The sequence below is a fragment of the Paenibacillus sp. FSL P2-0121 genome (genome assembly GCF_037975345.1).
Taxonomy (GTDB): Bacteria; Bacillota; Bacilli; order Paenibacillales; family Paenibacillaceae; genus Paenibacillus_AQ; species Paenibacillus_AQ odorifer.
In genome coordinates, this window is record NZ_CP150245.1 from 6,624,652 (window position 1) to 6,739,994 (window position 115,343).

Annotated in this window: 97 protein-coding genes (2 of these 97 only partly in view); 31 read left to right on the forward strand and 66 right to left on the reverse strand. The window is 45.8% G+C overall.

Annotation, left to right across the window (positions count from 1 at the left end):
• From MKY54_RS29255 to MKY54_RS29280, 6 genes are all read right to left on the reverse strand, one after another.
• On the reverse strand, positions 1-1,784 hold the 5' portion of the coding sequence (locus MKY54_RS29255) for an ABC transporter ATP-binding protein (RefSeq protein WP_076182009.1). 112 nt of this gene lie to the left of the window's left edge; the window shows 1,784 of its 1,896 coding nt (coding positions 1-1,784); its start codon is at positions 1,782-1,784; its stop codon lies beyond the left edge, outside the window.
• Positions 1,781-3,541, reverse strand: coding sequence for an ABC transporter ATP-binding protein (locus MKY54_RS29260; RefSeq protein ID WP_076123992.1), 1,761 nt, complete (start codon positions 3,539-3,541; stop codon positions 1,781-1,783). The genes MKY54_RS29255 and MKY54_RS29260 overlap by 4 nt, the downstream gene beginning before the upstream one ends.
• Complete coding sequence (locus MKY54_RS29265) at positions 3,534-4,055, reverse strand: MarR family transcriptional regulator (protein ID WP_081383179.1); 522 nt, start codon at positions 4,053-4,055, stop codon at positions 3,534-3,536. The genes MKY54_RS29260 and MKY54_RS29265 overlap by 8 nt, the downstream gene beginning before the upstream one ends.
• Before the next feature lie 270 nt (positions 4,056-4,325).
• A complete protein-coding gene (locus tag MKY54_RS29270; RefSeq protein ID WP_076105042.1) occupies positions 4,326-5,723 on the reverse strand; it encodes a DNA-binding protein in 1,398 nt (465 codons plus the stop codon).
• 164 nt (positions 5,724-5,887) lie between these two features.
• Positions 5,888-6,196 carry an aspartyl-phosphate phosphatase Spo0E family protein gene (locus MKY54_RS29275; RefSeq protein ID WP_081382514.1) on the reverse strand — a complete coding sequence of 103 codons (309 nt, stop codon included), beginning with the start codon at positions 6,194-6,196 and terminating at the stop codon, positions 5,888-5,890.
• Positions 6,197-6,271: 75 nt separating this feature from the next.
• Positions 6,272-7,201: a LysR family transcriptional regulator gene (locus tag MKY54_RS29280; RefSeq protein WP_339188817.1), complete on the reverse strand. Its 930-nt coding sequence runs from the start codon at positions 7,199-7,201 to the stop codon at positions 6,272-6,274.
• Between the two features lie 111 nt (positions 7,202-7,312).
• Here MKY54_RS29280 and MKY54_RS29285 point away from each other — a divergent pair, with 111 nt between their 5' ends.
• Positions 7,313-7,687 carry a CidA/LrgA family holin-like protein gene (locus MKY54_RS29285; RefSeq protein ID WP_076123997.1) on the forward strand — a complete coding sequence of 125 codons (375 nt, stop codon included), beginning with the start codon at positions 7,313-7,315 and terminating at the stop codon, positions 7,685-7,687.
• Positions 7,681-8,364 (forward strand): CidB/LrgB family autolysis modulator, encoded by a 684-nt coding sequence (locus MKY54_RS29290; protein WP_076123999.1) that lies wholly within the window; start codon positions 7,681-7,683, stop codon positions 8,362-8,364. The genes MKY54_RS29285 and MKY54_RS29290 overlap by 7 nt, the downstream gene beginning before the upstream one ends.
• Before the next feature lie 76 nt (positions 8,365-8,440).
• Here MKY54_RS29290 and MKY54_RS29295 read toward each other — a convergent pair whose 3' ends face one another.
• Entirely contained in the window at positions 8,441-9,409 is a 969-nt protein-coding gene (locus tag MKY54_RS29295; protein ID WP_076219739.1) for a Gfo/Idh/MocA family oxidoreductase, read from the reverse strand.
• Positions 9,410-9,462: 53 nt separating this feature from the next.
• On the reverse strand, positions 9,463-11,775 hold the full coding sequence (locus MKY54_RS29300; protein WP_076182003.1) for a helicase C-terminal domain-containing protein: 2,313 nt from the start codon (positions 11,773-11,775) through the stop codon (positions 9,463-9,465).
• 282 nt (positions 11,776-12,057) lie between these two features.
• Between MKY54_RS29300 and MKY54_RS29305 the strand changes: the two genes are divergently transcribed.
• Positions 12,058-13,923, forward strand: a complete 1,866-nt coding sequence (locus MKY54_RS29305; RefSeq protein WP_076124004.1) for an LTA synthase family protein — start codon at positions 12,058-12,060, stop codon at positions 13,921-13,923.
• A 112-nt stretch (positions 13,924-14,035) separates the two neighbouring features.
• Here the strand turns inward: MKY54_RS29305 and MKY54_RS29310 are convergent, their stop codons facing one another.
• On the reverse strand, positions 14,036-14,467 hold the full coding sequence (locus MKY54_RS29310; protein WP_081383619.1) for a MarR family transcriptional regulator: 432 nt from the start codon (positions 14,465-14,467) through the stop codon (positions 14,036-14,038).
• Positions 14,468-14,710: 243 nt separating this feature from the next.
• On the opposite strand from MKY54_RS29310, the gene MKY54_RS29315 reads away from it, so the two are divergent.
• Complete coding sequence (locus MKY54_RS29315; RefSeq protein ID WP_076278297.1) at positions 14,711-16,408, forward strand: methyl-accepting chemotaxis protein; 1,698 nt, start codon at positions 14,711-14,713, stop codon at positions 16,406-16,408.
• A 77-nt stretch (positions 16,409-16,485) separates the two neighbouring features.
• Here the strand turns inward: MKY54_RS29315 and MKY54_RS29320 are convergent, their stop codons facing one another.
• The 5 genes from MKY54_RS29320 to MKY54_RS29340 form a co-directional block, all read right to left on the reverse strand.
• On the reverse strand, positions 16,486-18,501 hold the full coding sequence (locus tag MKY54_RS29320) for an EAL domain-containing protein (RefSeq protein WP_038573706.1): 2,016 nt from the start codon (positions 18,499-18,501) through the stop codon (positions 16,486-16,488).
• A gap of 233 nt (positions 18,502-18,734) precedes the next feature.
• Complete coding sequence (locus MKY54_RS29325) at positions 18,735-20,393, reverse strand: hypothetical protein (RefSeq protein ID WP_339188820.1); 1,659 nt, start codon at positions 20,391-20,393, stop codon at positions 18,735-18,737.
• Positions 20,386-21,192 carry an ABC transporter ATP-binding protein gene (locus tag MKY54_RS29330; protein WP_036682032.1) on the reverse strand — a complete coding sequence of 269 codons (807 nt, stop codon included), beginning with the start codon at positions 21,190-21,192 and terminating at the stop codon, positions 20,386-20,388. The genes MKY54_RS29325 and MKY54_RS29330 overlap by 8 nt, the downstream gene beginning before the upstream one ends.
• Positions 21,193-21,884: 692 nt before the next feature.
• Positions 21,885-25,613, reverse strand: coding sequence for an S-layer homology domain-containing protein (locus MKY54_RS29335; RefSeq protein WP_339188822.1), 3,729 nt, complete (start codon positions 25,611-25,613; stop codon positions 21,885-21,887).
• Between the two features lie 73 nt (positions 25,614-25,686).
• The gene (locus tag MKY54_RS29340; protein ID WP_339188824.1) at positions 25,687-26,457 is read right to left on the reverse strand and encodes a hypothetical protein; all 771 of its coding nucleotides are present in this window, start codon (positions 26,455-26,457) and stop codon (positions 25,687-25,689) included.
• Between the two features lie 356 nt (positions 26,458-26,813).
• Here MKY54_RS29340 and MKY54_RS29345 point away from each other — a divergent pair, with 356 nt between their 5' ends.
• Entirely contained in the window at positions 26,814-28,169 is a 1,356-nt protein-coding gene (locus MKY54_RS29345; protein WP_339191307.1) for a dicarboxylate/amino acid:cation symporter, read from the forward strand.
• 88 nt (positions 28,170-28,257) lie between these two features.
• Here the strand turns inward: MKY54_RS29345 and MKY54_RS29350 are convergent, their stop codons facing one another.
• From MKY54_RS29350 to MKY54_RS29365, 4 genes are all read right to left on the reverse strand, one after another.
• Positions 28,258-29,253, reverse strand: a complete 996-nt coding sequence (locus MKY54_RS29350; protein ID WP_076179214.1) for a Gfo/Idh/MocA family oxidoreductase — start codon at positions 29,251-29,253, stop codon at positions 28,258-28,260.
• 162 nt (positions 29,254-29,415) lie between these two features.
• Positions 29,416-30,369 (reverse strand): 1,4-dihydroxy-2-naphthoate polyprenyltransferase, encoded by a 954-nt coding sequence (menA, locus tag MKY54_RS29355; RefSeq protein ID WP_076219134.1) that lies wholly within the window; start codon positions 30,367-30,369, stop codon positions 29,416-29,418.
• Positions 30,370-30,407: 38 nt separating this feature from the next.
• Positions 30,408-31,184: a DUF6081 family protein gene (locus tag MKY54_RS29360; protein WP_339188826.1), complete on the reverse strand. Its 777-nt coding sequence runs from the start codon at positions 31,182-31,184 to the stop codon at positions 30,408-30,410.
• 35 nt (positions 31,185-31,219) lie between these two features.
• Positions 31,220-32,137 (reverse strand): prenyltransferase, encoded by a 918-nt coding sequence (locus MKY54_RS29365; protein ID WP_036682043.1) that lies wholly within the window; start codon positions 32,135-32,137, stop codon positions 31,220-31,222.
• Between the two features lie 335 nt (positions 32,138-32,472).
• On the opposite strand from MKY54_RS29365, the gene MKY54_RS29370 reads away from it, so the two are divergent.
• The 4 genes from MKY54_RS29370 (at position 32,473) to MKY54_RS29385 (ending at position 35,703) form a co-directional block, all read left to right on the forward strand.
• Positions 32,473-33,096 (forward strand): GPR1/FUN34/YaaH family transporter, encoded by a 624-nt coding sequence (locus MKY54_RS29370; RefSeq protein WP_036682044.1) that lies wholly within the window; start codon positions 32,473-32,475, stop codon positions 33,094-33,096.
• Between the two features lie 54 nt (positions 33,097-33,150).
• Positions 33,151-33,468: a hypothetical protein gene (locus tag MKY54_RS29375; RefSeq protein ID WP_076278292.1), complete on the forward strand. Its 318-nt coding sequence runs from the start codon at positions 33,151-33,153 to the stop codon at positions 33,466-33,468.
• Between the two features lie 121 nt (positions 33,469-33,589).
• Complete coding sequence (locus MKY54_RS29380; RefSeq protein ID WP_036682046.1) at positions 33,590-34,066, forward strand: DsrE/DsrF/DrsH-like family protein; 477 nt, start codon at positions 33,590-33,592, stop codon at positions 34,064-34,066.
• Between the two features lie 125 nt (positions 34,067-34,191).
• A complete protein-coding gene (locus MKY54_RS29385; RefSeq protein WP_076278291.1) occupies positions 34,192-35,703 on the forward strand; it encodes an aminotransferase class V-fold PLP-dependent enzyme in 1,512 nt (503 codons plus the stop codon).
• Positions 35,704-35,715: 12 nt separating this feature from the next.
• On the opposite strand, the gene MKY54_RS29390 is transcribed toward MKY54_RS29385, so the two are convergent.
• Positions 35,716-36,627, reverse strand: a complete 912-nt coding sequence (locus MKY54_RS29390; protein ID WP_076179216.1) for an aldo/keto reductase — start codon at positions 36,625-36,627, stop codon at positions 35,716-35,718.
• Between the two features lie 59 nt (positions 36,628-36,686).
• A complete protein-coding gene (locus MKY54_RS29395; protein ID WP_036682051.1) occupies positions 36,687-37,304 on the reverse strand; it encodes a TVP38/TMEM64 family protein in 618 nt (205 codons plus the stop codon).
• Between the two features lie 180 nt (positions 37,305-37,484).
• Here MKY54_RS29395 and MKY54_RS29400 point away from each other — a divergent pair, with 180 nt between their 5' ends.
• On the forward strand, positions 37,485-38,003 hold the full coding sequence (locus MKY54_RS29400) for a GNAT family protein (protein ID WP_076124023.1): 519 nt from the start codon (positions 37,485-37,487) through the stop codon (positions 38,001-38,003).
• Between the two features lie 322 nt (positions 38,004-38,325).
• On the opposite strand, the gene MKY54_RS29405 is transcribed toward MKY54_RS29400, so the two are convergent.
• The 4 genes from MKY54_RS29405 to MKY54_RS29420 are packed head-to-tail and all read right to left on the reverse strand — an operon-like array spanning position 38,326 to position 42,698.
• Positions 38,326-38,577 carry a hypothetical protein gene (locus MKY54_RS29405; protein WP_076124025.1) on the reverse strand — a complete coding sequence of 84 codons (252 nt, stop codon included), beginning with the start codon at positions 38,575-38,577 and terminating at the stop codon, positions 38,326-38,328.
• 4 nt (positions 38,578-38,581) lie between these two features.
• Positions 38,582-39,970, reverse strand: coding sequence for a dihydropyrimidinase (hydA, locus tag MKY54_RS29410; RefSeq protein WP_076124027.1), 1,389 nt, complete (start codon positions 39,968-39,970; stop codon positions 38,582-38,584).
• Positions 39,971-39,972: 2 nt separating this feature from the next.
• Positions 39,973-41,262 carry an NAD-dependent dihydropyrimidine dehydrogenase subunit PreA gene (gene preA, locus MKY54_RS29415; RefSeq protein ID WP_076124028.1) on the reverse strand — a complete coding sequence of 430 codons (1,290 nt, stop codon included), beginning with the start codon at positions 41,260-41,262 and terminating at the stop codon, positions 39,973-39,975.
• A gap of 44 nt (positions 41,263-41,306) precedes the next feature.
• The gene (locus MKY54_RS29420; protein WP_076124030.1) at positions 41,307-42,698 is read right to left on the reverse strand and encodes an NAD(P)-dependent oxidoreductase; all 1,392 of its coding nucleotides are present in this window, start codon (positions 42,696-42,698) and stop codon (positions 41,307-41,309) included.
• A gap of 318 nt (positions 42,699-43,016) precedes the next feature.
• Here MKY54_RS29420 and MKY54_RS29425 point away from each other — a divergent pair, with 318 nt between their 5' ends.
• On the forward strand, positions 43,017-44,705 hold the full coding sequence (locus MKY54_RS29425) for a PucR family transcriptional regulator (protein ID WP_076124031.1): 1,689 nt from the start codon (positions 43,017-43,019) through the stop codon (positions 44,703-44,705).
• Here MKY54_RS29425 and MKY54_RS29430 read toward each other — a convergent pair.
• From MKY54_RS29430 to MKY54_RS29455, 6 genes are all read right to left on the reverse strand, one after another.
• Positions 44,680-46,038: an aspartate aminotransferase family protein gene (locus MKY54_RS29430; RefSeq protein ID WP_339188834.1), complete on the reverse strand. Its 1,359-nt coding sequence runs from the start codon at positions 46,036-46,038 to the stop codon at positions 44,680-44,682. The two genes, MKY54_RS29425 and MKY54_RS29430, sit on opposite strands and share 26 nt — an antisense overlap.
• 31 nt (positions 46,039-46,069) lie before the next feature.
• Positions 46,070-47,533 carry a CoA-acylating methylmalonate-semialdehyde dehydrogenase gene (locus MKY54_RS29435; RefSeq protein WP_339188837.1) on the reverse strand — a complete coding sequence of 488 codons (1,464 nt, stop codon included), beginning with the start codon at positions 47,531-47,533 and terminating at the stop codon, positions 46,070-46,072.
• Positions 47,534-47,637: 104 nt separating this feature from the next.
• Entirely contained in the window at positions 47,638-48,738 is a 1,101-nt protein-coding gene (locus MKY54_RS29440) for an ABC transporter substrate-binding protein (RefSeq protein WP_339188840.1), read from the reverse strand.
• Positions 48,739-48,874: 136 nt separating this feature from the next.
• Positions 48,875-49,792 (reverse strand): ABC transporter permease, encoded by a 918-nt coding sequence (locus MKY54_RS29445; RefSeq protein WP_339188843.1) that lies wholly within the window; start codon positions 49,790-49,792, stop codon positions 48,875-48,877.
• The gene (locus tag MKY54_RS29450) at positions 49,792-50,604 is read right to left on the reverse strand and encodes an ABC transporter permease (RefSeq protein ID WP_339188845.1); all 813 of its coding nucleotides are present in this window, start codon (positions 50,602-50,604) and stop codon (positions 49,792-49,794) included. The genes MKY54_RS29445 and MKY54_RS29450 overlap by 1 nt, the downstream gene beginning before the upstream one ends.
• A 2-nt stretch (positions 50,605-50,606) precedes the next feature.
• Entirely contained in the window at positions 50,607-51,389 is a 783-nt protein-coding gene (locus MKY54_RS29455) for an ABC transporter ATP-binding protein (RefSeq protein ID WP_036682061.1), read from the reverse strand.
• A 280-nt stretch (positions 51,390-51,669) separates the two neighbouring features.
• Here MKY54_RS29455 and MKY54_RS29460 point away from each other — a divergent pair, with 280 nt between their 5' ends.
• Positions 51,670-53,262 (forward strand): histidine kinase N-terminal 7TM domain-containing protein, encoded by a 1,593-nt coding sequence (locus MKY54_RS29460; RefSeq protein WP_339188848.1) that lies wholly within the window; start codon positions 51,670-51,672, stop codon positions 53,260-53,262.
• A gap of 141 nt (positions 53,263-53,403) precedes the next feature.
• Entirely contained in the window at positions 53,404-54,876 is a 1,473-nt protein-coding gene (locus MKY54_RS29465; RefSeq protein ID WP_076282153.1) for an alpha-amylase, read from the forward strand.
• Positions 54,877-54,924: 48 nt separating this feature from the next.
• Here MKY54_RS29465 and mprF read toward each other — a convergent pair whose 3' ends face one another.
• The 8 genes from mprF to MKY54_RS29505 all read right to left on the reverse strand — a co-directional run bounded on the left by mprF (position 54,925) and on the right by MKY54_RS29505 (position 63,430).
• Positions 54,925-57,591 (reverse strand): bifunctional lysylphosphatidylglycerol flippase/synthetase MprF, encoded by a 2,667-nt coding sequence (gene mprF, locus MKY54_RS29470; protein WP_339188851.1) that lies wholly within the window; start codon positions 57,589-57,591, stop codon positions 54,925-54,927.
• 367 nt (positions 57,592-57,958) lie between these two features.
• Positions 57,959-58,309 (reverse strand): FlxA-like family protein, encoded by a 351-nt coding sequence (locus MKY54_RS29475; protein ID WP_076099710.1) that lies wholly within the window; start codon positions 58,307-58,309, stop codon positions 57,959-57,961.
• 115 nt (positions 58,310-58,424) lie between these two features.
• Positions 58,425-59,648: a multidrug effflux MFS transporter gene (locus MKY54_RS29480; protein ID WP_339174636.1), complete on the reverse strand. Its 1,224-nt coding sequence runs from the start codon at positions 59,646-59,648 to the stop codon at positions 58,425-58,427.
• A gap of 164 nt (positions 59,649-59,812) precedes the next feature.
• Positions 59,813-60,433 (reverse strand): alpha/beta hydrolase, encoded by a 621-nt coding sequence (locus tag MKY54_RS29485; protein ID WP_339188853.1) that lies wholly within the window; start codon positions 60,431-60,433, stop codon positions 59,813-59,815.
• The gene (locus tag MKY54_RS29490; RefSeq protein WP_339188855.1) at positions 60,430-61,380 is read right to left on the reverse strand and encodes a ring-cleaving dioxygenase; all 951 of its coding nucleotides are present in this window, start codon (positions 61,378-61,380) and stop codon (positions 60,430-60,432) included. The genes MKY54_RS29485 and MKY54_RS29490 overlap by 4 nt, the downstream gene beginning before the upstream one ends.
• A gap of 17 nt (positions 61,381-61,397) precedes the next feature.
• A complete protein-coding gene (locus MKY54_RS29495; RefSeq protein ID WP_036682076.1) occupies positions 61,398-61,799 on the reverse strand; it encodes a DoxX family protein in 402 nt (133 codons plus the stop codon).
• 115 nt (positions 61,800-61,914) lie between these two features.
• On the reverse strand, positions 61,915-62,763 hold the full coding sequence (locus MKY54_RS29500; protein WP_339188857.1) for a neutral zinc metallopeptidase: 849 nt from the start codon (positions 62,761-62,763) through the stop codon (positions 61,915-61,917).
• 196 nt (positions 62,764-62,959) lie between these two features.
• Positions 62,960-63,430: a MarR family transcriptional regulator gene (locus tag MKY54_RS29505; RefSeq protein WP_076124049.1), complete on the reverse strand. Its 471-nt coding sequence runs from the start codon at positions 63,428-63,430 to the stop codon at positions 62,960-62,962.
• 281 nt (positions 63,431-63,711) lie between these two features.
• Between MKY54_RS29505 and MKY54_RS29510 the strand changes: the two genes are divergently transcribed.
• The 3 genes from MKY54_RS29510 (at position 63,712) to MKY54_RS29520 (ending at position 66,237) form a co-directional block, all read left to right on the forward strand.
• Positions 63,712-64,407 (forward strand): futalosine hydrolase, encoded by a 696-nt coding sequence (locus MKY54_RS29510; protein ID WP_081383981.1) that lies wholly within the window; start codon positions 63,712-63,714, stop codon positions 64,405-64,407.
• Positions 64,407-65,258 carry a 1,4-dihydroxy-6-naphthoate synthase gene (locus MKY54_RS29515; RefSeq protein WP_076297019.1) on the forward strand — a complete coding sequence of 284 codons (852 nt, stop codon included), beginning with the start codon at positions 64,407-64,409 and terminating at the stop codon, positions 65,256-65,258. Before MKY54_RS29510 ends, MKY54_RS29515 begins: the two co-directional genes overlap by 1 nt.
• Positions 65,259-65,415: 157 nt before the next feature.
• Positions 65,416-66,237: a class I SAM-dependent methyltransferase gene (locus tag MKY54_RS29520; protein ID WP_076124053.1), complete on the forward strand. Its 822-nt coding sequence runs from the start codon at positions 65,416-65,418 to the stop codon at positions 66,235-66,237.
• 66 nt (positions 66,238-66,303) lie between these two features.
• Here MKY54_RS29520 and MKY54_RS29525 read toward each other — a convergent pair whose 3' ends face one another.
• The 7 genes from MKY54_RS29525 to MKY54_RS29555 all read right to left on the reverse strand — a co-directional run bounded on the left by MKY54_RS29525 (position 66,304) and on the right by MKY54_RS29555 (position 73,531).
• Positions 66,304-67,284 (reverse strand): alpha/beta hydrolase, encoded by a 981-nt coding sequence (locus MKY54_RS29525; protein WP_076191702.1) that lies wholly within the window; start codon positions 67,282-67,284, stop codon positions 66,304-66,306.
• Positions 67,285-67,509: 225 nt separating this feature from the next.
• Entirely contained in the window at positions 67,510-68,874 is a 1,365-nt protein-coding gene (locus tag MKY54_RS29530) for a HAMP domain-containing sensor histidine kinase (protein ID WP_339188864.1), read from the reverse strand.
• Entirely contained in the window at positions 68,871-69,545 is a 675-nt protein-coding gene (locus MKY54_RS29535) for a response regulator transcription factor (protein ID WP_038573732.1), read from the reverse strand. Before MKY54_RS29535 ends, MKY54_RS29530 begins: the two co-directional genes overlap by 4 nt.
• 181 nt (positions 69,546-69,726) lie before the next feature.
• The gene (locus MKY54_RS29540) at positions 69,727-70,800 is read right to left on the reverse strand and encodes an ABC transporter substrate-binding protein (RefSeq protein ID WP_076181956.1); all 1,074 of its coding nucleotides are present in this window, start codon (positions 70,798-70,800) and stop codon (positions 69,727-69,729) included.
• On the reverse strand, positions 70,797-71,630 hold the full coding sequence (locus tag MKY54_RS29545) for an ABC transporter permease (protein ID WP_076099717.1): 834 nt from the start codon (positions 71,628-71,630) through the stop codon (positions 70,797-70,799). Before MKY54_RS29545 ends, MKY54_RS29540 begins: the two co-directional genes overlap by 4 nt.
• Entirely contained in the window at positions 71,620-72,432 is an 813-nt protein-coding gene (locus MKY54_RS29550; RefSeq protein WP_036682096.1) for an ABC transporter permease, read from the reverse strand. Before MKY54_RS29550 ends, MKY54_RS29545 begins: the two co-directional genes overlap by 11 nt.
• Entirely contained in the window at positions 72,422-73,531 is a 1,110-nt protein-coding gene (locus MKY54_RS29555; protein WP_036682445.1) for an ABC transporter ATP-binding protein, read from the reverse strand. The genes MKY54_RS29550 and MKY54_RS29555 overlap by 11 nt, the downstream gene beginning before the upstream one ends.
• Before the next feature lie 309 nt (positions 73,532-73,840).
• Between MKY54_RS29555 and MKY54_RS29560 the strand changes: the two genes are divergently transcribed.
• A complete protein-coding gene (locus MKY54_RS29560; protein ID WP_339188866.1) occupies positions 73,841-74,941 on the forward strand; it encodes an FUSC family protein in 1,101 nt (366 codons plus the stop codon).
• Between the two features lie 86 nt (positions 74,942-75,027).
• Here the strand turns inward: MKY54_RS29560 and MKY54_RS29565 are convergent, their stop codons facing one another.
• On the reverse strand, positions 75,028-75,918 hold the full coding sequence (locus tag MKY54_RS29565) for a DMT family transporter (RefSeq protein WP_076276263.1): 891 nt from the start codon (positions 75,916-75,918) through the stop codon (positions 75,028-75,030).
• 61 nt (positions 75,919-75,979) lie between these two features.
• On the opposite strand from MKY54_RS29565, the gene MKY54_RS29570 reads away from it, so the two are divergent.
• The 3 genes from MKY54_RS29570 to MKY54_RS29580 are packed head-to-tail and all read left to right on the forward strand — an operon-like array spanning position 75,980 to position 79,332.
• The gene (locus MKY54_RS29570; RefSeq protein ID WP_305953676.1) at positions 75,980-76,888 is read left to right on the forward strand and encodes a LysR family transcriptional regulator; all 909 of its coding nucleotides are present in this window, start codon (positions 75,980-75,982) and stop codon (positions 76,886-76,888) included.
• Between the two features lie 35 nt (positions 76,889-76,923).
• Positions 76,924-77,898, forward strand: coding sequence for an aldo/keto reductase (locus MKY54_RS29575; protein WP_339188869.1), 975 nt, complete (start codon positions 76,924-76,926; stop codon positions 77,896-77,898).
• Between the two features lie 42 nt (positions 77,899-77,940).
• Positions 77,941-79,332, forward strand: coding sequence for an aldehyde dehydrogenase (locus MKY54_RS29580; RefSeq protein WP_339188871.1), 1,392 nt, complete (start codon positions 77,941-77,943; stop codon positions 79,330-79,332).
• Between the two features lie 51 nt (positions 79,333-79,383).
• Here MKY54_RS29580 and pgmB read toward each other — a convergent pair whose 3' ends face one another.
• The 5 genes from pgmB to MKY54_RS29605 form a co-directional block, all read right to left on the reverse strand.
• Positions 79,384-82,389, reverse strand: a complete 3,006-nt coding sequence (gene pgmB, locus MKY54_RS29585; RefSeq protein WP_339188873.1) for a beta-phosphoglucomutase — start codon at positions 82,387-82,389, stop codon at positions 79,384-79,386.
• Positions 82,390-82,435: 46 nt separating this feature from the next.
• Positions 82,436-83,527, reverse strand: coding sequence for a carbohydrate ABC transporter permease (locus MKY54_RS29590; protein WP_076124061.1), 1,092 nt, complete (start codon positions 83,525-83,527; stop codon positions 82,436-82,438).
• On the reverse strand, positions 83,527-84,615 hold the full coding sequence (locus MKY54_RS29595; protein WP_036682450.1) for a sugar ABC transporter permease: 1,089 nt from the start codon (positions 84,613-84,615) through the stop codon (positions 83,527-83,529). Before MKY54_RS29595 ends, MKY54_RS29590 begins: the two co-directional genes overlap by 1 nt.
• 173 nt (positions 84,616-84,788) lie before the next feature.
• Positions 84,789-86,210 carry an ABC transporter substrate-binding protein gene (locus MKY54_RS29600; RefSeq protein WP_036682109.1) on the reverse strand — a complete coding sequence of 474 codons (1,422 nt, stop codon included), beginning with the start codon at positions 86,208-86,210 and terminating at the stop codon, positions 84,789-84,791.
• A gap of 335 nt (positions 86,211-86,545) precedes the next feature.
• Positions 86,546-87,550, reverse strand: coding sequence for a LacI family DNA-binding transcriptional regulator (locus MKY54_RS29605; RefSeq protein ID WP_036682112.1), 1,005 nt, complete (start codon positions 87,548-87,550; stop codon positions 86,546-86,548).
• A gap of 258 nt (positions 87,551-87,808) precedes the next feature.
• On the opposite strand from MKY54_RS29605, the gene MKY54_RS29610 reads away from it, so the two are divergent.
• From MKY54_RS29610 to pepT, 4 genes are all read left to right on the forward strand, one after another.
• Positions 87,809-88,822 (forward strand): LLM class flavin-dependent oxidoreductase, encoded by a 1,014-nt coding sequence (locus tag MKY54_RS29610; protein ID WP_081383185.1) that lies wholly within the window; start codon positions 87,809-87,811, stop codon positions 88,820-88,822.
• Between the two features lie 477 nt (positions 88,823-89,299).
• The gene (locus MKY54_RS29615) at positions 89,300-90,310 is read left to right on the forward strand and encodes a hypothetical protein (protein ID WP_339188875.1); all 1,011 of its coding nucleotides are present in this window, start codon (positions 89,300-89,302) and stop codon (positions 90,308-90,310) included.
• A 36-nt stretch (positions 90,311-90,346) separates the two neighbouring features.
• Positions 90,347-91,000: a sortase gene (locus tag MKY54_RS29620; protein ID WP_339188877.1), complete on the forward strand. Its 654-nt coding sequence runs from the start codon at positions 90,347-90,349 to the stop codon at positions 90,998-91,000.
• 95 nt (positions 91,001-91,095) lie between these two features.
• Complete coding sequence (gene pepT / locus MKY54_RS29625; protein WP_076181937.1) at positions 91,096-92,328, forward strand: peptidase T; 1,233 nt, start codon at positions 91,096-91,098, stop codon at positions 92,326-92,328.
• 95 nt (positions 92,329-92,423) lie between these two features.
• Here pepT and MKY54_RS29630 read toward each other — a convergent pair whose 3' ends face one another.
• The 3 genes from MKY54_RS29630 to hxlA form a co-directional block, all read right to left on the reverse strand.
• Entirely contained in the window at positions 92,424-92,801 is a 378-nt protein-coding gene (locus MKY54_RS29630; protein ID WP_036682121.1) for a helix-turn-helix domain-containing protein, read from the reverse strand.
• Positions 92,802-92,885: 84 nt separating this feature from the next.
• On the reverse strand, positions 92,886-93,443 hold the full coding sequence (gene hxlB, locus MKY54_RS29635) for a 6-phospho-3-hexuloisomerase (RefSeq protein WP_036682124.1): 558 nt from the start codon (positions 93,441-93,443) through the stop codon (positions 92,886-92,888).
• 7 nt (positions 93,444-93,450) lie between these two features.
• Complete coding sequence (hxlA, locus tag MKY54_RS29640; protein ID WP_036682127.1) at positions 93,451-94,083, reverse strand: 3-hexulose-6-phosphate synthase; 633 nt, start codon at positions 94,081-94,083, stop codon at positions 93,451-93,453.
• A gap of 263 nt (positions 94,084-94,346) precedes the next feature.
• On the opposite strand from hxlA, the gene MKY54_RS29645 reads away from it, so the two are divergent.
• The 5 genes from MKY54_RS29645 to MKY54_RS29665 all read left to right on the forward strand — a co-directional run bounded on the left by MKY54_RS29645 (position 94,347) and on the right by MKY54_RS29665 (position 99,448).
• Positions 94,347-95,738 (forward strand): MATE family efflux transporter, encoded by a 1,392-nt coding sequence (locus MKY54_RS29645; RefSeq protein ID WP_076124068.1) that lies wholly within the window; start codon positions 94,347-94,349, stop codon positions 95,736-95,738.
• A gap of 152 nt (positions 95,739-95,890) precedes the next feature.
• Positions 95,891-97,564 (forward strand): GAF domain-containing sensor histidine kinase, encoded by a 1,674-nt coding sequence (locus MKY54_RS29650; protein ID WP_076301485.1) that lies wholly within the window; start codon positions 95,891-95,893, stop codon positions 97,562-97,564.
• Positions 97,565-97,580: 16 nt separating this feature from the next.
• The gene (locus MKY54_RS29655; RefSeq protein WP_076124072.1) at positions 97,581-98,273 is read left to right on the forward strand and encodes a response regulator transcription factor; all 693 of its coding nucleotides are present in this window, start codon (positions 97,581-97,583) and stop codon (positions 98,271-98,273) included.
• A 153-nt stretch (positions 98,274-98,426) separates the two neighbouring features.
• A complete protein-coding gene (locus MKY54_RS29660; protein WP_339188880.1) occupies positions 98,427-98,990 on the forward strand; it encodes an NADPH-dependent FMN reductase in 564 nt (187 codons plus the stop codon).
• Entirely contained in the window at positions 98,987-99,448 is a 462-nt protein-coding gene (locus tag MKY54_RS29665) for a VOC family protein (protein ID WP_036682137.1), read from the forward strand. The genes MKY54_RS29660 and MKY54_RS29665 overlap by 4 nt, the downstream gene beginning before the upstream one ends.
• 69 nt (positions 99,449-99,517) lie before the next feature.
• On the opposite strand, the gene MKY54_RS29670 is transcribed toward MKY54_RS29665, so the two are convergent.
• From MKY54_RS29670 to MKY54_RS29680, 3 genes are all read right to left on the reverse strand, one after another.
• Positions 99,518-99,748 (reverse strand): cold-shock protein, encoded by a 231-nt coding sequence (locus tag MKY54_RS29670; protein ID WP_036682139.1) that lies wholly within the window; start codon positions 99,746-99,748, stop codon positions 99,518-99,520.
• Between the two features lie 118 nt (positions 99,749-99,866).
• On the reverse strand, positions 99,867-100,067 hold the full coding sequence (locus tag MKY54_RS29675; RefSeq protein WP_019914790.1) for a cold-shock protein: 201 nt from the start codon (positions 100,065-100,067) through the stop codon (positions 99,867-99,869).
• Between the two features lie 259 nt (positions 100,068-100,326).
• Positions 100,327-100,605: a hypothetical protein gene (locus MKY54_RS29680; RefSeq protein WP_339188882.1), complete on the reverse strand. Its 279-nt coding sequence runs from the start codon at positions 100,603-100,605 to the stop codon at positions 100,327-100,329.
• Between the two features lie 238 nt (positions 100,606-100,843).
• Between MKY54_RS29680 and gdhA the strand changes: the two genes are divergently transcribed.
• The gene (gdhA, locus tag MKY54_RS29685) at positions 100,844-102,229 is read left to right on the forward strand and encodes an NADP-specific glutamate dehydrogenase (protein WP_036682144.1); all 1,386 of its coding nucleotides are present in this window, start codon (positions 100,844-100,846) and stop codon (positions 102,227-102,229) included.
• Between the two features lie 93 nt (positions 102,230-102,322).
• Here the strand turns inward: gdhA and MKY54_RS29690 are convergent, their stop codons facing one another.
• Together MKY54_RS29690 and MKY54_RS29695 are read right to left on the reverse strand one after the other, a co-directional pair.
• Entirely contained in the window at positions 102,323-103,036 is a 714-nt protein-coding gene (locus MKY54_RS29690) for an HAD family hydrolase (RefSeq protein ID WP_076278268.1), read from the reverse strand.
• A 34-nt stretch (positions 103,037-103,070) separates the two neighbouring features.
• A complete protein-coding gene (locus MKY54_RS29695; RefSeq protein ID WP_339188883.1) occupies positions 103,071-105,644 on the reverse strand; it encodes a DUF2339 domain-containing protein in 2,574 nt (857 codons plus the stop codon).
• A gap of 190 nt (positions 105,645-105,834) precedes the next feature.
• Between MKY54_RS29695 and MKY54_RS29700 the strand changes: the two genes are divergently transcribed.
• Positions 105,835-106,875, forward strand: a complete 1,041-nt coding sequence (locus tag MKY54_RS29700) for a stalk domain-containing protein (protein WP_339188885.1) — start codon at positions 105,835-105,837, stop codon at positions 106,873-106,875.
• Between the two features lie 459 nt (positions 106,876-107,334).
• Here the strand turns inward: MKY54_RS29700 and MKY54_RS29705 are convergent, their stop codons facing one another.
• From MKY54_RS29705 to MKY54_RS29735, 7 genes are all read right to left on the reverse strand, one after another.
• Positions 107,335-110,052 (reverse strand): CHASE3 domain-containing protein, encoded by a 2,718-nt coding sequence (locus MKY54_RS29705; RefSeq protein ID WP_339188886.1) that lies wholly within the window; start codon positions 110,050-110,052, stop codon positions 107,335-107,337.
• A 213-nt stretch (positions 110,053-110,265) separates the two neighbouring features.
• Positions 110,266-110,973 (reverse strand): DNA alkylation repair protein, encoded by a 708-nt coding sequence (locus MKY54_RS29710; RefSeq protein ID WP_076303640.1) that lies wholly within the window; start codon positions 110,971-110,973, stop codon positions 110,266-110,268.
• Positions 110,974-111,006: 33 nt separating this feature from the next.
• Positions 111,007-112,581 (reverse strand): diguanylate cyclase, encoded by a 1,575-nt coding sequence (locus tag MKY54_RS29715; protein WP_339188887.1) that lies wholly within the window; start codon positions 112,579-112,581, stop codon positions 111,007-111,009.
• A gap of 83 nt (positions 112,582-112,664) precedes the next feature.
• Positions 112,665-113,186: a YcxB family protein gene (locus MKY54_RS29720; protein ID WP_339188888.1), complete on the reverse strand. Its 522-nt coding sequence runs from the start codon at positions 113,184-113,186 to the stop codon at positions 112,665-112,667.
• Positions 113,187-113,317: 131 nt separating this feature from the next.
• Complete coding sequence (locus MKY54_RS29725) at positions 113,318-113,566, reverse strand: type B 50S ribosomal protein L31 (RefSeq protein WP_036682161.1); 249 nt, start codon at positions 113,564-113,566, stop codon at positions 113,318-113,320.
• A 223-nt stretch (positions 113,567-113,789) separates the two neighbouring features.
• Positions 113,790-114,578, reverse strand: a complete 789-nt coding sequence (locus tag MKY54_RS29730; RefSeq protein ID WP_339191311.1) for an SDR family oxidoreductase — start codon at positions 114,576-114,578, stop codon at positions 113,790-113,792.
• A 16-nt stretch (positions 114,579-114,594) separates the two neighbouring features.
• Positions 114,595-115,343, reverse strand: the 3' portion of a protein-coding gene (locus MKY54_RS29735; protein WP_076181911.1) for a class III extradiol ring-cleavage dioxygenase. Its footprint extends 22 nt past the window's final position; 749 of the gene's 771 nt are visible here — the last part of the coding sequence; its start codon lies beyond the right edge, outside the window — the gene reads right to left on this strand; its stop codon occupies positions 114,595-114,597.

The window sequence follows — 115,343 nt, forward strand, 5'->3', positions numbered from 1 at the left end:
TTCATGACAAGGATGAGATCCGCATCACGAATCGTCGAGAGACGATGGGCAATAACGAAGCTTGTTCTGTTTTGCATCAGCGCATTCATCGCTTTTTGAATCAGCAATTCAGTCCGTGTATCGACACTGCTCGTTGCTTCATCAAGAATAAGGATCGATGGATCGGCCAGAATAGCGCGAGCAATAGTAATCAACTGCTTCTGTCCTTGTGAAATATTAGAAGCTTCTTCATTTAACACCGTATTGTAGCCAAGCGGAAGTGTGCGGATAAAGTGATCGGCATGCGCAGCTTTGGCAGCCCGCACCACATCAGCTTCAGATGCACCTTCACGACCGTAAGCAATGTTGTCACGAATCGTACCGTTAAAGAGCCAGGTATCCTGAAGCACCATACCAAACTTGCTACGTAGGTCACTCCGTTTCATGTCGGTAATGTTGACGCCATCAATGATAATTTCCCCGTCGTTAAGCTCGTAGAAGCGCATCAGCAGGTTAATCAAAGTGGTTTTACCAGCACCAGTAGGACCGACAATCGCTATAGTCTGACCTGGACTAACCTCAATATTCATGTCCTCAATCAGAATAGCATCCTCTTTATAGCCGAATTTCACATGACGGAACTCAACGGAACCTTCCGGAGCACCTTCATCAAGCTTCACAAGTGTACTATTAACTTCCTTAACTTCCTCTTCTTCATCCAGAAGTTCAAATACACGTTCTGCGGAAGCAATGGTGGATTGAATAATGTTAGCAATATTAGCCGTTTGTGCAATCGGCTGGGTGAACTGACGTGAATATTGAATGAAGGCTTGGATATCCCCGACATCAATCATTTTTTTAGTAACAAAAATACCACCCACAACACAGATAAGCACATAACCCAAGTTACCGATAAACATCATAAGCGGCATAATCATACCTGACATAAATTGAGACCGCCAGCCAGAATCATAAAGCTTATCATTTATTTCATCAAAATCTTTAAGCGACTGCGGTTCGCGGCCGAAAGCTTTAATAATCCGGTGCCCCGTATACATTTCCTCTACATGACCATTCAACTGGCCAAGCGATTTCTGCTGTCTCACAAAATAAGTCTGCGAACGTTTAGAGATCGCCATAATCACAATAAAGCTGAGTGGCAACGTAGTAATCGTGATTAACGTCAGCCATGGGCTGATGGTAAGCATCATCACAATAACACCAATAATAGTGACGATTGAAGTAATTAGCTGCGTTAAACTTTGCTGCAACGTGGTACTGATGTTATCCACGTCATTCGTAGCACGGCTAAGAATTTCCCCGTGTGTACGGGAGTCAAAATATTTTAAAGGTAAACGCTCCAGCTTGCTGTTGATCTGCTCACGCATGTCATAAACTACCTTCTGCGCTACACCAGCCATTACATACTGCTGAATGTAACTAAACAGAGCACTAAGCAGATACAATCCCGCGAGCAGGATCAGAATATCATTAATATATCCAAAATCAATGGAGGCACCCTCTACACCCATCAGTTTGCCGTAAGCACCTTCGAACAGTTTGGTTGTAGCTTTACCCATAACTTTTGGACTGAAGATACTGAACACCGTACTGGCAATCGCCATAATTAGTACAATAATCAATTGAACCATACGTGGGCGCAAGTATTTGATTAGGCGACGAAGTGTACCTTTAAAATCTTTAGCTTTTTCTGCCGGCATCCTCATTCCAGGACCACCCGGTCCACCCGGGCCTTTATGGCCGCGGGGAGCTGCAGGTTTATGTTCTCTGTTTTGTTCACTCATGCTATTTCCTCCTCTGACAGCTGCGAGGATACGATCTCGCGGTACACATCACTGCTCTCGAGCAGTTCACGGTGAGTGCCCATTCCAGCAATTTCACCCTCATCAATTACAATAATCCGGTCCGCATCCATAACGGTGCTAACCCGTTGAGCTACGATCAATACGGTGGATTCCGTAGTTTCAGATTTGAGAGCCGCGCGAAGTTTGGCATCTGTCTTGAAATCAAGAGCTGAGAAGCTATCGTCAAACAGATAAACCTCAGGTTTTCTCACAAGCGCCCGAGCAATGGACAACCGCTGTTTCTGACCACCTGAGACGTTATTCCCGCCCTGAGCAATTTCCGAGTCAAACCCATCCTTCATCGCGGATACGAAATCGTAGGCTTGAGCCACCTTAGATGCATGAATGATTTCTTCATCCGTAGCATCCTCTTTACCGTAGCGGATGTTCTCATTAATCGTACCCGAGAACAATACTGCTTTTTGTGGGATGTAACCGATTTTGCTCCGCAGCTCTTCCTGTGTCATCTCACGTACATCCACTCCGTCTACGCGTACAGCACCTTCATTAACATCATAGAATCTTGGAATCAGGCTAAGCAGTGTAGATTTACCCGATCCGGTACCCCCGATAATTGCGGTAACTTCACCCGGACGAGCACTAAAGCTAATTTTCGAAAGTGCAGGCTGTTCTGCCCCTGGATAGGAAAAAGATACATTCTCAAACTCAACAAAACCACGCAAAGAATCGCGTCCGTCTTTTTTAGTAGCTTGAGCTGTTGTATGCAGTTCACTCTCAGTAGGATCTGTAAATTCAGGCTGCATATCCAGTACCTCATTGATACGCACGGCTGAAGCTGAAGCACGCGGAATTAACACGAACATCATCGATACCATAATCAGAGAGAACATAATTTGCATTGCATATTGGATAAATGCCATCAGGGACCCAACTTGCAAGTCGCCATCACCAATTCGTATTCCACCAAAATAAAGAATAGCAATCATAGAAAAGTTCATTACAATCATCATCAGCGGCATCAGGCCGGCCATAATTTTATTGACCTTGATAGCTGTATCCGTAAGATCACGGTTAGCTTCAGTGAAACGTCTATTCTCATGATCAATCCGGTTAAAAGAACGAATAACACGAATACCTGTCAGATGCTCACGCAGCACCAGGTTTAATTTATCAAGCTTAATCTGAATGGCTTTAAACAGTGGCAGACCCTTCATCCCAATAAAGAAGATCGCCCCTACAAGTACAGGAATAACGACTACAAAAATCAATGATAATTTAGCATCTTCAGATACTGCCATGATGATACCACCAATCATCATCATCGGTGCTCCGATCATCATGCGCAACATCATAGTAAGTACCGTTTGAACTTGTGTAATATCATTTGTTGTACGTGTAATCAAGGAAGCTGTACCCAGCTTATCGAATTCATGCAGCGTAAAATTTTCTACATGGTTAAATACTCGTGCACGGGTGAGTTTACCAAACCCGGCTGCTACTTTTGCCGATAAGTAACTGGCAATTACCGAACATAAAGCACCGCCACCTGCAACCAGGAGCATGAAACTACCTATTTTCCAAATATAAGCGCGATCTCCTTGAACAATCCCTTTGTCGACGATGTCGGACATCAGTGTAGGAAGGTATAAATCGCCCATGGACTGCAAAAATACAAGGATTAATACAGCACCAATAGCTACCCTAAAAGGCTTCAGTTGTTTAAATAATTTAATCAAGCTTCTCATCTCCGTTCATTTGTAGCCTATCCCAATCAGGTGGTGGATTATCCTCAACGTATTCATGTACCTTAAGCAATAGCTCTGTGAGCTGTTTAGTGTCTTTTTCGCCTAAGTGTTGCACAAGCTTATCAAGCATCACATCACGATAATGTTCTGCTTTTCGTGTGAGTTCTTTTCCACTTTCCGTTAATTTCACGCGTACAACTCTTCGATCTGAAGGATCCGCGCGTCTTTCCACCATCTGTTTCGCTTCAAGACTGTTAATCAGCTGCGTGATGGTAGGAGGAGTGAATCCAAGTAGTCGGCTGATTTCAGACACCTTGAGACCCTCTTCATCAGAATGATTCCATTTTTCAATGCATATCATTAAAGTCATCTCACTTGGCTTGTGGCCCTCAACGCCCTTTTGCCATTGAGCTTTGTGCAGGCGTTTCATCGCCGCAAAAAGCCCGTGTGCGACTGAATTTTCAGTATTTTCTGTATTTCCTCCGTTTATCCCAATTTCCTTCACCTCTATTTTAGTTAGGTCAACTAATTATTAAACACTATATTATTTAGGCTACCTAATTATATTTTCGCCAGATTGCTTTGTCAAATTATGAATGCGCTATCAATTATTACGAAAAAGAAAACTCCCCAGCACGAGTGCAAGGGAGTAGTTATGCGTATATGTATCTGTATATAGAATATTGCCAAGGATAACCTTTAGAATCCTGCTCCGTGCTCATAAGTTGTGATTGGTCCGTTACTTCCGGAACCAACTGGGCCGATAATGATGAAGCTAAACAATGCTAAAATGCCTGCCATCATCAATAGTGATTTTTTCATCTTTTCTCACCTCCCTTATCAGCTTTCTGTATTTCTCCTGTTGATTCAGAGTTGCATAGTCCCTATTGGTCTCAAACAAGGTCACGCACTTAATGAAGTCTATCCCATTATTAGTCTTAATAGATAACTCTAAAGACTGTATGATATAGTCTACACCCGTAATATATTGTCCATTGTTTATTAGATACATGGCTATTTGATAGTACAACCGATATAATCGGTCAATATTAATGGGATCTTCAAACTGTTCAAATCGTAACATTTCCCGTGCAAAACGTTTAAGCACATCGTCTACAGAAAATCTGTAATGATTAGCCGATTCCATAATAATAATGAGTCCTGGCAATATTTCTCCGGGGTGCTCAGCCAAAAAAGCTACATAGTCCGGTACAACCTTTACGTTTCCCTCCAACATTTCCAGTGTGAAACTGTTCCCAACTGCAAATAATCGGAATTGTTCTACAGCTTGCTGGCCTACTTCATCCAACATCTCAAACCAGCCTAAGTCTGCATAACCAGCGGTATATTTCTTCGCCGCTTCATATTGACCTTGCTTCGTCAACGAAATTGCTTTAAGCAAATATCCGTGTCCATAATAAACAACGAGCGGACGTTCCGTACAGAGTTCTTCTCTTCGTTTGTCTCCGCTCCTCCGCAGTTCTTGGCGGTAAACTGCATTGGCTAAAGCTCTCAACTCATCAGCATAGATCTCCATTTCTTCCCATCTGCGAAGGGCGAAACATAGCTGTGTCAGCATCAATAAACCATCTAATTGCAAATTTTCCGGAAGGCGCCCCCTAAAAGGACTAAAGCTAATGACTGCGCGTAGCTTCTCCTCCATATCAAGTGTTTGCAAAAATTTAAAATTACGATAATGACTGATCGCGAGACGTTCACTATAACTATCCGACTCGTTCTCTACTACAATCTTGTAAAAAAACATGGATTCCTGAACTTTGCCTTTATTGAATAATTTATCAGCAACAGAATAAATGATATCCAGCGGCTTGGTAGACTCTAATAATCTGCTTATAGTTTCATCAATGCAATTCTGTTTGCCCAATTCAGCACAACGAATCAAAAAAGGCTCCACTCTACGGCGTGAGACCTTCTCATCATTGAAGCATTCATCAACATACAGAGGATATAACCAACCTTCTGGAAAACCAAAGGCTTTTATAATTGCATCTACTTGTCCCAAGGACATAGGCTTCGGCGGATTTCCATGCAGAATTGCACTGAGGCTGCCTCGATTCAGGCCACAAATTTTTGAAAATGAGGCGAGATTATGGCCGGAGCGGGACAAATTTTTCTCAATTTCTGAGCGTATAGTTGTTAACTTTCCCTCCACTCGGCACCCCCAAAGTTTGACTTGAAAAGATTCTATTAATTGACATTATAGGTGAAAGTTATGGATTGTACAACAAATAGATTGTACGACAAATAGAGGAGCCTAATACGCTCCTCTAGATCAGTAACATCTTCATAGTATTATAATTCTATGTTGTTGGTAGTTTAGCTAACAGTGATGGCGGTTTTGGAACTTCTACTATAGGATGTAATGCCGGCTTTCCGGTTGCGCAAATTTTCCATCATCTTATTTTGTGCCAGCAAAATATAGCTGTCTAATCGCTCACTGAGCTCTAGAACAGCACGGTCACTAAGACTGCGTTGCTCTGCAACCTCCAGCAATTCACATCTAAGACTCTCTATAGTTACAAGTAGCTCATCTTCTTTATAATCTTTTCTATGATTATTCTTGGAGGAATTTGGATTTTGTGTCACATCTCTCTCCTTCTCTCTATCAACATCTTCTCCTATCATAAGTCATGATACCAAAAAACATATTTTCAAAAAAAAGAAAAATTGTAGAGCTTCTAACAAAAACGGAATTACTACTTATTCAGAGTCCTCCACAAGTTCGTCAGGGAGCTCATTTGGATACTGTTCTCGCAAAAGTCCCTTTGCAAAAGCAATCCATTCGCGTGCCGCAAAAGATAAATAACGGTCTCTACGCCACGCCATAGCAAGCTGCCACGGAATTACCGGATCCGTCAAAGGCACAACGACCAATCGTGAACGATCCATATCCCGGCAAATGGTTTCTGGCAGCAATGCGATTCCCATTCCGGCAGCCACCATACGGCTAATTAAGTCCCATTGGGAGCTCTCATAGATAACCTTAGGCTGAAATCCCGCCTTCACACATTCCGTAATAATCCGATCATGCAGCGTAAAATCCTCCCGGAACAGCACAAACTCCTCTTCGGCTAGTTCACTTAACGGAACAAGGTCTGCCTCGGCCAATCTATGTCCAACAGGTAAAATAAGATTCAGCTTCTCTTCAACAAAGGTGAAGCAATGAAGTTTGGCTGTATTTACAGGCAGCACAACCATTCCGATATCCAACAAGCCCGTTTCTACATCTTCCTCCACTTTTTTCGCGCCATCCTCATGCAGACGAATAGTAACCTGCGGATAACGTTTATGAAATTGACCAATCACCGAAGGAAAAAAGCTCGCTCCTACCATTGGAGGCAGACCGATGCGGATGTGGCCCTGCTCCAAATTTCGTAAGCTATCCAGCTCAGAAGACAAGCTGGCGAACGACTCCACGATATTTTGCGCTTTGTTGAACAGAATTTCCCCCGCATCTGTAAGCCGGACACTTTTCCCTTCACGGTAAAACAAATCAGCCTCCAGCTCGATCTCCATATTCCGGATCATTTTACTGATCGTAGGTTGTGAAATATATAAGGATTCGGCAGCCCGAGTAAAGCTTTTCATTCGTGCTGCTTGGACGAAATATTCTAATTGTCGGATATCCATTTTCCAACCTCCGATCCATAGACAAAAGGAATGTCATTTATTCAATCTATTCATTTTACCTATGAAAACAATTGATGTAAACTTTCATTATCATGAAAGGAGCGAAGCCTTATGAAAAAGATTGTTATAGGCTTGCTACAGGTAGCGGGACTCACCCTATTCTCATTACTAATCAATGCTGTAACCCCATTTTTGCATATCCCTATTCCCGGAAGCATACTCGGAATGATTATATTGTTTCTTCTGCTTGAGTTTGGTGTCATTCATCTGAATTGGGTTGAAGTTGGTGCTTCTTGGCTACTGGCTGAGCTCTTGCTGTTCTTTATTCCATCTGCTATCGGCGTAATGAAATACGCCAATATTCTGGAAACTGATGGTTTACGAATCCTCGCGGTGGTCATTTTGGGTACGATTGTTGTAATGGCCAGTTCCGGATTACTTACCAGTAGAATTTACAAAGCAAAGGAGCGGAAAGGATCATGTTAAACGCTCTATTATTCTTCGGTCTTACGGTTGCTGTATATCTACTGGCGAAACGCATTTATGCTTCTAGTGGCAAAGTGTACACCTCTCCATTGATCATTACACCCGTGCTTATGATTATCTTCTTACTCATCACAGGCATTACTTATGATTCTTACAATGCGGGAGGCAAATGGCTGACGGATTTGCTGCAACCGGCAACTATGGCCTTTGCAATCCCTTTGCATAAAAACTTCAAGGTGCTCAAAAAGCACGCCGCCGAAATTGCGGCAGGCGTGCTGTCAGGGACGATAACAGCGGTGATCTCTTCCATTCTGCTCGCCAAATGGCTGCATGTCAGCGGCGATCTGGCAGCCAGTCTGGTTCCACGTTCGGTGACTACACCGATCGCTATGAGCATCTCGCAAAGTATCGGCGGTGTACCGAGTATTACTGCAGTCTTCGTCATCATTACCGGGATACTCGGTACAATGATGGGCCCTACAGTACTCCGCATCTTCCGCATTGACAATGAAATCGCGCGTGGTGTATCGCTGGGAACCGCTGCGCATGGTACAGGAACATCCAAGGCCTTCGAGCTTAGTTCACTGACCGGAACCATCTCCAGTATTGCGATGATTCTGTCCGCGCTGTTATCCATAGGTGTGGCGCCAGCTTTACTCGCAATATTCCTCCACTAGGCTAACCCAGCTTGAGCCAAGGACACGTCTCTTTAGCACATCTAAGGCGGCATGTCCTTTTTTTAAGAATCCAAACTTAGAATTTAACCGGAAGTCCACTTTGTGCGGACTCGTAAGCCGCACAAGTTACTTTAAGCGTCTTGAATCCATCCTCATAGTCACTGAGAATACGCGAACGATCTCCTGTCCGTACAGCATACAGAAAAGCTTCACTTTCCACTAAATATGGATTTCCTGTGTTTTCAAATTCGGTGCTATTGCCACTTCGCACTTCCAAGAGACGATCCGGGTTCCAGTCCAGCAATCCCCGATCATTATAGAAACTAAGACCTACACTTCCTACCGGATCAGGCAGCACACATGTATTTGAAATATTAGCTATGATTCCATTCTCAAGCTTCAGAGATACGGTACCTACATCGGCTACACTCACACCTTCATGCTGCTCATGCATAATTCGATTTCCGAACATGCCGTATACTTCTTTTACCTCTCCTGCCAGATAACGCACCAAATCGACGATATGAGTGGTCTGCTCGGTGAACTGTCCTCCGGATTGCTCCTGATCACGCCACCAAGCTACGCCCGGCATGCCGCCCATCCACTGGCCCATGACCATACCGATCTTGTCACCACGTAGTGTTTCCTTGAGCCTATTAACATTCTCTTGATAGCGGAAATGGTAGCCTACCGAGGTCAATAAATTATGTTCTTTAATATCTTGCAGCAAGCTGGCAGGAATTTCAGTAGTCATACTAAGCGGCTTCTCTATAAAAAAAGGAATATCCCTCTTGATTAATGAACGTTCAATCGCACCATGAGATTGTGGAGGCACACAGATATAAACAGCATCAAGCTTCTCCGCATCCAACATCTCTGTAATATCACCATATCCAGCAGCTCCATATGGACGTGCCATATCTTCGCCTTTGGCTTTACTGCTTCCACAGACTGCCTGCAACTGGACATCAGCCATCCCCGCCAGCAAATCAGCATGTACCTTAGAGAACCAACCTGTACCCACAATACCCACTTTTATTGTCATATTATTTCCTCCTGCCGATTGATTATGAATACCCTTTCGTAGATTATAACCTCTTATGAGCGTATAAGATAATCTCTCCATTCTTCGGGAAGCAAATGCATATATGGACTCTGCAAAAAACGGTCATCCGCCAACACGATAATGCCCGTATCCGTCTCGCTGCGAATCAACCTGCCTCCGGCTTGGAGTACCTTACACATTCCCGGATAGACATAGGCATAATCAAAGCCATTTTTTCCTCTGGCATTAAAATATTGACGCAGCAGATTGCGTTCAAGACCAAGCTGTGGCAGGCCAACGCCAACAACCATAACCCCATTGAGGCGATCCCCTGGCAGATCCACACCTTCTGAAAAAATCCCTCCAAGTACAGCAAATCCCAATAACGTCTCGTCATTATCTGGACTAAATGCGGCTAAAAAACTTTCTCTAGCTTGCTCGCTCATGCCAGTATCCTGCATCAATGTCCGGATTTCAGGGTAATACTCCGTAAAGGCCTGATATACGTTTTGCAAATAGAGGTACGAAGGAAAAAACACCAGATAGTTGCCCTTTTTAGAGACCATTTGGCTCAGTGCTTTAGTCAACGGAACTAGGGAGGCTTCCCGGTCATGATAACGTGTGGAGACAGGTAAGACGGTAACTTCCCACTGCTCTTTCTGAAAAGGGGAAGACACGGTTAAACTGTAATCTTCCTCCGCTGCACCAATCATATCCCGGTAGTAAGATAATGGAGAAAGTGTAGCTGAGAACAGGATCTGGCTGCGAAAGCTCTTGGACATCTGCCGTAGCAGATGCGAGGGATCCAAATTGAATAGCTTGAGATAGACATCCCCTCTACGAACCTCCGCATAGGTAATGTAGCGTTCATCATAGGTCTTAAAGGTGCGGAGCATGCCCTGAACTGCAAAATAGGTATCCAAGAGGACATTTTCCCCTTCTCCTTCCCCATTCAGTGAGACAATACTGGAGCTCGGGTGAATAAGCTCCTGTTCCGCCTCCAAAGAAAATATCTCAAGCAAAGCCGGCAGCTCCTCCGGGAACGAGTCCCACTGCCCTTGCCCCTCTTCATTGCAAATTTTGCGAAGGGAGATGAAAAAAGCATTCACCGATTTAGCGGCTGTACTCAAATTCCGGTTCATTTCTTTATATTGGCGCTGGATTTCCAGGAAAGGGGCTTTCAGCAAAGAGGCGGAGAACATCTCCCGTCCCCGGTCTACCAGATTATGTGCTTCATCTACTAGAAGTACCGTTTCTCTCTTTCTTTCCTCTGTTAGCCGTTTCAGACTGATGCGAGGATCATATATATAATTGTAATCGCAGATCACAGCATCACAGGCATAGGCTGCATCCAACGAGAACTCAAATGGGCACACTTTGTGTTTGTGAGCATACAGTGCAAGGGTGTCTCTGCTCATCAGCGTCTCATGCTCTAACAGATCCATTAATGCCTCGTTGATCCGGTCATAATAACCATCCGTATAAGGACAGGAATCCTTACCACATATCCCCTCTTCGCGAAAACAAGCCTTCTCTTTAGCGGTAAGTGTGATGACATGCAGCTGAAGACCCTGCGTTAGCAACAGCGAGATGGCTTCCTGCGCGGCAAAACGGGTAACCGTCTTTGCCGTTAAATAGAACAATCCTTTAGCTTGTCCTTCGCCCATCGCTTTAAGGACAGGGAACAACGTCGACATTGTTTTCCCGATACCTGTGGGGGCTTGAGCGAACAGACTGACCTTTTCCACGACGGACTTGTATACAGCTCCTGCAAAATGACGTTGTCCCTTTCGATAAGAGGAGAACGGAAAGCTCAACTCCCGAAGACTCTGCTCCTTCTTAGCATCATGACGAACCATCATCTCAGCGTATGGAGCATATCTAGCCACTGTGTCATTCACAAATGAAATCAGTTCTTCAAAAGACAACGTTCGGTACAAGCTTTTTTGCTCATCAGTAGCCCGGTGGACATAGGTAAGCTTAACCTGAATAGAAGAAAGCTCTTGCTCCAGAGCCACCATATATGCGTACATCAGCGCCTGTGCCCAATGAACCTCATGTCCTTCATCCAGTAAATCCAGCAGTCCGGAGGTTGATTTGATTTCTTCGACCGTAAAGCTCCCATCCTCCGAGACAAGCAATCCATCACAACGCCCATCTACAACATAAAGCAGGTTTCCATAAGGAATCTCCGTTTTCAAATAAACCTCCTTGCGGTCACCTTCCTTATATTGCTTTTGGATCTTCTGATGAATTCTTGTGCCTTCGACCATAGCGCCCGTTCCATGAAAGCCAGGTTCAATGCTTCCGCTGCGAAAAACATATTCAACGAGAGTTCTAACTGATAAAGCTACTGTAGAGCTCATCCAGCATCACCTCCTTTTATTATCCATATATCCTTTTTGTTCCCAATTGCCATTTTAGTCCTGAATTCGTTGTATAACCCTGCATGAGAGCAGGAGCGTCAGCTTCAACCCTTTGTGTTCAACTTTACGCGCTCCACTAAGCTTATACTTAGGTTCTCGATTTTTGACATTCTATAGCTAGCCCTGCATAATAAATTTTATTACTATGGAATTATTTTGTCTGGGCGCTGTTTCTTCCTAGCCGGGAAATGGCGTTTTATCATGTAGAAAGAAGGCGAAGCTGTGTCATCCTTTAACTTTAAACAGTGGATCGTTAAACCTTTTGTGTTTTTCACAATAATTTTTATTCTAAAAGCTTTCTTGGCATGGGGCGTAATCTTTGACGATATATTGCCCTGGAAATCATTATTAACTGAAATCCCCTTTGCTTGGGCGCTCTTCTGTATCATTGAACGTTTTGGTTCCAAGCGCAAGCTCGGATATTACATGACCGTAAATTTATTAGTGACAGCCATTTTCTTCGCAGCCATTATGTATTTTAAATATTACGGTGTTATTGTGACTTACCATGCAGCGGAGCAGGTGAATCAAGTCACCGCCGTCAGCAACAGCGTATTCTCACTAATGGATCCATACTACCTGCTGATTTTTACAGACATCATTATTCTTGGCGTCTATTTCTTCTTTAATAAAAAAGGCCGGGTCTATAAGAAAGAGAATATCAACCACCGCCGTGGCGGAAAACTTAAGTATAGTGTTCTGTTTGCAGTCTCACTTGCTTTATGTTTGTTCAACATCTTGCCTAATAAGGCCAGTATGAACGAAATTAAGAAAGCTCAAGAAATGGGAATTCTTAATTATGAAGCTTATACGATCTTCGCTAAAGAAGAGCCTGAGCTAGTCGATTCAAGTGACATTACACAGGATGCCATCAACAAATTGAAGGGGATTAATACTGCGGCTAGTTCTCCACTTCAAGGCATCGCTAAAGGCAAGAACCTTATTATTCTTCAAATGGAATCTTTCCAGAATTTCTTGCTGGGACTTAAATTAGACGGTCAAGAAATTACACCGAACCTGAACAAGGTAATGAAGGACAGTCTTTACTTCCCTAATTTCTATCAAATGGTTGGCCAAGGGAATACGTCGGATGCAGAGTTCGTAGTTAACACTTCCTTCTACATCCCTCCACGTGGAGCGGCAACGATGTCTTATGTGGATAAGGTACTTCCAAGTCTGCCACGCGTGCTTAAAGAAAATGGATATCAGACAGCAACCTTCCACACCAATGTCGTAGAATTCTGGAACCGCGGCGAGCTGTATGACTCCCTCGGCTTCGATCATTATTATGACCGCAAATTTTTTGGTGAAGATGATGTCTTCTTCTTTGGAGCTTCTGATGATACGCTCTACAGTAAGACAGCCGATAAACTAAAAGAAATGGACCAACAGGAGCAGCCTTTTTACGCTCAAGTCATTTCAATGTCAGCGCATCACCCTTTTACTATTCCGGAAGAAAAATACCGCATGAAGCTGCCGGAGCGTTATGAAGGTACTTTTGTTGGTGACTATATCCGTTCCCAGAACTATGCGGATGATGCTTTTGGACATTTTGTAGAAGAGCTAAAAGCAAATGGTGTCTGGGACAATAGTGTAATCATGATTTATGGAGATCATATGGGATTGCCGATTTATTCCCTCGATCATGATGATAAAGAATTGATGACTGAAATCTATGGTCATGAATACAGTTATGCGGATATGATGAACATCCCTCTGCTTATTCATGCAGGTGCTGGCGTAGCATCGCAGACCATTGACGAAGTAGGCGGGGAAGTAGATATCATGCCAACCGCAGCCAGTCTGCTTGGGATTTCATTAGAGAATAACGTATATTTTGGTCAAGATCTACTCAGTCAGACTTATAATTTGCTGCCAGAACGATATTATTTACCTTCTGGTTCATTCATTGCCAGCTCAGGATTGCTTATTCCTGGTAACAGCTTTGAAGACAACACTCAGTACTCTATTTATAACAATGGAACAACGCCGAGTGCCACTGAAGACGAATATAACCGTGCCTTGAGGCTTTTACAGCTTTCCCACAGCTATATCACTCAGTTGCCTGACAAACAACCTAAACAATAAATTACAGGGCGTAGGCAGCCAACGAACAAAAACAGCAGAGCAGCGATTCTCCAATAAGGAGAACCGCTGCTCTGCTGTTTTTATAAAGATATCCATTCCGAAGCTTAGCTGACTAACGCTCCTGGTCCTCGATCATACGGTAATACTCTGCAAAGTTGCGTAGTTCTTCGGGCTTTAGTATGGATAAATGCTCCGCCAGCAGTTCTTTGGACCGGAAATGTCCTTCTTCGAGCACCTGCTGACCTTTTTCGGTGATCGTCACTACAACCGCTCTCCGATCCTTCCCATCCGGCTCACGTTTGATATAACCCAGCACCTCCAAACGGTCCAGCATCACCGTCACCGCACTGGATTTGACCTCCATACATTCTGCCAGCTGTACCACCCGCGACTTCTTTTCTTTCGCTATCATATTTAACAGACCCATCTGTGGCACCGTAAGTCCGAGTTCTTTGTGCAAAGACATTTGAGACATAATCTTACGCTGTACTCTCCACATGGATAGTCCTAGACGATCTATTAACGGATCTATTTGATGTGGCATATTTGTTCAACCCCAATCCGTTTTTAATAACTCAAGCGTACCATTAGAACTGGTTATGATTCAATGGTTTTGTCTACTAAACCATTGAAAGCATGATGGAAAGCGCAAACTTCCACCATTCTCCAATTTCCGACACAGAAATACTATATTCCATGTAAGGTTATAAGCATATCAATACGATATAATCGTAGAGGTGAGAGCTATTATCACTGAGAACATAATTTGTCAAGGTTGGTGCGAAGAATGAAATTAGCAACTAAATTAACTTGGATGATGTTCGTCGTCTTACTTCTTGTAGGATCATCCATCGGGTTTTTCGGATACCGTACAGCTTATAAGCAAGTAGACGAAGCCGCAGGTATCGAATTGGTAGGATGCGCTAATATTACAACCGGCCTGATTGACCCAGCAGACATTTCCGCATTGTTGGCAGGCGATCAAAGTAAACTGGAGGCTGTAGAGGATCGAATCGGTTGGATTGTAGCACATAAAGCTATTTTTAAAGAGGCATTCATCTTATCCTTAGACGGAAAAGTACTTGCCGCAGATTCAAGCTTCCAGGCTAGAGGTTATAAAGCAGGCGATACTTTTTATTTCCCAGCTGAAGTTAAGCAACATATCACTGAGTCCAAGCATTCCTCCTACTCCAAGGTTTATACATACGAAGGTACCTCACTTAAGACAGGTTACGGCCCCATCTATCAGGATCATGATCCGTCTAAACCTATAGTTGCGCTGATGGCTATTAATTTCGATGGCTCCATAATTCAAGAACGAACTCAAGATATCATTGTTCAGCCTTTTATTATCGGTGCTTCCATTCTGGTTATAGCTATTGTGGCAGCTTATCTGTTAATCCGCCGAATGATTAGTCCGTTAACGAAGCTGTCCAAAGGGGTCAATCTTGTTGCACAGGGCGACCTTACTCATAATCCTATTTTATTCAACAGCAAGGATGAGATTGGTACATTAGCCCGTGATTTCAATGACATGACCCAAAGCCTGCGCTTACTTATTACCGAGGTCAATGAGACCTCCATGCAGGTAGCCTCCTCTTCCGAAGAGCTCTCCGCCAGTGCGCAGGAAACCAACCGGGCCGGTGAGTATAGCGTCAATGTTACGATTGAGCTTGCCGATAGCGCGAATTCGCAGCTGCAGAATATGGAGGGTGAATATAAGTCTGTACAAGACCTGTCTCATTTCATCACAGAGATTGCAGGCAATGCAGATAACGCAATGAATAATGCGGTCAGCAACGCTAATAAAGCGCGTACAGGCCGTGAGGCAATGGATTCCACCACACAGCAGATGAGAGTCGTAAGTGACAGTATTACCGACCTAGCACTCATTATTGAAACCTTGGGTGGTTATTCCAAAGAAATTGAAAATATCGTGGGTACTATTGCCAGCATCGCAGAAGAAACCAATCTCCTGTCCCTGAATGCAGCGATTGAAGCCGCAAGAGCTGGAGAAGAGGGAAGAGGGTTTGCGGTCGTTGCCCATTCCGTACGTAAGCTTGCTGAGCGCTCAGCCCATTCCGCTGCGCAAATTGGCCAACTGGTCAACATCATCGTAAACCAGATGGATCAGGCAGGAGAAACTATGAAACGCTCTACAGAAGAGATGGAGCACGGCAGAGAAATGATTGCCACGGCAGGCCAGTCCTTCTCGGAGATTGAAATGTCTGTCTCGGGAATGGCCTCACAAAGCCAGCAGATCTCAGGAACGGTTCGCCAGCTTTCGCTGATCTCCGACCGTCTCGTTACAACCCTTCAGAATATCGTAAATGTCGCTAATCAGACGGCCAGCAGTGCAGAGACATTATCCGCTTCCTCAGAAGAACAGCTTGCCGCAATGGAGGAAGTTGAGTCCGCAGCAGCTTTCCTGTCCTCCCTAGCTGAGAAGCTGCAAATTCTGATTGAACGATTTAAGGTTTCTTAATAGCAAAGGGGCTAGCATCCAAGCAGAGATATTCTGCTTAGACGCTAGCCCCTTATTCTATGTATTGAGATCATCTGCTACGATACTGCTGTATTCGCTATAAACCACTGGCCCAGCTCATGCACCGGCATTGGCCGCCCATAATAATAACCCTGCATCACTCTGCAGCCTAAGGATTGCAGCAGCTCAATCTGCTCTGGCGTCTCCACACCTTCCGCCACGACCTCCATATTAAGATTGGTGGCAATCGCAATGATATTACTGATAATGGCTTTCTTGGAATGCATCTTGCTCTTACGAATAAACACTTGATCAATCTTGAGTGTGTTAACTGGAATCTCATCTAAATTACCAAGGGATGAAAAGCCTGTCCCAAAGTCATCCAGTGATACCCTTACCCCAAGTGCCCGAAGTCTGGAGAGCTGCGCAACCGTCTCTTCCATGTTATTCATCGCAATGGACTCTGTAATCTCCAGTTCAAGGAAATGCGGCTCTAGACCTGAACGTGTGAGTGCTTCTTCTACAACATCGTATAAGCCCCCGCCCTCAAACATCCGTGCTGACATATTAATAGAGACTGCGACATTTGCTATCTCTTCCTTATGCCAAAGCATGTTCTGGCTGCATACATCATGCAGCATCCAATAGGTAATCGGGACAATCAGTCCCGTTTCCTCTGCAATGGGAATGAATTCAGCCGGGGAGATTATCCCATGTTCAGGGTGCCGCCAACGCAGCAGTGCTTCAAGACCCACGGTAACGTTCATATACGAATCCCATTTTGGCTGGTACACAACCATAAACTCGGAGCGTGCCAGCGCTTTACGAAGATCCTTCTCCAGCGACATCCGTCGCAGCTGATGGCGGTTCATCTCCTGATCGAACACACTGAATTTATTCTTACCCGAATCCTTAGAGGTATAAAGAGCTGTATCGGCTGCCTTCATTAACGCTGAGCGGTCAGTTCCATGCATAGGGGTCATACTGATCCCCACGCTTGCAGTAACATATAGCTCATTACCTTGAATGCTGTAGTATTTCTTAAGCTCATATAAAATGTGCTCTGCTTCCTCTTGCGCATCCTCCACAGTACAATCTGGAAGAGCGATCAGGAATTCATCTCCGCCCAAACGAAAGACCTTGCCCTTACTTCCTACAGAGCGTCTTAATCTTATAGCGACCTCTCGCAGTAACAAGTCGCCTATATCATGTCCAAGCGTATCATTAATCGACTTAAACCGATCCAGATCCACAAAAAATACGGCGCCAGATCTACTCCCGAAAAATTCATCTTTAAAATAACGTACCAGGCCATGCCTGTTCGGAAGATCAGTTAGTGGATCATAATAAGCCATCCGTTCCAGCACATGCCGGTCCAGAAATACAGCACCACCAGAAATCGCAAGCATAAATAGCGTTACCAAGGACACTCCCATTAAAAGAATAACATCAGTCTCCATAAAAAAAGTTGTATTGCCTAGTAGACCGTTATATTCAAAATGAGTCGCCCTTACACTCGTATAATGCAATCCAGTCACCGAAAATCCGATAAAGAGAGCAGAGTATAACTTCCAGCGGTTAAAACCCACATAGTCTTTAAACTTGTGAAATAGAAATAATCCGATAAAAGACGAGAGCATAACGAGGATTACAGCACATGTCTGAGTCCATATCTCATAATGAATCTCCGCTGCGATCTTCATGGAGGACATTCCGATATAATGCATAGCCGAAATTCCGCTGCCTAGAAGAACACCACTAACTATTAAACAACTTTTTCTTAAACGTGGCACAAACGTAATCCGGAATGCCGAATAGCAGCACAACACACCAACCAATAACGATAATACAGCCCTGCCTGGATAATAATTCACGCTAAAAGGAAAACGGCTCGCCATAATCCCTACATAATGTATCGACCATATGCCACTGCCGAGTACACATGCCCCCGATATTAACCATAAGCGACGAACTTTCCCAAACGAACGAGGGACTTGCGAGATCAGATTCAGCGCGGAATAAGCTGCAGTCGCCGCTAGCGCAAATGATAGTAAAACAATCCAAACGTTATAGTGGATTCCCATTTTATCCATTAGTTAACCTCTTCACCGGTTTTGAATACCGTAATCGCTGCAGCGTATTTCTCAAGTAAAAAATCAGTACACGAATATCAGATAAATGGAAGAGTGCGTAAAGATTATAGGTTATCCCTGAAAAGCAACTTTAGATGTATTCTACCTTGTATTCAGCCGATTGTCTAAGAAAATACTGGAATTTATACCCTTTTTTTATGTCGGCAAAAAATGTCCATATTTGACGCATTCACTCACCCCGAAAAGTTGGATATGTGACCTGTGGTTGATGGGGTTTTGGGGAAGGTCTTTCGCCATAACCATTGATTCAAAACTACCAGAACTAACAGATAGATGTAAATTCCTCCGGTAAATAAAGTGAAGACATAATGAATACCCGCCATCCCCATCAGCAAAAACATAAGCATGAAGGCGACTCCAGTATAATCCTTTTGTTTGGCTGCCTCATAACGCTCTGAAAAAGGTAAGCTCCGGGGATAAACACGAAAGCAGATGACTGAGAAAATCAGCATGGCGAATAATACCACTACTAAATCAGGTACAATGTGCACACCGAACAACAGAATGAACAATACCGCATCTACAGCAAATAAAGGCAAGACTAGCCGTAGCAGTGCCGCCTTAAGCATCCCACGGTAAATAGGCGTGCTATCGGGTAAAGGAATCAGCCTATAAATCCAAGCTCCTTTATAACTTGTAGAGTAGCGTAACATCTGTATTACAGTCTGCATTAACATCGTGCAGAAATAGATTAACAAGTACACTTTTGAACCTTTAAGGGAACCATCATAACTATTCTGCAATATACCAAATATAAAAATAAACGGGAATGCGATAGAAAAGCCAAGTGCAGGATAGACCTTCAGCTTAAAATCGCGCTCATTCTTCATCATGGACCAAGTAAACCGAAAGAAAATCCCCTCTGCCGGTTCCTTGCATACTCTGCGGGAGAGCCACTCTGCGATCTGGCCCTTGTCTTTTCCACCGGAGCCTTGCTCCGCCAGCTTTTGCAAATTCCGTTCAAACTGCGGCATCAGCTTAATATAGGCTGCGATCAGTACAAGTGGGGTTATCAAAGCCAGCATTGAAAGAATGAAGTAATAGGGTTCTCTAGCTCCACCAAGCAACAGTTCAAACGGAGCCGCGAACCAAACCGGAAAAATAAAGTACTGCCACCAAGCAGGATGATAAGCAGCGCCAAGCTCAGTGAGGTTGAACAACCGGGAGATGAATTGATAGCCCACCATTATTCCGATCGTCAGAAGGATTTGCGTATAATTTATAATATCCTTGAGCTTCTCCCCATCAAAAAACCGCATGATCATCAGGTAGAGCAGTGCAGTTATTACGAGGATAAAACAGTCTAACAAGACAATTGTCACCGCATACATCAGAAAAAAAGCGATCCCCTGCTTAAATAGGCTAAATACCAAAGATGGACCAGTGATCGACAATGTAACTGTCCCTAAGTAGAGGAGAACGTGGATGGTTTTGGCCATATTTAAGGTGGTACGGTTGACGGGTTTGGAAAAAAGAATATTTTTATCACGTAAATCAAGCATTACTGAAGAAAAGTCAGAGATCAGGGTTGTGGAGACAAAAAACATAATGATCCCAAAGGTTAAGCTCATTTGCAGCATATAGTGATCGTTGGATAGCGTTAGCGGAATTAATATTAAACCAAATAGTAAATAAATCCACTGTAATCGCAAGGGTGAACCTTCTTTAGCGTTCTCCTTTTTCTGCATACCTGCAAGCGCTGTAGGCGTTCTTCTTCCGTCCATGGTCAGTTTGATCTGTAAAATACTCCGCATGGTGTCGTAATCGACTCCAAATCTTATAAAGGCACCCCGCAGCTTATCCAACAGCCTCAGCACGAAGAAATTAGTCATAAGAGGATACCTCTTGCTCCTGCATGACCGCAACAAATTCACCAGCGATATCACGGTATTTATCAAATCCGGTTAATTGATTGAAAATATCTTCAAGCGTCCCTTCGCGGCCTTTCTCCTTCAGCTCTGCAAAACTTCCGTCCGCCACAATATCCCCGCCATCAATCAAAATGATCCGGCTGCTGATTTTCTCAACCACATCCATGATATGTGAGGAGTAAAAAATGGTCTTCCCCCTTGCTGCCAGCGATGCAAAAATCTCCTTCACTATCATCACGCTATTAGCATCCAAACCACTCAGCGGTTCATCCAGGAATAAAATATCAGGGTCATGCAGCATGCTGGAGATAAGCAGCACCTTTTGCTTCATCCCTTTTGAGAACGAAGAAATCCGCATATCGTAAGACTTCTCCAAACCTAACAGTGTAGTTAATTTTTTGGCCTTGTAGTCCGCCTCCGCACGACCTAACCCATACAGCTCGCCAACAAAGGTTAGATACTCTCTTGCAGTGAGGCTATCATATAATTCGGCTACCTCCGGCACATAACCTATACGTTTCTTGTAAGAAACATCTCCATCGGCAATATCCTTACCGAAAATCTCCACTTTACCGTTATATCCTTCTACCAGACCGAGCATAATCTTCACCGTTGTACTCTTGCCTGCCCCGTTAGGGCCGATATAACCAATAATTTGTCCTCTATATACCTTAAGATCAATTCCCTTTAGCACCATTCGGTCTGTATAGTTCATCCATAAACCTGAAATCGCTATGACCGGATCGTCAGCTAAACCCATATCTCAGTCCCCTTTCTAGTAACTAATCAATAATGTGAAATATTACTACTTTATGTAATTACAATAATTGTATCATTTAGTAGAATCCTCTTCCATGATTTAGTCTGCTAATCTTATGTCTAGTTAAAAAAAGAGTGGCCATTAGGCCACCCACTAGAGATTTATAGCGAAAGGCAGCGCCACCGATGCCACGAAATGGCTGTTGGCACCCCCTTTATTTGAGCAAACCGGCCTAAGATCAGCGTACGTTTGGTCGGGTAGCATTTATAAGTAAGAGAGCGAGCACGCTATCGGACACAGCTGACCTTATACGCGGCTTTTTCCCACATTTGGAGTGCTAAAGGACCCCATAGTCGCTATCAGCATGAAAAACACCATAAACGCACCTTTTTCAAAGCGATAGCGTCGCTGGAGTCCGAAACTATGCCCCAAAGGCTGGAAAGTGGAAAATAACGTCATCTGGGTCCGAAAGCCGCACCGATAATGAATGAACTGCTGAATCAAGCGGGCAAGAGGGCATGAGGGCAAGCGGACAGGGCAAGGGCAACCAGCCAGCCAGCTAACAAACAAAAAAGCAGAGCAGCGATACTCCAATAAAGGAGGAATCGCTGCTCTGCTGCCTTAGTCAAACCAAGTCGCCGCATTCATAGTTGACGCTACTTATGTGACGTCCGCTATGTCTTAGTGGCTGATTATTTGGATAGCAAATTGTAAATAACCTGTGCTGCTTCTGCTCTTGTAGTGACTTCTTTCGGATTGAGTTTACCGTTCGCTCCGGTCACTACGCCTCTCTCTACCAGCGCTTGAAGGGCTTCTTGTGCATAACCAGCGATCTGTCCAGCATCACTAAAGCCGGCAAGCGTGGCCGCTGTCTTCTCAGATGGCAGTTCACCTAGCGCTACAAGCGAGCGGTACAAGAGTGTAAATAGCTCCTGCCTAGTGATCTGAATATCTGGCTGGAATTGATTATCTCCCGAACCCGTTGCTACCCCAAGACGTTTAGCTGTAGCAAGATAATTCGTATAATACGTATTGCCTGCATCTGCAAAATTATCAGCAGCAATGGCATCCGGTGTGATGTCATAAGCCTTGAGCAACAAGACGATGAACTGCCCTCTAGTGATTGCAGCATTCGGACTGTAATGTTCAGCATCCGTACCAGATGTGATACTGCGTGCTGCTAAGAAACCTACTGCATGGCTATACCATGATGCCTCTGGAACATCTGCAAAGCTCACCTGATTATATCCAATAATATATTGGGAGAAATGTGTGGTTACGAAATCTACAGTTCCCTTGGCGGCATTGTAATTTCCACGTACATTGTCCAAGCTTCCAGTGCTGTTAATGTGATACACAATAACCGCATCTGACCGTTCTCCCGCTTGCAGCACGTACGGTACGCTGACACGAACACTGCCCCCACCGAAGGTGGAAATCGTGCTTTCACCCGCTATAACCGACAAGTCATAAACCGGTCTGTCTCCGAGAACAGCCTTGCCTTCTGCCGTTAATGACACCTTCGCGATTCTAACAATGATGTCTCCGGCATCTGAAGCTGCACTAATGCTCGCCAATGATTTGGCATCAAACGTAATCGTACCCACATTCTCATATTCAATGGTAATCTCCGCCTTCGTTCCGGCGGCTAACTCATTAATTATGCTTCTTGGAAGTGTAAGATCAGCTGTTTGAGTATCCGAAGTAGCTGCAACTTTAATTTCAAGAACAGCCTTCTTCCCATCAGCTTCTGCCTTCTTAGCGAGACTCACAAATTCAGCAGCCGTTTCTTTTGTGATCGTTGCAGTAGTAACTCCTGTGGTTTTATCCGTTTTAGTTGCCGCTGTTGCTGACAGGTTCACGGTATTCCCTGCTGTTGCCGTAGCAACCAGTTGCGGGCTTGCTGATGGTGTTGGTGTAGTCGTGCTCGGTGTAGAATTGCCACCCGATCCACCTGTTCCACCTGTTCCAGGATCTGAAATAGGCACATAGGCCGGAACCACAATGTCAGTCGCTGGACTTGCCTTATAACCTTCTTTGGCTGCGTATCTCACTTGATACGTGCCCGGTATTAATCCTGTGATTTCTTTATCTGGTGCATACACATAATTAGTTACACTCGACAGCTTATATTCTAAGGCTGTCGTGGTTCCCGTAATTCTTCCATCGTTGTTCGCTGCTGAGGTAGGAGCAACTCCCTGTAACCCAGTTGGAGCTGCTTGTTCCGCAGTGAATGCTGGAACGATTACATCTGCTGCTCTACCCGCGTTAAATCCCTCTTTAGCTGCGTATCTTACCTGATAGATACCCGGCACAAGTCCAACGATCTCTACATCTGATGCGTAGACATAATCGGTAACGGTAGACAGCTTATATTCCAGCGCTTTCGTAGTTCCTATAATTTTACCGTCGTCATTAGCTGCACTGGTTGGTGCTACACCTACTAATCCTGTAGGTGCCGCTTGCTCACCATATGCCGGGACTTCAACTGTAGCGTCTTTACCAACGCTGTATCCCTCTTTTGCCGCATATCGCACATTATAGAAGCCCGGAGTAAGACCAGTGATAGCTGCACCTGTTACAGGCTTATAATCAGCTTCTCCAACGCCTTTATACTCCTGTCCTTCCGCTGAACCCGTAATTTGCCCATCATCATTAGCTTCAGAAGTAGGGGCTACGCCTACCAGTCCTATCGGAGCTGCTTGTTGATGGGTGTAAGCAGGAACTTCCACACTTACGTCTTCGCCAGCATTATAAGGAATGATTGTGGGTCCAGCTGCGGAAGTTGGCCCTTGATAGCCCGATGTTGCGGCATATCTTACCTTGTAAACACCAGGTGCAAGCCCTGTGATGGCTGATCCCGAAACTGGGGTGTAAGCCTCGTCTCCAGCAAGCTTAAATTCCAATGCTGAACTGGTGCCTACAATTTGCCCATCCTTATTGTCGGCCGCAGTTGGTGCTACACCCGTAAGTCCTGCCGGCACAGCTTCGAGTCTGGAGAATATTTTATCCAGCGCTGTTGTAGTGTTATTGTATCTGGCTCCGATTGGGTAATTAGCCTGCACGTAATCCGGTTGGATATTCGTCCAGCTGTACATAAGTTCAACATGCCCTAGAATCGGTGTGTTTTTGCCTCCTGCATCCTTGTTGTCCTTGTTATAAGTGAACAGATATGGAACCTGAAGTCTGTCTCCGCTCACAGTGTTTCCAAGTCCGTCTACATAACTAATTACAGTTGGTTTAGCAGCTGTATTGTTTTCGGTCTTGATATTGGTCAGATAAGTACGAACCAGATCAACATAAAGCTGCGCATACGGATGATTGGTGGTTCTAATCTGAAGCTCATTATTATTATGCGGATTCGCACTGCCCTTAGTGCCGCTGTTGTTATTAGGCTCAGCAACGGTCACACCAGCATCCAGCTTAGTGTCGAAGAAGTAGATCTTATGGATATTATGTTTTTTGGCATATTCGTTGATATATTTAATCACCGCTTGCGTGTTAGGGCACCACGAGCCGCCTAACAAAATCGCATAGTTTCCCTCACTCGCTAAAATTTGCTTCAGCTGATGATAGGTCACATGTTCATAAACAAGCGTGCCATCCGCTTCGTTGAAGATCGTAGGTTTGCCCTCATTTTCCCCTTCATAGTTCTTATTAAATGCCGCCTTGATATAAGCCGACTCGTCGATAGTGTCATATCGGGTAGCGGCACCCAGCACCTCACTTACCGATGTTTTATACGCATTAACCTTCGCCGCATCAAGTGTTCCGTTCGTCAGGAACTCATTCCACGAATAGCTCTTATCCAGGTAGGATACGACAGGAGCACTATTTCCCTGTGCATCCTTGTGATCCTTGTTGTATACCAATAAGAATGGAGACTCGAGCTTGTTAGCAGTCACAACTTCCCCGTTTTTATTGGTATAGCTGACATTGCGTTCTGGATCATCTTTGGAAGACAGATTTAAATTCTTCAAATACTTGTTGACCAGATCAACATATTTATAGGCAAATTTATTATTGCTGTCTGCAATCTGAAGGGTGTCCCCGTCCAGCTTAGTATCAAAGTTATAAATCGTAGAGATGCCATATTCCTTAGCTGCCTCGTTGATAAAGCCGATATCAGCCTGTGTATTCTCGCTCCAAGCACCGCCAACCAGAACAGCGTATGTGCCTTCACTCTCAAAAAGATGAACGATATCTTCATACGTCGCTGTTTTAAATACATGGTTAGCATCATTTAGACGGTCATAGACATGACTGAAATAGTCAAACTGGTTAACGCCGCCTTGTGAAGAGGTTATCGCCTCTGCGGTATCCGGATTAGCATAAGCTCTTCCTGCCTGAGTAGGCAGGATTAGCAGGGAGGCTGCCAGCAGCAGCGTTACAATTTTTTTGAAGGTTAATGGTCGTATCATTATGTGCACCTCGCCTTAAATAGGTTTATGGGAAGAATGGGCTGAAAGGAATCCTGAATGAGCCTGCTGCTCATCAAGGACAAACCTCTTCCTCAGCGGCTGGTGCCGGTGCGGGTGCCTGAACCGTTTCCGCTGGAGCAGGAGCTGGTGCGCTGACCGTGGATGCAGGTGCAGAAGACGATGTTTTCGGTTGAGAAGACTCAACTACCGGAGCCGGGGTCGCCTTAACTACCTCTGTGGTAGAGAAGGTTATAGCCTTTTTGGAAGGTGTCTCCGTTGCTTTTGCTACGGGAGCTGCGGTTTCCTTAGGCTGTTCAGATACAACAGGAGCGGTGGTCGGCTGAACGGCTTTAGCGGTTACGTTTGCTTTTGGAGCAGTCGTAGGCGCAGCAGTTGGCGCAGGCGTTGCTGCGCTGGTTTGCGGTTTAACAGATGCAGATACCGTTGTTCCAGCTGTTGCCGTCTTAGCGGTGTCCGCAGCCGGGGATGCAGCTGCTTTAGGCTGAGCTGCAACCGCTTCTGGAGCTGCTGAAGCCACAACCTTCGCCGCAGAATCAACAGCTGCGGCTGGAGCCGCAGTAGCTTCTGCCGTGACTGTCTCAGCTGCTGGAGCCGAAGCTTCCGGCTGGACAGCTTCTGTTACAGGAGCTGCAGTAGCTTCTGCCTGAACAACAACTGCTGCCGCAGAAGTAGCTGCTGGTAAAGCTGCTGCGGTTACTGCTGTATTACTACTCTCTTGAATGGGTGCTGCCTCTGCTGTTTTTTTGTTAGCGGATACCGCGGCATACGTCAATGCGGAGAAGACGATAGCGGCGGCAACCAAAGAGATCGAAAGCTTTTTCATATGTGTACCATCCTTTTCAAATAAAATAAGAAACCCCTTCACTACATTCTTGTACCTTAAATCCGTAACTCTCCCTTCTCTAAAGTAAAAAAAAAGAGACTCAACGGGACGCAATTTACGCGTCTTTCGTTGAATCTCCGGCTGTCCAGTCGATTCCAATTGGCTTGTGATTAAGTTCCATATTATTCATGCCATAGTGCCTTGTCAATCAATTTTTATTTTTCACATGGTTTTTATCGGAATTGATTATTTTTAACATATAATTACATTGACTTTACTATAAATTCTATATAGATTGATCTCAATAGGATTAATCACATTAAAAAACTAGGTTTAAGGGGGTATTGGTAGTGAACATAGATAACAACTTATTATCCGCCATCGAAACGAACTGGTATGGATTTGTCGCCTCCATATTTGTGTTTGCAATTTTGTTTCTACTGGCACGTAAACGAATTGGATTTGGTACCCGGGTACTCATCGGACTTGGCATCGGACTTATTGCCGGTATATTCTTTCAGTACTTCAATTTAGAGACCAAAGCTATTAGCACATTCGGCAGCATTTATGTCAGCTTGATCCGCATGCTCGTCATTCCTTTAGTATTCGTACTCGTATTAAACAGCATTTCTTCCTTAACCAATCTGGAGTATCTACGCAAAATCGGGATCAAAACCTTCGCCTGGTTCCTCGGAACAACGGGCATCGCTTCTATTATCGGCCTATCCGTTGCGCTGCTGTTCAATCCCGGCCAAGGTATACAACAAGATGTACCCGCAGATTTTGCAGCCCGGGAAATCCCGACCTTCTCCCAGGTTATTCTGGATCTTGTTCCCTCTAACCCTGTTAATGAAGCAGCTACGGGTAAGGTTGTGCCTCTACTCATTTTCGCGATCTTCCTAGCAGTGGCTATAATCAAGATTGGCTCCAAGAAACCGGAAGCCGTCAAGCCTGTACGTGATCTTATTGAATCCCTGACACTGATACTGCATCAGGTTGTGAAATTCATTATTCGCCTGACGCCTTATGGCGTATTCGCACTGATTGCCGGAATCACCGCACGTTATGGCTGGGAGACATTGCAGGAACTAGGCAGTGTAATTATAACCTCGTACGTAGCAATGATTATACATTTTGTACTTATCTTTGGCGGATTGGTTCTATTAGTAGCGAAGGTGAATCCAATTCGTTTCTTCCGCAAAGTGTATCCAACCATTACCGTTGCCTTCACAACCAGAAGCAGCTACGCAACCCTACCGGTCAATCTAGAAGTGATTACGAAGCGGCTTCATGTCTCCCCGCGGATCGCGAGCTTTATCGCACCGTTAGGGGCATCTGTGAACTTTAATGCGTGCGGTGGGATTTGGCCAGCTATTGTGGCTGTATTTACCGCCCAAGTATTCGGTATTGATCTGAACTGGACCGACTATATTACACTGGTATTAGTAAGTATTATTTCTTCCATTGGTGTAGCTGGCGTACCTGGACCAGCCGTAATCTCCACCACAGTAGTCTTAACTGCTCTCGGCCTGCCGCTTGAAGGAATCGCTATCGTTGCAGGTGTCGAAGCGCTCATCGATATGGGCCGTACCGCTGTAAACGCAACTGGAACAGCTGTAACAGCTCTGTTAGTAGCTAATTCCGAAGGTGAATTTGACCGCGAAGCGTTTAATAGCAATGATGACGATGATATTCTCTTGAGCACCGTGTAAAAGCTGAAACTGTAAAAACCTCCGGAATCTGCGTAAAGCAGAGCGCCCGGAGGTTTTTTTTGCATAGATTCCTATTGGATTCATCTTCTTATAGCATACTAATTCTTTCCCGCTTTTTAGCAGAAGCTAGACAAGTCTCGATCAATTGCATGCCCAGCACTGCATCCTCAGGTGCAAATAATTTTTTTCCTGTAAATACTGCGGCGGCAAAATCATCGACCTCCCGTGTATAGGGATTCGCCCCGGTGGCATCAACCCGCCTTACCCCTTCTCCCGTATGCACAAAAAATTCAGCATCCTCATCTCTAGCATTAAAAGGCATAGGCACTTCAATCATTCCATCGGTCCCCAGAATCTCTAACAGCTGGCGGTTATATGCCCACATCCCGCAATCAAAAATCAGGCTTAGCCCCTTCGGAAACTCTACCAGTCCTGAAGCCATCATATCTACGTTGTCATGCTCCGGAGAGAACATAGCATGAACTGTTACGGCTTCCGGCTCAGCTCCGAACAGCAGTCGTGCTGCACTTAGCGGATAACAGCCGATATCATAAAGCGAGCCGCCGCCCCAAGCGGATTTAAAACGAATATTAGAGGTGTCTGTAGCGTCATTATAAGTAAAAGTGCCTCGAATGGAGCGTAATTCGCCAATTTCTCCGCTAGCGATAATCTCTTGCAATTCCGCAATCCGAGGATGATGCCGATACATATAAGCTTCTGCCAAATGGACTCCAGCATCATTACAAGCTTTTACCATCTCAGCCGCTTCTTCACTGTTCAGCGCGATCGGTTTCTCACATAAGATATGTTTGCCAGCTTCCGCCGCACGGATTACCCATTCCCGATGGAGGTGATTTGGCAGTGGAATATACACCGCATCAATATCCTTATCCGCCAGTAATTCCTCATAGCTGCCGTAAGCTTTATCTATTCCGAACTCTGCGGCTACAGCGCTGCTTTTTTCTAAACCGCGACTGGCTACCGCTGTAATCATTCCCGTCTCCGAATCCATTATAGCCGGCATCACTGAACCTGTCGCAATCTGCGCACAGCCCATGATTCCCCAGCGAAGTTTTTGCACCATCGTTGCTAACCTTCTTCCTTATAGATTACTTACTATACTTAAAGCCACCTTATCATAGAATGAAACGTTTCTCTAACAGAAAGAAGCCTGCAAATTGCAAAAAAACAGTGCCAAAAGGAGCTCCAACCCCGATAGACACTGCTTTTTATAAAATATGAATGTTTATATTAGTGCATTTAACAGCACAGCCGCACCCAGCACAACTATACGCGCAAGGTTCATCAATACGAAGTTTTTGACGGCAAGAATAAAGGTACTCGCCTTCTCCTGTTTCTCTGTGAACAAGGCAATATTTCGGCGAAGCGGGATCAGCGTAAGTAGAATCAACAGAACCAGAATAGGGTTAATCCCTAAGATCAGCAGCACTACAAGATCCAGATAAGAGACATAGTAGAGATATTTAAAAAGCACAAGCGCATTGCGGCGGCCAATGTACACCGGAAGCGTGTACCTGCGATTCTCCACATCCTCATCAATATCACAAATATTATTAGCGAGCATAATCCCTGCGATCCCCAAAATAGCGGGCACGGAAAACCAGAAAAGGTACAGCACTTCCACGATGTTGATATTCAAGCTGACCCAGCCGTTCTGAAGCAGCAGTGAAACCACATGCTCATCCGTATGGATATAGGCAGAGATAAAAATAATAACAAAGCCCATAAACAAACCCGAAAACAGCTCACCTAACGGCATACGCGAGATGGGAATCGGCCCGAACGAATAAAGTATACCGATCAAGAACGACAGTCCACCCAGCAAAAAGACCAGCAAACCCGTCTGAGTGACAAGCGCAATCCCGCCCCCTGCTGCCAGCGCCAGCAAAATAACAATCGTCGCCACGACGGTGCGCTCTTTTAGCTTAAAATGAACAATCGGATTATGCGTTTCGTAGCCGTAGCCGTGGGTTTTGGAGGCTTTTTTGAAATCGTAATAGTTGTTAATCGCCGTCGTCGCCATATCGAAGCTAAGCAAAGACACGAACATCAATCCAAAACGCAGTACGTAAAAATCCTCAAACCGGTACAGGGCATACAACGTTCCCATTAGAAACGGAATAATACTGGCTACCTTCGTCGGCAGCTCCACAAATCTTAGAAAGCTTTTAATATTCACACCATACACCCTTATCTGTCAAATGAGCCTGCAAGGCATTACTGTTCAGTTGTTGTAACCGTCACTGGGGACCATTCTGCAATAACTGTTTGTCCATGTACAGACACACTGCCTTCAGGACTCAGATCCTTCTCTGTCATAATTCCGAGCGCTACAGTGAAGTTATTGAATTTAAGCGGTATATTTTTCTCGCGGCGTACTTCCTTGCCGTTCAAATAGAATACAGCCTCATCATTGCCGCGGTGATAGATAATACGGTACGTATTGAATTCCCGTGGTTTGAAATCCGTATCTTCTTTAAAGATACAGAAATATTTCGTTCCAGTGCTTTCTGGCACTTGTACACCCGGGAACGGCAAAATACCATATACACTAGCATATTTGTCATTTCCCGCGAAGAAATCGAGCGCAGCGCCTGTCGTGAAATCCAGCAGGTTCAGCGATACATATCCATCATACAGATCTCCAGGTGCAGTTCCTTGTGTACGGCAACGAATTTGCAGCTCAATGCTAATCTCTCCAGCTTCCGGAATCTCCACTGGCTTGGCTGAATAATACATGTGCTTGGCATTGTCCAGAATTTGCACTTGATGGTTCTCACGAGATAACTTCGCACGTACATACAAGGTATCATTACGAACGATAACTACAGCCTCCGGCTCACGGTAAGCCCAAAATGATCCGTCAGGCAGTGTAAATCCACCCGTCTTCCAGACCTTTCCTTCTTCTAAAATGGAGTGGAAATCCCCAAGAACCATGCGATTGCCTTTAACTTGTTGTTCTTCTGCCATCAATTCCTTGTCCTTCTTTTCCATGAAAGCTCACTCCTTCTGTAGTCCATCTATTAGTATCAGATCAAGCCTTGAATTAATAAAGTTATTGCCATTACTACTCCGCAGCGTACGGAGGCTTTTTGTGAAGCACCCATCAGCGGGATATAAGCCGGCGAAGCATTATGTTGCTTCAGACTACTGTAAATGCGCAGCGGCCAGAAAGCTGTAACCAGCGCCAACAGTGCGTAAACAGGAAGTACACCCAACAGCACACAGACTATCACCGAAGCGTAGCCAGTGAAAAGAAGTACACGTGAGAAAACAAGTGCCTTTTGTTCTCCCCATACTACAACAAGCGTAAGCTTACCCGCCTGCTCATCCGCTTTCCAATGTAGGAAATGGTGATTAAACAACAATAATGTAGTTAAAAATCCGACAGGCAGCGAGAGAATTACAGGCTTCATGCTAAACTGACCGGTTTGTACGAAATAGGAGCCTAATACAGGCATAATCCCAAAAGCAATAAAAATGGCCATCTCACTATAACCTTTGCCGCGATAGCCATAACGCAGTGGCGGAGCCACATAGAAATAAGCGATTAAAGCACCAACAAGTACAAACCAGAGGATATTCCAACCGCTATATATACTAAGAATCCCACCACAGATAAGGGCAATCGCCAGCATACTCCAGGTCATCCTTGCATAAAAAGACTCCGAGAGGATTCCACCTGTCAGTAGCCCGGAGTTTGTGCTGATTTCACCAGCGGAATTCTTTGCTTCTGTATCGGTTCCGTTGCGGAAGTCCCACAGATCATTCACCATATTGGAGAACAAATGCGCCGAAATCGCCCCTATTAAGGTAAGAATAAATAAAACCGGATGGAATGTCCCTTCCCATACATATGCCCCAACGGTCCCCAAAACAATCGGGATGAGCATAACAGAAAAACTCCAAAACCGGGTCGCCTTGGTAAATAATGTCCATTTGTTCACTTCAAGCTTACCGCCTTTTTCATATGATTTGATAATAATTATCACTGACTATTATACATCAATTTTCGAGAGATTGTGAAGATTATCACTGCATATAATGTCTATTCTTGACATAATATTTCCGTTTGTTTGGTTAAGTATCTTGATAATGGAAGATAAAAATGTAAACAATTCCTTATTTCACGCAGGACCCCTATTTTACGACAAAAAATGAGTGTTGTTTTATAGGCAAGCACATACCGATATGATATGATAGGCAAGCCTATGAACAGCGCCCCTTACGGGCTGTTTTTAAGAGCGTAAAACTATATATAATAATGGAGGCTTTTACTGTCATGTCAGCGCAATCCCCTAACACCCAATCTGTCAAAATCGTCACTGCCGACCCTAGCGCCATCGGGCTATTCGGACTGGCTATTGTCACATTGGTCGCTTCTTCACAGAAGCTTGAATTTACAACAGGACTTAGCTACGTTATTCCTTGGGCTATCTTCCTGGGAGCATTCGCGCAGCTATTCGCCGCCATTCAGGATGCTAAGCACAACAATACCTTTGGTATGACCGCCTTTGGCGCCTACGCTTTCTTTTGGTTCGGCATGGCTAGCAGCTGGCTAATCAAGCTTGGCGTATTTGGTCCAACGCTTGCGGAGGCTGTAGATCCTAAGCAGCTCGGATTTGTATTTCTGGGTTACTTGATCTTCACACTCTTTATGACGATTGGTGCCGTTGAGGCAAATAGAGTTCTGCTTATTATTTTTGTATTGATAGATTTTCTCTTTATCGGACTAACCTTTGATTCCTTTGGGATCGCTCCAGAATTCTTCCATAAGCTAGCTGCTTGTGCTGAGCTTGGTATTGGTATCGTGTCCCTTTACGGATGTGGAGCATCCGTGCTAAACGCTCATTTCGGCCGCAGCTTCTTACCGATTGGAGCTCCGCTGGGCATCTTCAAAAAATAGAAATTGTTCTGATCTGAAACTAATACTTTTGCAAGCCGAAAGGATGCTGAGACTATGCATGTCCTGTCCTCTTCTGAATTAGCGGTAACTGCTATTTTCGCCCTTATTCTCGCAGTTATTGCCTACCTGATCATTCGGAATATCCCGAAGATGGTTGGTGATATTGCGGCTTTTCGCAAAAGAACACTGGTTTGGACCCAAGTTTCACTAGTACTAACGGTGCTTCAGTTGAATTTCAAAGCAGGCGATTGGCGCTTTTCTATCGTCCTTGGACTCATTGTGTTATTTACCGGAGCTATTTGGCTGTCCGCCCGTTATTACGACATCAGTCGCAATGCAGGTCCAGAATCTAAAGATCCTGAAGCACATTAGTAAATCTCAAGCTCCCGAAAGGGGGCTTTTTTTTATAATTTCAGAAAGCTTCTTCGCATAGTTCTCCCCCTCACAACCATACTAATGACATTCTAATAAAAGTAACGGGAGGATTATCAGGGTGAGCAAAAAAATCAATCTGCTAATGTTCAGTGGGGAATACGACAAAGCGATGGCTGGACTGATCCTAGCGAATGCCGCAAGAGATATCGATGTCGAGGTTACTATGTTTTTTTCATTCTGGGGTCTATTTTTGGTGCGTGATCCGGAGAAGATGACTCTTGAGGACAAGAGTATCTACGAGAAGCTGATGGATGTTATTACACCGAAGGGCCCTGGGCAGCTGCCGCTCTCTCATCTGAACTTTAGCGGGCTAGGACGAATGATGCTCGAGGAAATGATGGAGGAACAAGGCGCACCGAAGCTGATTCATTTTCTAAAAGGGGCTCGTAAAAAAAACATCAAATTCTATGCCTGCAAGCTCTCTGTGGAGATCATGGGCTTTAAGCCCGAGGAACTGCTGCCAGAGGTCGAAATCATCGATGCTGCGGCATATTTAAAAGATGCTTTAGAAAGTGATGTACAGTTATTTATTTAAAGTCTGACTAGGCTTTAACCCAATCCCCCATGCAGGCATATACTGTTGCCATAGAAACTACTGGCACGCCGAAAATACACCCCATTAACTTAGCACTGACGGCGTACGGGCTGGAGGGAATATCCGTGCTAAACATCATCCACGCCTCTTCTGCAGAGACGCCCGCTTCATTACAAGACCATTTTGATACTTTTCGTGGTCACACCATCGGCATTCGGCATCAAATCAACACCCCTTATGGCAGACAGCCGCTTCTGTATGCCGATTGGACCGCAAGCGGGCGCTTATATGAACCGATCGAACGCAAGTTGCAGGAAGCCTTCGGTCCCTACGTCAGCAATCCACATACAGATTCCAACACCACCGGACTAATCATGACGCAGGCTTATAATGAAGCTCGCCAAATCATTAAGAACCATGTAAATGCTGGCCCTCAGGATGTACTGCTCTTCTGCGGCAATGGAACAACAGGAGCCGTGAACAAGCTGCAGCGTATCATGGGATTAAGGCTCCCGGAATGGCTACAGGAACATAATAACCGTGCACTGGAAGACCGCCCCGTTATCTTCACCAGCCATATGGAGCATCATTCCAATATTCTTCCTTGGCAGGAGGGACTTGGTGACGTCGTTACCATTCCCGCCGGAAAGGACGGAAATATTGACCCTCAACAGCTTGAAGACCAGCTGCGACTGTACCCCAATCGCCGTTTCAAGATTGGTTCATTTACAGCTTGTTCTAATGTGACTGGAATTCAGACGCCTTACGCAAAGCTAGCGGCTACTATGCATCGTCATGGGGGCGTATGCTTTGTGGATTTTGCCGCCAGTGCTCCCTACGAGCCTATCAATATGCACCCACCTTCCCCACTGGAGAAGCTTGATGCGATCTTTTTTTCTCCGCATAAATTTCTGGGTGGGCCGGGCACAAATGGCGTTCTAATCTTTGATGAAGCGCTGAGCAATGGACGTATTCCTGACGAACCGGGTGGAGGTACAGTAGCCTGGGTCAACCCTTGGGGAGGACGCCGCTACACTAATGCGATTGAGATGCGGGAAGACGGGGGAACACCGGGGTTTTTACAAGCTTTTCGCACGGCGCTTTGCGTGAAGCTGAAGGAGCAGATGAATGGAAACGGTCAATATATGGTGATTAGAGAACACGAGCTATGTCAGGAATTAATGGTAGGACTCCGCAGCATCCCGGAGTGCGCGCTGCTGGCCGGAGATCATACAGAACGTCATGGAATCGTCTCTTTTACACTTCGTGATATCCATTACAACCTCGCTGTTCAGCTGTTGAATGACCGTTTCGGCATACAAGCTCGAGGCGGCTGCTCTTGTGCAGGTCCATACGGACATTACCTGCTTGGATTAGGGTGGACGCAATCCGCTCAGATTGCCGGAGCGATCATGAGCGGCGACCAATCCTTCAGACCAGGGTGGATTCGCATCTCCCTACATCCCATTATGACTAATCAGGAAGTAAAGAGAATTGTATCCGCTGTAAGGAGTATTGCGACCCATGTCCAGCAATGGAAGCAGGACTACCTTTACGATACTTCCACGAACAGCTGGAATCATATCTACGCGCAGCATTCACCCGAGATGAAGCTCCAAGAACTCTTCACCATGTAACAATCTAACTTATCACACGTTGCCCTTCACCATGTCCAAATCGGCAGCACTGGCATTGGAGATGACTTGTTCTACATTTTTGCAGCCCGGAATTACACTGGTTACTGCGGAATGCTGGAGACACCAAGCCAAAGCCCACTGCGCCATATCCAGACCTGACGGCACTTCATTAGCAGCAATTTCTGCTACTGCGCGCAGCTGCTTTTGTCTTACATCCTCTTTATGGTTAGCTCGCACATCACCCTGAGCAAAAACCGCATCTGGCTTATACTTGCCGCTCAAATAACCACTGGCTAACGGAACGCGAGCTAACACACCTAATTGATGCTCGATGCACAGCGGAAGAATCTCTTCTTCAGGTTGACGATCCAGCCGATTATATACTACTTGTATGGCCTCTGCTTGCACATCCGCTGCCGCAGAGGTCTGGTGCACCCCCGAGCCCGATGCACTGATCGACACGCCCAAATGACGGATTTTGCCGGCTTGCTTCTGTCTGTCGAGCATACTCCACAGCTTATCATTATCGAATTGCTCATCCGTTCCGGAATGGAATTGATAGAGGTCAATATACTCTGTCTGGAGTGCGCGGAGGGAGTCGTCCAGCTGCTTAAGCACATCCTCAGCACGCCATAGCTGTTCCCGCTGCAAATGCCCCTGAAAATGATGGCCAAATTTCGTAGCTACAACCCAGTCCTCGCGTTTGCGGCGCGCCAGATAATCCCCGATGAACTTCTCCGACAAGTGATCTCCGTAACATTCTGCCGTATCAATCAGATTAATACCCAGCTCTCCAGCCTTATCCAGCATGGCATCGACTTCAACCTGAGTGAAATCCTTGCCCCACTCTCCGCCAAACTGCCAAGTCCCTAGGCCAATCACCGAGACATTCATTCCTGTACTGCCAAGCTTACGATATTTCATCATCATTTCCTCCTTTATTCTATTTAGATTTAGGGATTCAAGTTAATTCTGACACTATGCTAAGCTATCTTGTTCCCATCCTGTGCTGTTCTAGCAAAACGCGCTTCGATGGCTTTGACTCCCCATAACGACAGCCCGATAAACAACAGAACATAGATAATCTCCCACGGCTGGCGAATGAAACGTTCCAGATCGTTGCCAATGTATGAAACTGCGAATACCATAATCGCTTTGCCTACCGTGAGCGCAAGAAGATACGAACGGAACCTCATCCCGGCAAGCCCCGCTGCCATATTAATCACAACAAAAGGCCCTACCGGAAATATACTAAGCAGAAAAACATAGCTAAATCCGCTTTGCCGCACCCACGTCATGCTTTTGGCTACTTTGGGCCGCGCTGCCCATTTTCGTAAATAACGATGGGAGGCTACTTTGCGGATAATCCAAAAGGTAGTCACACAGCCTGCAACCAGACCGATCCAAGAATACAAAAAACCTAACCATAAACCATATACGGCCCCATTTAACCCTACGATCGCAATAGTTGGCAGTGGTGGTATAAATGATTTCATAAACGTTAACGCAATGCCCGGAAAGGGCCCAAACGAACGATATTGTTCAAGCAGATGCCGCAGATTATCCTCTGTCAGCCAAGACATAATATCAAGAAAATACATAACCAGCTGATCTCCTCATCCGATTGGAATTCTTAACACTTGGTCTCAATTATACACGAAGTTACGTTCATTCCTACAGTGCCGCCAATATAGAGTGAGCAACCGGGACTAATTAAATGACAGGGAGAAATTTCTTCGTTACTATAGACAAAAATACATATTAGACGGGGGCATAAGGTTATGATCATTCATTCAGAAACGTTGGATCTGCAAACTACCACTGAGCAGGATTTAGCGTTCGTTCTAGCCATTGAACAAAGTGAGCTTAATCGTGCCTATATCGGACAGTGGAGTAAAGAGGAGCACATTACGGCTATCCATGATCCAGATATCCTGCATCTTACAATTTGGGAGAGGTCCGGGAAAAGAGTCGGCTATATCATCGTAACAGGACTTCAAGATATTCATCTTACTGTTTGTATTAAACGAATCGTCATCCATTCCAAGGGCTTTGGGTATGGCAAACTGTCGCTTCGTCTCGTGAGCGACTGGATCTTCCAGCACACCGAGACGCATCGGCTATGGTTGGATGTTAGAGATCACAACCACAGGGCTCGCCATGTCTATGAAAGCTGTGGCTTTACACTGGAAGGGACTCTACGTGATTGTATGAAGGTTGAGGGACATTTTGAATCTCTGCATATCATGTCCATATTACGGTATGAGTATATAGAGCGTGAGCAGCAGCGACAGAAATAGATTAGGGAAATCCTCCCTGATCTTTGGTCTTTCAGGTGCCTATAACTGCAAATCAGGGAAAACTTCCCTAATATTCAGCGAATTTGAGCAAAATCGGCGTATTTCAGTAATTTTTAGGGAGGTTTTCCCTAAATCGTCTATTTGGGGACCCTAATCAGCCACTTTTTAGGGAGGTTTTCCCAAAAAAGTGTATGCCGCGATGATAATCGGCTATTTTCAGGGAATTTATTTCCTCGCCCCCTTTCAGGAGCACAATAAAAAGCCGAGCAATAGGCCCCCTATCCTGCGCAGGCTCACTACTCAGCTTTCAATTCCATTTCCCTCAAACCTCTCCACTGTAACAACCCGCCTGCTCACCTTCCGCCCTCAGCCCCGCTACCACATAGGTTGTCACGTACTTACGGGCATCCGCTGTCAGCAGTAACAGCTCTACCGAGCTTTTAGCCGGCTCCCCTCTGACAAACTTTATTCGGGCACCGTCCAAATCCTCTTGGATGCCGGCAATCGTATATCCTTTAAAAAGCAGCCCATCAATCTCCTGCTGTTCTTTGGCATATTCCGCAAAAGCAGACATTAGACTACACCTCCGCTGCAAAACGTTTGCGTTTCAAATATTTTCCCGAACCTGCTTTGCCGACAAATTGTTTGTCACGAATAACAAATTCGCCTCGACTGAGAACAGAAACAGGCTCTCCCTTCACTTCAAAGCCCTCAAACGCATTATAATCTACGTTCATATGGTGCGTGTCCGCAGAAAGGGTTCTTTCTACAGAAGGATCAAAAATGACCAGGTCAGCGTCACTACCTACTGCGACCGTGCCTTTTTGCGGATATAAGCCAAACAGCTTGGCGCTAGAGGTAGCAATAATGTCTACGAATTTGTTCAATGAGATCCGGCCTTTCTGCACACCTTCCGAATATAGAATCGTAAACCGGTCCTCAATGGTCGGCCCACCGTTCGGGATTTTGGAGAAATCGCCCAGCCCCAGATCCTTTTGTCCTTTGAAATCAAACGAGCACTGGTCAGAGCCAATCGTCTGCAAGCTGCCGTTCCATAACGCATCCCACAAAACATCCTGATTCCACTGCTCACGCAGGGGCGGAGACCACACGTATTTAGCACCTTCGAAATTAGGCTTTTCCAGTGCCGTCTGATCCAGCACTAAATACTGTGGACAAGTCTCGCCGTAGACGCGCAGTCCCTTTTTACGCGCTTCAGCAATCTTCCAAGCAGCTTCCGCACAGGTCACGTGTACAACATACAGCTGAGAATCTGTCAGTTCGGTTAGATAAGCTGCGCGTCCCGTAGCTTCACCCTCCAGCTCCGGCGGGCGGGTCAGCGCATGAAAGATCGGATCAGTGTTGCCTGCGGCCAAGGCCTGCTCAACAAGATATTCAATGACATCTCCATTCTCCGCATGCACCATAACGAGTGCACCTTCTTTTTTCGCAGCTTGAAGGGTCTTAAAAAGTGTGCCATCATCCGCCTGAAAAGTATTCTTATAAGCCATAAATACTTTGAGCGAGGTAATGCCTTCATTCTCAATTATCTCCGGAAGCTCACCCAGTACTTTATCGTTTAATTCTGAGACCATAAGGTGGAAGCTGTAATCAATCACAGCTTTATCCTGCGACTTATGATGCCATGTATCTACGGCTTGCTGTAGCGGTTGTCCTTTGGTGGTTAAGCAAAAATCAATGACTGTGGTCGTTCCGCCATATGCAGCCGCAATAGTTCCCGTCTCAAAATTATCAGCTGTAACCGTGCCGCCAAAAGGCATATCCAGATGGGTATGAGGATCAATGCCTCCAGGAAAAACATAACACCCCGAGGCATCTATAATTTCCGCACCAGGGACATCCAAATGAAGGCCAATCTCCGTAATAACCCCGTTTTCAATCGCCACATCGCCTGTATAAGTATCTGCTGCGGTAACGATGATGCCATTTTTAATAATCTTTTTCATCCTTAAACCACCTCCACTTCCGAATAGGTGCCATTCAAACTGCCGATCACTTTCTGCCGCTGATTCCAGGTCAGTGGAGCTGCCCCGGTATCCACTGGAACCATATCGATCGCGCCGTCTGCTGGACAGACAATAGAACAAAGATTACAACCTACACAATCTTCCTCGCGGACCTGTAGAATAGCTTTCCCATCTGCATTAGTTAACATATCAATACACTGATGTGAAGCATCTTCGCAGGCAATATGGCATTTATTACAGTTGATGCAGTTGTTCTCATTAATACGGGCAACAACCTTATAGTTGAGATCCAGATCACCCCAGTTCGAGTACCGGGATACCGATTTACCGATTAACTCTGTTACAGAAGCCAAACCTTTGTCATCCAAATAGTTGTTCAGGCCATCGATCATTTCCTCCACAATCCGGAAGCCATGATGCATGACCGCTGTACATACTTGAATGCCCGTAGCACCCATCAGCATGAATTCAACAACATCCTGCCAGGTGGAAATCCCTCCAATACCGGAGATAGGAATGCCTACTCCCCGGTCACGGGCACACTCGGCCACCATACTAAGCGCAATTGGTTTCACAGCCGGCCCGCAGTAACCGCCATGTGCACCCTGACCCCCAACATTCGGAATTGTGTTCCAGCTATGAATATCTACACCAGCAAGACTGTTGATCGTGTTGATCATACTAATCGCGTCTGCTCCACCCTTAACCGCATGGCGGGCAACGACGGTGATATCCGTAATATTAGGCGTCAGCTTCACAATCACCGGGGTCGTTGCAACTTCTTTTACCCAGGTGGTCTGTGCCTGCACCAGATCAGGCTGCTGCCCCGAAGCAGCGCCCATTCCACGCTCAGCCATCCCGTGCGGACAGCCAAAATTAAGTTCCAGGCCGTCTACACCCACATCCTCTACCCGCTTAACAATCTCATGCCATTTATGCTGCGTTGGTTCTACCATCAGGGAGGCTATAATCGCATGATTAGGGAATCTTTTTTTCGTTTCATAGATTTCCTTCAGATTAACTTCAAGCGGACGGTCGGTGATCAGTTCAATATTGTTAAAGCCCGCAACCCGTTGCCCATTGAAATTTACTGCCGCAAAACGCGATGAGGTATTAATGATCGGATCGCCGAGCGTCTTCCACACCGCACCGCCCCAACCTGCTTCAAAGGACCGCTGCACTTGATAACCTGTATTCGTAGGCGGCGCGGAGGCCAGCCAGAACGGATTCGGTGATTTGATTCCTGCGAGATTAATACTTAAATCTGCCATGATGTTCCCTCCCTGTCATGTAAAATCCAATTTGATTTCTACGCTCAGCCCGCTGATCTAACAACGACCTCCTGCTGGCCTGAGAATTGTTTAACAATCGCATGGGCTGCATCTTTTCCCTGCTGTGCCGCTGACACAACCATGGCCTCACCCTTACCTGAACCAAAAATAATGTCCCCAGCGGCATAAACCTGCGGATCGGAGGTTTGGCAGGTGACCTCATCCACCTTAACAACCCCACGGTCATGCATAAGACCTAAGGAATCTATTAGATCCAGACGACGCTTTTGACCAATAGCTATTACAACCGCATCTACAGGAATCAAGAACTCAGAACCCTCGATCGGCATAGGTATTGGACGCCCATCTTTGCCCAGCTCCTCCGTCAGCTTCATCTGCACACATTCCAGTGCGGTTACATTCCCAAGCTCATCACCCACGATACGTTTCGGTAAGGTAAGCCAGCTGAACTCCACACCTTCCTGCTTCGCGAATTCATATTCAAAGTCATATGCCGTCATCTCTTCGCGGGTCCGGCGGTAGACCATTTTCACATTGGTGGCTCCCAGCCGCACTGAGCAAGTCGCTGCATCAATAGCCGTATTCCCTGCCCCAATGACAGCGACCCGCTGATCCATCAGCTCTAGCAGAGGAATGCCCGTCTTAGTAGATTCTACAAGCGCAATAGCGTCATAAACTCCAGCCATTTTTTCACCTTCAATCCCTATTGGAGGCACATATCCCATACCCGCTGCCAAAACGATAGCATCATAATTCGACTTCAGCTCATCTACAGAAACATCCACTCCGACTTTTACACCTGTACGTATTTCCACACCCAGCTTCTCTACCTGCTCTACTTCCCAAAGAGATACAGACTGCGGGAGCCGAAACGATACAATCCCATGTGTATCCAGCCCACCCGCTAACGCCTTTGCTTCGTAGATCACAACAGCAAAACCTTCACGGGCGAGCTCCCTAGCCGCAGACAATCCCGCAGGACCACCACCAATTACGGCTACCTTTTTCCCATTAGGGGTGCCAGCCTTAAATAATTGAACTCCGCTGTTCATCGCCCAATCTGTCGCATAACGCTGCAGCAGTCCGATTTGGATCGGCGCCGAGGCATCATTTAACACACAGGCTCCTTCACACAGCTCATCTGTAGGACAAACACGAGCACAGCTGGCACCCACAGGATTGGAATCCATAATCGTCTGTGCCGAGCCTTTCAAATTGTCAGTAGCGATCCGTTTGATAAAGGAGGGAATATTAATGCTGGTCGGACATGCTTTTATACATGGGGCATCGTAGCAATATAGACAGCGATTAGACTCATCCAGGGCACCTTTATGGGTCAGAGGCGGCTCAGCCTCGGCGAAATTGCGCATGAACATATCAGGTGTAAATGCTGTTAACGGAGATGAATGCTCCATCACTAGTCCCTCCTTATGGGTAATTTTTCATATTTGTGTTATATAATATAACATTATTTCAAGTTTTGTCTGAATATTTTGCTTACATCTTTAATTTATTGTAGTAATATAAGCATTAACAGAAATTATCTCTCAACGTTCTTCCTGATTAGGTTATATATACTGACATCCGTTAATCAAACTATAGTCATTTCGAATTTTCGTTGCATTAGACACTTTGTCTAATTTCAAAACTGTATTTTTTACGTGTGAGAATAGGCTGAGAATAACAAGGCGTTAGCCGAAGGCCAGAGCGCAGAAGATCGAGGGGGAGTACCTATGGACTGGGAGCTTGTATTAACCATTCGTGACGCTTTAAAAAGACCACTATTCGCAGAAGCCGAGGTGATCGGCGGGAAAAGCGGCCTAAGCCGTGCCATTCGCTGGGTGCATGTGCTGGAAAGTGCCAACTTCGAGACTCTGATTCATGGCGAAGAAATGATTTTGACTACGGGGATTGGTGCAAGTGTCGATCTCCCTTCCTCCTTGGAGTTTATGCAGAACCTGATCGACAAAAATGCAGCTTGCCTATGTATTGAGTTAGGTACGTATTTCAGTACCATCCCGCAAGAGATGATCGACTTAGCCGACAGGCATGACTTTCCGCTAATCATCTTCACCCGCACGGTTCGTTTCGTAGATATCACGTTGGATCTTCACTCGATTATCATCAACCGGCATCACCGGATGCTCCAAGAACTTGAAAAAATCTCACGTGAATTCCACCGCCTGACCTTAACTTCACAAGGAACGCTGAAAGTGCTGCAATTATTGTGCAAAAGTACCCGCACACAAATTGTCTATATGCAGCTGCAAGGCAAACCCTTATTTTTTCCGGCACTTCCGCCGGAAGAGCAGGCTCCATTGCTGAATTTTTTCACCGCCTTCGGCGACGAGCTGGAAGGAATTCAACCTGACGCCGCCCCCTATATCCGGGAATATGGACAGAAGACCATCGCGCTCAAGCCTGTAGGTGCGCTGGATCAGACCTGGGCTTACATTCTGATGGTATGCAATCACAAACCACAGGAGTTCGACTGTCTGCTGCTGGATTCCGCCTCTTTGTCCATTGCACAAGAGCTGCTGCGGACGCGGTATATGGAGGAGCGTAAGCTTTTTTCAGAAAATCTATGGGTCGACGAGCTGATCAATGGCCGCATCGAAGATGATAACCGCTTAAAGGGCCTGATCGGCTCTAATTTCAACGTAGTCAACGAGCTCCCTTACCGTGTATGCCTTATAGAGATCAAGAACCCCAGAGATGTAAAATGGAACAGCTCAGAGAACGAATGGGAGTCCATCACCTTCCACCTTTCGCTCATCCTGCGTTCCATCTTTGAGAAATATTCTTTACGTCCACTGATCACCCTTAAGAACAATCGCCTCACCGTCATCGCCCTTGACATCCAATCGAAAATGCCTGGAAAAATGCGACTTCAACAAGCACTTGAAGCCCTGCAGAACATCCGCTCCGATGAGAAGCTCAAGGATTTGCAGCTCGTCATTGGAGTCAGCAAATCGCATAAGCGCCTAAAACGAGCCTATTCCGGTTATCAGGAAGCCCTACAGGCATTGTCGTTATACTCCTGTTACCAGAAGTCACTACTCTTCTATGAAGAGCTGGGTGTATTCCAGCTGCTGTTGAGCTTAAACGACGGAAAAACGTTGCAGAACTTCATTCGCAGTTATCTCGGCCCGCTAATCGACCATGACCAAACCAAAGGCAGCGAGCTGCTGCTTACCCTTCGTGTTTATCTGGATCATGATGGTTCCAAACAAATTGCCGCTCGAAACTTATTCATTGTCAGACAGTCCCTTTATTATCGCCTGGACAAAATAACAGAGCTACTGGGTGAAGACTTCATGCAGCCAGAGAATCGGATCTCCATTCAAGTCGCCCTGCGCGCTTACCAATTTCTATATCCAGACAAAATCACTTTACCTAGCCCCCGTTCAGCACAGATTTAAAGGTATCGATAATAAATTCTATATCTTCATCCGTGGAGGATAACGGCGGGGCGAAGGTAAGCACGTTGTTGAACCCAGCTACGGTATCGCCATTTTTACCGATGATAAGCCCCTTGGACTTACATTCGGCAATAATCCCCTTCACAATATTCAGATCAACCGGTTTCTTACTGACCTTGTCTTCAACCAGCTCAATCCCTGTCACCAAACCAAAGCTGCGGACATCACCTACAAGCTTGTGATCAAGCAGCTCAGTAAATTCTGTATTTATTCTTTTACCTAAAAGATCCGCACGTTCCACCAGCTTCTCCTGCTCGATAATCTCCAGATTACGCAGCGCCAGCGCACAGGAAGCAGGGTTACCACCAAAAGTATTCACATGGCGAAAATGCCCATAGTCATCGCTATTGTCCTTAAATACCTCATAGATATCCTTACGAACAGCAGTGGCAGATAGAGGAAGATAAGCGCTAGTCAGTCCCTTAGCCATCGTTACGATGTCAGGCTTCACATTAAAGTTGTGATGACCAAACTTACGTCCAGAACGTCCGAATCCACAAATCACCTCATCCATAATGAGCAACACACCGTGCTTACGGCAGATTTCCTGCACCCGATCCAAATAAACCTGATGCGGTACAATGACGCCACCACCCGTAATTACAGGCTCCATAATCACCGCAGCTACCGTCTCCACGCCTTCCCAGATGATCATATCCTCTATGGACTGTGCACACTGGAGATTGAATTCTTCCACAGTCATCCCAGCCGGGCGGCGATAGCTGTCCGGGGGAGCTACATGCAGAAAACCACCCGCCAACGGTTCATATTTATATTTGCGCTGGGCCTGGCCCGTTGCAGATAATGCCCCAAGTGAACTGCCATGGTACCCACGATAACGGGCAATGAATTTATGGCGATAATGCTGGCCGATTTGCTGCTGGTACTGGCGGGCCATTTTGAAAGCAGCCTCATTGGCTTCCGATCCACTATTGGAAAAAAAGATCACATAATCGTCTCCGAGCCACTCATTCAGCTTCTCCGCCAGCGCAATCGCCGGGAGATGACTTTGTGTCAGAGGAAAATATGGCAGGGTCAGCAATTGATTGTAAGCAGCTTCCGCCAGCTCCTTGCGCCCGTATCCCACATTTACACACCACAGGCCAGACATCCCGTCCAAAAATCGATTGCCCTGTATATCTGTAATCCACGACCCACTTGCCGAGGCGGCAATCATAGGCGGGTTCTTTTCACTATAAGGTGTAATGTTGTGCCATAAATATTCCTGATCCTTCTTCACCGCAAGCTCACTATCGTTCCCCAGAATCTGCATAACATTTTCTCCTCTCAGCAGCTCATTTTCTCTAATAACGGGCAGTGATCATCTTTTTACGCGTATAGAACTCCACCCCATCACGGCCATTGGCATGCAGGTCTCCATAGAACGATTTCTTATAACCCGAGAAGGGGAAAAATGCCATGGGGGCAGGCACACCCAGATTCACACCCAACATCCCTGCATCAATTTCTTCCCGAAATTCACGGATCGCCTTTGCGCTATCTGTATAAATGCACGCCCCATTCGCGAATGGGGACTGATTCGTTACCGCAATCGCTTCACTCAGACTTTTCACACGAATCACAGACAATACCGGCGCAAAAATTTCATCCTTCCAGAGGGTCATTCCCGGCTGTACATGATCAAATATCGTCGGCCCGATAAAATAACCCGCACCCCCCGTAGCCGCATCCTTCCGCCCATCTCTCACAAGCTTGGCTGCCTCAGCTTCACCAGTCTCAATGTAATAAAGAGTCCGCTCCTTATTCGACTGACGAATTACCGGACCCAAAAACACCCCATCATCCGCGCCATTACCAATTTTAAGCTCATCCGCAGCCGCAGCCAGACGGTTCACTAGCTCGTCAGCGATATCCTCATGAACCACTACGACCGAGCAAGCCATACACCGCTCACCTGCCGAGCCAAAGGAAGCCGCAATGATATTTTTGACCGCATTGTCCAGCTCCGCATCAGGCAGCACAATCGAGTGATTCTTGGCTCCAGCTAGCGCCTGCACCCGTTTTCCCTGCGCTGTCCCTGTCTTATATACATATTCCGCAACCGGCTGCGAACCGACGAACGAAATCGCCTTCACTTCATCATGCTCCAGCATCCCATTCACAACCTCGTGCGCCCCATGTATCACATTCAGTACACCTGGAGGAAAGCCCGCTTCGGCAAATAACTCTGCCAATCGATTAACCAGCAGCGGCGTCCGTTCAGAAGGCTTCAGCACAAAGGTATTTCCACAAGCGATGGCAAGCGGAAACATCCAACAAGGAACCATCATTGGAAAATTAAACGGGGCAATTCCCCCGATCACCCCCAATGGATAACGGTACATCCCGGATTCAATACCGGTAGCAATGTCCGGAAGCTGACTGCCCATCATCAACGTGGGGATGCCTGCGGCAAATTCCACACACTCAATTCCACGCTGCACCTCACCTTGCGCCTCTTCCAGACTTTTGCCATTCTCCAGCGTAATCAGCTCGGCCAGCTCATGCCAATGCTTTACCAGCAGCTGTTGATATTGAAATAAATAGCGGGCACGACGCGGCACAGCGACCCTTTTCCACGCTTGAAATGCCGCCGCAGCCGCTTCTACCGCCGCACCCAACTCTTCCTTACTAGAAATGGGCACATAAGCAATCACTTCACCTGTCGCCGGATTATAAACCTCTTCATCTCGCCCGGACGACGATTCTACCCAAGCTCCATTCACATAATTCTTAACTCTTTCAGCCTGCGTTACTAGGAGAGACATAGCTCGCACCTCTTTCTCTGTTTCAGATGCACTGATGGACTGCTGATTATAATAGATGACCGCCAGATCAGGCGGCCATCCACTATAACATTGAGCTCAGTTAGTTATTTTGCCGCCATTTCTACGATTTCGTTCGTATAAGCCTCATCTACCTTAACCGGTTCTTTAATGACACCAAATTTAAGCGAAATATCAGCGGTTTGCTGGAACGCCGCCGCATCGGTATATCCCATCTTGGCACTGTCAAAGCCTTCAGGCAGAATCAGCTTGGCAACCTCAGTCATCATTGTCAGCTGATGTTCCTTCGTCGTACTGCCGTCTTCCGCTTGCTTCATCACACTGTCCACGGCAGCCGCAGGATCAGTAATTGCATCTTTCCAGCCCTTCAGGGAGGCACGCACAAACTTTGCTGCAGTCTCTTTATTCTCCGCAAGCCATTCCTTATTCGCGAACAAGTTATCCTCAAGCATCGCAACGCCTTCTGTATTCATGTCGATGACATTTAGATCCTCAGCCTTAATGCCTGACTCCAGCACTACTTGGTACTCGTTGTAAGTCATTGCTGAGGCCGCATCGATCTGATCGCCCAAGAACTGATCCATCGTGAACCCTTGCTTCGTAAAGCTTAGGTCCTTATTCGGATCGAACTTATATTTATCGAATAACGCTAATAGTTCAAATTCGTTGCCACCCATCCAGTTGCCGACTTTTTTACCCTTAAGATCAGCGGCTGAGTTAATGCCAGCAGTTTTTTTGGAGACCAGGACCAATCCGCTCTTTTGATAGATTTGCGCAATCTGCACCAGCGGCATTCCCTCTTCAAGACTCGGCAGCAAGCTGGCTACCCAACCCACACCGATATCTGCGGAGCCACCTGCCACTTGCTGTTCCGGAACGATATCAGGCCCACCCGGCAGAATTTCTACATCCAAGCCTTCTTCCTTGTAATATCCTTTATCCTGCGCCACAAAATACCCAGCGAATTGCGCCTGCGGCACCCATTTCAGCTGTAGCTTCACTGTAACTGGATCAGCAGCCGGTTCAGTAGCAGCACTTGCTTCAGGAGCTGCTGAAGCTTCAGGGGCAGTCGTAGCTTCAGCTGCCGAGTTATTATTGTTGCCACCGCAACCCGCCATTAAAGAAACACTCAACATCATCACGATTGCCAACAAACCACCACGAAATTTGCGTTTTTTCCCGTTCATCAATCGAACTCCCCCTATCGTAATTTAAGTTTGTAACAAGCACAGTATGGACAATCATCGTGGTGCGTTTATGCATACAGCCGTGGGCGGTTTCTCTTTTCCATTCCCACTATGGCCGGATGTAATGAGGGTAAGATTAAGTACGCTGCGAAGGATGCCACTTAATGAATACTTTCTCCAGCCGCTCAACCACTAAATAGAAGAGCACGCCTGCAATCGCAGCCAACACAATACAGGACCAACCCAGTGGCATTTTGGCAACTTTAATGGAATTGGAGAGCAGATATCCAAGCCCTTTTGAGGAGAAAAAGAATTCCCCAACAATGGCACCAATCATACTGGCAGTAGCATTAATCTTGAGTGCTGTAAATACATAGGGCAGACTGCTCTGAATCCGCAGATAACGGAATACCGCCGGTTTACCCGCCGCATAAGAATGCATCAGATCCAGCGCCAATGGATCAATCGCCGCCATACCTTTATAGGCGTTGATCGCCATCGCTGCCATTGTAGTTGCGGTTACTATGGCAATTCGTGAGCCTATCCCATCTCCAAACCACAGATTCATGATGGGCGCGAGGGCAACGATAGGCACAGCATTTAGAGCGGCAACCAGCGTCAAGCTTCCACTCCCCCAGCGCGGCCAAGCTGTCGCGACTAAAGCGATCAGGAAGCCGATAGCAGAACCAACCAACATTCCCAGCACAGCTTCAGCAAGAGTGTATCCGGTATAGGACAGCAACAAGCTGAAATTATCTCGCATGGTTTCGGCGATGGCTGTAGGCAGCGGGAGTTGATATTTTTTCAGATCAAAGATCTTATGGAAAAATTGAAATTCCCATAGTGCAAGAAATAACAGACCTGCCAGTACTGGCAGCAGCACCCCTGCGCTAAATATCCTATTCAGCATTCGTGAGCCGCCTCGACTCGCCGTAGCTTCCGCAGGTTTCGGAACGGCTACAGCATTCTTTGGTGTAGCCGTTAGCGCCGGCTGAGCCATTTCTTTACCAGTAGAGCCTATAAACGTGGTCTCCCGAACGGAGTTAGTTTCCATTAGCGGCTGCCTCCTTTCGGACGATATTCAGGCTGCCAAGGCGTTACCAGGCGTTCTATCAGACTGATTAACCAGTAGCTTACGATTCCCAGCAAGGCACCCACAATCACCGTAGACCAGAACATATAGGTGTGAGAGCTTCCATAATAGAGATTGCGCAGCATAATTACACCAATGCCATGCTGGGCACCCATAAGCTCCACCAGAATAGCTCCAGTCACAGCAAGTGGGGCAGCTATCTTAAGCCCACCGAACAAACCCGGCAAAGCCGCCGGGAATCTGAGTTTCCAATAGACCGCCCAAGGTTTCGCCGCGTAAGAATGCATCAATTCGAGCGCTGATGGATCTACACTCCGCAAGCCGCGCAGCATGTTCAGAGCCACGGGGAAAAAGGTGATATACCCCGAAATAATAATCCGCGAGGTCTGCTCATCGCGCACAATCCCGTAGATGATGGGTGCCAACCCCAGAATCGGAATCATCTGCGAGGCAATAGCATAAGGAAAAGTTAATTGCTCTATTGTCTTCGACAAACTCATCAGCACCGCCAATGAGGCACCAGCTACCGCTCCAATCAGGAAGCCAACACCAGCATTACCGAAGGTCGCAGCCCCTTCCTTCAAGAGCGTGCCTCCATACTGCCATAAGGTAGCTAACACCTCATGAACATATGGCAGCTTGGACTGTGCTAACGGCGTCTCCACCACATGGAGCAGCATCCAGGAAGTCCCTTCCCAGACTAGCAGCAGGCCAATATTCCAGACGAACAACGGCAGCAGACGACCTCGCACAAAGATACTGCCCCCTTTCATCACTACACCCCTTCGAAGCTGTCGCGAATACGTGCGATCAGTTCGAAAAACTCTGGGCTATTTCTCATTTCCGCCGTTCGCGGACGTGGCAGAGGAATTTCGACCACAGCGGACAAGCGACCTGGATGCGGGGAAAGAACAAACACCCGGTCAGAGAGGAATATAGATTCAGGAATACTATGAGTTACAAAAACAATTGTGTTCTGCACTTTACTCCAGACAGACAATAACTCTTCATTCAATCGCTCACGCGTAAATTCATCCAGTGCAGAGAACGGCTCATCCATGAGCAGAATTTCCGGCTCCATCGATAGTGCTCTAGCAATCGCTACACGCTGCTGCATCCCGCCGCTGAGCTGCCACGGATATTTATCCGCAAAGCTCTGCAGCCCCACCAGATCAAGAAGCTCCATCGCCTTTTCCTCACGGATTGACTTCTTTACCCCCATCAGCTCCAGTGGCAATGTGATGTTATGCTTCACTTTCCGCCAGTCGTATAACACTGGACTTTGAAAAACAATGCCATATTTTTGCGCCAGCCTGGCTTCTCTGGCACTTTTCCCAGCTACCACAATGTTCCCGCCTGTTGGTGCTATGAGATCGGCCATCAGTCTAAGCAGCGTCGTTTTGCCACATCCGGAAGGTCCGAGCAGGGAGACGAACTCCCCTTTTGCAATATCAAGACTCACCTGATGCAGGGCAAGCACTTCCGCAGCTTCTGTCCGATAACGCATTTCAACATTCTCCAGCTGAATCTCAGGAATATTTGTCGCTAGTGATGACATCCTCAGCCCCCCTTTTCAAAATAAGCCATGTTTATAATGTTATATAAACTGACGCTATTCAGATAAAATAAAGAAAACTTCTATTGCATGTAGTATTAACTAACATGTTACACGCTGCTCACTGGACTCTCACTAGACAATTAGTAAAATAGCTCCTGTTAAATTGCGTCATTTTGTCAAGGAGACATTTTTTTGACCACAAACCCGAAGTATTTTTTTATATCCGCGAATATGTGGTAATATTTATCCATATCTTTCCTCGGTAGGTGACAATAGACCCATGGGATCTATAATCTCGAATTATATTGTAATTGTTGCTATATCAGGTGTGCTGAGTGTCTTACTAGCCCTTTTCGCCTATTATAAAAAAACTGATTTCTTAGGAATCAGGGCTTTTGTTATAAGCTCCTTTACCTCTGCTATTTACACCTTCGGTTTCGCATTAGAATTATCGGGGAAAACTCTGGAGGAAATCAGCTTCTGGATTAAGTTAGAATATCTGGGGATGCCCTTTATTGCGCCGGCTAGTCTAATCATGGTGATCCATTTCGTTGGGCTGGAGACGCTGTTTAAAAAAGGCATACGGGCGGCGTTATTTATCATTCCATTCATTACAACGCTGCTGGTCTGGACCAATGATTACCATCATCTCTTCTATAAATCCATTTATTTACGGGAAAATACGCCCACCCCACTCGTTGATGTTGTGATGGGACCTTGGTATATCGTTCACGGCAGCTTTACTTTCGGCTGTCTGCTGGCAGCCATTTGCCTCATGATATGGCAGTGGAACCGGATGAAAAGGGTATACCGCAGGCAGATCATCACAATAATAATCGGGTTAAGCCTTCCAACCCTCGGCGCTTTTTTGTATCTGATAGGCTTGACTCCTTACGGAATGGATCCCGTCCCGATCATTATGAGCCTAACCTCCTCCCTATATATTTGGGCTATTTTATCCCGGGGCATGTTAACGGCTGCACCTATTGCTCGTGAGAATCTGTTCGAGAGCATGCGGGAGGGAGTGCTTGTCACCGACCGCTCGGACATGCTCGTCGATTACAATCGTGCAGCCGCGAATATGATAGAGGGGCTCAACTCCTCATCGATTGGCAAACCGCTAGCACAATTGTTTCTTAACGCAGGCAAAGATGCCTTGTCCTATGTGATGGATGCCGAGCCACTGTTGCGCGAAGAACGGGAAGTGGCTTGGAACAAAGCAGAGGAGATCTGCTATTATCAAATCCGCTCCTCTCCGGTACAGAAACAAGAGGGGCACATAGCAGGACAGATGATCATGCTGATTGACGTGACTGAACGAATACTGCTTCAGGAGAAGCTGCGTCAATTGGCTACGATGGACAGCCTAACGGGTATCTATAACCGCTCCTATTTTTTGGAGCTGAGTCAAGCATTGCTTGCCCGGGCTGCCAGCCTGCGAAGCTCATTATCTATGATTTTGCTGGATGTGGACTTCTTCAAGAGCATTAATGACCGCTATGGGCATCAATATGGAGATCAAGCTCTACAGCATATTGTCCAGGTGTGCAGCAGACATCTGCGGGAGGGAGATCTCTTTGGCCGTTATGGTGGTGAGGAATTTGTGATCTGTCTGCCAGAGACGTCACTGAAGCAAGCAGCATTGATCTGCGAAACTATCCGCGCGGATATTGAACAAAGCACCTTATATACCGTCATCGGGCCCATTAATGTGACCGCAAGCTTTGGAGTTGTGGAGGCCCTAAATCCAGAGGCCACTCTAGAAGAACTGCTATCTGAAGCCGACCATGCTCTGTATAGCTCCAAACGGAATGGACGCAACGCTGTGCATCTCTCCCAAAGGTCAGAAATCATTCTTTTCAAGCCTGTTTAATGACAATCATGTCCCTTCCTGCGCATTCAACAACTGGCCTTATTTTTCATAGTCTGTTTTTAAGTTTAATAAGAGTTATCTGAAAAACTAATCAGAGTGTTGAGAGTAAAATTTGCTTGATGGGATATGGAGGCGTAAGAAATAATGAGGAACCATACAATGATGCAGTTTTTTGAATGGCATGTTGCTGCGGACGGGAAACACTGGGATCGCTTAAAAGAAACTGCACCCGCGCTAAAAGCCGTAGGCATTGATTCTGTTTGGGTACCTCCTGTGACAAAGGCCGTCTCCGCTGACGATACAGGCTATGGCGTGTATGATCTATACGATCTGGGCGAATATGACCAAAAAGGTACGGTACGCACCAAATATGGCACCAAACAAGCACTGATCAACGCAATTTCGGAATGTCAAAAGAATGGCATCGCCGTTTACGTTGATTTGGTGATGAATCATAAGGCTGGCGCGGATGAAAAGGAAGTATTCCAAGTCATCGAGGTCGACCCCAATGATCGGATGAAAGAAATTTCGAAACCTTTCGAGATTGAGGGCTGGACAAAATTCACCTTCCCTGGCCGCGGGAATGAACACTCTGCCTTTAAGTGGAATCACAATCATTTTAACGGCACTGACTTTGACGCCAAAGAAGAGCGAACCGGCGTATTCCGTATAGTAGGCGAGAATAAAGCGTGGAATCAGAATGTTGACGACGAGTTCGGAAACTATGATTATCTAATGTTCGCTAATATTGATTACAGCCATCCGGAAGTCAAAAAAGAAATGATCCAATGGGGAAAATGGCTGGTGGATACCCTCCACTGCAGCGGCTTCCGCTTGGACGCCATCAAACATATCAACCATGAGTTTGTTAAAGAATTCGCGGTAGAGATGTTTAATAAATGCGAGAAGGATTTCTATATCGTCGGTGAATTCTGGAATTCCGACTTAGAGTCCTGTCGACAATTTCTGAATACCGTCGATTATAAAATTGACCTCTTCGATGTATCCCTTCACTACAAGCTGCATTCAGCTTCTTTGGAGGGCAGAAACTATGATCTGACCAAAATTCTTGATGACACACTGGTGCAGACCCATCCCACCAATGCTGTAACCTTCGTTGACAATCATGATTCTCAGCCTCACGAAGCCCTGGAATCCTGGGTAGATGATTGGTTCAAGCAAAGTGCTTACGCGCTTATCCTGCTGCGACGGGATGGATATCCTGTGGTCTTTTACGGGGATTATTATGGGATCGAAGGACCAACACCTGTAGCAGGTAAAAAAGATGCGATTGACCCTCTGCTGTATACCCGCTATCACAAAGCTTATGGTGAACAGAAGGATTATTTCGATCATCCTAACACGATTGGCTGGACACGGCTCGGCGTGGAGGATATTGAAAACTCCGGTTGTGCGGTTGTGATCAGTAATGGTGAGAATGGCCAGAAGAGAATGTTCGTAGGAGAACATCGCGCCGGTGAAGCATGGGTGGATTTCACCCATAACCATAAAGCCACCATAACCATTGAAAAAGATGGTTGGGCGACCTTCCCGGTCAATGGCGGCAGCGTCTCCGTCTGGGCTTTGCCAGATGCAGAAGCTGACAAGAAGTAAACCTGATTAAAAAGGTGCCCAACGCCGTTTGGCGTTGGGCACCTTTTTTTAGTTATTCGTTTTATGCTCCGGATGGCGGGATACAAGCCTCACCAGATCCAGCGTTAAGACGGGTAATGTTAGGGACGCTGGATAAGCTAAGTAACGCGGCTCCCACTCTGGATTGAACTTTTCCTTGTAACGACGCAATCTGGCAAAACCGTAACCATGCCCATGCCCACCTCTATTAAACACTTGATGAGCCAGCTTCTCCTCCTTCAGAGCTCCGGGGTCCTGACCCCCACTGGATGATAGAGGAGTGTTGCCTAGATTAAATCGCCGATACCCCTTGGACTTCGCCCATTCCAGCATACAAACCAATAAATAATCTACCGTCCCGTTTGGCACATTCTTCCGCTGGCGCAACAAATCTACGGACAGGGTCAATCCTTGATCATACCCTGGGGCAATAGAAGCAAATGCCAGTATTGTACCTTTGGTGTTCCGCAGCACCACAATGGGAGCCCGTTGCAGATACTCGACCTTAAACCACCCTAACGAATAACCCTTTTCCGCTCGGCCATTCAACCACTCGTCCGAAATCGTTCGCAGATCTCTCAGCAAACTATCAGCATGCGGCGCTTCTGTAATTTCAACAATCATGCCTTCCCGTTCAAAACGATCGCTTACCCTTTGCAGATCACCATTCTTCAGATCACTGAGTGCAAAGTTATCAAGGCTTATCACTGCCTCTTCACCCAGCTTAAAAAAGCGATAGCCCTGCTCCTGATAGACCGATAAAAAAGCAGGTGAAGCTTGATAGAAAACTACAACCAGACCATACTGATCTGCAGCTTGTCTAAATTCACTGATGGCTTCACTTATTAAGCTGCTCTCTCCCAGCGGATCACCCAGCACAACGAGTTTATCCCTAACTCTGGCGAAAGCGAGCAGCACTTTATCGTTCTGAGCCCAGAAGAAGCCCTTATCACCCAAAAACAACGTATGAGTTAAGGTATTGCCTCGAACTCCATCTAGAAAATGTTTCAGCTTAGCTACATCCAAGGTCCCGAACAGCTCGTTCTCCTTATGATGGGGCCTGAGGTTTACCCACATTATGAGCAGTACCCAAGACAAGACCAATCCTCCCACTGCCGTAAATGCAACATGACTATATCGCTGCAACCATTCAGGCTGTACACCCGGAGGCAGATGCTTCAGAAATCCACGATGTACATAACAGCCCATCAGATAGTAGCTTAGTGCAATTACTGAAGTGAGGGCAAACCACCGGATCGCGCTCTGTCTGCTGATTGGCGCACTAATCCGATAAAACCGCGATCTGGATATCCAAAGAATAAGCGCTACTATAAGTAGCAAAAGCGCCTCTTCATAATCAAAACCCTTAGTGACTGCAAACAATGATCCAATAAACAGAAGTATGCTAGTCCATACATATGCACTATGGACCCGCAATGTAATGCCCCGCGACAATAAAATCAGCATAAAACCAATAAGGACAGACAGATGATGAGAAAGCTGCATTACGGGAAACGGCAATATTTCCTCCGTAATCTTCAACCTATACAGCAATCCGGGTACTGCTGCAGATAGTAAGAGAATAAGCCCGCTAGCTAGTACCAGCTTGCCAAGAGCCCACATCCCAAGATCGCTCAGAAAGGTATACTGACCCGGCCAGCCCCAGATCTTCTGCCATTTGTTAAGAGAGGGTTCGAACCCTGGAACTGAACGATCTTGATCCTTTTTTCCTTGCAGACCAATTTCCAGTGCAGCCAGCACCAATCCAATCAACCAAGGAATGACATAATAAAACAATCGAAAGATGACAAGCACCGCCATCGCCTTATCGGTCTGGTAGCCAAGCTGTGTCAGCCCGAGCAAGGCGATAAGGTCAAATGCACCGATACCGCCGGGTGCCATACTCAAGATTCCGGCAATAGCAGCAATCGTAAATATACCAAAGATAGCTATAAAATGGACCTCATCCAAGAGATGGCTGCTGATGGTCCAAAACGTCACGCCAGCAAAGCTCCATTCCAGAAAGGAAGCACCGACGGAGTTAACGACTGTAAGCCATGGTGTTCTGCCTTTTCCCCGGTTAATCCATTTCGCATAAAGCGATGAGCGCTGCACAAACACAAAAACCGGCAAATAAAGCGCCATACCCCATACTGCAAATACCAGCCAGCGATGTTCTTCCAGCAAAGCCGTTGCCGGAAGTAAACCAAAGATATTCGCCCATGAAAGTAGTGATAACCCGGTAATCATAAGCGGCGATAGAAATACAATGGCGGGTGTTAGTACGGAGGTCGGCACTCCGCTTTTTTTATACAGCAGCGTCCTTAAACCAACTCCAGCCAGACCTGCAAACCCAATCAAGTTATTAAATGTATTAGCAATCCATGCATACCGAAAGGTACTCCACAGCCCTACTTTTAAACGAAAATGGGCCCGAATCAAATAATCATAAGCACTCATCACAGCTACGGAAAGAAGTGCAAAACCAATCATTTGCAAAATAGCAGACGTAGGTACTCGCCTTAGTTCACGCATTATAAGTCCTAAATGAACCTGCTTCAGCTCATGTTGCCCCTCCCAGTATACGAACGCTATGATAGCCACTGGAAAAAGAGCTCTGACCGCCCGGATCCGATAGATAGATAAGATCAGTCTTACAATTTTGAATCTTTCTAATGTCTGTTGCTTTGAATGCATGAGCCCACCTGCCTTTACCGCTGACACACGTTGTGCTAGACAATTTTTACAACTAGTCCATTATAGCAATTCTTGGAATAGAAGACCCGTGATAATCAACACCTACTCTATTAGACTGCCAGCAAATCCCTAACCCCTGCAACAGTTAAAGATTTTTTGGGAAATGAGGATAAGCATAGTTAATATATTACGAAGCTGGACAGATCAATATGACGGAACTTTATTTTAGGGGTATCTTTCTAGTATTGGCCAACAATGTGATAAAAGAACATTTAAATTGTAGTCTAAACTTAAAAATACATAACAAAAAGGACATCCCTCACGGCAAAGGATGCCCTTTTTGTTATGTAACACGACTTAGTATGGTTTATACACGAATATCAAATCTGCCTTGGCTATTCGTTGTTGCGGTAGCGATTTCTTGCGGGCTTGCCGCAGCAAGCGCGTTGTTTGCAGGTTTGGCAGGTGCTTCTGCACTACTGCTTGCAGCGGAAGCACTGCTCTGCGACTTCTGGGAAATTTGTGCCTCGATTTGCTTGATCTGCTGCTCAATTTGTTTCGTTTTCGTTTCTTTGGTCTTCGCGTCATCCGAGCTGGCATCAATCTTGTCCAATTCGGCTTCCAGCTTCGCTTTTTGTTTCTCGAGCGCGCTGGTATCTGTAGTACTAGACGTCGAGGTAGTATACGATGTAGAACCTGAGACTGCGGATATACTCATAATCATCCCTCCCTTCCTTACCTCCAATATAATCCTTTTGCAGATAAGGAACGTTAAAACCCGCTGAAAGTTTGCTGAAAGTATTGCTCTCTTTCAAGGTTATAAGGATAAACTGTTAGGAATTGGAATTCACCCGTCTGACCAACAGAAAATAAGACAGAATAGAGAGAACACCCGTACAGGCAATCACAATTGCCATCGGAAGGGCTGAGTCTACGCCCCCAAGACCCACAAGCGGTGCTACACAGCTACCAAGCAGCAACGGTAACAGTCCGATTAAAGCCGAAGCACTGCCTGCGGCCTCTCCTTGGTCCTGCATCGCAAGTGAGAAGCTGGTCGCTCCGACAATCCCCACACTGGAGACAACGGCGAACAGACAGATTAGAATAGGGATCAGCCCTCCCCCTACCAGGATCGTAAGCAGCAGCAAGACGCCCCCCGTTGTACAGAGCAGCAACCCGCTAAGCAGTAGCTTCGTCTCACTCACCTTACCAGCTAGTCTGCCGGCGATTTGACCTGTAATAATAATCCCAATCCCGTTCACAGCAAAGATCAAACTGTATACCTGCGGAGTAACTGCAAAAATATTTTGCAAAACAAAAGATGACCCTGAGATATAAGCGAACATAGACGCTGTAACAAAACCTTGGGACAAGGCATAACCCATAAACTTGCGGTTGCCAAGTAACACCTTAAAGGTAAGCAGAGTACCCTTCAACCCACTCTTGGAGCGCCGCTCCTTCGGCAATGTCTCAGGCAAGCGCAGGAGAATCGTCAAGCAGAAGATAATTCCGGCAGCAAATAATACGAGGAATATCCCCTGCCATGTAGTCACTCTTAAGAGCTGGCCTCCAATGACTGGAGCCAAAATCGGACCCAGACCATTAACAATCATCAATAAAGAGAAAAATTTCGTTAGTTCAGAGCCACTGTACAGATCACGCACAGCCGCCCTAGAGACAACTACACCCACTGAACCAGCAAGACCTTGAATAAACCGCAAAACAATTAAAAGTCCAATCGAAGGACTAAAAGCACATAGCACTGAGGAAACGGCATAGATGAACATCCCTATAAGCAGTGGACGGCGACGTCCATATACATCACTCAGTGGTCCAGCTACTAACTGACCTGAGGCCAGTCCCAATAAAAAGAAGGTGAGACTTAGCTGCACCAAAGCAGCCGTCGTACCGAAATCGTCGACAAGTGTAGGCAGCGCCGGCAAATACATATCAATCGATAACGGCCCAATGGTTGTAATGGAGCCCAGAATAACAGCAAGTTGCAATCTCTGCTTCCTTGAGGGTCCATCTGCAGCAAGTTTATTAGCATTTTGCATTCCAATCATGATCCTTACGTCAACCTTTCTAAAGCAACCCGGGGGCCTTTTTTTGTATTCTTCATACTAACGTAAAGGAACTCAAATGATCAATCCTTTTATAAGGCCTCATTCGGGGCTAATAACTTAAAAATAACCGCCAAAAGGCGGTTATCCTAATTGTTTTATGCATTTTGAGATGTACTAAACCCCTGTAGCCAATCTTTGGCGGCTTCGGCTTCCGCCATACTCAAGCGGTGACCTTGGTTGCCCCAATGGGTTGTAACCTCAGCGCCTGCTTTCTGCAGAATCCCCTCTAGCTCCTGAGTTTCCGTAGATGTTATTAGCGGATCATTCGTACCTGCCCCAATAAAGATAGACACACCTTCAAGAGAAGGAAGCTCCACATTGCGTAATGGCACCATCGGATGCAACAGCACTGCCGCGCGGAAAATGTCCTTATAATGAAACAGAAGGCTACCAGCAATGTTTGCACCGTTAGAGTAACCAACCGCTACCAGATTGTTGGCATCAAACCCGTATTTCTCTGCCGCTTCATCCAGAAATCGCTTAATCTCATGGGTACGGAAAACTAAGTCCGCTTCATCGAACACTCCTTCTGCCAGCCGACGGAAGAATCGTGGCATGCCATTCTCCAGCACATTGCCCCGTATACCTAGCACCGATGAATCTGGGGATAACATCTCAGCCAGCGGCAGCAAATCCTGCTCATTACCACCTGTACCATGAAACAACACTAACGTAGGTTTAGTTATATCTTTACCTTTACGGAATACATGAATCATCCCTGCTTCACCTCAATTTCTCTTACTTGAATAGGCGTTAAGTTTTCTTCGATGGCCGCGCGATGCGGCTCAAACCAGGACGGCAGCATCAACTTTTCACCCAACGCATCTGGGGCTTCATCACGGGCAAAACCTGGAGGATCTGTAGCGATCTCGAACAGGATTCCTCCTCTTTCACGGAAATAGATCGCATTAAAATACTGACGGTCTTGAACGGGTGTAGGTCTATGCCCATGACTCTGTACATGGCGCGACCATTCCAGTTGCTCTGCATCATCCTTTGCCCGCCACGCGATGTGATGAACTGTCCCTGCACCTCCCGCTCCGAGCGGAACGGGTGATGTCTTCAAATCAATAATATTACCTAGCTCCCCATTGGTTCTATAGCGAGTATATCCATCTCCGTCAGCAATATGTTCCATACCCAGCGTATGAACAAGTGTCTCGGCTGTTTGCAACGGATTGCTGCTATATAGCACGGCCCCGCCAAAACCTTTGATCGCGTATTTAGTAGGAATCCCACCAAAGGACCACTTACTGAGCGGGCCTTCCTCACGTTCCACCAGTTCAATCCGCAGACCGTCGTAATCAGCAAAAGATAAATAGGGTTCCGAGATCCGACTTCCTTTTGTAACCGAAATTCCGTATTCAGCAAGGCGTTGTTCCCAGAATTGCAGAGCACCGACCGGCACTGCGTAGATCGTTACGCCAACTTGACCACTGCCGATTCTGCCTCTACGCCCTACAGGTGAAGGGAAAAATGTAATAATCGTTCCCGGCGCACCCTGCTCATTCCCAAAGTATAAATGATAGACCTCTGGAGCATCAAAATTAATCGTTTTTTTCACGAGCCGTAGGCCCAGAATCCCGGCGTAGAAATCAACATTGCGCTGAGCGTCTCCGACAAAAGCTGTAATATGATGTATTCCTGCAGTTTGAAGTGTCATTATTATAAACTCCCTTCTTAGTTAAAAAACAATGCATCTAGAGAAATCGAACCTGGTCCCGTAAGCGCCACACCTACCGCAAATACCAAAACCGTGAGCGGAAACTCAATCCCGTTCGAAGTGGACCAGAAACCATTTGGAGCATGAACCTTAACGATTGCCCCCAGCATCGTGGCAGCGATTAACACCGCTGCAACAGGCGTTAACAGTCCTGCCGCGAACATAAATCCGCCCACCAGCTCCATAATCCCTGCTAAAATCGCCATAGTCACACCCGGTTTGATTCCGATGGACTCCATCCAGCCTCCCGTACCCTTCGGACCGTATCCTCCGAACCATCCAAATAGCTTTTGTGCGCCATGTCCTATAAAAGCAAGCCCAATCACCAATCTCATTAATAACAGTCCTACACTTATCATTTTTACCTTCCCCTATTCCTTTGATTTAATTATCTTAATGTTAAGATATTGGGTAAAAAAGAGCGCCCGGCGAACCGGAATAACCTATGGGCTGCTCTCCTCTTCCCTCTTCTATCTACAACTCGGAGGCGTTAAACGTATCGCCGCCCTTAATCGTAGCCGAGTTAAAACCTTTGTAGAACCAGCGCTTTCTCTGCTCTGAGGTACCGTGAGTGAAACTATCCGGCACTGCATAGCCCTGAGCTTGCTTCTGAATCGTATCATCGCCGACGGCGCTTGCAGCTGCCAGAGCTTCCTCTAAGTCGCCTTCCTCCAGCAGATTCATACCCTGAGCATGATTGGCCCAGACACCGGCGAAATAATCAGCCTGCAGCTCAAAACGAACCTGATATTTGTTGTACTCCTTCTCACTCAACGTCTGGCGAAGGGAATCGAGCTGTTTCGAGGTGCCTAGTAATGTCTGTACATGATGTCCAACCTCATGGGCAATGACATAAGCCATGGCGAAGTCGCCCGGCGCGTGGAAGCGTTGCTGCAACTCATCATAAAAGCTCAGATCAATATACAGTTTGGCGTCACCCGGACAGTAGAAGGGACCAACTGCCGAGGTGGCTGTTCCGCAAGCAGAGTCTACACTCCCACTGTATAGCACTAAGGTGGGGTCCGTATAGGTCATTCCCTGCTGCTGAAAAATCTCACCCCAAACCTCCTCTGTGTCGGCAAGAACTACCGATACAAACTCCGCAAGCTCTTGCTCCTCTGCGGTCTGTTCATAAGGGGCCGTTGAACTGGAGCCTGTGGAAGTCAAACTTCCCAGGATATCCCCGGCATTGCCTCCACTGAGTAACGTGATGACCAGGACAAGGATAATTCCTCCGATCCCGCCACCAATCATCTTGCCGCCGCCGCTCATGCCTCTGCGGTCCTCCACGTTCGAACTCCCTCTTCTTCCCTGCCATTTCATGGCCAAGCCCCCAGTCGAAATATCAGGTAATCTTAAGTAAATGGCTACCTGGCTTCGTTAAGTTAAATATCTTATTAGTGATATACCCAAAAAAGCAGGGTTTCACTTATACTTACTGGAGTTGGGAGAATGAGGATGGAGCCGAACTACTTCCAACCTTATAGAAGCGCCTAGTTATTCGTCATGTTCGCAGCGCCTATACACCTTTGCCAAGCTTTTTCATTAATTCGATAGCCTGGACTTTCTCTTCCTTATCTAATCCACCCATCAAATCATGAATTGAGGCTACATGACGAGGGAAAATCTCATCAAACAGTTCACGGCCTGCATCCGTAATCTCCGCATAAGTAACGCGGCGATCCTCGCTACAGGGTACACGTTTCAGCAGTCCCTTTTTCTCCAACTTGTCGATATTATAGGTAATGCTTCCGCTCGTAACGAGAATTTTCTCCCCAATCTGTTGCAGCGGAATCCGCGTTCTATGGTAAAGTACTTCAAGCACCATGAATTCAGCCGAAGCCAAGCCATAACTTTTCATATCCTTCACCGCATGATCCATTAGGCTTTTATAAGCCTTAGATAAGACTACGAACAATTTCAGTGAGGCGGCTTGTTCTTCGTCAGGTGCACTCTCTGTATTACGCAGATTTATTTGTTTATCACTCATCAATTCCACCTCCACTTCAATCAAACTTGTATTCAATCCATTTATTTGTCTTTACGTTAAGTATCTTTAATTTAAGATAACTATACGACTTCCCATCCTCCTTGTCAACCTCATCGCTAAAAAAGTCACTTCCGTCTAGAGACCGGTAAGTTTTTCTTTGACACTTTACAGGGAGTGATAAAAATCACCCCAAGTTTGACCTGACCTATAAAAGGGCGTATTCTTGTCTTTACGAATGACTCTTTAGTAAGCGATTTCAATACCCTAAAGGAGGCGACCTGATGAGTTCGTTCAATCCAACCCCTACCGAAGAAGCTATGGAGGGGCAGGCTGGAGCACGACGCGTGCTGATCGTGACAGCCGTAGACGCGGAGCGTGACGCGGTCCTGCGCGGCCTGCAAGGCAGCGACAGGTTCCATGTTATCGCTGCCGGCGCAGGGCCGGCAGCGGCGGCGGCGGGAACCGCCGCGGCACTCGCAGCCGGTTCTTACGGCTGCGTATTGAGCGTCGGGATCGGCGGCGGATTCCCGGGGCTGGCGCCTTTAGGCTCGCTGGTTGTAGCCAGCGAGATGATTGCCGCCGACCTCGGGGCCGAGACGCCGGAGGGCTTCCGCAGCGCTGCCGAGCTCGGCTTCGGCAGCGTGTCCGTGCCGGCTGACCGCGGCACGGTGCAAGCGGTTTCGGCCGCGCTGGCTGCGGCCGGGTTACCCGTAAGCACGGGCACCGTGCTTACGGTCTCGACGGCGACCGGCACCGCGGAGACGGCCGCCGCCCATCTCGCGCGGCATCCCCATGCCGTCGCGGAAGCGATGGAAGGCCACGGAGTTGCCGTGGCCGCTCAGGCGCTGGGGCTCCCGGTACTGGAGCTCCGCGCCATCTCGAACCCGGTCGGTCCCCGCGACCGGGCCGCTTGGAAGATCGGTGATGCAATGGAAGCATTAACGGCGGCAGCCGCTATATTACTGGAGGTGCTGTAATGACAACTGAGCTTAATATCGCTTTTTCCCCTTGCCCTAACGATACCTTTGTATTTCATGCCTGGGCGCACGGGCTTGTCCCGAATGCACCTAAGCTGAATGTAACCTATGCCGACATTGATATTACCAATACGCTGGCTGCTGACGGAGAAGGACCAGAAGTCCTCAAAATCTCCTACGCTGCTCTGCCTTGGGTTCTGGAGCGGTACAAACTGCTGCCATGCGGCGGTGCTTTAGGACGCGGCTGCGGCCCGCTGCTGCTTACAGCAAGTGGACCCCATGCGGTCAAACGCCCAGAAAAGCTAGCCGGACGCCGGATTGCTGTACCTAGCGAACGCTCTACGGCTTATTTGCTTTTCCGATTATGGGCAGCACAAAATGTAACTGGAGGCATCGGCGAAATAGTCGTAATGCCTTTCGATGAGATTATGCCTGCCGTACGGGATGGCCATATCGATGCAGGGCTGGTAATTCACGAAGCCCGCTTCACTTACGCCTCTTATGGTCTTAATATGCTGACTGATCTAGGCAGCTGGTGGGAAAGCGATACCGGACTGCCCATTCCTCTCGGCGCTATCATTGCCCGCCGTGATTTAGATGCCGATGCTATCACCGGCTGGATTCGCAGCTCTCTTCAGTATGCGTGGGATCATCCAACGGATTCCAGAGACTATGTGCTTAGCCATGCTCAAGAGTTGGCTCCTGAAGTGGCTAAATCCCACATCGATCTCTACGTGAATGACTTCTCGATGAATCTGGGTGATGACGGCTATGCCGCAATCTCTGCCCTGCTTAATCGTGCTGCGGCAGAAGGACTTGTGCCTGCAATCGATCCAGCACTGCTTCGTTAGCATTTACCAGATAGTTTAACAATCCCCGGCCACACCTATAAGGTGTTCTCCGGGGATTTTATTTATTCTACGTAGCCTTCCAGCCAGACATTATTTGGCTTATCGAACCAGTGATTATACAATAGACCTATAAACATGATCTATGAGGGAGGATCACATGATACCTGAAAAAAACAGCAAACAAAACATCGACCGCTTTTTGGGCTTTCAAAATGAATATGACCGCTACCGTCCCGAAGCCCCTGAGATGATTATCAAATTGCTAACAGATTACCTAGGTACCACCCCTTCACTCGTCGCAGATATAGGCTGCGGTACGGGTTTGTCTACTTTTCTCTGGAACGATGTCGCAGAACGCGTAATCGGTATCGAACCCAATCCAGATATGTTGGGAAAAGCAATCGATAAACTTAGCAGATTAGAAGCACCCCAATCAATTACTTTTGTGCAAGGCTACTCTAATCAGCTTCCGCTTGCATCAGATAGTGTAGACATAGTTACCTGCTCGCAATCATTCCACTGGATGGATCCTGAAAGTACACTGCAAGAAATCTCCCGGGTCTTAAAAAAAGGCGGAGTCTTTGCCGCCTACGATTGCGATTGGCCTTTATCTCTTCAGCAAAATGTAGAAGAACGATACAACCAGCTGATCTCCAAAACAGAAGAATTGCTGGCTTCGCTTTTACCTAATGAGGAGAGAGCACATAAATGGGACAAAGAAGGTCATTTGTCACGGATCAAAGCTAGTGGGGCCTTCTCTTTTGCCAGAGAAATCGTATTCCACAACCTAGAGTCCTGCGATGCCCAGCGATATATTGGTTTAACCCTAAGTCAAGGGGGAGTGCAAACCGTAATGAAACTAGACGCTACCTTGCTTGAGCAAGACATCGCCGATTACACCGCCGCAGTTGAACAGCATTTTAAAGGCAGAACATTAGAGGTTCTGATCAGCTACCGAATGAGAATCGGCATCAAATAATCTTCGATCACAACCAAAAAAACGCCCCGCCCCCTCATATGAGGAGTTCGGAGCGTTTTCTTCTTTTTATTTAACTTCTTCCATGAATACCCTTAGGTTCTCTACGATTTCTTTGGATTTTGAATGATGTAAGTAATGTCCGCCTTCAAATGTCATTACTTTTCCATGCACAGAATCCTTGACTTGCCCTTCATGTAGAGGAATCCAGTCTTTCACGGTAGTATTATTCGCTTGTATAAAGAAGATAATGGGTAGATTCTTGTCAAATGTTAAGCCTCTGGAGGCAACAAAGTTAGGATAAATATGTTCCATTTCATTTAAGGTAGTGGAATTGTTCATATTTTTAAGCGAAATTAATTTCATTTGTTTTTTGGTTTCATCATCAAATGGCAGTCCATCATAAGGGTCACCGCTTAATTGCAAGCCCAATCTTATAATCCCTGAATCTTTAAGCAGCTTTAATTTTTTAATTGGGAATTTAACATCCATACCGCCTTGCTCCGGAACACTACTATCAATACCCACAAAAGCACTCACTTCGTTTGGATATTTCTTCGCATATTCCAATCCGTAAATACCTCCAATCGAGTGGCCCATTAGAATGTATTGGTCAATGTTAAGATTCTGAACGGCTTCATGAATTTCACTAACGATATTCTCTGTAGTTCGTTCTTTTTTCGTTTCATCACTGAGTCCATACCCAAACGGTTCAACCGCCACCACTTTGTAGAATGGTGATAACTCATCAATCAACGGCTTGAAATCAAGCGCTGGCGCTCCTGTTCCAAAGCCTGGTATGAGCACGATCGTCTGTTTACCTTCTCCTTGAATCAAAACATTCATATTTTTCCCGTCAACAGGGACTAACTGACCATAGTGCTGTATTTTTTTCTGATCTGTTTTGTTGCTGATCACATTAACTGTATAGACAACAGCTAGAAAAAGTACGACCACGATCACTATTGCTCCTAATATTTTGAGCAACAGGTTACGCAGTTTATGTTTTTTCTGTCCATTCCCCGTTTTTTTGTCCTCTTGTTGTGTCACCCTCATCTTCTCCTGTCTTTAATCTGTTTATTAAGTTCCCTTAACGTTTCGCTAATGAGATCATAACTAACAAAGATGTACCCCTCATGACGACAATATGAACTGAAAATGAACAGGTAAAAAAAATGCTACAGCAGCACAAGACAAGAAAACTTGCCTGTACTGCTGTAGCATGAAAAATCCGGGATGCATTCAAGCCCTCGCAAGGCACCGCCTGGAAGCTAATTACTCTGTCGGCGCTATAATTGGGAGGGTGACAACGATGGTCGTTCCTTGGCCGGGTTCGCTTTCCACGCGGATATCCCCTTTATGAAGCGTTACGATCTGTTTAACAATGGCAAGTCCCATCCCGCTGCCACCATATTTACGGCTGTGGGACCGATCAGCCTTAAAGAACCGTTCAAATATACGTTGCTGATCCTCAAGTGAAATCCCGATGCCAGTGTCTGTTACCCGAACGGTCACGTTGTTGATATCTTGTTTGAGGCTGACGTTAATTACACTGTTATCCTTAGAAAACTTGATGCTGTTGCCAAGGAGATTGGTCCATACCTGACTTAACAGGTCGTAGTCAGCCAGTAGGATAATAGGCTTCAGATCAAGGTCAAAGCTGATATTACGAGCCGACCATTGCGGCTGAATCGCTACGATTACTCTTCTTATCTGTTCGTCCAGGTTAAATGTAATTAGCCGTAGCTGCTGTGACTGCGATTCTAATAAACTCAGCTTCAGCAGGCTGTCGCTCATTTTAGACATCCGCTCTGCTTCTGCGATAATAATATCAAGATAACGATTTCTCTCTTGTTCTGCAAGATCTACTCGCTTGAGCGCAATCGCATAACCAGATATTGAGGTGAGCGGAGACTGGACCTCATGCGACACATTAGATACAAACTCCTTACGCATCTGCTCAAGCTGCTGCAGATCGTGCATCATTTCTTCAAAGCTGCGAGCCAAGGTACCTAGCTCACCGGTTTGCTTAATATTCAGCTCGACGTTGAAATCACCAGCTGCTATTCGTCTAGTCGCTTTGGTTAGCTTCTTGATCGGTCTGACTAAGAACATCGCAGCTACCAGAATCAAGAGGCTTCCAGCTATCAATGAATAGAGCAAGAAATTTAATATCAAATTCCTTCTGGCAGTGACGGAAGGGGGATTAAGCGTCTCCACAAACATCGCTTTGGTGCCGTCTTCCGTTCTCAACTGCAAGCCTAGGAGAAGCGCAGAAGTATTCCTGTTATGAGGTTGATAAACTTCTCCTGCGAGAACTTTTTTTATTTCTTCCATAGTTACAGGGACCGGCTTGTGCCCATTAAGTCCGTAAGATTGGAATTTACCCGCTTCATCGAATATTCGGATATAGTAGGAATCAAGCTGCTTCATCCCACTTACGAAAGAGTTGGCTTCACGTAATGGAAAGGTTTCGTAAATTTTGACTATATCCTGTCCAAAATGCAATAAGGGAATTCGCATGTTCTCTTTCAGTTTGTCTTCAAATACCCAAGTTGCCACAAACAAAGCAATGATTGTGCCCCCGATTACGGAGGCTAGGAAGGTCAGAACAACGCGTGTATATATAGATCTGATCATTCATGCACCTCAAGCCTGTAGCCAAGTCCACGCACCGTCTCAATACGAAAATCAGGAGTAGTCGCAAACCGTTCACGCAGGCGTTTGATATGCACGTCAATCGTCCGATCATCTCCAGCATAATCAATTCCCCAAATTTGATCGATCAACTGCTCGCGCGTATATACTTGTCCAGGGGTTCCAGCAAGCTTGTACAGCAACTCGAACTCCTTAAGGGGTAAGGGAAATGACTCCGTACCTTTCATCACCTTATAGGTCTGCCGATCAAGGATGACATTGCCAATTTGGATCATCTGCGTGGAGCCAATCCGATATCGTTTCAGCAATGACCTAACACGAACCGTCAGCTCTAACGGATCGAACGGTTTAGTTAAATAATCGTCCGTGCCTAATTCGAAGCCCTTCACTTTCTCCCAGGTTTCGCCTCTGGCAGTCAATATAAGTAATGGAAGATCAGGATTAGCTCTGCGGAGCTCCTTACAAAGCATCCAACCATCCATATTTGGCATCATAATATCCAGCACGACAAGATCGACATGTGTTCCAGCATATACGGCGAGCGCTTCCTTGCCATCCACAGCTTCAACTGTTTCGAATCCGTCGTTGCGGAGAAATAAACAGACAAGTTCGCGAATGTTCGCATCGTCGTCAGCAACCAGTATAGTAGGCATTCGTTTCCTCTTTTCCTGTTGTCCATTCTTACTATTATACTATATTATACTTTCGGCTAAACTGTCTGTTGTCTTGAGACTACACGATGATCAAACCGAAAAAGAGCGTCTAACACGGTTACCCGTATGTAGACGCTCTTAATGTCGTTTCGCTTTAGCTTTAGCTTTAGCTTTAGTCAGCTTACTTCTTATTCATCTTAAACATTAGGAACAGCTCATTATAATGAGCAAGCATCCGTTTGCCAAGGTTATCGTATACTTCAAGCCGGTCCGTAATTTCGGCTGGTGGATAGAAACGGGTATCCTCAGAAGTTTCCTCAGGAAGCAGCTCCAGTGCAGGAATGTTAGGCGTGGAATAACCTACATATTCTGCATTCTTAGCAGCAACGTCTGGGCGGAGCATGAAGTTGATGAACTGATGCGCTCCATCCACATTTTTCGCTGTCCGAGGAATAACCATGTTATCAAACCATTTGTTCGAGCCTTCTTCCGGCACTACATAATCCAGCTTATCATTCTCGTCCATGATCTCGGAAGCATCGCCGGACCAGACAATCCCAACCGAAGCTTCTTCATTTGCCAGCAGCATCTTGATCTCATCACCGACAATCGCCTTCACGTTAGGAGACAACTTGTTGAGCTTAGTCAGTGCTTCCTGCAGATGTGCCTCATCCTTGTCATTAACGGAATAATGCAGGCTGTTCAAGGCCATGCCCATCACTTCACGGGCTCCGTCTACCAGGAAGATGTTATTATGCAGTCTGCTGTCCCAGAGAGAATCCCAGCTGGTGAAGTCCATGCCCTTGGTCATTTCCGGATTGAAAATAATCCCGACGGTCCCCCAGAAATAAGGTACAGAATATTTGTTACCCGGATCAAACGAGAGGTCCATAAAGCGTGAATCAATATTCTTTAGATTCGAAATCTTGCTATGATCCAGCGGGATGAGCAGATCTTCTTCTTTCATCTTAGCAATGGCATAATCCGAAGGGATTACAACATCAAAGGTAGTTCCGCCCTGCTCAACCTTGGTCAACATAGCTTCATTGGAATCGAAGGTTTGATAAATGACTGTTAAGCCGGTCTCTTTTTCAAATTCCTTCAATAGATCCGGATCGACATAGTCGCCCCAGTTATAGATAGTCAGTGTGTTTCCACCCGAATATCCCTCTCTCGAATTCATCCAAGATCCCAAGTACATGAGCGCAAATGCCGTGATAAGGATCGCCAGAAAAGCATTTATCAGCTGTTTCATCTAGGCACCCCCGCTTCTGCAACAGGCTCCGCCACAGCTTCTGCTGTGTTATGGCGATTTTTCTTAAGGGTCAGGAAGTAATAACCAACCACAAGCAGAATGGTGAACAGGAAGATCATTGTCGACAGCGCATTAATCGATAGCGACACCCCTTGCCGGGCTCTAGAGTATATCTCAACCGATAACGTCGAATAACCGTTGCCTGTTACGAAGAACGTAACCGCAAAGTCATCCAGTGAATACGTAAGCGCCATAAAAAATCCGCTGAATATCCCTGGTTTAATAATCGGCAAAATTACTTTAGTCAGCACATCCTTACGGCTTGCCCCAAGATCACGGGCTGCATCCGTTAATGTAGGGCTCATTTCCTGTAGATGCGGCAAAATCATCAATACGGCAATCGGTACGCTGAATGCAACGTGTGAGAGCAGAACAGACGCGAAACCCAGCTTGATGCCAGCAATGGTGAACAGGATAAGGAACGAAGCACCAATAATGACATCTGGACTGACGATCAGCACGTTATTCAGAGACAGCAAGGTGTTCTTGGCGCGGCGATTCTGCACACTTTTAATGGCCAGCGCACCAATAATAGCGATAAGGGTTGCAATAGCCGAGGATAGCAGCGCGATCACAAGCGTATTGATTACGATGATGATCAGGCGCTTATCTTGGACCACCTCACGGTAGTAATCCAGCGTGAAGCCCTCGAACTTATGCATCGTCCCCCCACTGTTGAACGAATAGTACATTAAATAGAAGATAGGTGCATACAGAACAATGAACACCAGAACTAGGTAGAGGTTAGAGAATCCATTTTTATTTCTCATTCCGCGCCCCTTTCCGCGATCCGCCTGTGATAATCATAAACAGCGCCATAATGGCAATCAGAAACACTGCAACTGTAGAACCCATGCCCCAGTCCTGAGTGACCAGGAAATGCTGCTCGATTGCGGTGCCCAGCGTAATGACCCTGTTGCCTGCAATCAGACGGGTGATCATAAACAGGGACAGCGCAGGTATGAATACTGCCATACAGCCTGAGCGTACTCCCGAAATGGTCAGCGGAAAAATAACACGTCTAAACGTGGTCCAGCCCGAAGCCCCTAAATCACGTGCCGCATCCAGCAAGGATAAATTCAAATCCTCCAAAGCGCTGTATATCGGCAGGATCATAAACGGAATAAAAATATAGACAGATACAAATACAAAACTGAAGCCCGTAAACAGAATTTGCTGTTCTCCGATTCCAAGCAGATCAAAGAAATTATTGATCGGACCAAATGTACCGAATATCCCTATAAAAGCGTAGGTTTTTAGCAGCAAATTAATCCATGTCGGCAAAATAATCAGCAATAACCACAGCTGCTTATGTTTGGTTCTCGTCAGCAGATAAGCCGCCGGATAGGCAACCAGCAATGAGAATGCTGTAATCAGAAACGCGTACCAGAACGAGGTCAGCGTCATTTTTAAATATACAGGGGTGAAGAAACTGACGTAATTATCCAGAGTAATATGGCCATCCAAATCAAATAACGAATAATAGATGACAAGCACTACCGGTGCAATTACAAACAATGCGATCCAGAGGTAATAAGGGATGAGATAGTACGATTTGCCCTTATTCTTCATGACTCTCCACCTCGCCATAAGCTTCCAGACGTCTGTCGAATTCTTCCTCCGTTTCACCGAAACGCATAACATGAATCGCTTCCGGATCAAAATAAAGGCCAATTTCACTGCCTACAGTCGCCTTACGTGTAGAATGTACAAGCCATTCATGCCCGGATTCATCATAACAGCTGATTTCATAATGCACGCCCCGGAACAGCTGGGAATCAACCCGCACACGTAGTTTACCCTGTTCCAGCGTAGAAATTTCCAAATCCTCAGGACGAATAACAATCTCTACGGATTCATTCGGTTTCAGCCCGGCATCGAAACATTCGAAGCGGCGGCCGTTAAACTCCACCAGATAATCCTCGATCATAACTCCCGGCACAATGTTCGATTCGCCAATAAAATCCGCCACAAAACGGTTAATCGGCTCATCATAAATATCGTTAGGGGTGCCGCTTTGCTCGATTTTTCCTTTATTCATGACAAAAATCCAGTCGGACATCGCGAGTGCCTCTTCCTGGTCATGAGTTACAAAAATGAAGGTAATGCCTAACCGCTGCTGCATTTCCCGCAGTATGTACTGCATCTCCGTGCGCAGCTTGAGATCTAGCGCCGATAGAGGCTCGTCCAGCAATAGAACCTGTGGCTCATTCACAATCGCCCGGGCAATAGCAACCCGCTGGCGCTGACCGCCGGACATTTCGTTAATCGCACGCTGCTCATAACCCACAAGGTTAACGAAGCTTAGCGCTTCCTGTACCTTCTTTGTGATAACGTCCTTCTTAAGCTTCTTAATACGCAGTCCGAAAGCCACATTCTCGAATACGTTCAGGTGTGGAAACAATGCGTAATCCTGAAATACCGTATTGACCTGCCGCTCATTGGCGGGAATGTGGTTAATTACTTTTCCATTTAAATAGATAGAACCGCTCGTTGGCTCAGCGAACCCGGCGATCAATCGAAGAATAGTCGTTTTACCACAGCCAGATGGACCAAGTAGTGTATAGAATTTGCCGCGCTCTATCTCAAAGCTGACTCCTTTTAACACCGGATCTTCGTCGTCATATTGCTTAGTAACTTCTTCAAATGAAATGATGGTACCTTCCTGAATAGCTATAGCTAACAACCTCCCTTACCTTAGTAATACAATACTATTTTACCCGCATCTTGCGGAGAACAATCGAAATGAGTATGCTCAGCGCTAATAAGCGACAATTTCCCCTCTTCTTCGACGCCCCAATAGATATAGCATATTAGATTGTACCATTATATGCGATAGCTTACATTGTTAAATGCTAAGCATAAACTTAACAAGTTTGTAAAAAGTCCAGTCTTCCCTGCCCTTTTTGAGGTGCTATAATGAAAACGAACTGAAAAGCCAGTGTGGTTTTCTTATTTTTGCGAAAGAAGATGAATGATAATGAACGAGGGGTTACTAGACCGCCTTGAAAAATATGGATTCTCGCTTTACATGATACGAATTACGCTTGCCGCATCACTATCCTGGGTAGCCGTACACAGTTTATATGGTGACCAATATTTATACTTTGCACCGCTTGCAGCCATTCTAATTACTCAAGCCAGTGTGAAGGCTTCACTTGAAAAAGGAATCTACCGCCTGATCGGCATTATTATCGGCGGAATTGTCAGCCTGATTGTAGGCCAATTCTTCGATGTAGGTGCATTTTCCATTCTGCTAATTCTGCTCATCGGGATTGGAATTGCCACAGCCTGTCGGATGAATATCCAAGCGGTTTCGCAGGTGGGGGTAACCTCGGTTCTGGCCCTTACCTTTTATCACAATGATTACGTGCTGTGGAGAGTCGCCGAAACCTTTATTGGTGTGCTCATTGCCTTGATCATCAATATGATTATCGTTCCACCGAACAGGTTCGTCAAGGTAAAAGCATTGGCACTCGATGGAAGCCTTCTACTTTCGGATGCTTTAAAAGGTCTCGTAGGCATAAGAAGAGATTCATCAAAGGATAATAATATGCTGGAGCAAGCAGGTAAACTGCTGTCTGCCAGCAATCAGCAACAGAAGGAAATGTTCTATACCATTGCTCACTATCAGTGTCGTGGTGATCTAAAGGGGCTTATACAAGCCACAGCACATCTAAAGACCATTCATTCCTATGTTAAAGAAATTGCCGACGATATTTGCTTGCTGCCAGCACATCATGCCAATTCTGACTGGATGCTGGAAGTGCTGGAGGCAACAGCCGATTGTATAGCTGTTTATGGTACCAAGACCTTATCCAAGGCTGAATGCCAACGTTCACTTACAGATTGTCTGCATCGTGCCCGCGACTTGCAGGCGGCCAGCTTCTCTGAACTGCAAGGACGGTGCTCACTGTCATCTGTTCGTGATCTAGGAGCGCTCTTCAGTCACTTAAACCGGGTACTCGAAGAAGTGGAACGTGCTAGTTCTGCTACTTACGTAGTTGCAGCTCGGCCTTCAACAGCTGAAATCACACGCGCTATACGCTTAATTAAAAAAGGACACTCCCAGAAGCTCTAAGCTTGGGAGTGTCCTTTTTTTATGTTCAATCCCTATTAGACATAATGCCCTTTAGCACGATTGGTTACTACAACCATCCAACAAATTTAACTGACTGATTGTTTGGCAGCACGCCCTATCTTCACATTTACCAGTACAATACTGCTGACAATCAGCAATAATCCGATCACAAGGTTTATGGTAATCTGCTCTTTCAAAAAAACTACGCTGGTTGCTATCGAGATCAGGGGAATCAAGAAGGTGAATGAACCTACTTTTCCTGCTTCTCCTTCGTTAATCAGCTTGAAATAAATTAGCCAGCCCAGAGCAATAACAAAGATTGCGATAAACAAGGTATCCACAATAAAGGTTCCACTCCAGGTGATATCCGACCATTTCTCCGTAGCTGATCCCGAAAGTAGCAGAATGATGCCACCGATCGTGATTTGCATAGCCGTCATCCACAGCATATCCACACGTACAGCATTCCGTTTCATATATATTGTCCCTAATGCCCAGCTTAGGGCACTGGCTAGAGCCAACACAATTCCCCATATGGAGATACTCCCATTAATTCCGCCGATACTAAGAGAGGCTACCCCGAGAAAACCAAGCAGCAAACCAGCCATTTTAAGCCCGTACATGCTCTCACCTAACCACAGCCAAGAAAAAACACCTAGCAATACAGGCTGCAAAAATACAATCGATGAGAACAATCCCGCCGGAACATACTGCAAGCCAATCGTCTGAAATCCATAATAGAACACAATACTAAGTACCGCCGAGATCAGATAGATCGGCCAGAGCTGCTTGAAGCGAAGCTCCTTCACCTTGGGCAATGCAATTAGAATCAGAATAATACCGCCTACGACGGTTCGAATACCTGCAAATAATAGAGGTGGAGCATAGTCTAAGGCGATTTTGGATATAGGCCAATTAATGCCCCATACAATCACCAAAAAAATAAGAAGGATCATACTTTTCTTCTGCTGATTCATTTGTTCACTTCCTTGGTGTAGATTCATCACAAATGATACAATAAACAAGAGCATAAATGAAATGAATAATAATCATAAGGGGCATATCATATTTGTTATGAACAATACTCAAATTCGTTTATTCGTCAAAATCGCCGAAAGCGGCAGCTTTACTAAAGCTGGTGTAGAACTGAATATGACACAGCCTGCGGTCAGCCGGGCGATCTCGTCCCTCGAAGCCGAATTAGACGTAAAGCTCTTGCTTCGAGACCGGCGTAATGGCCTGATGCTTACGGATATCGGCAAACGTATTCTTGTTATTTTCCGTGAAATTCTAATGGGCTTTGATAAGGTCAATCAGGAGATTTACGCGGAGAGAGGTCTTGAAAAAGGAAGTATCCGCATTGGAGCTTTCCCTGTGGCATCGGCTCATTTTCTACCGAAGATTATTAGCTCTATTACTAAAAGATATCCAAATATTACGATTAGCTTACAGGAGGGTTCTATCGCTGAAGTCAGAGAATGGCTGGATTCAAAAGAAATTGATGTTGGCTTATTGCTCGCTCCCAGTGCAGAATTCGAAACCATTCCATTATATAGAGAGAAATTGTTTGCCGTTTTTAGAGATGACCATCCCCTGCAAAAGCGATCCATTGTATGTGTGCAGGAATTAGCGAACGAGCCCATGTTGATTTGCAAAGCAGGATATGAACCGCCTGTTGTAGAGCTATTCCGCAGAAGTAATAGCCATCTGAATGTAAAATATGTGGTTAATAACTTTGCAACAGCTCTTAATATGGTTCAGGAGGGACTGGCGATCGGCGTGATGTCTGAACTGTCCTTGTTATCTCTGCCTCCAAATGTGGTTACCCGTGAGCTGCAGCCGGATGCTTATAGAGATATCCAAATTGCGGTCAGCTCGCTTGCCGACACTTCAATTGCTGTAAAGCTCTTCATTGAGACAGCGCTGGATCTTTTCACTCAAAAATAAATGGATTAATTAATAGATGATAAGGAGTGCTGAGGATGAACTTTAAAAGACTAGGAAATAGCGGATTACAGGTATCCGCATTAGGACTGGGAACGAACGCTTTCGGCAAACGTGCGGATCAAGAGACCTCCATTCAGATTGTACATGCTGCGCTTGATCAGGGAATTAATTTCATAGACACTGCTAATATTTACGCTGGCTCGGAATCCGAGCGAATCATCGGTCTGGCCTTGGAAGGTAGGAGACATGAGGCTGTTCTCGCAACTAAAGCAGGTTTAGTCAAAAATGAGGGTCCTAACGGTAGCGGCTCCTCCCGTCGCCATTTGCTGCAGGAGCTTGAAGATAGCCTTCGCCGTCTTAAGACGGACTATATCGATCTATACCAGATTCATACCTTTGATCCCTATACGCCGCTTGAAGAAACCTTACGAACCTTGGACGATATGGTATCCTCGGGGAAAGTCCGTTATATCGGGGCCTCCAACTATACAGCATGGCAATTAATGAAGGCGATTGGGATTAGTGAAACACGCAACTTCACCAAGTACATTTCAATTCAGTGCAGCTACTCCTTAGCAGACCGGACACCGGAGAATGAGCTTCTTTCGCTCTGCCTGGATCAAGGTGTAGGGATCATTCCATACTTTCCGCTAGCTGGCGGGATTCTCACTGGCAAATATAATACAAGCGACTCAGCCCCATCGGGGTCCAGAGCAGATACCGATCCTAATTTCAAAAGATTCCTTGATGCTGACCGGATCAAGCTCGGAAGCCAAGTGAGCCAAATTGCTGAGGAAATGGAAACCTCATCTACCTCGCTCTCCTTAGCTTGGCTTATGAATCGGCCTGCCGTCTCGACGGTTATTGTCGGGGCTACACGTGTGGAACAGCTGGAACAAAATTTGCTTAGTACCTCGCTTGTACTTAATGAAGAAACTTCGGCCAAGCTGGATGAAGCCAGTGATTCCTTCCGTTATGGCGAACCGTTCGCTTTTTACCGGCTCCCATAGAGTAGTATGCTTTAACTTCTTACAAGGATGGAGGAAAGATTAATGACAACCTATACAGCTGACAGCATTCAAGGAATGCTTGAAGAGCATAAGGATTTTTTTAATAGCGGCGTAACTAAGGAGGTTTCTTTTCGTCTCCAGCAGCTGCGAAAACTTAAAAATATTATTAAACAATACGAAGGACGTATCATCACCGCACTACAACAGGATTTAGGAAAAGGTGAGTTCGAAGCCTATGCCACAGAAATCGGCTTTACGCTGGACAGTATCGGCTACATGATGAAACATCTTAAGCGTTGGGCGAAGCCTAAAAAGGTTCGATCCCCGCTGCACTTATTTCCTGCAAAAAGTTATATTTTAAGTGAGCCTTACGGCACAACGCTCATTATTGGCCCGTTTAATTATCCATTTCAGTTGCTGATTGAGCCCCTGATCGGCGCCATTGCCGCTGGTAACTGCGCTGTCCTCAAGCCATCTGAGAGCACACCTGCCATCTCGTCCGTGGTTGAACAGCTTATTCAGGAGACCTTCGAGCCGCAGTATATCCGCGTAATTCAAGGGGAAAAAGAGACCACTAATTTACTGATCCACGCGAAGTTTGATTATATATTTTTTACAGGCAGTGTGCCTGTCGGCAAAATCGTTATGGAAGCGGCAGCGAAAAATTTAGTGCCTGTAACCTTGGAGCTTGGCGGGAAAAGCCCGGTTATTGTTGATAAGACCGCTAATCTTGATGTTGCAGCGAAACGGATTGTCTGGGGCAAGCTGCTGAACGCGGGCCAAACCTGTATCGCACCGGATTATCTATGGGTCCACAAGGATATTGCCAAAGAATTGATCACCAAACTCAAACATCACGTCACTGAGTTCTACGGTCAGGATGCACAGCCTAATACAGATTATGGCCGGATCGTGAATGATCGCCAGCTGCAAAGACTTGCTGACCTAATTGCGCGAGATCAGAGCAAGGTGATTATGGGCGGCACCATCGTGCCAGAAGAACGTTATATTGAGCCTACTTTAATCTATCCTGCCACTTGGACGGATGCTGCTATGGAAGATGAGATCTTCGGTCCGATCCTCCCAATATTGGAATATCATCAATTGGATGAGGCCATTCAGAGTATTAATGAACATCCAAAGCCACTGGCACTATACCTATTTACGGAGGATAAGAGTGTAGAACAAGAGGTGCTGTCCCGGGTCTCATTCGGGGGAGGGTGTATCAATGATACGATCTCACATGTGGCGAGCACTTATCTTCCGTTTGGTGGAGTAGGAAACTCTGGAATCGGGGGTTATCACGGGAAGTATAGCTTTGAGGTCTTCTCCCATCATAAAAGCATCGTCAAGCGAGGCACACGGATCGACCTCGGAATCGTGTATCCTCCTTATGGCAATAAAGTGAAGCTGGTTCGAAAAGTAATGAAATAAACAAAGCAGCAAACCTCCCATGATCGGGAGGTTTGCTGCTTATCAGGGTAACTACGCAAACAGCTCTAACAATTTCTCAACACTTATCTCTGCTGTGGAAGCCAGACATAGATCCGCGGTCCCGGTTACGAGCGCCACTCCAGCTCCCACTGACCTCATACCAGCAGCATTAATTGCGGCTATTCCTTCCTCGGTATCCTCAATCGCCACACAGCAGTCTGGGGATATGCCCAGCATCTCCGCAACCTGCAAGTGAATCTCTGGATCTGGCTTGCTTCTACGCAAGTTGCCAGGGTCAGCCACCGCCTGAAACCAATGCCCGATCTGCAAGCGTTCGAGAATCAGCAGCGCATTCTCATTCACTGAAGCCAGTCCGATAGCAATCCCTCTTTGCTGCAAATCGGACAACACGCGGTGGATACCCGGATACAGCTCAGCAGGCGTCATTTGCTGAACCAGCTGTCTATACTTCTCGTTCTTTTTGTTGCAGAGCATTCCCTTTACCGGTTGCGGCAAATTCAGTCCACTACTCTCCAGAATGACTTCTAAAGATTCCATTCGACTTAGGCCCTTAAGACTCTTATGCTTCTCTCGATCAAAAGAAAGCGCAAGTTCATCCGCCAGATCCTTCCAAGCCTCATAATGATACTCTCCAGTGTCAGTAATTATCCCGTCCAGCTCGAAAATAACAGCTTCAAGCTGCTTCACATTCGAAAGCCTCAGCGGCTTCTGTGCAGACAACTGTATAAGGTTTCCCTTATGCATAATCTCAAGCTCTTCGCCCTCCAGCAGCGTATAGATCACTTCTGTATCACTCACAAAAATATCCAATAGCTGTCCAGAGCATGTTATTTTAAACCGATAGCTCTCCCACTGCGCTGGCACACTAGGATTAAATGATAACATCCCGCCGCATAAGCGCATGCCACCAAAACCATTCACAATCGACAGCCAGGAGCCTGCCATAGCAGCAGTGTGCAGTCCATCCTTTACGTTGCGGTTGATATCATCCAAGTCCATCCGTACCGTGCGGTCAAAATAGGAATAGGCTCCCGTCAAATCACCAATCTCAGCAGAGATTATACTGTGAATACACGGTGACAATGAAGAATCATGCGTCGTCAGCGGCTCATAATAATTATAATTCCGGATCTTATCCGCCAAGCTGAATTGGTCACCCAGTAGAAACATCGCCATTACCAAGTCCGCCTGTTTCAACACCTGATGACGGTAAATTACCAGCGGATGGTAGTTGAGCAGCAGCGGATATTTGTCAGCTGGTGTATGCTCGAAATCCCATTTTTTCTTGGAGAGAAACGTGTCGTCTTGAGCATAAATGCCAAGTCCCTCATCAAAGGGGATAAACATTTTGTCCGCCGCTTCCAGCCACACTAATATCTCATGCTCAGTCAGACCGATTTTTTGCTTCAGGCGTTCAAAATGCTCAGGATACTGCTTAGACAATATCCCTGCCATCTCGTGTGCATAATAAAGCTGATCCTGTACCATAAAGTTGGTGTATGCATTATTGTTGACGATAGCTGTATATTCATCAGGACCGGTTACTGCATCAATACAAAAGACACCGCCCCTAGCCGGATTAAAGTACCCCAAGTCCAACCAAAAGCGGGAAGTTTCGAATAAAATTTCCGCTCCCTTCGTAACCAAAAAATCATAATCTCCGGTAGCCAGTACATACTGCTTGATGGCATACGCAATATCCGCATTAATATGCATTTGCGCCGTGCCTGCCGGGAAATACGCAGAGTTCTCTGCCCCGTCTATAGTCCGCCAAGGGAACAAGGCTCCCTTCTGCGACATTACCGCTGCACGCTCCCTTGCTTTGTCTAACGTGGCATAACGAAATTCGAGCAGCTTTCGGCTAATCTCCGGCTGTGTGAACGTAAAGAAGGGCAGCATATACATCTCGGTATCCCAGAAATAGTGCCCTTCGTATCCTTCACCCGTTAATCCCTTGGCTCCAATATTCGTAACCCCATCACGGCCTACGGATTGAAGCAGTTGAAAAGCATTAAAGCGAATGCCCTGCTGAAGCGCAAGATCACCATGAATCTCCACATCCGTATGTGCCCAGTATCGATCCAGATAAGCCTGCTGTTCCTGGGCAAGCGCTTCAAACCCGCTATGGTCTGCTAAGTGTAATATTTCAGTACTTCTACTAAGTAGTTCGTCTTCTGGATAATCTTTAGAGGTATGGTAAGAGATATATTTGGTTAGTGAGACGCTTTCCCCACGCTCCACCGGGACGACAAACTGCATGGATAATTTCTGCCCCTCATGCTGCACGGTCCTTTTATCCTCAGATCTTGAATCGAGCTTATGACTTACCCCTGTTAATAAGGCAAACTGGGTATGCCGCGTCCTCTGCTTCATCCATAAGAAGGACTGTCCCGGTTCATGACCGGTATCCTCCAGGAGCAGACTGGGCTCCTTGCCTCCCGAGCCCAATCTGGGATCATCCGTTACCTTAGGTTTTTGGATCTTGCCGTCGATGGATGAAGTGAAGGTAAGCACTCCGCTGAAATTCAGCGCTTTAACCTCATAATCTATCGCCGCCAGATGTTTGTGCTGCAAAGTCACCATCCGCCGGATATGAAGCTGTACCCGGTGACCAGCTGGAGATTCCCAATCTACCTGCCGATGCAGAACCCCGCTTCGCATATCCAGCTTTCGTTCATAATGATGCACTTGCCCACTGTTTAACTGAAAGGTCTGCCCTTCAATATTCAGTTCAATAATCTTGGCATCTGTTACGTTCAGCATCGCTTGATTGCGGGATGGATATCCGTACGCTCCTTCTGGATATACAATGGGCTCCGAATCAAAAAAACCATTCAAATAATTGCCTGTTACAGACGAGCCTGAGCTGCCGTGGTAACCTTCTTCGAAATTACCGCGCATACCAATATATCCATTGCCAAGAGCAAAAATACTCTCGCTTCTTTGATTGTTCTCTTCACTATAAGCTTCCTCATCAAGACTCCACTCCCGGTAAGGATATACCGCCGCCGGATGTACGTATGGTTTCATCTTCATCTCTCTAAGCTCCCCCTGATCACAGTTTCATTCGGGTTCTAAATCATTAACCTTTCACCGACCCACCCATAAGCCCTCTGACGAAATACTTTTGCAGCAGGAAAAAAATAGCGAGCGGCATCAGCATAGAGATAAATGCAGCCGAAGTAAGTAAATGCCAATCGTTGCCTCGTGAGCCAACTAAATCGGCAATTTTCATCGACATAACTTGCACAGACGGTTGATTGCCGATAAAAATCAATGAGACTAAATAGTCATTCCACACCCACAGGAATTGGAAGATTCCGATAGAAGCCAGTGCTGGCACTGATAGAGGCAGAATTAGCCTACTGAATATAGTGAAATGACTTGCCCCATCCATGAAAGCCGATTCGAACAAATCCTTCGGCAATTGACTGATAAAGTTGTACATAAAGTACGTAACCAGCGGTAATCCAAAAGCCGTATGCGCCAGCCAAATTCCCAGATAACTTCCGTTTAGCCCAAGTGCGGTATAATCCTTAAGCACTGGAATAAGCGCAACCTGTATCGGAATGACGAGCATTGCAATAATGATCACAAAAAGGATTCTGCGCCCAGGAAACCGCAGCCAGGCAAAAGCATATGCAGCAAAAGAAGCGATCAGCACCGGAATAACTGTTGCTGGAACAGCAATCGTTAGCGTATTCCAGAAGGCCTGTGACAATCCGGAGCCTTTTTGCACCGTTTCACTACCATCAGCCTGTTTCAGCTTGTATTCCTTACCGGAAAGCACATTATTATAGTTATCCAGCGTGAGATCCGGTGTCATCTTCCAACCTTGTATCTGTTCATTTACGGTACGTGCTCTACGATTCTCCCACATAAGCCGGCTGCCATCTGCCTTCACGCCAGCCTTCAGCTCATCATCTGTATAAGTTTTACCGTTCACCTCAATTGGCTCCCGAAGATCCACATCCTTGGATAGCTGAATCGTCTCTCCAGCCTTCCACTCCTGATGAGGAAAAGCTTTCCACCATCCGGTTTGCAGAATGTCAGCAGCCGGACGGAAGGAGGAAATAAATAGCCCAAGAGTCGGAAGCAGCCAAATAAAACAGATCACACCCAACACGATATTTACAACCGTTTTGCTGCCTTTTCTCTTCTTTTTGCCAGCCATTAGAATCCCCCCTGCTTACGGAACTGACGTAGATTGATTATGATTACAGGCAGCACCGCGATCAGTAGAACAATAGCCAGCGTGGAGCCGTAGCCGAAATTACGGTACATAAAGAATTGCCGGTAGAACTGTGTAGCAACAACCTCTGTATCGTATTGACCTCCTGTCATCACCATGACGACGTCAAATATTTTCAACGTAAAGACGATAATGGTCGTTGTCACTGTCAGAATGGTTGATGAAATATATGGAATCATGATTCCAAAGAAAATCTTCACCTCATTTGCTCCATCCACTCGTGCAGCTTCCAAAATGTCGTCAGGAACCCCTTTGATTGCTGCCGAGAAAATCACCATTGCAAATCCCGTCTGCATCCAGATCAAAATGATAATGAGGAAAAAGTTATTCCATGGCTGAAGCATACTCGTCCAGGCTTGGGGTTCTCCCCCAAAATAAGTAACGATTGCGTTCAACAGCCCGATTTGTTCGTCACCCGGTTGATAGTAATATACGAATTTCCAAATGACTCCTGCCGCTACAAAGGAAATAGCCATCGGCATAAAGATGATCGATTTGGCGATTTTCTCATAGCTGCTGCGATCGGCAAGAATAGCAATTAAGAGCCCGAATGCTACACAAGCAAGCGTGCCAACGAATACCCAAAGTAAATTGTTACGCAATGCCGTTGCCATCAGATGATCGCTAAAGATCGCTGCATAATTGCTCAGACCCACAAATTTTTCTGAAGAAGCATTAAAAAAGCTCAAATATAATGTTCGCAGTGCAGGCAGGACCAGTAACCAGCCCAGAATAATCACTGCCGGACCAATAAAGATATAAGGCAGCACCTTTCGGCGGATATGATCAGGGTACTGCTCAACCGCCCAAGTCAGCGTATAGTAAATCAGATAAACACCTAGAACTCCCCAGAGGACAGCCAGAACCGCTGTTAGCAGCGGATTTAATGTGGAATCCCGGAAGAATAAAAAGATTGCGCCGTTAACAACAATATTCGCTAACAACACAACTAGGGACAGCATTACCGCCTTCAGGCTGACGGTTGGCCTAGCTTGTGGTTGTGTTGGCATTTGTGGCTGTGGCTGTGATTGTGCACCCATATTAGCTCCAGCTCCTCCTATAAGTTTTGCGGAGCAAAACTCTTATCATAAGCATCGAACTCACTAGTTAGAAAACAAAAAGAGGGGCAGACAATCCTCTTTTCTCACTGCCCCTCTTTTTACTGTGCGCTTTAAATATTAGGTTAGTTGTTCCAGCCGGACTGGATTTGTTCCAAGGCTTGATCCAGTGTCGCTGTACCGCTCACATAGTCGGTCATCCCTTTCCAGAAGGTGCCTGCACCCACTTTACCTGGCATCAAATCAGAGCCATCAAAACGCAGTGTGGAAGCATCTTGAACCAACTTCGCCATCCGGCGATCGGATTCAGAGGTATACCAATCAAGGGAAGCATCATTCATAGGAGCAATTACGCCGCCAGATTGTACCCAGCTCTTAATCGACTCTCCAGTGGTGAAGAATTCCATGACTGCACGAACCTCTGGACGATCGTTGAACATAGCGTAAATATCACCTGCAACCAGCACTGGTTTACCATATTGTGCATCAATTGGCGGCAAGTAGAACCAATCATAATCCTGATCAACCTTTGCCGTTTCAGGGAAGAAGCTTGTAATAAAGTTACCGAGCATATTAAACCAGGCTTTAGGCGGATCAGTGAACATTGGCGCTGGGGCATCCCCGAAGGATGTTGTCACGATAGACTTAGCACCACCGTAAACATAATCCTTGTTAAGCCAAATTTTAGACATGATTTCAACAGCATTTTTTACTTCTGGTGAAGTAAATGGCAGTTCACCTTTTACCCACTTATCGTAGTTCTCAGGCGTAGTCGTACGAAGCATTATATTTTCGACCCAGTCTGTTGCTGGCCAACCCGTTGCAGCACCGCTCTCAATGCCAATAGCCCAGGCAGGATCGCCATCCTTGGCAATTTGTTCAGTGAGTGCCATCAGCTCATCCCAAGTTTCAGGAACCTTGTAACCTGCATCATCAAATTGTTTCTTTGGATACCATACCAAGCTCTTTACATTACTGCGGTTCCAAATCCCCGCCATGATCTTCCCGTCTTTTCCGTCCATCGTAGACATATCGAGCCAGCTCTTGTTGTAATTAGCCGTCAATTTGTCTTGATCCAGCACACTGGTCAAATCGATAACCTTGCCCGTCTTAGCAATCGATGCCAGCAATCCCGGCTGCGGGAAGTCAGCGATATCAGGAGCATTTCCGCCGTCCACCCGAATATTTATTGTTGCTTCGAACTCCTTGGAGCCCTCGTATTGAATATCGATCCCTGTCTTCTCTTCAAATTCTTTAATGCTGCTCTCAAATTTCACTTGGTCAGCATCTACGAAGGGTCCAAACATGGTTACTTTAGTCCCTTTATATTCACCTTTCATCGCTAAATCTAACGGGGAACCCGAAGGTTCAGCACTAGGTGTATTTGTCGCTTTCTCGGTGTTATCTGCTGTTGGGCTGACTGTTGCCGCCGGTGGATCTGTAGGCGCCGCATTATTGTTGCCTCCGCCGCATGCGCTCAGCGTCATTGTGAAGGATAAACACAGTACTAAAGCCAACGACTTTTTACGTCCTGAGATCTTCTTCATCTTTTGTACATCCCCTTTAATGGTTATAGAGATAACATCTTATTCAATCATCCGGGCACCCTGGCATGTATTAGCAGCTTGTAGCAGATCACCTCCTTGCAAAGCTTTTCAGAAGACAGGTAAATATCCTAAAATCAAACTCCATCACAAATGTAATTTAATAATAGCGCTTACATTTTTTATATTATCATAATTAGTAACCGTTTCCAATCGGAAAATGAGATGTTTTTCATAAGAATTCATACTATTTTCTATCCTAACATTTAAATTTTAATTAAGACCGATACATGGCTCTGAAAAGCTTTTCAGAAGAAGGTCACAAAAATAAAGAGCCTTTATTTTTCCCGCGTGGATTCCCGCACAATCAGCTTATGCTCCATCTTTTCATTCAATACCTGGACACCACCTGTTGTGAGCAATTCATGCAGCATCTCCGCCGCACGATACCCTAACTCATAAATCGGCTGCGCAATCGTGGTCAGCTTTGGAATGAACATACTCGACATCCGCAAATTATCAAATCCAATCACAGATACCTGACCCGGAACTAGAATATTACGATCCTTCAGATAAGAAATCGTCCCCATTGCAAATTCGTCAGCAACACAGAAAACGGCGGTCAGCTCGGGATAATCAGTAAACAACTCATGCGCAGCTTGATAAGCGTGTTCGAACCTGTGATTGGCATATTTGCTCTTCACAATATTCTGCTGTAGTCCAAACTCTGTTAATGCCCTTACAAAACCTTCATAACGAGGCGGGCCAGATACGGAGTTATCATGGTTAAAACCAATCATGCCAATGTCCTTATGCCCTAAATCAATCAGAAACTTTACCGCATCGTAAGCCGCCTGTTCATCATCCACCTCCACAGATGGAATGTCGTACTCATCAGAATGCGAGGATACCAACACAAAAGGAATTCTACAACCGACTAATTTGTCATGTGTCTCAGGATAAAGGACATCACTGGCGAACACGATCCCATCCACCTGCTTCTCATGAAAGTTATCGATGTAAGACAGCATCCGTTCTTTGTCGCGGTCCGTATTGCAGATCATTAAACTGTATCCGAGCTTGATGCATGCATCCTGCATTCCCCGAATAACCCCTGCGAAATACAGGTTCTCAATATCCGGAATCAGCAGGCCCAGTGTAAAAGACTTCTTGTAGATCAGGCCGCGTGCAAACGCATTTGGTTGATATTGCAAACGTTCTACAGCCTCCATCACTCGATTCCGTTTGCTCTCTACGACCGTATTCGGTGCATTCATAACCCGCGATACGGTGCTGATCGACACCTCCGCCATTCTGGCAACATCTCTTATGGTTGGCTTCATAACGATAACTTCCTTTTTTTCAGGTAACTTTTCGATGTGATTATAGCAAGCCCGTTAAGAAATAACAACAGATATTTTAAAGCGCTTACATTTTCTTTTAAAGACATACTTATTCCTTATCTAATCATTACAAAGTGCGTATAACTTACTTAAAGTGTGTATATAGTTTTATTACATGGTATACTAGGCGAGTAGCAATATTCGCAGCTACAAATACTGCTCTAGACTATCTGAGCGTTTATTATAGGAGGGATTACATTGAAGCAACAGCGCGATATTCGATTCTCCGTACTGGACTTAGCCTCTATTGTGGAGGGTGGCACAGCGGCAGACTCTTTTCATAACTCTTTAGCTTTAGCTCAACATGCTGAGGCATGGGGCTATCACCGGTATTGGTTTGCTGAGCATCACAACATGATTGGTGTTGCCAGTTCTGCTACCTCACTCTTAATTGGCCACATTGCTGGCGGCACAAAAAGCATACGCGTAGGCTCTGGAGGCATCATGTTGTCCAACCACGCACCACTTGTCATTGCGGAACAATTCGGGACCCTCGAATCCCTATATCCAGGACGGATTGATTTAGGACTGGGCAGAGCCCCAGGATCCGATCAACCGGCTTCCCGTGCGCTACGCCGTGGTCTCGGAAGCGACGGCAGTGACTTCCCCGAGCAGTTAAGTGAGCTCAGAGCCTACTTCGATCCTGCAGGTGCAGGATCACGACCGGCTGGGGTTCGTGCTGTTCCTGGTGAAGGCTTGAATATCCCCATCTGGCTGCTGGGCTCCAGCGGTTTTAGTGCTCAGCTGGCAGGGAAGCTAGGTTTACCTTTTGCTTTCGCCAGCCATTTCGCACCAGAATATTTACTACAAGCTTTACACATCTATCATAGTAATTTCCGTCCTTCAGCAGCACTCGACAAGCCTTATGTGATGGTCGGAGTTGGTATTACAGCAGCCGATACCGTGAATGAGGCAAGACGACTGGCTACCTCGCAGCAGCAGCAATTCCTTAATATCATCCGCGGACGTACGGGGAAGTTACAACCACCGGTTGATAGTATGGAGGGGCTATGGACGATGCAAGAAAAAGCAGCCATGCTTGAGAAACAGCGTTACTCTTTCGCTGGTGATAAAGCAGCAATTAAAGAACGGCTTCAAGAAATCCTGCAAGAGACACAGGCCGATGAATTGATTGTTTCTGGTGGAATTTATGATCCTAACGCTCGTCTACGCTCTTATGAGATTGTAGCCGACGCTATGAAGGAAATCTAATTTATCATCATAATTAAGGCAAGACGATAGGTCTGGTATCGGGGTTTGAGCCCTATTCCAGATGTATGTCTTGCCTTTTTATTTTGCATTCATAATCGTTCTCAATAAAACACAATAAAAACAATGAATTACATAAAAATAAAGAGTTAAATAGAGAGAACTGGTGTAAAACCATTAATATAATTGATATTTGATCAAATATGATGGATTTCCTTCTAATATCCCATTTTTGTTTAGATATTATTTTGATTATACTTTAGTTATTCGCTATAACGAACGAATTGGCGGTATATCTCTACCCTCTCCTTCCACTTTCACGGAGATTCCTATATACGCACAAGAAAGTGGTTCTGTGAGATACTACTTATTTCGACAATGTTTGATGGAAAATCCGATTAGAAGAGAAGAATTTGCCGGAAGCCCGCAAATGATGTCTACAAAATTTAATATGGGGTTCAGGAGAAAGGAGCGAGTAAAGTGAAGAAGAAATATCGCTCGGCTTTCATAGCTGCTTATATCCTGACTATTCTAGCAGGAGTCATCTGGCATGCTGGCGGAGTTAGTGCGCAAGATACCATTAAGCTTACGGTGAATTCGCATACGACAAGCACAGCCACCATGAACAATATGCAGCCTGGTGATGAAACGAACTCAGAATACACAATTATCAACGCAGGTAGTGAGGGCTTTAATTACTATGTGGACTTCAAATTCATCTCTGGAGACGCAGAATTATACGATATTCTCCAAATGACACTCGAAAAAGAGGGAGTAATCATCTATTCAGGGGTGATGAGTGAGGCTGCCGGAAGAGTTGCCATCGGTTCACTTGCCGGGGGAGAACAAAGTGTAATCCAAATGGATGTAATTTTCCCGTGGGAAGCAGGGAACGAATATCAAGGGAAAACAGCCACTGTAGCCTTTGAGTTCTCCGCTTCTGGAGGACCGGAGCCTTCCGCTGAACCTAGTCCTTCACCGACAGCGACGGCCACAGCTCAGCCTACACCTGAGCCATCACCTACAGCGACTGCTACACCTACTTTAGTGCCAACTACGACACCTACTGCCACGGCTACAACTACACCTGAAGCTTCGCCGACCGCAACAGCTTCACCAACCACGACGGCTACTTCGCCAACGGCAACAGCAGCTGCCACACCAGGGCAATCAACGACGCCAACACCATCGCCAATACCTACAGCTTCACCAGTAGTAGATGAAATTAGTGTTACTGAAGCGCCGATCCCACTGGGTGGAGGCGATAATGAGCCGACAGTATCACCAAGTGCTGGCAGCCAAACTACCAGTGCAACACCGCAGCCAAGCAATGAGATCTCCCTGCCTGATGATGAGCTTCCACTGGGAGCACCAGAGGTTGGCAACAAGCTTCCAAATACCGCTGAGCCTTGGTATAACTTGATTCTTGCCAGCTTAGCCATTGCGGTACTCAGCGTGATTATCATGCGCAGATTGAAATCGAAGAAATAACCACATTTTGCAGCATAAGTCTGGAGGTGAGAGAGTATGAAGAAGCGTAATGGTGCCTTGCTAGCCGTGAAGCTAATCTTCATACTCTCTTTAGTTGTGTTGATTTACTCGGTTGTACAAGTGGTCAAAGCACCGCTCGAAGCTAAACAGGCTTTAAATGATTGGGCAAAAAAGAGGGAGGAAGCTGTCGCCCGCCCCCTTTCTGCCGAAGAAATCCCTCTTCCCATGGGAATGATCAGTTCAGCCAAGGAACAGCCGCACCCCGCTCATTCCTATTCAGAAGGTGAAATCATAGGAGAGATTCGTTTCCCCAAATTAAACAAAAAGATCGCAGTGCTAGAAGGCACGGAAAGCCCAGAGCTAAAAAAGGGAGCCGGACATTATAAAGGCAGCGCAGCTATCGGTGCCACCGGCAACAGTGTGCTCGCAGGCCACCGCGATACAGTGTTCCGTAATCTGGGAGAACTCGTCGCTGGAGATCTTATCGAGCTGGAAAGTACCGATGGGACTTTTACCTATGAAGTAACAGGCAGCACAATTGTTGACGGGGACGAACGTGGTGCTATAAAGCCAAGTGATAAGGCCATCCTTACATTGATTACCTGTTATCCCTTTTCATATGTGGGATCTGCACCGGACCGTTATTTACTTTCAGCGAAGTTAGTGAAACAAGATATATTGCCGCATTAAACTTAAATATTACCTCAATCTTCTTCCTCAGGGATGAGACCTTATATGGAAAGTGATACTATATATATACAATAGTAAAGAGGAGATGACCCAAGGTGAAGAAAGAGGTTGTAGAACGGTTTATTTCGTATGCACAAATGGATACCCAATCGAATGAAGATAATGAGACTTGCCCATCCACTCCGGGACAGATGGTTCTGGCCCACAAGCTGGTTGAAGAGCTTAAGGAAATCGGCATGGAGGAAGTCCAGGTGGACGAGCATGGCTATGTTATGGCGACACTCCCTGCGAATACGGACAAGGATGTTCCGACCATTGGTTTTTTAGCCCATTTGGATACGGCGACTGATTTTACCGGAACGAATGTGAAGCCACAGATTATCGAGAACTATGATGGTCAAGATATTCTTTTGAATAAAGAGCTGAATGTTGTATTGTCCACAGCGAGCTTTCCGGAGCTGGCGGAATACAAAGGCCACACCTTAATTACAACCGATGGCACGACCCTGCTTGGCGCAGATAATAAAGCCGGTATTGCTGAGATTATGACCGCCATGCATTACCTCATTCAACATCCAGAAATCAAACACGGCAAGATTAGAGTTGCCTTCACACCAGACGAAGAAATCGGCCGCGGGCCTCATAAATTTGACGTAGCCGCTTTTAATGCTTCCTATGCTTACACTGTAGACGGAGGTCCACTCGGAGAATTAGAGTATGAAAGCTTTAATGCCGCGTCTGCCAAAATCTCAGTCTACGGCGTTAATGTTCACCCTGGGACTGCAAAAGGAAAGATGATTCATTCCGCCAAAATCGCCATGGCACTTCATCTCAGACTCCCTGCTGAGGAAGCGCCCGAATATACAGACGGTTATGAAGGCTTTTATCACCTAAGCTCTATAGAAGGCACACCTGAATTCAGCAAGCTGCAATATATCATCCGCGACTTCGACCGTGAGAAATTCGAGGCACGTAAAGCATATCTCTCAGCTGTCGTAGAAGAATTCAAAAGCATCCATGGTGAAGAGAACATCGTGCTTGAAATGAAGGACCAATATTACAATATGCGTGAAAAAATCGAGCCAGTGCGTCATATCGTCGATATTGCCCATGAGGCGATGGAGAACCTTAACATCACACCGATCATCCGCCCGATTCGCGGAGGTACAGATGGCTCGCAGCTTTCCTACATGGGCTTGCCGACACCTAATATTTTCACCGGAGGCGAGAATTTCCATGGCAAATTCGAATATGCGTCTGCGGACAATATGGTAAAAGCGGTAAATGTTATCGTGGAGATTGCTAAGCTATTCGAACAGAAAGCCTAAAGCATTATCCGCATCACTCCTTTAAAACACCAAAAAATCCCTGTAGAGGCCGATCCAGACCTCTCAGGGATCATTAATGTTCATAGGCTATTCGATTAGCATCTTTCTTCCGGCGGCGTGTCCTTCCAGATCACGTTTTCTCCGTAATTTTTACCCCAATCATACATCAATCGAAGGACGGGAAGCAGACTTTGGCCATATGAAGTCAGGGAATACTCTACTTTTGGCGGAACCTCAGCGTACACTTTTCTTAGAACCAGCTGGTCCTCTTCGAGCTCGCGAAGCTGATTGGTCAACATTTTTTGCGTGATATGAGGAATTAGCTTCTTCAGCTCGCTGAACCGCTTTGTCCCTTCAAGCCCTAGATGCCAGAGGATAATCAGCTTCCATTTCCCTCCGATCACCGCAAGCGTCAATTCCTTCTCACAGTTAATTTCCTTCAAGTTTATGCGATCTTTAATCTCGGTTGCCATACCTAAAGCGCCTCCTCTCTCCTGTTATCATACTAACACAAAAACGAATAACCTCCTCATTGGAAGGTATTCGTTTCTGTACGTTCACTCTAAATTAGCATGCTTGCCGAACATTTGCTGATTCGTCTGCCCCGTCTTCTCCATCATTCGCAGAATAATAGCATCATAAAAGACCAACATCGTCTGTTCGAATAAAGAAGCCATCGGCTGGATCGTGCTGTAGCTTCCACTGGCCGGATCTTTTGGAGATCCCGGCAGCTTCACTGTGTAGCCCGCTAAACGTCCAACCGTCGAATCCGGCGCAATGGTAACGGCAACAACTTCTGCGCCTACCCCTTTGGCTTTCTCAGCCATAGAGATCAACCCTTTTGTCTCACCGGAACCGGAACCGAGGACTAACACATCCCCCTGTTCAATCCCCGGAGTCACCGTTTCGCCTACAACGTAAGCCTCTTTACCAACATGCATTAACCGCATAGCAAAGGCCCGTCCCATCAATCCAGATCTGCCCGCTCCAGCCACGAAGATCTTGTTGGACTGAAGCAGCAGCTCAGCCATTCGCTCAGTCTCTTCTTCATCAAGCTGAGATATGGAGCGCTGGAGCTCCTCTATAATTTGCTGCGCATATTTCATTGTATCCATTGTAATCTTAAGCCTGACTAACTAGACGTTTCATTTCTGCTGCGGCAGCCTTTTGATCCGCTTCACCTGTGATGCCTCCGCCAACGATGACAAGATCAGGGTTCGCGGCGATCACTTCTGGAAGTGTGCTTAGCTTGATCCCTCCAGCGATAGCTGTTTTGGCCTGCTTAACCACACTCTTAATCGCATTTAAATCTGCAAAAGAATTTTTACCTTCCGCTTGATGGTCATATCCAGAGTGTACACAGATATAGTCTACGCCAAGTGCGTCTACTTCAGCCGCTCTTGTTTGGATATCCTTCACATTAATCAGATCAACTAGAATCTCTTTATTGGTTTTCTTCGCTTCCTCCACTGCACCTCTAATGGTAGAATCATCAGAAACACCAAGTACAGTAACGATATCCGCGCCCGCTTCCACAGCCTTCATCACTTCATATCCACCTGCGTCCATGATTTTCAAATCCGCCAACACAGTCAAAGCTGGAAAAGCCTCTTTGATTGCCTTCACTGCATGTAACCCTTCATTTATAACGATAGGTGTTCCAATTTCAACGATATCTATAAATTCGGCAACTTTTGAGACAACCTCTTTCGCTCCCGCAATGTCCACTAAATCCAACGCTAATTGTAATTTCATATTTATTTGCACTCCTTATTAATATATTTTAGTAAGTCATGTACAAATTGTAGTTCCTTACATCCCTTTAGGGAAGTAGGCACTTTATTGTGATGTAGTTACCTGGAGGATACTAATGTGCGGTTAAAGGGCTCTTTTCGACTTAAATTAAAAACGTTTTGTCATTTTTCTGTAAAAATACTGCATTTCCATGAAAGCTGTGCTAATATTACAGTTTGTTTATGAAATTTTAGGAAGTACATCATAATATAAGAAGGTGCACAATGAAGCAAAATAATCACCAGGAATTCAACCTGGTCAAACTGACCTGGCCGATTTTCCTCGAGCTATTCCTCTTTATGCTCATGGGCAGTGTGGATACTTTTATGATCAGTTCAGTGTCGGACGATGCCGTGTCTGGTGTCGGCGCAGCGAATCAGATCATTGCGATAGCAATTTTAGTCCTCAGTGTAATTGGTAACGGCGCAGCTATTGTGGTCTCCCAATATCTCGGTTCCAAAAAACCTCTGGAAGCCGCTCAAGTGACCGGCAATGCCATTACCCTAAACCTGTTAGTCGGCATTCTCCTAAGTACGTTTTTGCTGATATTCGGAGGGTCGCTACTGACTGCGCTGAATGTAAAAGGGGATATCCTCATTTACGCCAAAGCCTATATGAATATTGTTGGGGGCGGTATTTTTCTGCAAGCATTAATTAATGCTCTGGCGACTACTATCCGTACTCACGGTTTCACCAAACAGACGATGGTCGTATCCTTGCTGATGAATATCATTCACGTGGTGGGCAACTACCTGCTCATTTATGGTCATTTCGGACTTCCGGCGTTAGGTGTGGAGGGTGCGGCTATCTCAACAGTGATGAGTCGCTTTATCTGCCTGATCCTATTCTTCCTGCTGCTCTACAGAGTGATGGAGGTACGGGTGAAAGTAACCTATTACATTCATCTTTCTAAAAAATACGTGCTGCAAATTCTCAAAATCGGCATCCCGTCCGCTTTTGAATCCATCACTTATCAGTCGTGCCAGCTTGTATTCACACTGTATATTACTTATTTAGGCGCTGAAGCTATGGCTACCCGCCAGTACGCGCTTAATATTTCCAATTATATTTATTTATTCAGTGTAGCTGTCTCTATGGGAACTTCCATCGTTGTAGGACATCTCGTGGGAGCTAGACGACCTGATGAAGCCTATAAGCGTGTATTCACCAGTGTAAAGTGGGCGTTGCTGGTTACCGTAATAATAGATGCTGTGGTGATTTTCTTCCGGGTACCGCTATTCGGGCTTTTCACAGACAATGAGAACATCATTAGGATGGGGGCGCAGGTCATATTGCTTAGCTTCTTCCTGGAAACCGGGCGCACAACCAATCTGGTTATCATTAACTCTTTACGCGCCTCGGGCGATGCCAAATTCCCTGTATATATGGGACTGATCTCCATGGTCTGCATGAGCTTACCTCTTGGTTATTTCCTGGTGTTCCAACTTGATCTCGGGTTAGCCGGCGTGTGGATTGCTACTGCGGTCGATGAGTGGGTGAGAGCCGTCATTATGTATTTCCGCTGGAAGAGCCGAGCTTGGGAGAAACATGGACTTATCGAACACGAAGCTCCAGAACACTGTACACCTTCCGCTACTCCTGCAGCTGTAAATTAATATGTATATACAGAGGGTTCTTTAAGGTCATATCAGATCTTAAGGAACCTTCTATTTATTTACGCCAACATTACATAAAATTTGAGAATGAATGAACCATTCTACGTTACAATAGATAGAACATAATTCACAAAGCTAAAGGAGAGAGCTTCATGCCGGAGGAAACCGGAATCCATGAGTTACTGACGCTCAAAACGATTGCGGAGACTTTAAACAGTTCCAATGAGCTCAGACCCATGCTCGACACAGTCATGGGCAAGCTACTTGAGTTAACCGGAAACACTGCAGGCTGGATCTTCCTGAGCGAAGAATACATGGAATATGAGTGTGCCGCTGATCGAGGCCTGCCACCTGCACTACAGCGCGACAATAAACAACCAATGCAGTGCGGAAGCTGCTGGTGCCTAAGCCGCCTATGGGACGGTCGGCTCGAGCATGCCGTTAACATTCTAAGCTGCAAGCGGTTGAGTAACGCCAGGCAGTATAACTGGGGCGACACGCTGGGCATCACCCACCACGCCACCGTCCCGCTGCATTCAGGTGAGCGTTACTTGGGACTTATGAATGTGGCCGCACCAGGCAAAGCACATTACGCCGACAGCGAGCTGGCTTTGCTGCAATCCGTGGCTTTGCAAATTGGCAGTGCTATAGAACGGATGCAGTTATATAGCACCGAGCAGCGCCGCGCGAATCTGTACGCCAAATTAGGCGAATTCAGCGCAGCTTTAAATCTAACCGCCAACCAATGTATCTCGCCCAGTATTCTGATCGAGAAAAGCGCCGCCCTGATTGGCGACTATTTCGATTGGCCCTTTGCAGCGATTATCGGGCAATATGAAGGGCAATTCGAAGTCCATGCTGCCTATGCGGCTAATATAACGCCTGAAATAGCTCCCTTCGAGCTCTCGGATTCTTTTAAAGTACGTCTAGGAGATATCACAAAAGGACAACGCTTTGCGACATTAACCCCTGATGAAGAGCAGGAAATTACGAAGTCCTGCTGTTCTGAACAACCTGTCGCGGAGCGTGTCGTGATGCTCGCTGTGCCCTTTCGGCAGATTGCCGCACAAGGTGCAGGAATTCTACTGATCACCTCACCCAAAGCACTAGCTTCCGCAACTGCGGATGGAGAGGTGCTTGAGGCTGTCGCTGAGCATATTTCCGCTACATTGGAAAGTGCTCAGCTTGGAGAGAAACGCCGCGAAATTGCGCGTCTTGATGAGCGGAATCGTCTGGCCCGTGACCTGCACGACTCCGTGAACCAGATCCTCTTCTCCCTCTCAATGACCGCCAAAGGCGTGGAAAGTATGCTGAAGCAGGAGCATATCTCCCATCCTGCTACTGAGGCTGTCCGCGATATTCAAGCTTTATCCCAGTCTGCACTCAAAGAAATGCGTGCATTAATTATGCAGCTTCGGCCTGCCGGACTGGAAGCCGGTTTATTGACTGCGCTGCAGGCTCATGGCCAGCAGCTAGGGCTGCTGATACAGACGCAACGGAGTGGTGTTCACGAACTTCCCCGTAACGTGGAGGAAGGGCTGTGGCGCATTGGCCAAGAAGCGCTCAATAATGTACGAAAGCATTCCGGAACCTCTAAAGCGGAGGTATCTCTGCATCTGAATGCAGCCGAGGTGGTACTGAGCGTTGCCGACCAAGGTAAAGGCGGGGCCAAACGGCGTTCTAACACAGACACTAATGAATCTCTTGGTCTGCATATTATGAAGGAAAGAGCAGAAGCTCTCTCCGGTCGTATTCATATCCACAGTGTGGAAAATCAGGGCACAACGGTTGAGGCAACCATACCTCTGCCCATCCAATCTACATGAAGTCGGGTGATCATAAATGACGATAAACTTATTATTAGTAGACGACCATGCAATGGTACGCCGTGGGCTGCAAGTATTTCTCTCCACACAACCCGATATCAAGGTTATCGGGGAGGCCTCCAACGGCCGCGAGGCACTGGAAAGAACAGCCGAATTGAACCCGGATGTCATATTAATGGATTTGCATATGCCCATTATGGACGGCATTGAGACCGCTCAAGCGCTGAGGATCTCCCACCCGCAGGTCAAGGTCATTGTATTGACCTCCTTTTCGGATCAGGATCATGTACTCCCGGCTATCCGCGTAGGAATCAAAGGCTATTTGCTTAAAGATATAGAACCAGAAGCGCTGGTAGTTGCGATCCGTAAGGTACATAACGGGCAAGTGGAGCTACATTCCGAGGCTGCCAGCCAACTGATGAATCTAATGGCGACTTCTACACTAGAGCAAATGGAACTTAATACTTCCGATCCGAACGGCCCAAACACAACACCTGCTGCAATCACCGGATTAGAGCTTCTTACCCCACGCGAGCAAGAAGTATTAGACCTGATTGCGCTCGGTATGAGCAACAAAGAGATTGCCAGCAAGCTGGTCATCACCGAAAAAACCGTTAAGACCCATGTCAGCCACGTTCTCGGAAAGCTAAACTTAGCGGATCGGACTCAGGCTGCCATTTTCGCATTGAAAGGCGGCTATAACGCCTAGAATCAAAACTCCTCTACAACTTTAGTCTTAGATGCTCAGCACAATGGCTGAGCGTTTTTATTATATATGTTCATTCCATGTGCTGATGTTAACAGAGGCCGATTCAACTATCATTGGTTTATAGCAACTGACCTCACATAGGAGTGGATACAGATGAAAGTGATGATCCTGACAGGCAGTAATCGAAAAGAAGCAACCAGCACGAAGCTGGCAGAACATGCCGCCCATTTCATTAGTCAGCAAGGAGAAAAGGTTAACGTGTTTGATCTCTACAAACGCCCACTTCCCTTTTATTCACCAGACGAGGCTTACACAGAGCATGAACATTTAAACGAGCTTAAACAAGAGATGTTAGCAGCGGATGCAGTAATCTTGGTTACTCCGGAATATCACGGCTCGGTAAGTGGCGTATTAAAAAATGCGATTGATCATCTAGGCCAGGCGCATTTCAATGGTAAAGTTGTGTTATCCGCCAGTTCAGCCGGGGGAGCGGTAGGGATAAGCTCATTACTTCAATTGCAAGCCATCGTACGCAACCTGCACGGCATCAATACACCAGACTGGATCTCCATCGGTGGACTGCAACGCAAGCGGTTCGAGGTCGGGTACGACGGATACGAGGGTGGGCAAGAAATCGAAGATCGCATCCACCTAGTATTAGAAGCATTCCTGAACTTAGCCCGCAAAATCGGCAGACCGGCAGGTGCTATCCAATGATCAAAGGACTATATGAAGCACATTTACCAGTAAGCAATCTTGAAGTATCCATCGAATTTTATGAGAAATTAGGTCTGAAAATGGCTTGGCGGGATGAAGAAACTGTATTCTTCTGGATCGAGGAAGGTCGGAGCTGGATTGGTCTTTGGGAAGGCCAGGAGGTTCAAACCCCATACCATCCGTCCTTGCGGCATATTGCCTTCCGTGTCACTTACGAGGATTTGAAGCAATCACTGCAATGGCTGGAATCGATTGGTGTAGAGGCTGTTCCGTTCCGCAACCGGACTTCTGTCGAGCCTTTTATCCGGGCTTATCAAGGAAATGCTTCTGTCTACTTCAACGACCCTGACGGCAACAGCTTGGAATTTATGTGCCACGTAGAGGTTCCTGAACATCTGAAGCCTATTTCAGAGAACATAACCTTAACGGAATGGGAGAAATTACTGCACAGTAAATAAAATACTCAAACAAAAAAACAGCTGCTCCCGTCCAAGGGTCCAGCTGTTTGAGTATATTAGCTTCTTCGATTACTTAATCGAAATGCCCTTCTTCATGGCCTTCATGTCTGCATTCGTATTCACAAGCGTTGGCAGTATCTTCATACTTCTAGTCATGGGAGAGTTGCATTGCCAGCAGGTAGGTACATATTGAAAGGCGAAATTATCGCGCATCCAACCTGTGCAACCTTCCTTGGTACAGGACCAAATAGCTGTGTCTTCTTGCGGAAGTTCCTCCAGTGCTTTTTTACGAAAATACATAAGTACCCCTCCTTGGATCGAATCGAGACGATATCGCTACCCTATTAGGGGCAGATTCATACTATGAAAATAAAAAAAGCTGCCCTCAACTTGTGTTAAGGGCAGCCTGATTTTTAAACTACAGTTTTACAACGTTTTCGGCTTGTGGTCCACGAGCGCCTTGAGTTACGTTGAACTCAACGCGTTGGCCTTCGTCCAAAGATTTAAATCCGTCGCCTGTGATTGCGGAGAAGTGTACGAATACGTCGCTTCCACCTTCAACCTCGATAAAACCGAATCCTTTGTCTGCGTTAAACCATTTCACTGTACCTGTTTGCATGATATTACCTCCAATATTTTATTTAACACATGTCCTTTTATTCCTACGTAGTGTACGAACAAATAAAAATTCACACATTGGAAAAGGACTCATACGCACAAATGATAACCTTTTACAATATGTGAATTAAGGGTTAAATTTATGATTGATTTCATTGTACCACACTAAATCACTAAAAGCAATGCGTATGCCTATTTAATTTTCACTCCGGCTCTTATTGCCTGTAAACAGCAGCAGCCGAGCCGGACGAATACCCATGTTAGTCGATATAACCTGCCAATCCTTTATCCATCAAGTAATCCATTTCTGCATCAAGAATGGTCTCTACTGTGATTTCATCCAGCTTCACATCACGTTGGGCGGTAACATAGTCGACCAGATCATCGCTGTCGATGTCTACCTCACCCTTGGCGTTCGCCTTGGCCTTATTGATAAAGGTCTGTTCATGCTTTAATACTACGCGGATGATTTGCGGATCCACTTTGGTTTTGGCAGATAATACATTTACTAGCTCCTGCTCATTTACTTTGTCACTCATTTTTTAAATTTCATCTCCTTACAATTATTACACAATCATTGTAGCATATTTCGCGCTTTAACGCGTCATTACGCGAAGTATACCACGGTTTATTCACACTTTTCTTATCATTCCAGTGTCTATAACGTTCCACTTGAAGTAAGTTATTTAATAAAAACAGTTGTGAGGAACATTGACTTGTGCCAAAATATAAAAAAAGTGTTGGACCAAATGAATACTAGAAAAGGCGGTTGAATTCATGAGCTCTGTATCTACCCAGCAATTAGACACAAACAGCAACAAGGCACATCGTTATATCGAAGACGTATACGCACAGGTTGTTGCGCGTAATCCTTTTGAGCCCGAATTTCATCAGGCCGTAAAGGAAATCCTTGAATCTTTGCTTCCAATCCTCGCTGCTGAACCTAAGTATCAGGAAAATGCCATTCTGGAAAGATTGGTTGAGCCAGAACGTTTGATTATGTTCCGTGTTCCTTGGACAGACGATCAAGGTAAGGTCAGAGTTAACCGTGGATATCGTGTACAGTTCAGCAGTGCAATTGGACCTTACAAAGGTGGACTTCGTTTTCACCCATCCGTTAATGCTAGTATTATCAAATTCCTTGGTTTCGAGCAAATCTTCAAAAATGCTCTTACCGGCCAACACATCGGCGGAGGTAAAGGCGGCTCCGACTTTGATCCTAAAGGTAAATCCGAAGGCGAAATCATGCGTTTTGCACAAAGCTTCATGACTGAATTGCAAAATTACATCGGTCCTGACCAAGACGTTCCTGCAGGAGATATCGGTGTAGGTGGTCGTGAGATTGGCTACATGTACGGACAATACAAGCGGATCCGCGGAGGATATCCGGCTGGCGTATTGACTGGTAAAGGTATTGGTTACGGCGGAAGTCAGGCTCGGACAGAGGCTACTGGTTACGGTACAGTTTATTTCGTAAACGAGATGCTGAAAGCAAAAGGCCTTTCCTTTGAAGGAAGCCGCGTTGTTGTTTCCGGTTCTGGTAACGTAGCGATCTATGCGATCGAAAAAGCTGTACAGCTAGGCGCTAAAGTCGTAGCTTGTAGTGATTCCGCCGGATATATCTATGACGAAAATGGGATTAACCTCGAAACTGTCCGCCGCCTGAAAGAAGTCGAAAGAAAACGGATTAGTGAATATGTGAATGAACATCCTAACGCTGTGTATACTGAAGATTCCACGCAAATTTGGACCATTCCTTGTGATATCGCCCTTCCGAGTGCTACTCAGAATGAGATTGATGAAGCCATGGCATTGAAACTGATTGAGAATGGTGTAAAAGCAGTAGGCGAAGGTGCCAATATGCCATCCACCCTTGAAGCTATTCATCAGTTCCAACAAGCTGGCGTACTATTCGCACCTGCTAAAGCTGCTAATGCTGGCGGCGTAGCTGTATCTGCGCTTGAAATGGCACAAAACAGCATGCGGTTGTCCTGGAGCTTTGAAGAAGTAGATACGAAGCTGCATGAAATCATGGTTTCTATCTACGAACAATCTGTAAATGCATCCGAGCAATATGGACAGTCCGGCAACCTTGTTGCAGGAGCGAACATCGCTGGATTCAAAAAAGTGGCCGACGCTATGCTGGCTGAAGGTGTAATCTAAATAAATTACCGGCGCTCTAGTCACGAACGCCTGACATACAAAAGTCCCCGTAACCGGTCAGCAAGAATCCGGTTACGGGGACTTTTTGTGTGTCTAAGCGTTCCATCCGGGGATCTTCCGCAAATCCCCGTCCCAAATCGATTGAGTACTCTCCACAGTCGTATCGTGGGGTGAAGAAGCCGTACGAATGTAACAGGAATCTATTCCTATCGTTAGCGCCCCTGCAATATCCGTACGGGGATCATTCCCGATCATGATGGCCGAACGCAAATCCGCTCCATAATGTTCAACTAAATAACGATAAAATAGCGGATCCGGCTTACTCACTCCTGCTTCGGACGAAATGGCAATGCCATCGAATAAAGGAAGAATACCCAGCATCATTAATTCTGCTTCTATAAAGGTTTTCTGGCCATTGGAGAGCAAAAACACCTTTTTGCCACGTTCTCTTAATGTTTGCAGAATTTCAACCACACCCTCATAAAGTGAGATATGGATCATCGATAATGTCCGCAGCCATCTAACCGTTTCATGTAACCACGCTTGATCCGGTTCCCCACCCAATTGACGGGCCACAGAACGAAACACATCCTCCATTACGAAATCTGGATACTGACAATTCCGTGCGGCTTCGGCGAGCTGTAAATCCCTCTCCCGCAGAAATTGTGCCTGTAGCTCACTTCCTGTTATGGACATCCCCTGATATCCGAAATGGAGCGATAATCGATCCCATACCTCCTGCTTCTCCTCATCTGTCTGAATATCGATTAATGTGCCATACAGGTCGAAAATATAAGTCTCGTACATCCACCGTCTTCCTTCCTATTATTCTCTCTGTGTTTTATCCCTTAGTACCATTGCCATTGTCGGTGGTTGTCTGGCCCTCCTCCATCCGGTTTGACACCTTTTGATAGAGATAGGAGATGCCGAGCAAACAGATACCAAAGCTGGCATAGGCTATGATTTTGCTGCCAGTATTCAGCAGACCCAAATCATAGAGCAGCAGCTTGCCCGTGGCCAGCAGCGTTAATCCAAGGCCGAAGCGCCGGATGTACACATACCTTTTGCGGAAGCCATACATGATAAATAGAACTGCTAACAGTAGATAAATGAGACTAAAAATTAACCCTGCATCACTCAATTGCAATTGCACTCCTAGGAAAGCGGTGATAATGCCGAGTAGATAAATCGCCATGAAAACAGGATAGATCTCCATACTCTTAAACTGGCGATTCAGCGCTGCAATCAGCAGATCACGTCCGCTAAACCAAACAAAGATATTAAAGATAATCAGTACGGCCAGTGCGATATAATCAGCTGCTGTATTTTGCGCGAAATTATTTTGCAGACTTGGCAGACCTACTGTAATCACTATACAAATGACGTAGCCAATCCCAAACAGAAGTCTCACAAAATATTTAACAATCGTGTCATACAGCACCTTCACCTTTGGCAGCACGTAAGCCAGAACCAATGTCCATACAGCGGACAGCAGCAAATTATAGAAGGTTCTATGCGCAAAATCCTCCGGTACAACCAGATGATACAATCTTCCCGATTCATACAAGCCGTAGATCCAGAAATTTAATAACGCCGCATATTTGAACCACAACGCTAAGGTGATTTCATAAGGTTCGCTGCGCTGAAGAGCATCCTTACGGTTATGCTGAACAGCATACAACACCGCGACAATCAGCATGCCTGCTGTGATAAAGACATATTTTAGCGGGAAGTAGACATCTCTAAAATTCGTCCATTGATAGTCTGCGACCCACTGCGTCGGTACATTTAGACAGAAGAATACTACAAGGCAGAGCATCATAATGCCCCAGCCTGCCCTTTCCATCCCCTTAAAGCGGTTCAGATTGCCATACAGCGTAAGAACGACGCCCTCAATCAGCCAACCGATGGACCACCAAGCCGCTCCAAATTGAAATGGAATCATCAATATGCCGAAGGTCAGTGAAGTGGCGTAGAACAGCAGCATGCTTTCTTTTTCCTGTGGCATCAGCTTCTCAAGCCCTCGACCCAGACCGAGATACAGCAGGCAGAAAAGCAACGCCAGTGCACCATTGTAATCCTTCAGTCCTGCATCCATAAATAAAATATACAAGGTGAGACAGCTAATAAACGTATTACATCCTAAGAGAGAGAAATCCCACCAGGACAGCTTGGAACGATATTTGAACGGGTACCACAAGGTAATTCCCAGATACATCGCAAAAGTCAAAACAGCATAACACATATTAATTCCGTTGCTATCCGACAAAGCTATTAATATGAGCATGGAGGGTGTATTAAATAAGTAGCTGATATAATTGACAACGTTCCAGCGTTTGCGGAAAGAAATCAATAAGATGAATAAATTCAATAAAAACAAGTAACCCATAGCCACATAAACCGCGTTGCCCGAAAGGCCAAACGCCCCCAGATAAGAGTATAAGGGCAGATATCCTCCGATTAAGCCCAGCGCACAAATACTCCGTGATTCATACCTTAAAGACAGGAGTACCGCAGTTAAAGTAACGAGTACAGACAAGGATAACCCTACATATATACTAATAATATCAAGCAGAAAATAGCTATAAAAAATAGAGCCATACAGCACCGAAATCCCGCCGCCAAGCAGCCCTAAAGCGAAGGTGCCTTTTCCTTTGCGGTATAGCCACTCCCCGCCTCCCAGCATCAATAATCCCAGTAGAAAAAAAGCGCTTCCCTTCATATAACCTGTGAACCAGTTGGAATAGGTATACCGGAAGCCTGCCCCCACCGCCAAAATCAACAGCAGAATACCCAGCTTGTTAATCCAGCTTAGTCCAATCTTCATTTCGATCTGGTTTTGTTTTCTTCGGCGCTTAAGCACCTCTTCACTGATCTCTTCCGAGGCAAAATCATGTAATCCATTATCCATGCCCGAGTTGAGGCGAAGCTCCGCTCCCCTCAGTCTCTGCCGCTGTGCCAGCACACGCTCATTTAATTCTGCCGCCAACGCCCCGAGTCGACTGGATATCTCTGCTTGTTCCTCACCCAGCTGCCTGGAGGCTGTGTGGTACAGCTGCTGAATATGGCGTTTCGTCTCCACTTCAAAAGCCGTCAGCCGATCCGTATGAGCGTGGCTTCTAGAGGCAAAATAAGTCTGCAGCTTCTGCCTCGACACTTTAAGAATGCCCAGCTTCTCATCTAAAATTTGTTCCGTTAGCGCAACTCTTAGCTCAGTATTCTCTTCTTGAAGCTTACCTACCTGAGTTTTTAGCTCGACCAAAGCGAGCTTATGCTTCTCATATTGCTTCTTCAAGTATTCATTCTCGTTGACCAGATCGTGACTTTCATATTCCGCGATCAGAGCCTCATATTCCTTAATAAGCCCGTCCTGCTGTACCTTCATGAATCTCAGTCGATCTTTGAATGACTCCATAGCGCCTCCTTATGTGAGCGATTGTTAATACTTACATATTACTACATATAGCTGTGGGGTCTTATGCTTTTTTATATTTGCAGTGAATGAAGATTACAATCGGGATGCAAAAAAACTGCAACATTTTGGAGGGGTGTCCCGTCAGAATAATAACAACACTAACAAAAGATTTTAAAAGGAGCTCACAACCATGAACAACATTTTAAAAACAAGTACAGTTCTTTTAACTTTGTCCCTAGCACTTTCTACAGGAGCAGCTTATGCTGCACCCACCACAACTTCTGCTAAAAATGAGGCTACACAAACCTCCGCTAGCGTTAATCAAAAGACGTTTGCGATTGAAATCAACGGATCGACTATTAAAGAAACAGGCTTCCAAAGCATAAGCGGTAAAGAGCCGATGGTACCACTACGTTCAATTACTGAAGCCCTTGGATTTGAATTAACCTGGAATGCACAGAATAAATCCGTTGAACTTATCAATGGCGCTGTATTCACTACAGTGAAAGCTGGAGAAGATCGTTATAGTATCAACAAAATGAATACAACACTTGGAACTGCACCACAATTGGTTGACTCCACTTTGTATGTCCCAGCTTCCTTTTTAAGCGAAGTAATTCATCAAAACATGACTGTGAAGGGAGATTCCATTGTGATCAACACAAATGCCGCCGAGCAGCACATGACTAAGACTGGTGTGATTACAGCAGTCTATGATGGTGGTAAATACCAATCCGTTCAAATCCAAGGTGTAGGTACGGATGGAATCGTATTAAATGTAGGGGAAGATACGGCTATTGAGATGGCTGACGGCACTAAAATTGCACTCAAAGATCTCCATATCGGGATGACAGTAAAAGCAGAACACTCCATGGTCATGACTATGAGTCTTCCGCCACAAACACCAACTTACAAAATCACCGTTCTGGATAAGCAAAAACAAGATGATCTTCTAGGTACTGCTGGTACTATTGAAGAAGTTCAAAAAGACGATAAGGGAAATATTAGTATCACTGTTAAAGGTAGTGGCCTGAGCGAATTGTCACAAAAAGAAGTAGTACTGCGCATTAGCGAAGACACAGTGCTCATTAACAAAGACGGCGAAGCTGTTAAAAGCAGCGAGCTTGTTAAAGGCACAAAAGTTATCGGATTCTACAGCCCAGTGCTGACCAGAAGCCTGCCACCCATCGGCACAGCTGTCAAAGTTGTAGTAGATTCTGCACAACAATAAGAGAGAGACTGGAATCTTATTAAAAAGATTCCAAAGAGACATTAAAACAGCGATCCTTCCGTTATGGGAGGATCGCTGTTTTGCGTTATAGACTATAGGTTGGCTGACTCGCTTCAGCCGATTTGTGAGGTAAACGAAAGCCGGCTGAACGCTTGGTCACACTTTTACTTGCCTTGCTGCAGAGTTTGGGATGATCATAATCGCGAGCCTTACGGACCCAGCTGACTTTATTTGCGAATTTTCTGCCTTCAGAGCAGCGTTTCGGACTCCAGCGCCACTATTCATTAAAAAGAGGGGCATATTCGATGTTTTTTATGCCAATAGCGTCAGTGGGGTCCGTTAGAATTACAAATGTGGTAAAAAGCTGCGTTAACGGTCAGCTGTGTCCGATAGCAGAGCAGATTATAGTTACTTCGTTCGCGCAACTTCACTCGAGTTGTCCGAAGTTGGAGGTCTAGCTCATGAATCGCTAGCCAGTATCAATTGCATCAACGCTAATAAACGCTCCAAGTTAACAGGCTTACTGAGATAATCTGTTGCCCCAGCCTGTAGGATTTTAGCCTTATCTTCCTTCATCGCTTTTGCAGTCAGTGCAATGATGGGAATATCCTTCTTTGCGGGCATTTGTCTGATCCGATTGATTGCCTCATACCCGTTCATCACTGGCATCATAATATCCATAAGAACGATATCTATAGAAGCCGCTTGCTCCAGTTCATACAGGCCGCTCTCTCCGTTAGTAGCTGTAGTTACATGCAGCCCGCGCTTTCTTAGGGTATTTGATAAAGCGAACAAATTCCGTTCATCATCATCCACGATAAGTACATGCTTTTGATTCAGAGAAGTGAAGTCAGTACGTGTATCCTCAGCCGTTGTAGCGGCAAGTACCACTCCACTCCCGATCTCTTGAATAACAGTCGCTTGATCAGCCACTTCCTCAAGGCTTGGAGCCTCAAGCTGCAAAGGCAAATACACTGTAAAGACACTGCCCACACCCTCTTGGCTCTCCAGCGTAATTCTACCACCAAGTAATGTTGCCAGCTCTCTGGATATGGATAAACCTAGCCCAGTTCCCCCATATTGACGTTCTGTATTTCCATTCGCCTGTTGAAATGCTTCGAAGATAATTGACTGTTTGTCTTCTGAAATCCCAATTCCAGTATCTTTGATGGCGAAGGCAATAAATTCCCCTGTATACGAACCTGCCAAATCCAGCAACTCGTCCTTAGTTGCTAAACGGATTTCCAGAGTGACTGCGCCTTCCGTCGTAAACTTAAACGCATTGGACAGCAAATTTATAATAATTTGCCGTACTCTTTGAGCATCCGAATAAAACAGCGGGGGTAAGTCCTCTCCGAGCTGTATTTGCAAAGGAATCTCTTTTTTGCGGGAAAGCTGACTGAAGTTCTGGATCATTGCCTCCGGAATCTCCGATATATTTATCGCTTCAATTTCAATATTCAGCTTTCCTGCCTCAACCTTGGACAAATCCAGAATGTCGTTAATCAGCGCCAGCAGATCTTGTCCCGAAGAATGAATGGCTTTTGAGAATTCAATATCCTCTTCGCTTAGAGCTCCCGACTGGTTCTCCATAAGAAATTCGGAGAGCAGCAGAATGCCGTTCAGCGGAGTTCGCAGTTCATGAGACATATTAGCCAGAAACTCAGATTTATATTGTGAGCTTTGCTGCAATAACTCTGTGTATTCACTAAGCTCCATTTGAGCTCTTTCCGCCTCCAATGACTTTTGTTCCGCCAGCAGATTCTTATCCTCCAGCTTTCTATTTGTTGCATGCAGTGACTCCGTTTGGATCTGCAGCTCCTCAGACTGAGTCTGTAGTTCCTCGGTATATACCTGTAGTTCTTCGTTTAGACGCTGAGATTGTGCCAGAAGTTGGTCAATCTTCATACTGTTAATCGTGCTGTTAATTGCAGAGCCAAAGGCATTCGAAATAGACCCTAGGAACTTAACCTGCAATTCCGTAAGTGGAGCAAAGGCGGCGATTTCCACCACAGCAACTACCTCACCCGAAAAAGAAATCGGCATTAACAGAAGCGCCTTCGGCGCAGAAACACCCAGCCCAGACTGTATGCTAATATAATCCTCCGGCAGATCCTGTATTTGCATCAAACGCGCCTCTTTAGCACATTGTCCAACTAGACCTTCTCCGGTCTGGAATGCCCGCTGATCTGGAATGTTACTGCTTCCGCCAAAAATAGAGACTCTCTTAAAGAAATCCCGATCATGATCCTGTGTTCGAACATATAAGGATCCATATGGATAATTGATCACTTCTGCGGTTTTGCCAAGAAAAATATCGCCCAGTTGCGAGATATGTGTGATGCCCTGATACCTCGCCAACAGTTCGTTTGCGTTAGCCTGAATCCATATCCGTTCTTGTTGCGTGTCTATCAGATGATTCGTAGCTACGCTCAGATCCCTGATCTCATCATTCGTGGTGATCTCTATCCTTGTCTTCATATCTTCGTCAGATTTCAATTCTGCAATCGTATGGGTAACTTTACGAACCGTACTAACGATGGAGCGTGAATTGATCCACGAAGCGACCATCGCGGTAACCGCTATAATTGCCCAAGCAATATAAAGAAGCTCTAGCAATAATTTATTCTTGTCTGCTTGTCTAGCTATCAGACTGTTGGTGTTCTCTTTCATCGTCTCGCGGTAAGTGCTGATCTGATTACGAATCCGATCCATTTGATCTTTGCCATCGTCGGAATTAAAGTATCTTAGGAGCTCAACGTCCTGTCCCTCTTTTTTCAACTGGATCACATAATTTCCGGACTGTTCGATCCATTGCTTAATTTTACTTTCAATACCCAACAGACGCTGTAGCTGTAAAGAATCATTAGCAGTCAGCACGTAGAGCTTATCATAATTAGCCTCCCATTCAGCCTTACCCAAATTGTAGGGCTCCAGATACTTGTTATCGCCGGTGATGACATATCCGCGTTGTCCGGTTTCCATATCCAAAATATTCTTCTCAATTAGATTAGCTAAATTAGTAATCTCTCGATCCTGATGAGAGATGAAGCTGGTTTCCCGCTGTAGAGCATTGATTCTTCCATGCATGACAAAAACGAATCCTAATAGACAGATCACGATTAAAACTGTAATTGACAGTATTTTATACTGCAAAGTGAATCGGCGTTTGTTCACAACTAGCCTCCGTCCTGTCTTCTAACTATAAACCCCTTTCTATTCTACATCATTGTAAAAGATTACTTGAATAAGGCTTCATTAATTCTTCTATGTAAATTTTGACTGCTGCTAATTTAAACAATTTCCGCAGGGTTGAAACACTTGTTTTTCCCGGAATAAAAAAAACCCCACAAGTGCCTTTCACCTTGAAGGGTTACCTAAATATCTAACTTAGCAAATACAAGTTTTCTTCTTCACACCAAGCTTCCCAGCTTGTTCAACCTTAGCAATATAATCAACAGCCATAGGAACTTTACAAGCGGTTTGTCCCATGTTCACCTGGACCTTACCTATACCTGCTGCGATCTTTGCTGCCTCCTCATGCAGTTCTGTGATACTGCTGCCCACCATAATTAAGAAAGTATTCATCGTATAACGGACACGATTCCGCTCCCGATGAATAGTAGCGCCTACTTGTTGTAACAACTCCCTAATTTCAGCGATGTCCAGCTTATCATCCGGTGTAATTGAAATGTAATTGGCATAAGTGCTCCAGCCGCAAATGGCTATTAGTTCATCCGAGGAACGAATCCACTCTCTCGCAAGTTCCAATCCATATGGACTCTCTGCGGCGAGAGGGGATACTATATATTCCACTACCGCATGCCAACTGGCCGCCGAAGCCCAGCTTTGAAGCTCTTCCTTCGTCATACTCTTAGGATTGACCGTTAGTCCAGCCAAATACATTGCATCGTAATTGCCTGTCTGATACAAAGCCCTTGCCAGACTCTGATCTTTTTTCACATCCTTAACCAGCTTCTTCATATCCCCTACCTTTACTCCAAATAAAGGTTCCACTGCGCCATGTCGTAAGAAAGTACGTTTCGTCTGCTCTGTACCCATCTCCTCAAGCTTGCTCATCACTTCATCAACAGTCAGATTCATTAGGCCACTCCCTTATCTTCGATGTTCTTATCCCTTTACCGCTTCTCTTATGATCGGTTCACGACCTAACGTAACTCTGTTCTTCCCTGTATTCTTAGAGTGATATAACGCTTCATCCGCTTCCCGATATAAATCTTCGAAAGTCACCTCTCTACGCTCCGTAAAAGAGATTCCGATACTTGCGGTAAGATGAATGCTATCCTGTTCATTCAAGATTATCGTGTAATCACTCATCATTGTACGAAAATCCTCTGCTTCTTTTAAGGCTGCACGTTTATCTTCAGCGAAAAAGCATACAGCAAATTCCTCGCCACCTACTCTTCCAGCAATACCTTTATTCTGGTATACCTGAAGTATTTTATTCGAGAAATCAACTAACGCCTGATCGCCCGCTAAATGACCATAAGTATCATTAATTAATTTAAAATCATCGATGTCAAATAACAGCAGAGCCAACCCTAATCCATCCGGGATCGTTTGATTCTGAACCCTTTGCATGAAATGCCTGCGATTATAAAGCCCTGTCAGATCGTCAACCGTTGCCTGATAGACCAGTTCACGCTCATATCGCTTTTTCTCACTATGATCACTAAACACAATAAGCATACCCTTATTCTCTGTTGTCGTATGTTCCGTAGCAATTAAAGAAACCCCATAACAGAGCTCCTCTGCACCAGAACAAACTACCTCAAACTGTCCTTCCGTCCTCTGATTGTAATGAGCTGCAATGTCTTTGTGAGACTTCGTAAAAAGATCAATGTTTTTTCCCATCCAATTATCGTTCGCTATTCCGGTAATGTCGTATAAAATAGCAGTCGCCGCATCGTTTATGCCAATGATATTATCATAACGGTCAGTCAGAACTACGCCGTCTTTCATGTGCTCTAGAATTTTGTTTTTGGTTAGAGGGAAGATGGTTAATTTGGAGCTAACAAAAAGTGCAAAATAAGCCGCTATAATCGCAGGCAAATAAGTAAACGCCGTAAAACCTGTAATGGTAATCTTCAAGAGGGGGAGTAAAAAGACGGAAATAACCGGAACCAGCAAACCCGCCAACAGCAGGACATTAGTCCGCAAATAAACTCTCGGGGTATTCAGTAGGGAAACTGCAAGCAAGCAGACTGCATATAGCCCAAAAAGCTGATCATACGCAATAAAAGCCATACTAAGGAGCGTAGGCTTTACAGCAATTCCACTAACACCCGCAACCGTCAGGACGGACACTTCACTGCGCATCAGATGATGATAGCTATCCGTAAAAATAAGAAGTACATCCATAACAATAGGGATAGAGAAGATGGCAAGCTTCACGGGCAGGCGCCCTGTGGAAGGAGATACGTATTCTTTTACCACAGCATAAGTAAAGAGCGCACTAAAAAAAAGCGGAGCCTGCTGTACATTCTTCCACCACAGCTTAGACTGAAAAGAGGGTGACATAATCTCTCCCGCCGTTGCAACAAATATAAGGCTGACTAACAGCATTAAGATCCACAAATAGCGTCTCCCTGCTAACTTACGGTGCCGATAGGAGCTGACGCCCATGTACAGACTTAGAACACTGCCCATTAATAAGTAATACGGATATCCCTGAATCCATGGCATGCCATATTTCTCCTATTTTTCAAGTCGCTCCTATCATTATAGCCTAATCCTTGGTACAAATGAATCAACAATAACAGCACATCTTATGCTTTAAATTTCACCCGATTGGAGAACATATATTTTCTGGCTAAATCCTTAAATGTTATTTTATCTTGTGCCGATTCAAAGAAACGTTTAGGGATAATCAGCGCTCTCTGTGTGGACACAAAAAACACAAACAAGTTCGTAGTTTCACCTATCTTATGTATCTCTTCCCACTTCACTTGCCCAGTGCCCGCTTCGGAAAGATAAGATATGCCTTCATCTGAAATCGTATAATTTTGCGGTTGCTGAATTAGGCTATCTGTTTTGAACGCCTTTTTGGATTTTTTGATCAAGCTTGACTTGGTCATATACCATAAGACAGCAGCAAGAATTATAGCAGTCACAGCCAGGATTGAGATGCTTTGAGTACTGTAATCCTTAGTAATTAATAACAAAATCATAAAGTAAGCGACTACGCTAAAAGAGTTGAGTATAATCCGGCTATTCAAGCTGAACCATAAGTTAAACTCCTGAACGTCTTCACTCTTTAGGACTGTATCTACTTTTATTACATTTTCCATCACTGATCGCTCCCTCGACGCCATGTATATTTTTAAATTCATCTCATTTTAACATGCCTGAACACAAAAAAGGGACATCCCCGAAGCGATTGCTTCTACATGGGTTGTCCCTCTTCAATCCGTAAGGATTCTTATTTCTTTTGTGCAAGACGTTGTTTGAACTTATCAACACGGCCGCCTTGTTCTGTATCTCTTTGTTTACCAGTGTAAAATGGGTGGGATGCGGAACTTGCGTCCACACGGAGCACTGGGTAAGTGTTGCCGTCTTCCCATTCCATAGTTTCATTGGATGATTTAGTAGATGCACTCAAGAATTTGAAGCCTACGCTTGCATCCAAGAAAATCACTTGGTTGTACTTAGGATGTATGCCTTCTCTCATTCTGATCGTCCTCCTTCTGAATAAATTCGTGGAGCCTTTATGGTAAATTATCCAAATGATCTGTAGGTTTATATATAGTATAACCTAATAAACGTAGGAAAATTCGTAAATCTTACGATTTAGACCACCGCTCCATCATACGCTTATTTAGAGCACAAAGCAACTAATATTCAAATTACTAATTTTTCCATAACCTTTCAAAGCCTACCCATAACGCCGGAGGTTAGAGCGACTTCACCATTCCTCCATCGACTAAAAGAGATTGTCCCGTTACATAAGTATTCGCAAAAGAGCCTAGAAAAACAGCAGCCTTGCCGAATTCTTCGGGCGTGCCCAATCTTCCTAACGGGATTTGCAGCAGCGCTTCCTCTTGAATCTGCTCCATAGGGATCCCCTCTGCTTGTGCACGTTTGCCGTCTAGTTGAAGAATCCGGTCGGTTGCAATACGCCCTGGTGCGATCGTATTAATTAAAATGCGATCCGCAGCCAGCTCAGTAGCCAAGCTCTTGGTCAAGGCATACACGCCAGCGCGAAAAACATTGGAAAGAATTAACCCCTCAATAGGCTGCTTGATAGAAATCGAGCTTATATTAACGATTCGCCCTGCCCCAGAAGAGCGCAGATGCGGCAGTGATTCACGGATCAAACGAATGGTGCTCATCAGTGTGAGCTCAAATCCTTGGTTCCAATCCGCGTCTTCCATATCAGCGAAACCTCCGCCATGAGGCCCCCCCGTATTGGTCACTACAATATCAAGCCCACCGTTTTTGGCTACAGCCGTTTGAATAGCATGTACGATATCCTCTGGGACAGTCACATCCATCTGAACCATGTTCACCTGCTGTCCTGTGGCTGCCTGAATCTCTTTCTGTGCGTCTGCAAGCTGCTCCATACTCCTGCTGGCGATCATTACCTTCGCTCCCTCACGGGCGTACTCCAGCGCAGTTGCGAGTCCTAACCCTTTACTTGCTGCGGCTACAAAAACTGATTTCCCACGAAGTCCCAAGTCCATCATTAATGCCTCCTTCTTAATTAAACTCCCAACAGCTAAGACTTAAATTGCCATACTGATAACTTCGGTGCAGCAGCTTCGCTTCCTTCCCTTTATCGCCAGCTCCCATAGCTATTATCAAGGGGATAAAGTGCTCACTAGTCGGCACTGCATCAACGCCATAAGGAGCAAGCTCCTGATAGTTAAATAGCGACTCTGTATCCCAAGCTTCCACCCTGTGCTGCAGCCAGTCATCGAATGTCTCCGCCCATTTCTCGACGTTCTCCATTCCCCACTTCACGCTACGCAAATTATGGACGGTTCCACCGCTGCCAATAATCATAATATCCTGCTCACGCAGCTCAGATAAAGCCTTACCCATTAAATATTGCTGTTCATTGGACAACTCTCGATTAACTGACAAAGATACGACAGGAATATCTGCATTCGGATAGATTAATTTAAGAATAGCCCAAGCTCCGTGATCTAGTCCACGCTCTGTATTTAATTTGCTGGCAATCCCATTCTTGTGGAACAGAGACATAATTTGCTGTGCAACCTCATTGTCCCCTTTGGCAGGATAAGTCATTCGATACATCTCATCTGGGAAGCCATAGAAATCATAGATGGTGTCGAAAGTCTCCATAACTCCAACCGATTGTGTGTGTTCTTCGAAATGTGCAGAAAATACAACAATCGCTTTCGGTTTGACATTCCTCTCAGCGAGCTCCCCAAGAAATTTCGTATATGCATTGTTATCAAGTACCAGAGAAGGAGCACCATGGG

Coding starts and splice junctions, on each gene's coding strand:
- MKY54_RS29430 (WP_339188834.1), bottom strand. CDS start 46,038: ATGCAGATTCTGGGGAACGATAGTGAGCTTGCGGTGAAGAAGGATCAG.
- MKY54_RS29520 (WP_076124053.1), top strand. CDS start 65,416: ATGATACCTGAAAAAAACAGCAAACAAAACATCGACCGCTTTTTGGGC.
- MKY54_RS29540 (WP_076181956.1), bottom strand. CDS start 70,800: ATGAAACAGCTGATAAATGCTTTTCTGGCGATCCTTATCACGGCATTT.
- MKY54_RS29660 (WP_339188880.1), top strand. CDS start 98,427: ATGAAAGTGATGATCCTGACAGGCAGTAATCGAAAAGAAGCAACCAGC.
- MKY54_RS29575 (WP_339188869.1), top strand. CDS start 76,924: ATGAACTTTAAAAGACTAGGAAATAGCGGATTACAGGTATCCGCATTA.
- hxlB (WP_036682124.1), bottom strand. CDS start 93,443: ATGGATACAATGAAATATGCGCAGCAAATTATAGAGGAGCTCCAGCGC.
- MKY54_RS29725 (WP_036682161.1), bottom strand. CDS start 113,566: ATGAGAGAAGGCATACATCCTAAGTACAACCAAGTGATTTTCTTGGAT.
- MKY54_RS29665 (WP_036682137.1), top strand. CDS start 98,987: ATGATCAAAGGACTATATGAAGCACATTTACCAGTAAGCAATCTTGAA.
- preA (WP_076124028.1), bottom strand. CDS start 41,262: ATGGCAGATTTAAGTATTAATCTCGCAGGAATCAAATCACCGAATCCG.
- MKY54_RS29350 (WP_076179214.1), bottom strand. CDS start 29,253: ATGGTGCAAAAACTTCGCTGGGGAATCATGGGCTGTGCGCAGATTGCG.
- MKY54_RS29545 (WP_076099717.1), bottom strand. CDS start 71,630: ATGAGAAATAAAAATGGATTCTCTAACCTCTACCTAGTTCTGGTGTTC.
- MKY54_RS29510 (WP_081383981.1), top strand. CDS start 63,712: ATGAGTTCGTTCAATCCAACCCCTACCGAAGAAGCTATGGAGGGGCAG.
- MKY54_RS29560 (WP_339188866.1), top strand. CDS start 73,841: ATGAACGAGGGGTTACTAGACCGCCTTGAAAAATATGGATTCTCGCTT.
- MKY54_RS29395 (WP_036682051.1), bottom strand. CDS start 37,304: ATGTATTTTCTTGATATTATGTCTTGGCTGACAGAGGATAATCTGCGG.
- mprF (WP_339188851.1), bottom strand. CDS start 57,591: ATGCATTCAAAGCAACAGACATTAGAAAGATTCAAAATTGTAAGACTG.
- MKY54_RS29690 (WP_076278268.1), bottom strand. CDS start 103,036: ATGTACGAGACTTATATTTTCGACCTGTATGGCACATTAATCGATATT.
- MKY54_RS29535 (WP_038573732.1), bottom strand. CDS start 69,545: ATGCCTACTATACTGGTTGCTGACGACGATGCGAACATTCGCGAACTT.
- MKY54_RS29280 (WP_339188817.1), bottom strand. CDS start 7,201: ATGGATATCCGACAATTAGAATATTTCGTCCAAGCAGCACGAATGAAA.
- MKY54_RS29400 (WP_076124023.1), top strand. CDS start 37,485: ATGATCATTCATTCAGAAACGTTGGATCTGCAAACTACCACTGAGCAG.
- MKY54_RS29300 (WP_076182003.1), bottom strand. CDS start 11,775: ATGAGCTCTACAGTAGCTTTATCAGTTAGAACTCTCGTTGAATATGTT.
- MKY54_RS29295 (WP_076219739.1), bottom strand. CDS start 9,409: ATGACAATAAAAGTGGGTATTGTGGGTACAGGTTGGTTCTCTAAGGTA.
- pgmB (WP_339188873.1), bottom strand. CDS start 82,389: ATGAAGATGAAACCATACGTACATCCGGCGGCGGTATATCCTTACCGG.
- MKY54_RS29655 (WP_076124072.1), top strand. CDS start 97,581: ATGACGATAAACTTATTATTAGTAGACGACCATGCAATGGTACGCCGT.
- MKY54_RS29495 (WP_036682076.1), bottom strand. CDS start 61,799: ATGATAAGTGTAGGACTGTTATTAATGAGATTGGTGATTGGGCTTGCT.
- MKY54_RS29580 (WP_339188871.1), top strand. CDS start 77,941: ATGACAACCTATACAGCTGACAGCATTCAAGGAATGCTTGAAGAGCAT.
- hydA (WP_076124027.1), bottom strand. CDS start 39,970: ATGAAAAAGATTATTAAAAATGGCATCATCGTTACCGCAGCAGATACT.
- MKY54_RS29370 (WP_036682044.1), top strand. CDS start 32,473: ATGTCAGCGCAATCCCCTAACACCCAATCTGTCAAAATCGTCACTGCC.
- MKY54_RS29600 (WP_036682109.1), bottom strand. CDS start 86,210: ATGAAGAAGATCTCAGGACGTAAAAAGTCGTTGGCTTTAGTACTGTGT.
- MKY54_RS29420 (WP_076124030.1), bottom strand. CDS start 42,698: ATGGAGCATTCATCTCCGTTAACAGCATTTACACCTGATATGTTCATG.
- MKY54_RS29730 (WP_339191311.1), bottom strand. CDS start 114,578: ATGGACTTGGGACTTCGTGGGAAATCAGTTTTTGTAGCCGCAGCAAGT.
- MKY54_RS29550 (WP_036682096.1), bottom strand. CDS start 72,432: ATGAAGAATAAGGGCAAATCGTACTATCTCATCCCTTATTACCTCTGG.
- MKY54_RS29290 (WP_076123999.1), top strand. CDS start 7,681: ATGTTAAACGCTCTATTATTCTTCGGTCTTACGGTTGCTGTATATCTA.
- MKY54_RS29595 (WP_036682450.1), bottom strand. CDS start 84,615: ATGCCAACACAACCACAAGCTAGGCCAACCGTCAGCCTGAAGGCGGTA.
- MKY54_RS29440 (WP_339188840.1), bottom strand. CDS start 48,738: ATGAACGGGAAAAAACGCAAATTTCGTGGTGGTTTGTTGGCAATCGTG.
- MKY54_RS29325 (WP_339188820.1), bottom strand. CDS start 20,393: ATGACTAATTTCTTCGTGCTGAGGCTGTTGGATAAGCTGCGGGGTGCC.
- MKY54_RS29565 (WP_076276263.1), bottom strand. CDS start 75,918: ATGAATCAGCAGAAGAAAAGTATGATCCTTCTTATTTTTTTGGTGATT.
- MKY54_RS29490 (WP_339188855.1), bottom strand. CDS start 61,380: ATGACACTTCAAACTGCAGGAATACATCATATTACAGCTTTTGTCGGA.
- MKY54_RS29645 (WP_076124068.1), top strand. CDS start 94,347: ATGAAGCAAAATAATCACCAGGAATTCAACCTGGTCAAACTGACCTGG.
- MKY54_RS29630 (WP_036682121.1), bottom strand. CDS start 92,801: ATGGCAACCGAGATTAAAGATCGCATAAACTTGAAGGAAATTAACTGT.
- MKY54_RS29620 (WP_339188877.1), top strand. CDS start 90,347: ATGAAGAAGCGTAATGGTGCCTTGCTAGCCGTGAAGCTAATCTTCATA.
- MKY54_RS29275 (WP_081382514.1), bottom strand. CDS start 6,196: ATGATAGGAGAAGATGTTGATAGAGAGAAGGAGAGAGATGTGACACAA.
- MKY54_RS29720 (WP_339188888.1), bottom strand. CDS start 113,186: ATGGAAAATGTAATAAAAGTAGATACAGTCCTAAAGAGTGAAGACGTT.
- MKY54_RS29335 (WP_339188822.1), bottom strand. CDS start 25,613: ATGATACGACCATTAACCTTCAAAAAAATTGTAACGCTGCTGCTGGCA.
- MKY54_RS29390 (WP_076179216.1), bottom strand. CDS start 36,627: ATGAAATATCGTAAGCTTGGCAGTACAGGAATGAATGTCTCGGTGATT.
- MKY54_RS29375 (WP_076278292.1), top strand. CDS start 33,151: ATGCATGTCCTGTCCTCTTCTGAATTAGCGGTAACTGCTATTTTCGCC.
- MKY54_RS29695 (WP_339188883.1), bottom strand. CDS start 105,644: ATGGAGTCATTCAAAGATCGACTGAGATTCATGAAGGTACAGCAGGAC.
- MKY54_RS29330 (WP_036682032.1), bottom strand. CDS start 21,192: ATGGGTTTAGCTGACGATCCGGTCATAGCGATTTCAGGTTTATGGATG.
- MKY54_RS29425 (WP_076124031.1), top strand. CDS start 43,017: ATGGACTGGGAGCTTGTATTAACCATTCGTGACGCTTTAAAAAGACCA.
- MKY54_RS29320 (WP_038573706.1), bottom strand. CDS start 18,501: ATGGATAAAATGGGAATCCACTATAACGTTTGGATTGTTTTACTATCA.
- MKY54_RS29445 (WP_339188843.1), bottom strand. CDS start 49,792: ATGGAAACTAACTCCGTTCGGGAGACCACGTTTATAGGCTCTACTGGT.
- MKY54_RS29450 (WP_339188845.1), bottom strand. CDS start 50,604: ATGAAAGGGGGCAGTATCTTTGTGCGAGGTCGTCTGCTGCCGTTGTTC.
- MKY54_RS29435 (WP_339188837.1), bottom strand. CDS start 47,533: ATGTCTCTCCTAGTAACGCAGGCTGAAAGAGTTAAGAATTATGTGAAT.
- MKY54_RS29485 (WP_339188853.1), bottom strand. CDS start 60,433: ATGATTCATGTATTCCGTAAAGGTAAAGATATAACTAAACCTACGTTA.
- gdhA (WP_036682144.1), top strand. CDS start 100,844: ATGAGCTCTGTATCTACCCAGCAATTAGACACAAACAGCAACAAGGCA.
- MKY54_RS29530 (WP_339188864.1), bottom strand. CDS start 68,874: ATGATCAGATCTATATATACACGCGTTGTTCTGACCTTCCTAGCCTCC.
- MKY54_RS29650 (WP_076301485.1), top strand. CDS start 95,891: ATGCCGGAGGAAACCGGAATCCATGAGTTACTGACGCTCAAAACGATT.
- MKY54_RS29700 (WP_339188885.1), top strand. CDS start 105,835: ATGAACAACATTTTAAAAACAAGTACAGTTCTTTTAACTTTGTCCCTA.
- MKY54_RS29405 (WP_076124025.1), bottom strand. CDS start 38,577: ATGTCTGCTTTTGCGGAATATGCCAAAGAACAGCAGGAGATTGATGGG.
- MKY54_RS29340 (WP_339188824.1), bottom strand. CDS start 26,457: ATGAAAAAGCTTTCGATCTCTTTGGTTGCCGCCGCTATCGTCTTCTCC.
- MKY54_RS29360 (WP_339188826.1), bottom strand. CDS start 31,184: ATGGAAAAGAAGGACAAGGAATTGATGGCAGAAGAACAACAAGTTAAA.
- MKY54_RS29480 (WP_339174636.1), bottom strand. CDS start 59,648: ATGCAAAATGCTAATAAACTTGCTGCAGATGGACCCTCAAGGAAGCAG.
- MKY54_RS29515 (WP_076297019.1), top strand. CDS start 64,407: ATGACAACTGAGCTTAATATCGCTTTTTCCCCTTGCCCTAACGATACC.
- MKY54_RS29315 (WP_076278297.1), top strand. CDS start 14,711: ATGAAATTAGCAACTAAATTAACTTGGATGATGTTCGTCGTCTTACTT.
- MKY54_RS29455 (WP_036682061.1), bottom strand. CDS start 51,389: ATGTCATCACTAGCGACAAATATTCCTGAGATTCAGCTGGAGAATGTT.
- MKY54_RS29670 (WP_036682139.1), bottom strand. CDS start 99,748: ATGTATTTTCGTAAAAAAGCACTGGAGGAACTTCCGCAAGAAGACACA.
- MKY54_RS29675 (WP_019914790.1), bottom strand. CDS start 100,067: ATGCAAACAGGTACAGTGAAATGGTTTAACGCAGACAAAGGATTCGGT.
- hxlA (WP_036682127.1), bottom strand. CDS start 94,083: ATGAAATTACAATTAGCGTTGGATTTAGTGGACATTGCGGGAGCGAAA.
- MKY54_RS29715 (WP_339188887.1), bottom strand. CDS start 112,581: ATGCCATGGATTCAGGGATATCCGTATTACTTATTAATGGGCAGTGTT.
- MKY54_RS29475 (WP_076099710.1), bottom strand. CDS start 58,309: ATGAGTATATCCGCAGTCTCAGGTTCTACATCGTATACTACCTCGACG.
- MKY54_RS29460 (WP_339188848.1), top strand. CDS start 51,670: ATGGGATCTATAATCTCGAATTATATTGTAATTGTTGCTATATCAGGT.
- MKY54_RS29680 (WP_339188882.1), bottom strand. CDS start 100,605: ATGAGTGACAAAGTAAATGAGCAGGAGCTAGTAAATGTATTATCTGCC.
- MKY54_RS29570 (WP_305953676.1), top strand. CDS start 75,980: ATGAATAATAATCATAAGGGGCATATCATATTTGTTATGAACAATACT.
- MKY54_RS29505 (WP_076124049.1), bottom strand. CDS start 63,430: ATGAGTGATAAACAAATAAATCTGCGTAATACAGAGAGTGCACCTGAC.
- MKY54_RS29285 (WP_076123997.1), top strand. CDS start 7,313: ATGAAAAAGATTGTTATAGGCTTGCTACAGGTAGCGGGACTCACCCTA.
- MKY54_RS29310 (WP_081383619.1), bottom strand. CDS start 14,467: ATGCCACATCAAATAGATCCGTTAATAGATCGTCTAGGACTATCCATG.
- MKY54_RS29590 (WP_076124061.1), bottom strand. CDS start 83,527: ATGGCTGGCAAAAAGAAGAGAAAAGGCAGCAAAACGGTTGTAAATATC.
- MKY54_RS29605 (WP_036682112.1), bottom strand. CDS start 87,550: ATGAAGCCAACCATAAGAGATGTTGCCAGAATGGCGGAGGTGTCGATC.
- MKY54_RS29500 (WP_339188857.1), bottom strand. CDS start 62,763: ATGAAATGGCAGGGAAGAAGAGGGAGTTCGAACGTGGAGGACCGCAGA.